Consider the following 113,638-nt stretch of genomic DNA (forward strand, 5'->3'; position numbering starts at 1 on the left):
TGGTCGTCGTGGAAGACGGGGATCTTCATGCGTTCGCGCAGCTTGCGCTCGACGGTGAAGCATTCCGGCGCCTTGATGTCTTCGAGGTTGATGCCGCCGAAGGTGGCTTCCAGGCCGGCAATGATCTCGACCAGCTTGTCCGGGTCGGTCTCGTTGATTTCGATGTCGTACACGTCCAGGCCGGCGAACTTCTTGAACAGCACCGCCTTGCCTTCCATCACGGGCTTGGAAGCCAGCGCGCCGATGTTGCCCAGGCCCAGCACCGCGGTGCCGTTGGTGATCACGCCCACCAGGTTGCCGCGGCCGGTGTACCGGTACACATTGGCCGGATCGGCCACGATTTCTTCACAGGCTGCCGCCACCCCGGGCGAATACGCCAGGGCCAGGTCCCGCTGGTTGACCAGCGGCTTGGACGCCACGACGGAGATCTTCCCCGGGGTGGGGAACTCGTGATAGTCCAGTGCTGCCTGGCGGTCCGATTGCGTATTCATGGGGCAGAGCCTCCTAGTCTTGATATAGGAAAAATTCTAGGCTCCAATACATAATCAGATCATTCAACTTTAATATTGTTCCATAACCTTTATCTTATGCATTGCCTATGACAGCCTTTGATCCGGAACTCGTCATCCGGAAACTGACCTCGCGGCTGAAAATGCGCCATCTGGTCTTGCTGCTGCAGATCGAGCAGCACGGTTCGCTGACCCGGGTGGCCGAGCACATGGCCACCAGCCAGCCAGCCGTCACCAATGCCCTGGCGGAACTGGAAAGCATGTTCGACGTGCCCCTGTTCGAACGCTCGGTGCGCGGCATGACACCGACGCCCCTGGGCGCGGTGGTGCTGGCGCGGGCCCGCGCCCTGGTCCACGATCTGGGGCACTTGGTCCAGGAGATGGAAGCCGTCGCGGCCGGCCATGCAGCCCATCTGCACATCGGCGTCATTCCGTTCGTATCCGGGCAGATGCTGTCGTCCGCCATCGGGCGCACGCGGCCGGCGGGCCGCCGGATCACCGCCACCATCCACGAGGGCCAGGGGCCGGCGCTGCTACGCCAATTGCGCGACCATACGCTGGACATGGTGGTGGGCTGGGCCACGCCCTCGGTGGACATGGACAACCTGGGTTTCGAGGTGCTCTACCACCAACAGCCGCGCCTGATCGCCAGCCGCCGGCTGGCTGCCCGCCTGGGTCGCTCGCGGCTGGAATGGAACCGGCTGGCCGACCTGGACTGGATCCTGGGCACGCCCGACAGCCCGATCCGCGAACAGGTTTCCGAGATCTTCCTGCGCGCAGGCCTGGCGCCCCCGACGCCCTCGGTACAGAGCGACTCCTCCAAGCTGATCGGGGAAATGATCGTGGCCAGCGACCGCGCCGTCGCCATCCTGCCCGCCGACATCGCCGACGAACTGGTGCGCATTGCGGGAGCGGCCATCGTGCCGTATTCCTTTGACTGGACCCTCCCGCCTATCGCGCTGTTCACGCGCGCGGACGGACTGCGCCGCAACGTGGACGCCCTGTTCGCCGCCGCGCTGCGCGAGGCCTATACCAAAGGCGCGCGCCCGCCCGCCTGAACCGCGCCCGCGCCGGGAAAATTGCCAACAAATGCAAATGCGCTCGCTCTGCGGCCGCACGCCCTCCTATACTTCCCGCGCCAAGCAACAAGCAGGAGGGCACGCAGTTTGTTCACACTTCCGCCTATCAACCCGGGCCGCGGCGCGATCGCCCTCGTCATGTTCGCCGCGCTCGCCGGATTGTCCGGCTGCAATTCGCTGCTGAACGAAGGCACGGGCGCCGCGGCCGGTATCGCCGGCACCGCCATCGCCAACAAGGTCACGGACAACGCCACGGTGGCCACCGGCATCGGCCTAGGCGTGCAAGCCGGCGCCAAGGCCGCGCTGGCCTACGCGCAACGCAAGACCCGCGGCGAAGAGCAGGATGCCATTGCCATGGCCGCCGGCCCGCTGGCGGTAGGCAAGGTGGCCAACTGGCAAGTCAAGCACCAGTTGCCCATCGAAAGCGACGCCCGGGGCCAGGTCACCGTCAGCCGCCTGATCGGCGGGGTGAACCTGGAATGCAAGGAAGTGGTCTTCTCGATTGATACGCCCGCCGACAAGGCCGGCGCCGATCCCCAACGCGAGTTCTACGTCACCACCGTCTGCCGCGACGGCGAGCACTGGCGCTGGGCCAGCGCCGAACCCGCCACGGCCCGCTGGGGCTCGCTGCAGTGAGGCGCGCCGCGAGTCTGCTGGCGCTGGCCGCCTGCCTGGGCCTGGCCGGCTGCCAGAGTTCCTCGATCGGCGGGGCGACCGGCGCCGTCGTCGGCACGGTCAGCGGCGCCGCCACCGCCAATCCGGTAGCGGGCTATGCCATCGGCGTCACCGTGCAGGCCGCCGTGGACGCCACCGTGAAATACGTGCTGCGCGAATGGAAGAACGACCAGCAGAACGTCATGGCCAACGCCGCCGGCGCGCTGGCCGTCGGCGAGGTCCGCCAATGGGAAATCCGCCATGCGCTTCCAGTGGGCAACGAGCGCGGCAGCATCCAGGCAGTGCGCGACATCGCCACACCGCTGGCCCATTGCCGCGAAGTGCTGTTCACGGTGGAGCAGAAGGATGCCCCCGCGCCCGCCTACTCCAGCATGATCTGTCAGCAGCCGGGCGGCCAGTGGAAGTGGGCCGCGGCCGAACCCTCGGTCGCTCGGTGGAACGGGCTGCAGTAGCCTGAACGCCGACCCGCTTGATCCCCCCGGGATGCGCGGGCGATACTGCATGCAGGCCCCACCCCCATTCCCGCCCATGAATTCAGGCCAGTTCGTCATGCAACGCAGTGCGCTCGCCGGCGTGCAGGCCGTGGCCGCGCACAGCCGACATGCATTCGCGCGCCATACGCATGAGCAATTCGGCATAGGCGTAATGCGCCTGGGCGCCCAGGTCTCGCACAGCGGCCGCGGGCAGGTCGAGGCCGGCCCCGGCCACGTCATCACGGTAAACCCCGGCGAAGTGCATGACGGCGCCCCCATCGGCGATCACGGGCGCGCCTGGCAGATGCTGTACCTGGATCCCGAGGTCATTGCCCAGGCTGCGGCGGAACTGGACGCAGGCAGCCAGAGCTACGAATTCGAACATCCCGCGCAAGACCGCCCGGCGCTGGCGCGCGACGTCCTGGCGCTGTATGCCGAGGCCACCGCCGGCGCCGCGCCTCTGGCTTGCGAAGCGCTGCTGCTGCGCATCCTGGCCCAGGCGCGCGGCCGCGACGCGGCGCGCCTGCCCCCCCGCCCACGCGCCGCGCCCGACGCCATCCGCCACGCGCGCGCCCTGATCGACGATGACCCGGCCGCCTTGTTGTCGCTGGCCGACCTGGCCGCAGCCTGCGGGCTGAGCCGCTATCAGGTGCTGCGGGCCTTTGCCCGCGAAACCGGCCTCACGCCCCACGCGTACCAGATTCAGCGCCGGCTGCTGCTCGCCCGCAGCCTGATCCGCCGGGGCTCGTCCCTGGCCGACGCCGCCGCCACGGTCGGTTTCGCCGACCAGAGCCATATGACCCGCCTGTTCGTGCGCGCCTATGGCGTGTCGCCGCGCCGCTACGCGCTGGCCGCCGGCTGAGCGCTGCAATTTCGTTCAAGACCCGCCCCGGACCGGTCGCTTAGCCTGTGCGCCTTACTCCTATCGGGCGCGAATCGGGTCATGAACAATCGCATGCAGGGCTATTGCTATCTGGCGGCGGCCATGGTGCTGGTAGGCAGCACGGTGGCCGCCAGCAAGATCATCGGATCGGGCTTGCCGCCCTTCACCGCGACCGCCTTGCGCTTTGCCATTGCCCTGCCCTGCTTCATTCTGCTGATGGCATTCACCGGCGCGCGCCTGCCACGGCTGTGCTGGCGCGACTGGCTGCTGCTGGCGGCCCAGGCCACCGCCGGCAGCGTGGGCTACACCACGTTGCTGATCGCCGGCCTGCAACGCGCGTCGGCCGTCGATGGCGGCATCATCCTGGGCACCCTCCCGCTGGTTTCCGCCGCTATCGCCATCGTGCTGCTGGGCGAACGTCCGGCCAAGGCCACGCTGGCCGCCATTGCCGCAGCGGGCTTGGGCGTCTGGCTGATGATGCGCCATTCAGCCGATACGGGCGGCGCGCACTCGTTATCCGGCAATGCGCTGATCCTGGGCGCCGTGCTGTGCGAAGGGTTGTTCATCCTGCTCAATAAACGGCTGCGCCAGCCGGTGGCGCCGCTGGCCTTGTCCACGCTCATGACGGGTTTCGGCCTCGCGTTCTCGGCGTTGGCAAGCATGGCGGAAGCCCCCTGGAGCCTGTCCTTGCCCCTGCCGGCCCTGACGGCGGTGGCCTACTACGCGCTGGTGCCCACCGTGGGCGGCTTCCTGCTCTGGTACGCCGGCGCGGCCCGCGTGCAGGGCGCCGAGGCCGCTTTGTTCACCGCGCTGGCGCCGGTATCGGCCGTGGCGCTGGCCGCCGGACTGCTGGGTGAATCCTTGGCCTACGCGCAAGTGGCGGGCATGGCCTGCGTGCTTGGCGCAGTGATGACGCTGGCCTGGTCCGGCATTCGTACACGCAGCAGACAGGCCGCCGCCGCAGCGCAGGCTCGTCACGACGATGGAGCCCGCGCGGATCCTAGCCGCGGCTGAACGCCAGAGCGAATTCGTCGGAAAAGATATCGGCCAGAGAACGCCGTAGCGCGGCCGCCCGCTCGGGGCCGTAGGCCGACTCGAAGCGGCGCTGCGCCTCCTTCCACAACCGCCGGGACTCCGCCAGCTTGGCGCGGCCGGCATCCGTCAGGGCCACCCGCCGGCTGCGGCCATCCAGGGGATCGCGCGACATCTGCACGTAGCCATCGCGCTCCAGCGGCTTGAGGTTGTGCGCCAGCGCCGACCGGTCCAGCACCATGATCCGCGCCAGGTCCGTCATGGACGGCGTGCCTGCGCGCGCGATGTGCACCAGGATGGAATGCTGCGACACTTTCAGGCCGCAAGGCGCCAGCACCGTGTCGTACAACTGGGACACGCGCCGTGTCGCCTTGCGCAGCGCGGCGCCGTTGCAGACGAGCGGGTCGGGCGCAATGGAGGCGGCGGGGACGGAAGGCTGTTCGTCGGACATGACAGGCGCAATAAGTGTTGGGCGGCAAGGACTAAACGCTACCGCCGGGCCGGGTTCCAGTCTAGCCCAATCTTGACTTTTATTGGCATATGCACATAAATATCCGGACGCCATCCTCAGGCTTCCTGCCATGTCCGCGTCCCCGCCTCCCCGCCCCGCCAACGCGCGCCTGCACGCCATGCTCCATGCACCCATCGCGCCCACGCTGGCGCGGCTGGCATGGCCGAACATCCTGATGATGCTGGCGCAATCCTCCACCGGCTTGATCGAAACGTGGTTCCTGGCCCGCCTGGGCACGCCCGTGCTGGCGGGGGTCGCCCTGGTGGTGCCCGTGCTGATGCTGATGCAGAACATGTCGCAAGGCGCAATGGGCGGCGGCATCTCGGCTGCGGTGGCCCGGTCCCTGGGCGGCGGCCGACAACGCGAGGCCGACCAGCTGGTGCTGCATGCCGTGGTGCTCAATGGCTTATTGGGCCTGGGCTTTTGCGCGCTGTTGCTGCTTGGCGGTCCGCGCCTGTACCGAGCGCTGGGCGCGGAGGGCGAGGCGCTGGAGGCGGCGTTGGCCTATTCCGACGTCATCTTCGGCGGCATCGTCCTGATGTGGCTGATGAATGCGTTCGCCAGCGCCATCCGCGGCACCGGCAACATGCTCGTGCCCGGCGCCGTGATCTGCGGCGGCGCCCTGCTGCTGATCCCGCTATCGCCCTGCCTGATCTTCGGCTGGGGGCCGTTTCCCGCCTTGGGCGTGGCCGGAGGCGGCTGGGCGCTGGTCATCTATTACGCCCTGGGCACGCTGATCCTGGGGCTGTACTGCGCCAGCGGGCGCAACGCGGCGCGGCTGGTGCCCAGCCGCCTGTATCCGGGCCTGATGCGCAACATACTCAGCGTGGGCGCGCTGGCCACCATCAACCCGCTCTTGACCAACGCCCTGGTGGCCCTGACGGCAGCGCTGGTTGGCGCATACGCCGGCACGGCCGCGGTCGCCGGCTATGGCATCGCGGTCCGCCTGGAATACCTGCTGATGCCCATTGCCTTCGGACTCGGCGCGCCCATGGTGGCGATGGTGGGATCCAACATCGGCGCGGGCCAGCCCGAACGCGCGCTGCGCATCGCCTTGACCGGAGGCGCCATGGCCTTTGTGCTGGCCGAGACCATCGGACTGGCGGCGGCGTTCTTCCCCGAGGCCTGGCTGCGCCTGTTCGGCGCGCAGGACCATATGCTGGAAGCCGGCGCCAGCTACCTGCGCACCGTCGGCCCGGTCTACGGCTTCTTCGCCCTGGGCTTCTCGATGTACTTCGCTTCACAAGGCGCGGGCCGCCTGAAATGGCCGCTGATCGCGGGTTTTCTGCGCTTGCTGCTCGCCATCGGCGCCGGCGCCATCGCCTTGCGCCTGACGGGATCGTTGAGCCTGTTCTTCGCGATTGCGGCCGTGGCGATGTGCGTCTATGGCCTGGTCATCCTGGGCGCCATCGCTTCAGGCTCCTGGTTCGATCGCGCGCCTTTGCGCAAGCGCGGGCTGTTCGCGCGCCCCTAGCGCGCTATGGCGCCGGGGCGTCGCGCAGGGCGTACGCCACCAGCTCGGCCGCGTAGGCCGGCAGGGTGTCGCGCACGCACAGCACCAGGTCGCGCGCGGCCCAGTCATCGGCCAGGGCTACACGCCGCACGCCCGCCGTCCGGCCATAACGCGCCGCAGCCACGCGCGGCACGATGCCTATGCCTACTCCCTGCCCCACCATCCGGCACACGGCGTCGAAGCTGCGCAGCCGCACGCGGTACGACAAGGCCTTGCCGCCTCGGCGCGCGTGATGCGCAATGTGTTCCTGCAAGGCGCTGCCCTCGACCAGCCCGACAAATTCCTGGTCGGCCACATCAGCCAGCAGCACCGACGGGCGTCCGGCCAGCGCGTGGTCCGGCGGCACGATCAGCGTCAGCGGGTCATGGCGAAAGGTCTGCGTGCTGAGGCCGTGCAGGTCGGCGGAATCCGCCAGCACGCCGATGTCGCAGGTGCCCGCGCGCAACGCGTCGGCAATCTCATGGCTCAGGCGTTCCTCCAGGTCCACTGAGACGCGGGGATGGTCCTTGAGAAAGGCGCCCAACACCGGCGGCAGGTATTCACTCAACGCCGTGGTGTTGCACAGCACACGCACATGCCCCTTCAATCCCTGCCCGTAGTGGTCCAGTTCACCGCGCATGCGGTCCATCTGCGCCAGCACCACGCGCGCGTGGTGCGCCAGCGTGCGGCCCGCCGGCGTAGGCTCGACCCCGCGCGGCTCACGCAGCAGCAGCGGCACGCCCAGCGTGTCCTCCATGCCGCGTATGCGTTCGCTGGCCGAGGCCAGCGTCATATGGGAACGCCTGGCCCCAGCCGTGATGGAGCCGGTTTCCTGCACATTGAGGAACAGCCGCAAATCGGTGAGATCGAATCGCATGCCCCAAGCGTAGCACGCGGACCCTCAGGCCCAACCATAGGGTCGCTATGCAATTTCCCGATATGCGCTTCACTTCCGGGGAAGGACAATGAACCCCGAGCACCTATTTTCCGGGGAAAATCCATGAAAACCTTGAATCCGCGCTCCGCGCTGGCGCACCGGTCCGCCCTGGCTCTGCTGGCGTTGGCCTTGCATGGCTCAGGCATGGCCGAAGCCAGCAGCCTGGACCCGCACACAACGCCGGCACAGAAATACGCGCTTGCGTTGGAGGCCCAGACCGTGGGCGACTACGCCGCCATGGCGCAATGGCTGCGCGCAGCCGCAAGCGACGGCCACGCCGCCGCGCAGCGCATGCTGGGAATTGCGCTGCTCGGCGGACCGGCGTTGTACGGGGAATCGGTGCGCGCCGACCTGTGCGAAGGGCGACGGTGGCTATTGCTGGCCGCCCGCCAGGACGGCGCCGCTACGGACGACGTAGCCTATGCCCTGTTCGGCCGGCCCCGCACGGGCCTCACCGCCCACTGCGAGCCAGCATGAGTTTTCCTGATCTGCTTCCCGGCGGCACGCCAGCGTTGATCGCGATCACCCTATCCGTGTTCATACTGGCCGGCGTGGTCAAAGGCGTCGTGGGCCTGGGCTTGCCCACCATCTCGATGGCCATGCTGGCGCTGGTCATGGCTCCGGCCCAGGCCGCGGCGCTGTTGATCGTGCCCTCCCTGATCACCAATCTCTGGCAGGCCCGGCCGTGGCCCACGCTGCCGCGAGTCTTGCGCCGCATCGGCGCCATGCAGGCGGGTGTCTGCGCAGGCACCATAGGCGGCGCGCTGTGGCTGGGGCCGCCTTCGGGCCAGTGGGCAAGCGTGTGCCTGGGCCTGGCACTGGTGGCCTATGCCGCCTGGGGCCTGTTCGGCTCGCCCCCCAGCGCGCCGCAACGTCACGCAGGACTGACGGGTCTGGCGGTCGGAGTCGTCACCGGCCTCATCACGGCCGCGACGGGGGTGTTCGTGATTCCCGCCGTGCCCTATCTGCAAGCCCTGAACCTGGGCAAGGACGGCCTGATCCAAGCGATGGGCATTTCGTTCACGGTGTCCACCGTGGCGCTGGCCGTGGGCCTCGCCATCAACGGGAGCTACTCGCCCGAGGCGGCCGGCGCATCCGTGCTGATGCTGTTGCCCGCGCTGGCCGGCATGGCGCTGGGCACCTGGTTGCGCGGCAGGATGTCGCCGCAGGTATTCAAGCGCTGCTTCATGGTGAGCCTGGCGCTGCTGGGCGCCTATCAGGCCGCCCAGGGCTGGACAGCCTGATACCGGCAATCAAGCGGCCAAACGCCTTTCGTCCACGAAGCCGATCGACACGGACATCTCGCGCCAGCGCGCCAACTCCTGCTGCACCGACTGGATCTTGGCGCGGGCCTGATCGAAGGCATCGCGTCCCAGGAACAGGTGCAGGGGCGCGTACTGCGCTTGCGCCGCGTTGATCAGCGCTCGCGCCACCTTGGCGGGGTCGCCATCCGAGTCGCGCGCCGGTGCATTGCGCGCCGCCTGTTCGGGCGCGTCGCCCCCTCCCGCGGCCGCATGCATCGCGCCCGGATACACCAGCGACACCCGGATGCCGAAAGGCTCGGTCTCCGCCGCCAGCGCTTCGGTCAGGCCGCTGACCGCAAACTTGGCTGCGCTGTAGGCGCCCCAATCGACGCGGCCGCCATCGAATCCGAGAATGGACGAGATGTTGAACACATGCCCGCTGCGCTGCGCGCGCATGTGCGGCAACACAGCGCGGATCACGTTCAGCGTGGCGAACACATTAATGTCGAAAGTGCTGCGCAAGTCTGCATCCGGCAAGCTGTCCAGTGCGCCCCGCAACCCATGGCCCGCGTTGTTCACCACCACGTCCAGCCCGCCGAAAGCCGCAACCGTGGCGTCCACGGCGCGCCGCAGTTTGCGCTCGTCCGCCAGATCCACCGTCAGGGGCAGGAACTGGCCTTCCAGCTTGGCTCCTACCGCGTCCAGCAGCGCATCGCCGTCCTGCGACGTCGCCGCCACCTTGTGGCCCAAGTCCAGCAGCATCTTCACCAAGACCAGGCCCAGCCCTGAGGATGCGTCCGTCACAAACCAGATTTTTTCGGTATTCATGCGATTCCTTCCCTTGCGTGCGCTGCCGCCTACGCGCCCGGCAGCGTGGCGGGGGCGGCGCGTCCGCCATGGACGCACCGCCTCGACCTCGGAAGAGATGGTAAGAATCGCAAGCCGGCGCGTACAGGCTCGTTCTTGCGTGAAACCTGCCTATTCCTGCAACGCTGTGTTCCGCGCTCAGCCCAGCGCGCTGCGGTAGTGCTCGCTATCGAAGGCGGGCGCGCTCGCGGTCCGCGGCGCGGCCGGCTGCTCCACCGCCGTGCCAGGCGTTTCCACGCCGAAGAGCGAGAGTTCCGCGTTGACGAGTGCCAGGATGAAATTTGCCATGATGATTCCTTGGATATTGCGTCCGGACCCGCGCGGGCCGCGCAGGTCTTATAGAGGACATGGCTGCCATGGTGCGGGCCTGGGCGCGCGCCGTCCATTTGCTTTGTTCAATGGCGGCGATTGATGGCATGCAAGCCTGGAGGCGCCCAAGGCGGGAATGACGGATAATTCGGATGTTTTCCGCGACACTGCGGGAAGCGGCACTGTTTTTTTGGGCCTTGCGCCCGCCCGCATTCGGAGTCAGTCATGCATCGCGGTATCGAGGCGATCGAAAAATTCATGGAATCCGTCGGCCTGGCCTGGCACCCCGGCTCGACCGAACGCGCCGAGCTGAAAGTCAGCTACCGCATCGGCAACACCCGTCCGCTGGGCATCGACCGCACGTTGGTCGAGTTCCATTGCGACCCCAAGCGCGCCAAGGTCTGGGTGCCGGAATTCTCGCGCACCAGCTTCCACCAATGGTTCGAAGTGCCCTACCAGGAATTCGAGTTCACGCCTGGCGGCTCGATGCTCAAGATCAAGGCCCCGGCGCGGGGCAATGCTCCACCCTACACCGTGGGCATCAAGCCGCTGGCCTGACCCGGCCGCCGTCTGGCGGCGCCTACGACAGCTGCTTGTACATGATGGTGGTTCCGTCCAGCTTGGCGGCGTCATGCGGATCGCGGCTGAATCCCGGTATCACTCCCACCGTCTGGTAGCCCTGGGACGCGTACAGCGGCTCGGCGCTATCACCTGTGCGCGTGTCCAGCGTGAGCAGGCTGCGGCCCTGGCGCCGCGCCATGGATTCCGCCTCCGCCAACAAGGCGCGCGCAATGCCGCGGCGGCGGAAATCCGGATGCACCAGCAACTTGCGCACTTCGGCGCGGTGCGGCTGATTGGGCGGTGTATCCCAATCCAGCTGCACCGATCCCGCCACGCGTCCGTCCTGCCGCGCCACCCACAGCGCCGCCTTGCCCCCGGCGACCGCCGGCAGCACCTTGGCGCGCCAGAAAGCCTGCGCGTCCTCGGAGGAGTACGGCAGCACGAAGCTGACGCTGGCGCCACCCTGCACACAGGCACGCAGCAGTTCGGCCAAATCGGGCACGAGGGCGTCGGCGGACTGCGCCGACAGCAGTATCAATTCGGGATTCGGATAGGACATGGCGGGCTCAGACAATAAAGAGCAGATAGCGGGCGCCGCAATGCGGCGGGGTTGAGAATTCGCTGGCGCCGAACAGCTGGTAGCGCAGGCAGTCGCCCTGCGACAGGCTGTGCGCCTGCCCGTCGACGGTGATGGCCAGTTCGCCTTCCAGCATCAGCAGGTGATGTTCCAGTCCCGGCCGGGGCGAGCGCTCGTATGCGATGCGCGCGCCGGGCGCCAATTCGCACGCCAGCACCTCGCCCGCCAATTGCTGCGCGGGCGGGGACACCGAGCGGCGGCGAAAGCCGGCGCTGCCGTCGACCCACACGGTTTGCGCCTGCTGGGGCACCAGCGGCACGAAGTCATCCTCGACCATGAGCATCAGGCGCGACATGGTCAGGCCGTAGGCAGAGCACAGCTTGCCCAGGGCGCTGGCGGTGGGACTGACTTCCGCGTTTTCCAGGCGGGACAAGGTGGCGCGGCTGAGGCCCGCGCGAGCGGCCAACTCGTCCAGGGACCAATTGCGTTCCTGGCGCAACGCCTTGAGCCGCCCTGCGATGCGGCGGTCCAGATCAGCTTCGGATATCGGGCTGTTTTCCATATAAGAGAATTTCTCTCAAATACGGAAAACCGTCAAGATCATTGTGAGTAGGCGCATTGGACAGGGCCAAATCGAGCCCGCGCCCCGATTTCGGCACAATACGGGTCATGCACCTGGCCAAACCCCTGATGATGACCACTCTTTGCCTGAGCCTGCTGAGCGGCTGCGGCTTGCCGCCGCTGGACAACCGCAGCGTATCCCGCGCCCTGACGCCCGAGGCATCGCAAGATACCGCCCTGGGCCGGGCCATCGCGCCGCTGGCAGCCGGGCATCCCGGCAAGTCCGGCATCCATCCCCTGCCCGACGCCTATGATGCCTTCGCCGCCCGCATGCTGCTGGCGCGCGCCGCCCAGCGCAGCCTGGACGTGCAGTACTACATCTGGCACAAGGACATGACGGGCACCATGTTGCTGGAGGCGCTGCACGAAGCCGCCGACCGCGGCGTGCGCGTGCGGCTGCTGCTGGACGACAACGGCACCTCCGGACTGGACGAAGAACTGTCCGCGCTGGACGCGCACCCGAACATCGAGGTGCGGCTGTACAACCCCTTCGTATTGCGCTGGCCCAAGCCGCTGGGCTACGTGACGGACTTCCGCCGGCTCAATCGCCGCATGCACAATAAGTCCTTCACGGCCGATAACCAGGCCACCATCATCGGCGGCCGCAACATCGGCGACGAATACTTCGGCGCGGCCAGCGGCGTGCTGTTCACCGACCTGGACGTGCTGTCCATCGGCGCCGTCGTCAACGATGTATCGGTGGATTTCGACCGGTATTGGGCGAGCGACTCGGCCTATCCGGTGGACCGGCTGCTGAAAAAAACCGACCCGGGCGAACTGGACGAGCTGGAACAGGCCGCGGCGCGGGTCGAGCGATCTCCGGAAGCCGCCGCTTATGCCGAAGCCATGCGCAAGCTGCCCTTCATCCAGCAACTGTTGCGCGGCGAACTGACGCTGGAATGGGCCGATACGCGCATGGTCAGCGACGATCCGCGCAAAACACTGGGCACCGCGCCGCCCGAAGCAATGCTGCCGCATCAGCTGCATGAAATCCTGGGCACGCCCACCACCGATCTCGAACTGGTGTCGCCCTATTTCGTGCCCACCGCCGTCGGCACTGAGTCCTTCGGCCAAATGGCGCGTAGCGGCGTCAAGGTCAAGGTCCTCACCAATGCGCTCGAAGCGACGGACGTCGCCGTGGTGCATTCCGGCTACGCCAAGCGCCGCAAGGACCTGCTGGCCAGCGGCGTGGAACTCTACGAAATGAAGCGCATGGGCGCCGAAGTCGAACGCAACAAGAGCATGGGCCCCTTTGGCAGCTCGGGCTCGAGCCTGCACGCCAAGACCTTCGCCGTCGACGGCAGGCGCATCTTCGTCGGTTCCTTCAACTTCGACCCGCGCTCGGCCAAGCTCAACACCGAGCTGGGCTTCGTCATAGACAGCCCCACGCTGGCGCGCCACATCGCCGACGCCTTCGACAAGGACATCCCCAGATCCGCCTACCGCGTCTGCCTGGACGACAAGGGCCAGCTCTATTGGCTGGAACAGCGCAACGGCGACACCATACGGCACGACACCGAGCCCGGCACCACCGTGTGGCAACGCCTGTCGGTCTGGTTCGTGTCGCTGCTGCCGCTGGAACCGCTGCTGTAGGCTGGCATGACTACCAACCTGGACCTGTTTGGCGAAGACGGCGACGACGGCGCCGTACAAGGCGGACGCGTCGTGCTCGGTCCGCAATCCTTGGTGCTGCGCGGCTTTGCCCTGCCCATGATGGACGCGCTGCTCGCCGGAGTCGATGCGGTGGCCGCGCAGGCGCCCTTCCGGCACATGGAAACCCCCGGCGGCTACACCATGTCAGTGGCGCTGACCAATTGCGGGCAGCTGGGCTGGACCAGCGATGCGCGCGGCTACCGCTATACGCGCACCGATCCGCTCTCCGGCCAACCCTGGCCCGCCATGCCCCCGGCCTTCATGCTGCTGGCGCAGGCCGCCGCGGCCGAGGCCGGCTTTCCCGGCTTCGAGCCGGACGCCTGCCTGGTCAACCGCTATGAGCCAGGCTCGCGCCTGTCGCTGCACCAGGACAGGAACGAACGCGACTACGGCGCGCCCATCGTCTCCGTATCGCTGGGCATGCCCGCCATGTTCCTCTTCGGCGGCGAGCAGCGCGCGGACAAGGCCAGCCGCACACCGCTGTTCCATGGCGACGTGGTCGTGTGGGGCGGGGTCGACCGGCTGCGCTACCACGGCATCATGCCAATCAAGGATCTGCCGCATCCGCGGCTGGGCAGCCAGCGTATCAACTTCACCATCCGCCGCGCCGGCTGAGCGCGGCATGAGGGTTCCCCGCGTCTGGCCGGGCGCAAGCGACGGCTCTACTATTGCGCACCCCTCATGCTCCGCCTACCGGATTCCCATGCGCACACGCACCGCCCTGGCTTTGCTCTGCACCCTCGTATCGGCGCCTTCCTGGTCGGATGAACCGCCCGCCCTGATCGAAAATTCACTCGGCATGACCTTTGTCCGCGTGCCGGCCGGCAGCTTCCAGATGGGCAGCGACGAGACGCCCGAGGCGCTGGCGCGCGACTATCCGCTCTACCCGCCGGACCGCTACGCCCAGCTATCCGATGAAGCGCCAGTGCATACGGTGCGCATCACCCGCCCGTTCTACCTGGAACGCACCGAGGTCACCGTGGGCCAGTTCCGCCGCTTCATCGAGGCGTCCGGCTACGTGCCGGAGTCGGAGGCCGACGGCACGGGCGGCTATGGCTACAACCCGCAGTACGACCCCGACAAATCCGAGCGCGGCGATGCCTTCGAAGGCCGTGACCGCCGCTACTCCTGGCGCAATCCGGGCTTCGCGCAAGGCGACGACCATCCCGTGGTCAACATCAGCTGGAACGACGCCACGGCGCTGGCGCGCTGGCTGACCCAGACCGAAGGCAAGGTCTACCGCCTGCCCACCGAGGCAGAATGGGAATACGCCTGCCGCGCCGGCACACGCACCCGCTACCAGAATGGCGACGATCCCGCCGCCATGCCCGACGTCGGCAACGGCTTCGACGCCGACGCCGCGCCGCTCTGGCCCAAATGGCAGGCGCATGCCTCCGCCCGCGCCGACGGCCATGCCTTCACCGCCCCGGTCGCCAGCTACGCGCCCAATGCCTTCGGCCTGTACGACATGCACGGCAATGCCTGGGAGTGGGTCTCGGACTGGTATGGCGAGGACTACTACGCGCATTCCCCTGTGGATGACCCCCAGGGCCCCGCCAGCGGCAACGTGCGCGTGCGGCGCGGCGGCTCCTGGCATACCTGGGCGCTCTACACGCGGGCCTCCTACCGCAACTGGAACACCCAGGAAACGCGCTATCCTCTGGTGGGACTGAGGCTGCTGCGGGAGGCCGATTGAAACAAGACTGGATACTGCGCGCCGCGCCCTCGGGCCAGCTGGAGCGCATCGAGGCCTATTTCGGGGGCTCCGGCTATGGCATGCACCGCCACGACACCTACGCCATCGGCCGCACGCTGTCGGGCGTGCAGAGCTTCCACTACCGCCGCGGACTGCGTCACAGTTTGCCCGGCGGCACCATCGTGCTGCATCCCGACGAAGCCCACGACGGCCAGGCAGGGACAGAGGCCGGTTTCCACTACCGCATGATCTACGTCGAGCCGGCACTCATCCAGCAGATCCTGGGCGGACGGCCGCTGCCGTTCATCCCGGGCGGCATCTCGGCCGATCCGCGCCTGTACGCAGCCAGCGCCAGCCTGCTGCGGGACACGCATGATCCGATCGACCCGCTGCAGGAAGACGACGCGCTGTACGAGCTGAGCCATGCCCTGTGCGCCGCGGCCGGTGGCAAGCCCGGGCGCCGCAGCGCCGACTACGCCGCCGCCGAGCGCGCCCGCCAGTACATCCACGCCTCCCTCGAACAGTCCATCACCCTGGACCAGCTGTCAGCGGCCGCGGGCAAGGACCGCTGGAGCCTGTCGCGCGACTTCCGCGCGCTGTTCGGCACCAGCCCCTATCGCTACGTGATGCTGCGCCGCCTCGACGAGGCGCGGCGCCTGATTGCCGCCGGCATGCCGCTGGCGCAAGCGGCCGCCGCGTCGGGCTTCACCGACCAGAGCCACCTGACGCGCCGCCATGCCCAGACCTACGGCATGGCGCCCGACCGCTGGCGCCGGATGCTGCGCCGCTGAGCCGCCAGCCCCCACGCGCAAGGCTGCACGATCGTACAAGACGACGCCCGCCCGGCCTTCTATCCTAGGGTCTGCTCAACCCCGCCCGCAGGCCTCCCCATGCCCGATATCCTTCCCATCAACTTCGCCGAAAAACTGGCGCTGTTTTCCGAACAATGGATGCCCAAAGTCGTCGCGGAGATGAACGACTACCAGTTCAAGCTGGTGAAAATACAGGGCGAATTCGTGTGGCACAGCCACGCCGACACCGACGAAACCTTCATCGTCATCGAGGGCCATCTGCGCATCGAACTGCGCGAGGGCCACATCGACCTGGGCCCCGGCGAAATGGCCGTGGTCCCCAAGGGCGTGGAGCACAAGCCCTGTGCGCCCAAGGAAGTCAAAATGCTGTTGATCGAGCCGCGCGGCGTACGCAACACCGGCGACCAGGGCGGCGATCGCAGCGCCCCCAATGACGTCTGGATCTGAGTCCGCCGCCATCTGCTAAGGTGTAAGCCCATCAGGAGCAAACCATGTCCAAGATCATGCTCGTCACCGGCGGCGGCCGCGGCATCGGCGCCGCCGTCGCCAAGCTGGCTGCCCGCCGCGGCTACGCGGTGGGCGTCAACTACCATTCCAACGCCGACGCCGCGCGCGCGGTGGTCGAGGAAATCGTGCGAGGCGGCGGCCGCGCCGTCGCGCTGCAGGCCGACGTCTCGCAAGAGGACCAGGTGCTGCGCATGTATGGCGAACTGGACCAACAGCTGGGCCGCATCGATGCGCTGGTCAACAACGCCGGCATCCTGGAGCAGCAGATGCGCGTGGACCAGATGAGCGCCGACCGCCTGCTGCGCGTGCTGTCCACCAATGTGATCGGCGCCTTCCTGTGCGCCCGCGAAGCCGTGCGCCGCATGTCGACGCGGCATGGAGGCCAGGGCGGCGCCATCGTCAACGTGTCGTCCGCGGCGGCTCGCCTGGGCTCGCCCAACGAGTACGTGGACTACGCCGCATCCAAGGGCGCCATGGACACGATGACCATCGGCCTGTCCAAGGAAGTCGCGCCCGAAGGCATCCGCGTCAACGGCGTGCGTCCCGGCACCATCTACACCGATATGCACGCCAGCGGCGGCGAGCCAGGCCGCGTCGACCGCCTGAAGGGCGTTATCCCGCTGCGCCGCGGCGGCACGGTGGAGGAAGTGGCGGGCGCCGTCATGTGGCTGTTCTCGGACGAAGCCGGCTACACCAGCGGCTCCTTCATCGAGGTGTCCGGCGGCAATTGAGACGCCGCGCCGGACTTATTTGTTGTCGGTGGCAATGACGCTGGCCTCCTTTCTGGCGGCAATGCGCGCCTCGACGCGCCGCAGCACCGCCAGCACGAATAGCGCCATCACCGTGCTGACCACGGCCGTCGCTTCGCGCCCCATGCCCGCCGCCACGCCAATCGCGGCCGTCATCCAGATGCCGGCCGACGTCGTCAGCCCGCGGATCTCGCGCTCGTCGCTCAACTTGATGATGGCGCCCGCGCCCAGAAAACCGATGCCGGCGATCACGCCCTGCAGCACCCGGCTCAGGTCGCCGACCTCCATGCCGCCCTGCAGCGGCACCAGCACGAAGATCGCGGCCCCCAGCGCCACCAGCATGTGGGTACGCAGGCCTGCGTCCTTGCCGCTGCGTTCGCGCTCGTAGCCCAGCATGCCGCCCAGCAGCATGGCCATGCCCAGGCGGAGCACGATGCGGGTCGCCTCCCCGACATCCGGAATGTCGGCGAATTCGCTGCGCACCGTGGACCAGATTTCCAGCCAGATTTCCGTCATCGCCGGCTCCTCGTGGGAAAGAGTCGGGCCAGCATAGCAGGCGCCACGACGCTGCCGCCATGCTGCGCACGCACTGGCACATGTAGGCACAACTGGTTTACAACCGAGCTGGCGTCACGCGGCGTCGCGGACGAAACTGACCGGAGGGTTTCATGGATTTGCAGCTAGGCGGTAAACGCGTGCTCATCACGGGCGCATCCAAGGGCATCGGCCTGGCATGCGCCCTCGCCTTCGCCCGCGAAGGCGCCGAACCGATACTGGTGGCCCGTGACGACGCGGCGCTCGGCGCGGCGGCCCAGGCGATCCGCGAACAGACCGGTAAGCAGGCGCGAGCCGTCACGCTGGACCTGGCGCAGGCCGGCGCCGCCCAACGCCTTGCCCAGGAAGCGGGCGACATAGACATCCTGGTCAACAACGCCGGCGCAGTGCCCGGCGGCGCCCTGGACCAGGTGCAGGACGAGCGTTGGCGCGCCGGCTGGGAACTGAAGGTCCACGGCTACATCGATCTGGCCCGCCTCTATTACCCGCGCATGCGCGACGCCGGAGCGGGCGTGATCGCCAATATCATCGGCATGGCGGGCTCCGCCCCGCGCGCCGACTACATCTGTGGGGCGGCGGCCAATGCATCGCTCATCGCCTTCACGCGCGCGCTGGGCGGGGATGCTCCGCGCCACGGCGTGCGGGTCTTTGGGGTGAACCCCTCGCGCACCCGCACCGACCGCGTGCTGACGCTGGCCAAACAGCGGGCTCAGGCGCGCTGGGGAGATGAAAACCGCTGGCAGGAAACGCTGTCGGACCTGCCTTTCGGCCGGCTGATGGAACCCGGCGAAGTGGCGGACATGATCGTGTTCGGCGCGTCCCCGCGCGCGGGCTACCTAAGCGGCACGGTGATCGATCTGGACGGCGGCGAACAGTACGCGCGCTGAGCGGGAGCCAGCGCGCCCGGACCTAGGCCGCCGCCCGCCAAGCCGCCAGCAACCCCGGCAGCGCGTTCATGTCGGTGAACACGTGGGCCACGCCCACGTTGCGCAAAGCCTCGGCGCCGCTATGGCCGTTGGCGTCCGGGCTGTAACCGAATACCGTGGCGCCAGCGGCCACCCCGGCCGTGGCGCCCGTCACCGTGTCTTCCACGATGGCACACCGCCTGGGATCGACACCCAGCGCCTGCGCGGCCGCCAGGTACACATCCGGGTAGGGCTTGCTGCGCGGCATTTCATGGCCGCTGAAGACCCGCTCGCGGAAGCAGTCGGCAATACCGACCTTGGCCAGCTGCAGTTCCACCTTGCGGCGGTCGGCTCCCGAGGCAACGGCAATGCGGCCGTCCAAGGCCACATGCAGGGCCCGCACCGCATCCGGCGCGCCGGGAATCTCGACCAGGTCCCTGTCCAGTGCCTCGTTGCGGCGTTGGCGGAACTGGTCGAACCACTCCGGCGTGATCGTGGCGCCCGTGCGGGACTCGATCAGCGGCAGTTCGTCCCTGACGGCTTTGCCCGTGAAGATCTGCATGGTTTCCGCATGCGTGATGCCCCAGCCCAGTTCATTGAGCATCTCGGTCAGCACACGGCTGGTGATGGGTTCGGAGTCGACCAGGACGCCATCGCAGTCGAACAGCACGGCATCGAAGGGAAAATCAGTCATTGCAGAGGGCTTTGGGGTGTCGAGGAAGCCGGTAAGCATACTTGAAGCAGCGTCCGTGCCCTTCGCTTATATTGCATTTTAAATATTCAAAATGCAAAATAAGCGGCATGACCATTTCCGCCACGCCCCGCCACGCCGCCTTCACCCTTGATGGCATCCGTTACACCTATCTGGACCTGCCCGGCATGTACGGGGCGGAATACTTCCGGCTGCCGGTAGTGCTGCGGCTGCTGCTGGAAAACGCGCTGCGCAACATGCGGGACGCGGAGCGCGACGCGGCGGCCACGGCGTTGTTCGGGTGGCTGGAGCGCGGCACCAGCGAAGCGGAAATCGCCTTCCTGCCCGGACGGGTACTGATGCATGACACGACCAGCACCCCCGCGCTGGTCGATATCGCCGGAATGCGCGATGCCTTGGCCGAGGCCGGCGTGGACCCCACGGCGCTGAACCCGGTGCTGCCGGTGGACGTGTCGGTCGACCATTCGCTGGCCGTGCAATCCTATGCCCGCCCGGACGCCGCGGCGCTGAACCTGGACCTCGACCTGCAGCGCAACGCGGAGCGCTACCGGTTCCTGCGCTGGGCCTCCAAGGCCTTGTCCAACGTGCGCATCCATCCGCCGGGCACGGGCATCATGCACACCATCAACCTGGAACAATTGGCCACCGTGGTCTGCGGACAGGAGGGCACCGATGGCGTCACGCTGCATCCGGACATGATGATAGGCACCGACAGCCATACGCCCATGGTCAACGGCATCGGTGTGCTGGGCTGGGGCGTGGGCGGGCTGGAAGCCCAGACGGTGATGTTCGGCATGCCCACCCTGCTGCGCATTCCCGATGTGATCGGCGTGCGCCTGACCGGCGCATTGGCGGCCGGGGTCAGCGCCACCGACCTGGCGCTGACCGTCACCCAGCGCCTGCGCGAGATCCAGGTTTCCGGAGAATTCGTGGAGTTCTTCGGTCCGGGCGTGGCCACGCTGCCGGCGGGCAGCCGCTGCGTGGTCGCCAATATGGCGCCGGAATATGGCGCTACCACGGGCTATTTTCCTATCGACACGGAAACGCTGGCCTATCTGCGCCAGACGGGCCGGCCCGAGTCGCTGATCGCACAGGTGCAGGCCTACGCCGAACGCGTCGGCATCGCCTTCGATCCAGCCGCCGAACCGCGCTATAGCCGCGTCATCGACATCGCGCTGGATCAGGTGCAGATGCATGTAGCCGGGCCCCGTCGGCCGCAAGACCTGCATCCCTATGGCCATACCAAAGCGATCCTGGCAGGACTGGCGGACGCGCCAGCGGCTTTCGCCGGCGCCTTGCCTCGCTACGCGGTCGCGATTGCCGCCATCACCAGCTGTACCAACACAACGGACCCACGTCTGCTGACAGCGGCCGGCCTGCTGGCGCGCAAGGCGCGCCATGCCGGCCTGCGCGTGCCCGCCTGGGTCAAGACCTCGCTGGCGCCGGGATCGCCGGCGGCCGCGGCCTATCTGGCGCGCGCCGGCCTGCTGGAAGACCTGTCCGCCGTGGGCTTCGACATCGTGGGCTACGGCTGCACCACTTGCATCGGCAATTCCGGGCCCCTGCCCGACGCCGTGCGCGAGGCGATGGCGGCCGGCGCGGTCCACCCGGTAGCGGTGCTGTCCGGCAACCGCAACTTCGCCGGCCGCATACACCCGGACCTGGACCTGGGCTTCCTGATGTCCCCAGCGCTTGTCATCGCCTTCGCGCTGGCGGGCGATGCCGAACGCGACCTCAGCCGCGACCCCGTGCAGACCGCGCCCGATGGCCGCCCCATCCGCTTGCGCGACTTGTGGCCCGGCGACGCCGAGATCGAGGCCGCGCTGGCGGCGGGCCAGCAGCCCGCCGACTACCGCGCGGCGTTCCAATCGGCCAGCGCCAACCCGGCATGGCACGCCCTGGACTCGCCGGACTCGCCGTGCTTTCCCTGGAACCCGGCCTCCACCGCGTTACGCCGCCCGCCGTTTGCGCGCACCGAAGAGGCCAGCCAATTGGGCCGCTACACCGCGCATCCCCTGCTGGTGCTGGGCGATGACGTGACGACCGATCATCTGTCTCCCGCCAGCGCCATTCCGCCGGACAGCCTCATCGCCGACTTCCTGGTGGAGCGCGGCGACGACCGCAACGACCTGAACGTCTTCGCGTCGCGCCGCGGCAACTGGCAGGTGATGCTGCGCGCAGCCTTCTACAGCAAGAGCCTTGTCAATCTGCTCTGCCCCGGCGCGCCGGTGGGCCACACGCTGCACGCCCCAAGCGGCCGGGTGGAGCCGATCTGGGAGGCCGCCGGCCGTTACGCCCGGGCCGGCCAGCCCGTGGTGCTGGTCGCAGGCGAACGCTATGGCGCGGGATCCTCCCGCGACTGGGCGGCCAAGGGCCAACGCCTGCTCGGCATCCGGGCGGTGCTCGCGGTGAGCTTCGAACGGATCCACCGCTCCAACCTGATCGGCATGGGCGTCCTGCCCCTGCGCCTGCCTGCCGGCGTCACGCCGGCCACGCTGCGGATCCGCCCGGGCGACCAGATCGAGATAGACGCCCAGGCCGCCGCCCTATCGCCGCGCATGCCCGTGGCGGTGCGCATCCTGCGCGCCCATGGCGCCGTCGAGACGCTGCAGGCTACCGCCGCGGTTGAAACCCGGCTGGAAGTCAGGCTGCTGCGCATGGGCGGCGTCATTCCCGCTATCCTCACGGACACTCTCCATTCCGCCGTCCGCAACACATGAGCGTCCACACCAATACCGTCGCCAGAATCCTGACGCTGATCGAGGAAGACCGCCTCTGCGCGGGCGCGCACCTGACCGCGCAGAAAATCGCGGACCGGCTGCGCCTGTCGCGTTCGCCGGTGAACGACGCGCTGGGTATCCTGGAGCAACGCGGCATCGTCTCGCGCAAACCCAACCGCGGCTATTTCCTGGAACGGGACCACGACACGCTGGCGGATCTGCGCGAGAACCTCGCACCGCCTTCCGTGGACGACATCGTCACGCACAGCTACTTCAAGCTGGCCGATGAACTGCTGCGGGGGGCACTCCCCATGCAGTGCAGCGAGGCCCTGCTGCGCGCGCGCTATGGCCTGTCGACGGCACAGACCCAGGCCTTGCTCGCTCGCATCGCGCAAGAAGGCTGGGCGGAGCGCCGGCCCGGCTACGGCTGGGAATTCTCTTCCATGCTGACCACGCCCGACAGCCTGCTGCAATCCTATCGCCTGCGCTTGGCGCTGGAACCCGCAGCGCTGTTGGAACCCGGCTTCCGCATCGAAAAACACGTGCTGGCGCGTTGCCGCGCCGCCGAAAAACACCTGCTGGACGGCGGCATCCGTACCGACACCGCCGACCAGTTGCATGAGCGCGGCGTGCGCTTTCATGAGTCTCTGGTGGAAGCCTCGGGCAATCCATTCTTCATCGACGCCATCAAACGCGTGAACCGGGTGCGCCGGCTGCTGTCGTACCGCTCCATGCAGGACCGCCGCCGCTACAAACAGCATTGCGACCAGCACCTGGCCATCCTGGATCTGCTGGAACACGAGCGCAACGAGGAAGCCGCCGCCGCGCTGGCGGACCACCTGCGCAGCACCCTGGACAATCTGGCGCGGATCAGCGGGCTGCTGGCCTCCTAGTTCAGCAAGAGACAAGCAAGATACCGTCAGAAGTCCATCGACGCGGAGAGCATCAGCGTGCGCGGCACGCCCTGGGAAATCGTGCCGTACGAAGCCACGCCCGACCAGTAGGCCCGATTGAATACATTGACCACATTGGCCCGCAGCGTGAGGTCCTTGCCATAAACCTTGGTGGCGTAGCGCGCCCCCACGTCGAAAGTGGTCCACGACGGCACCGACTGGGTGTTGGCCTGGTTGATGTACTCGCTGCCGGTATGCATCACGCTACCCGTCAGGGTCAGGCCCGCCACCCAGGGCGTATCCCATTCCGCCCCCAGGTTCACCGACACCTTGGGCACGCCCACCGGCCGGTTGCCCACCACGGCGCTATTGCCGGCGCGTGTCAGTTCCGCATCCAGCAAAGTCACCCCGCCCAGCAAGCGCAGGCCGCGCCATGGCTCGCCGGCCAGATTGAATTCCAGACCGCGATTGCGTTGCTCGCTGTCCACGCCGTAAACGCCATTGGTCAACTGGCCGCTGGGTTTAGTGATCTCGAAGGCGCTCAGGGTCAGCATGGCGCTGTCCAGATCCACCTTCACGCCCACTTCCTTTTGCCTGGCCTTGTAGGGTTTAAAGACCTGGCCCGCATTGGAGGCCGTGGCGGGCGCCACGTCGCCCTTGCTCAAGCCTTCGATGTAGTTCGCATACAGCGACACATTGCTCCAGGGCTTGATGACGATGCCAGCAAGCGGCGTGGTCGCCTTTTCGTCATAGCTGACCGTGCGGGCGCCAGTCGCGGCGTTGAAGTTACGCGATTCGATACGCTGCTGGCGCACGCCCAAGGTCAATTGCGCGCGCTCATCCAGGATGCTGAGCGTATCGGCCAGCGCCAGGCCGGACAGGTCCGACGAGGCGATCTTGGGCACGCTGGCCGGCGCCGGAATATGTTGCTCGGGCCGCGTGATCGGATGGTAGATGTTGGAAGTAAGCGGCGTTCCCAGCACGCTGGCCTGGGAGTTCCGGTCGCTGTACAGACTGCCCATGAAGCTGATGGCATGACGCACGGGCCCGGTGTCCAGCTTGGCGCGCAGCCCGGCGTTATAGGTGCTGCGGTCGACCTGAAATCGGAAATTGTTCGGCGTGACGACGGTATCGCCGTCCGCGTTGACGATGGTCGGCGTCTGATCCGACAAGCGCGCAACGCTGGTATCCGAGCCGCCCGCGTCGGCAAATACCGTCAGGCGATCACTGATGTCGTACTCAATCCGCAGCAGCGCCGATTGGCCATCGGACTTCCACCAGCCCCAGGGCTGGGTAGCATTGCGCCGCCCGTCCGCCGCGTGGGGTACATCGATGCCCGCGGCCACCAGGAAAGGCCGCGTGGGAGCGTCGATCTTTTCCTGTTGCGTCAACAGGTCCAGAGAGGCGCGCAAGCGTTCGCCTTGATAATCCAGCGACAAGGCGCCGATGTCGGTGCGCGAATACAGGTTGTCCAGCGGGGTATCGCCCTGGCGGTGCATGCCGTTGACGCGCACGCCCCATTCTCCATCCGTGCCGAACCGGCGGCTCAGGTCCACCCGCGCACCGAATTGCGAATCCCCCGCATAGTCGGCGGACACGCGGCTCAGGTCCCGCGGCAGCGCCCGCTTGGGCACCATGTTGATCACCCCGCCCACCCCGCTGTTGGGCGACATACCGTACAGCAGCGCGGCCGGTCCTTTCAGGACTTCGATCCGTTCGATGTAATCGGTAAAGACGTGATAGTTGGGCGCTACGCCATAAACCCCATCAAAGGCGATCTCGCCCAGATTGCCTTCGCCGATGGGAAAGCCCCGGATGTAGAACGAGTCGGTCACCCCGCCTATCTGGCCGGTGAAACGCACCGAGGGTTCGACGTTCAATGCGTCGGCCAGCGTCACCGACTGGCGGTTCGCCATCAAGTCCGAGGTGTAGTTCGTGACATTGAAGGGCGCATCCATCACATCGCGGTTGCCCAGCAACCCCAGCCGGCCGCCCCTGGCAACCTGGCCGCCTTCGTATTCTGCCGGCAATGCAAAGGGGGCTGCCGCGCTGCCTGCCACGGTGACTGCCGGCAGCACGGTGGCCGACTCCTCCGCCCCCGCCGGTGGCAGCTTACGCAGGGAATAGGCGCCGCCGCCCTGTTCCGACAAGGCGTAGCCCGATCCGGCCAACAAGCGGGAAAAACCTTCCTGCACCGTATAAGCGCCGTCCAGTCCGTTGCTGCGCAGGCCAGACACCAATGCTGGATCGAACGACAGCGGCACTCCGGCAACGGCGGCAAAGCGGGCCAGCGCATCGCCCAAGGGTCCGGCGGGAATCGCATAGGACTTGCGCGCAACAAGGCTCGCGGCATCGGCAGCCATCGCCTGAGGCAGAGGTCCCCCCGCAGCCAGCAATGCCAACGCCACGCCGGCAGCCCGCGCCATTGCCGCTGGCAACGCCAGGCCGGCAGTATCACGCGCCAGACGTGGCGAACGGGAGATTCGGGAAACCATGAAGCTATCCTTCGTAAGGGTCTGGGTGGCGCGCGATTCGCGGCGATTCACCCGGTACACCGGACGAAGCGAAAAAAAGTGTCAGTCGGTCCGCGATTAATTTGTAACGCCGGAGCGGGGAACGATCGTCGTCCAGTACGGCGTCATCCGGCTCACCCTCACGGGCAAGGTCTTTTCCAGCAACCGCAAGCTGGCATCGGTGTCGTTCAACGGGAACGCTCCGGACACGCGCAGCCCCGCTACCGACGGATCGCAGCGCAGTACGCCCGGGCGATACCGGCCCAGCTCGTCCGCCAGATCAGCCAGCCGCCAATTGCGGACGGCAAGCATGCCCTGCTCCCATGACGCAGCCGAGGCGTCCGCCAGGACCGCAGGCTGCACCTCGCGCCCGTCGAAGACGGTTTGCTGTCCGGCTGGCAGCACCGTCGCGGCGCCAGCCGCGGCGATGGGCCGGATCTCCACCGCTCCCTCGAACACCGCAACAAGCACGGCGCCGCCTTGGTCACGCACCAGAAAGCGCGTGCCCAGCGCGCGTATGGCGCCTTGGGTCGTCCGGACGATGAAGGGGCGCCGTAGCTGCGGAGAATCGCGGCCGGTGGTAAGCAGGATTTCCCCGGCGCGCAACCAGACGATGCGCTGTTGCGCGGTGTAGTCGATATCGACCGCGCTGGCGGTATTCAGCATCAGCTGCGTGCCGTCGGCCAATCCCATGCGCCGCTGTTCGCCCGTGCCGGTGCGCGCATCCGCGCTCCACTCGCGCCAGGGAAGGTCGCGCCAGCCTAGCCATGCCGCGGGTCCCAGGATCAGGAGCCCGGCAAGCGCCCGCATGGCCTGGCGACGGCCCGGGCGATCCAGCCGCCGCAGGGTATCTCCCGCGATCCCTGGCGGAACCTGGCCGAATCCACGCAGCATTTCCTCGGCACGCTGCCAGGCCACAGCGTGCGCCGCGCTGCGGCCGCGCCAGCGAGCGAACGCCTCTTGGTCGGACGGCGACAAGGTCTCGGACTGGAAACGCACCAGCCAGCCGGCCGCTTCCTTCAGGATGGCGGGATCGATCACGCCTCGACCTGGCTTGCAATCAGGCATGCGGTCAGCGCGGCCTGCATATGACGCTTGACCGTGGACAACGACACGCCGAGGCCTTGCGCGATTGCGTCATAGCCCATGCCGTCAAATTGCGACATCAGGAAGATTTCGCGAGTCTTGGAGGACAAGGTCCGCAGTGCCGCATCGACGGCGCGCAGCGTCTCCAGGATCAAGGCACGAGCCTCTGGCGACGGCGCCTCATGCTCCGGCAATTGCGCGACAGCCGCCAGATAGGCTTCTTCCAGCGCCCGGCGGCGCCAGTGATCCACCACCAGGCCCTTCGCGATATGGGTCAATAGCGCTCGCGGCTCGGTCCCTGCATCTGTTCTACGTCGACCGGCCATCAACCGCACAAAGGTGTCGTGGGCAAGGTCTGCGGCGTCGAAGGAATTTCCCAGTTTCTTGCGCAACCAGACCGACAGCCAGCCATGATGGTCACGATAGAGTTGCGCGACATTGTCGGCGGGAGGGGAGTCGGGCGAAGACAAGGCGCACCTGTCGATAGAATGCAAATAGGAACTGTTTTCATTCTATCGCATCCGCAACCGGCAATGGGCGCGTGCCGGCGCCGCTAGTAATCCATCGGAATGTGGCTCTGCGCGGCCCTCAGTTCCTGTATGTGGCGTTCGGCCTCTTCCTTCTCGACGGCGGGCGGCAAGGGCCGCCAGCTCACCATGTTGCCGGGCGTCTTCACCGGCATCCAGCCCAGCACGCTGTAGAGCGTGATGGCCGTGCATCCTGTGTCGTACCGCGTTTCGTAATAACCCTGCCGATCCGGCTTGGTATCGCCGGACATCCAATCCAACTGAGACATCCATGTCTCCTCATTCTGAAGCTTGTAGTCCCGCACCGGACGAACCGTCCCCGATGGTATAGCGGCTATTTCCGTCCGTGCTGCCACCTTGCGCCCGCTTTGCAATTCTTGATAGAGGGGAATCCCTGAGACGAGGCGAGGCGTCGATTGCTAAACCAGGAAATCCGGGGATAGGATGTGGCAAAACATTTTTACAAACCCAGGAGCGGAGAGATTCGCTTGCACGGACTCTGGGCGAACCGCCATGTCGAAACTGGCCCTGATGCGTTATCCGAAAGATCGGCTGGCCGCGCTGGCGGGCGCCAGCGCCTTGCGCGCCATACGCGAAGGCCTGCTCTGGACGCTGCCCTGCCTGTTGATCACGGCGCTCTTCCTCGTCCTGTCCGTCATCGCCCGCCAACTGGGCCTGCCCGCGGCCCTTGTCGACTTGCTGACCGGCGTCCACGACAAGCTATCGGGCATCATGCCGATCCTGGCGGGCACCTCCATCGGCTACATGCTGTCGTTCCGCCACCGCGTGCCGCACCTGCCCACCGCGTTCCTCTGCCTGTCCTACGTCATGATCGCCGAAGGCCTCATGGCGCCCTATCCCCAGGCCGCCGCCACGCTGGTGCTCTTCATCGCCATCATCTCGCCCCTGCTCACCGTGCCCTTGATGGCATGGCTGCACCGCCGCCGCTGGACCCAGCTGGCGCCCGACGGCGTGATCAGCGAAAACGTCCGTGACACGCTGAACATGGTGGTGCCCGGGCTGCTGACGGCCGGCCTGGTCGTGCTGGCGCTGTCGGCCGCGCTGCAGATCCCCGCCGTCGCGCAATTCAATATTCCGCTGGGCCTCGCCTCGCTGGATAGCCCTTTCACCTCGGGCGCGCTGATGGCGGGGCTCAATTCCCTGCTGTGGTTCTTCGGCATTCACGGCTATCACGCGCTCACGCCTCTGATGAGCGTGATGGATCAGGCGGCCATGCTGAATTCCGCCAGCCAGTCCGCCGGCTATGAAGGCATGTATGCCTTGAACAGCACATTGCTGGGCGCCTTCGTCTTCATCGGCGGGTCGGGCGCAACGTTGTCGCTGGTGGCAGCCATCCTGGTGTTCGCGCGCAGCGAGCCGCTACGCGTGCTGGCATTGGCCAGCCTGCCGGTCGCGTTGCTCAACGTGAACGAGATCCTGCTGTTCGGACTGCCCCTGATCCTGAATCCGCGTTTGCTGGTTCCGTTCATCCTGGCGCCAGTCACGAACGTCATCCTGGCGCTGGGCGTGGTGCAGATGGGGTGGCTTCCCTCCGCGTCGACGGCCCTGCCCCTGACCTCGCCCGTGCTGTTCAACGCCTATGTCGCCGCCGGCGGCAGCCTGGGCGGCGTGGTCCTGCAGATCGTGCTGATCGCCATCGGCACCTGCCTGTATGCGCCCTTTGTCGTCGCGCTGGAACGCCAGCGCCAGGAAAGCGGCACCGTCTACTTCAAATCGCTGGACACGACTTTCACCCGGCTGCAGGAAGAATCGTTGCTGTACGCCCATGATCCGGTCGTGCAGACCTACGCGGACCGCGCGCGCCGCAATGCCGAAAACACGCGCATCCGCGCCATCAGCCAGTACGACTTCCATCTGGAATTCCAGCCTCAGGTCTCCTTGCGCAGCGGCCTGTGCACCGGATGCGAAGCGCTGTTGCGCGCCACCGGTCCGGACGGCGCGCGGCAGACCCCGCTGGAGTTCCTGCGCTGGCTCGCGCAGGCCGGACTGATGCGGGAAGTGGATCTATGGGTGGCCAGACAGGCGGTGCAGCAATGCCTGCAGTGGCGCAGGCATGATTTCGCGCTGCCGATGACCATCAACGTCACGGCGGGCACACTGACTTCAGAAGACTATCTGGAAAAGCTGATCAAGGTACTGGCGCAGGCCGACGGACAGATCTCGGTGGAACTGACCGAAGACGCTCTGGTGGAGGACACCCAGGCGCTGCACACGGCCTTCGACCGCCTGCATGCGATCGGCGCCCGGGTCTACATCGATGACTTCGGCACGGGCTATTCGGCCTTGAGCTACCTGCACCAGTTCGAGATCGATGCGGTCAAGATCGACCGCAGCTTCGTGGTGGCGCAAGACAGCGACAGGGGCGCGCTGGTCCTGACAGGCCTGCTGCGCTTTTGCGAAGCGCTGAACCTGCAGATCGTGGTCGAAGGCGTGGAAACCGACCAGCAGTTGAAGGCGCTGCAATCCCCTGCCGAGATCATCGTGCAGGGGTGGTACTACAGCAAGGCCTTGCCGGGCGGCAGCCTCATGGACTACGCGCGCCGGCGGGAAGCTGCCGCGCCTACTTGATGCCGATGAACGGCAAGGCCGCGTTAGGCACCTGGGTGGTCGGCAACACGCCATCCCACTTTTCCACCGCGTTCAGGCTGACCAGATTGGTGTTGGCGGCCAGGGCTTCGGCCTTGGCGCGGATCGCGGCCGCTTCGGCGTCGCCGCGCATGCGGATGCCATCGGCCTCGGCAGTGAACTGTTGACGGCGCGCATCGGCTTCCGCCTTGGCCTTGACCACCTGGATCTCCGCGTTGATCATCGCCGTTTCCTTTTGCTGGCGGGTCGTCTCGATCTGCACCTGCGCCAGCATGCGCTGCTCGATCGAGTGCTCATAGGCCTGCGAAAAACCGACTTCCTCGATCTGCACGCCCACCACCTGCACCGGCGCGCCTTCCATCGTCTTGAGCACGGCCGTGTTCACGTCCTGGCCCAGCTTCTGGCGCTCCTGGATGGCGCGCACCGCGGTGTACTGGCCGAACACGTTCTTCACCGAGTCAGGCGTCTTGCGCTCCAGCACGCGCATCTGCAGGTTGCTGATCGTGCCGTACTCCGAGTACAGCTCGGCCACGTGTTCCGGCGGCACGCGATAGGTCACCGATACGCGCAGAGTGGCTGGCTGCTGGTCATAACTGTAGGCTTCCAGTTTTTCAAACACGAACGTGTGATCGCGCACCGATACCGTCATCACGTTGTCGATAAATGGCGTCTTGAAGTCCAGGCCCGGTTCGGACACGCGCACCAGCTTGCCGTTGCGCAGCACCACGCCGCGCTCGCCCTGATCGACCTGGAACCAGGAGTCGAAAGCCAGGAACAGGATCAGCAGGAACAGTATCGCCGTGATTACCGCAATCTTGAAACTGCGCGGCTTTACCGCGCCAATCGTCTTGACCATCTGGATGTCTGTCGGCTTCACTTCGAATCCCTTTCTGATTTTGAACGTTTACGGTCCGAGAGCACGGCGGCGATGCCGCGCGCCAGCAAATAGGCGACCACGGCCGCCCCAACCAAGATCAGGAAATACCTCATCGCGTGTTCCCCCCGGAAAATAAGCAGGGGATTCTATCGCGAGTGGAAGTCAAACGAATTGTGGCGATTGTTGCAGCAAGACCAACGCCACAACCATCGCAACCGACCTGCTCGCAAGAGCGCTTCTATCAGGTGTCGGGCGCGCCTGGCGACGCAACGCGGCGTCTAAAGTTCCTAGCATCAGGCCGCACACTGTTACGTCCCTGCGGCGGGTCTATCTGCTACCGTTGAATCGCCTCGCGCCGCGGCCCTGGCCCCGGCGCCCACGACGGAGACCGCGCATGCCACGTCCTTCCGAGTCCGCGCCGTTGATTGGCGTGATCCCCCCGTACATGCTGGATCGGCTGGCGCAGCATGCCGACTCGCGGGTCAGCATGCCCGCGGTCAAGACGCTGATCATCGACCAGCAACAGCGCAGCTTGCGCGAAATGGCGGTGCAGCCGCCACGCGCCAAGCCCGCTCGCCCCAAAAAGGCGTCCCCCGCCGGCACGCCCCAGCGCGCCGTGCACGACGCTGCCAATACCACCACCCTGCCCGGAAAATTGGTGCGTGCCGAAGGTGCCCCCGCCAGCAACGACGTGGCGGTGAACGAAGCCTATGAGCACCTGGGCGCGACCTACAAACTGTTCTGGGATGTCTACGAGCGCCATTCAATCGACGGCCAGGGCCTGCCTCTTGTCGGCACCGTGCATTACGGCGAAGACTACGACAATGCCTTCTGGAACGGCGCGCAAATGGTGTTCGGCGATGGCGACGGCGAAGTGTTCAACCGCTTCACCGTCGCGGTGGACATCATCGGCCATGAACTTACGCACGGCGTGATCGATGCCGAGGCCGCGCTGCTCTATCAAGGGCAATCCGGTGCGCTCAACGAATCCCTGTGCGATGTCTTTGGCGCGCTGGTCAAGCAATACACGCTCGGCCACGATGCGCGACAAGCCGACTGGCTCGTGGGCGTGGGGCTGTTCACACCCAAGATCCGCGCCCGCGCCCTGCGCTCCATGGCCGAGCCGGGCAGCGCCTACGACGATCCCCTGCTGGGCAAGGATCCGCAGCCCGCCCACATGGACAACTATGTGGACACGCCGAGCGACAACGGCGGCGTGCACATCAATTCGGGCATCCCCAACCGCGCCTTCTACCTGGCGGCCACCGCGCTGGACGGCCCCGCGTGGGCCGGCGCTGGCCGCGTCTGGTACGACGCACTCTGCGACAAGCGCCTGCGCCACGACGCCGACTTCGCCCAGTTCGCGAAGCTGACCGTGGCAGTGGCTGCGGAACGCCATGAGGCGGCCGTGCGCGATGCTGTCGCCCGCGCCTGGGCCGGCGTAGGAGTCAAAACATGATCGAACTGCCTTCGCTGGACCTGGCTCTCTTGGTGCGCCTGACCCGCGAAGGCGGGCTGGCCTATGTGCCCGCGCTGGCGCAACCGCGCAGCATCGACCTCGTGACCTGCCCTCCCGGGCTGAGACAGGAGGTCTGCGACGCCCTGCAACGATCCGCGCCTGTCGCCGTCCCGCGCTGCGCGGACGCTGGCGGCGACCAGCGCTACTTCCACGTGGAAGTCGTGTACGAAGGCGACGACATTGCGGACATCAGCTTCGACGTGCCGGAGACCGACGCGCCCGAGCCGCTGGTGCGTTTGTGGAAAAGCCAGGTCCAAGGGGTTTGAGCGCGGCATCGCGGTATCGCCCGATCTGGATGGCGCGGCCGGCGTACAAGCCGGTGGCCGCCATGGCCAGGCTCAGGACCGCGCACAAGCCGAGCGCCATGCTCCAGTTTCCCTGGGCATCATGCAGTGTGCCTGCCAGGGCCGGGCCGCAGGCCGCGAACAGATAGCCGACGCATTGCGCCATGCCCGACAGCGCCGCCGCCTGCTGCGCATGGCTGGCGCGCAAGCCCACGAACGCCAGGCCCAGGATGATGCCGCCTCCCGTACCCAGACCCATCAGGACGATCCACAGCGTCGCCCAGCCAGGCGCGGCGATAAGGCCCGCGAACGCGACGAACGAGGCCACGGCCGAGCAGAACGCGGCGCTGCGCTGATCCTTCAAGCGCCGCACCACCGGAGCCAGGAACAAGGCGGGAACGGCCGACATGAGTTGCAGCAGGCCGTGCAATGCGCCGGCGCGTTCAGCCGTATAGCCGGCGTCGCGCAAAATGGCCGGCAGCCAGCTCACCCCCACATAGAACACGAAGGAATTGATGCCAAGGAACAGCGTTACCTGCCACGCCAGGGCAGAGCGCCACAGGCGGTCGCCATGCGGCGCATGCGCCGTGCTTGCCGCGGGCGCGGTGTGCTTGGCCAATTGCGGCAGCCACAGCAAGGCGCTGGCCACCGGCACCAGCAGCAGGCAGCCCGTGGAAAATCGCCACGTTGCCTGAGACAGGTCTGCCAAGGGTATGGCAATGGCGGACGCCAGACCCGCGGCCAGGCTCATGGTCAGCACATAGGCCGAGGTCAGCCCCGCGACCTGCTGCGGAAAATCGCGTTTCAGCAAGCTGGGCAGCAGCACGTTGCCGATGGCAATGCCGGAGCCGATGACCGCCGTGCCCAGGAACAGGCTCCAGGCCGGCCCCAGCGTGCGCACGGCAATGCCCGCCGCCACAAGCAGCATGGCCGCGAACAAGGTGCGCTCCAGGCCGTGGCGGCGCGCCAGGCCCGCCGCGAACAGCGACACCACGGCAAAGGCAAGCAGCGGCAAGGTAATCAGCATGCCGGCAGCCGTGGCGCTCAGCCCCAGCTGTTCGCGGATCATGCCGGTCAGCGGCGGCACGCCGGTTATGGGCGCGCGCAGCGCCATGGACATGCAAAGAATGCCTGCGATCAACAGGATTGGATTGCGGACGGGATGTTGGGTAGGGATGGGATGCGAATTCATGCCTCAAGCTTACGCATCGCCGCCTCAGCCGAATTTCGAGATAATGACAACTTATCCTTAAATTCAGCCAACCCGTTCCTATGCATCGACTGGATGAGCTCGCGCCGTTTTTCGATTCCGATATCGACTCGCAGTGGCCCTATGCGATGCGCGTGCACGCGGACGAAAACGACCAGGAGTCCCCGCCCCATCGCCACGCCATGGGCCAGCTGGTGTTGTCCATGCAGGGCGGCGTGACCTGCTCGGTGCCCCAGGGTTTATGGATGGTGCCGCCGCAATGCGGGGTCTGGATTCCAGGCGGCGTGCCGCACAGCAACCGGGTCACGCAAAACGGCCGGGTGTGCTTCTTGTTCGTGCCTCCTGACGCGCCCGGCCTGCCGCGCCAATGCTGCACGTTGGCCATCACGCCCTTGGTGCGTGAGCTGGTCGCCCATCTGGCGGACCTGGCCCCGGAAGAGACGGCGACTGCCGCCAACCGGAAGCTGGCCGAGGTACTGGTCGAGCAATTGGCACGCATGCCGGCAGAGCAGTTGCATCTGCCCATTTCGGACCATCCGCGCCTGCGCGAAATTGCCGACGCCCTGAACGCCACCCCCGCCGATCGCAGCACCGTGGCGCAGTGGGGCAAACGCGTCGCCATGAGCGAACGCACGCTGGCGCGCCTGGTGCAGCAAGAGCTCGGCATGAGCTTTGGCCGCTGGCGCCAACAGATGCACATCATCCAGGCGCTGCAACGGCTGTCCGCGGGGGTCTCGGTCCAGCGCACGGCGGATGACCTGGGCTACGAATCCGTCAGCGCCTTCATCACCATGTTCCGCAAGGCCCTGGGGAAGACGCCCGCCCGCTATTTCGCGGATAAGGCGGACGGGCTCAATTGACGGCGGGCGGATAGTCCAGCTCGCCCGACTTCATCAGGCCGCGCATGCGCGCCTCGCGCATTTCCGCGGCCGCCTGTTCACGGGTCTTGTCAGACACGGATCGCGGCGTCGGCGGATAGTCCAGTTCGCCGTGGGTGACCAGCCCCGCCGCGCGCGCGGCGTCGAGTTCTTCGCGCACCTGCTGGCGAGTTTTGGCTGCGCCCATCGGCAGGTCCACCGGATACTGCTGTTCGCCGTAGGTGACGAGGCCGGCTGCCTTGGCCTCCAGCAATTCGGCGCGCACCTGTTCGCGGGTCTTGCCTTCTGCGTGCGCCACGGCGGCGGCAAGCGTCATGCTCAGCGCCAGTGCGGAGAGTCGGAATGTATTCATGAAATCCTCTGCGGTTAACGAGTGCTGCATTATTCGTTCGCCGCCCCGCCCGGATAAATCCCGCAAGACGCAATCCAAGGTTGTGCCGCGCGCAAGCCTCGCCGCGCCCGGCGCCGCGGCGTTCAGCCTTGCGCTGGACGCAAGGGTGGGTTGAGCCGCGCATGGTTTTTCCCGTCCCTGCATCTCCCTAGACTGAGTAGCTCCTGTTATCCAAGGACGCTATTCCATGTTGTCTTCTTCATCTCCAGGCGGGAGCGGCCAGCGATCATGACGGCCGCCGCTCCTTCCGCCCCGCCCGCCGCGGCGGCCTTCGGCTGGCGCATCCTGACCGGATTGCTCGGCGTGCTGCTGGCGGTGATCCTCGCCGGGCTCAACGAAAACGTGACCAAGATGGCGCTGCCGGACATCCGCGGCGCGCTGGGGCTCAGCTACGACCAGGGCACGTGGTTCGTCGCGGTCTACGCCGCGGCATCGGTATGCGCCATGGCGTTTGCCCCCTGGTGCTCGGTCACGTTTTCATTGCGCCGCTTCACCCTTGCAGCGCTGGCGGGTTTCGCGCTGTTCGGCGCGCTCTGCCCGTTTGCGCCCAACTTGCCCGTGCTCTTGATCTTGCGCACGCTGCAGGGCCTGGCCGGCGGCGCGCTGCCGCCCATGCTCATGACCGTCGCCCTGCGCTTCCTGCCCCCCGGCATCAAGCTTTACGGACTGGGCGGGTACGCGCTGACCGCCACGTTTGCGCCCAGTCTGGGCATCCCGCTGGCCGCCTTCTGCACCGAAGTGCTGGGTTGGCGCTGGGCCTTCTGGCTGATCGTCGGTCCCGCGGCGCTCGCCGGCTACGCCGTCTGGCGGGGCCTGCCCCAGGATCCGCTCAAGCTCGATCGCCTGCGCCTGTTCGACTGGCGCGGCTTCCTGCTGGGCGCGCCGGCGCTTTCCATGTTGGTCATCGGCCTGTTGCAGGGCGACCGGCTGGACTGGCTGAATTCACCGCTGATTGCCGTGCTGCTGGGCGGCGGCGGCGTGCTGATGGTGCTCTTCATGATCAACGAATGGTCCCATCCGCTGCCGTTCTTCAAGATCCAGCTTTTGCGCAACCGCAACCTGAGCCATGCCTTGCTGACGCTGGGCGGCGTGTTGATCGTGCTGTTGGGCGTGATCCTGATCCCTGCGACATTCCTGGCGCAATTGCGCGGCTACCGCCCGCTGGAAACCGCGCCGGTGCTGCTGACCATGGGCCTGCCGCAGTTGATCGCGCTGCCGTTGGTGGCCGCGCTGTGCAACCTGCGCCAGGTGGATTGCCGCTGGGTGCTGGCGGCCGGGCTCGGGCTGCTGTCCTTGTCCTGCCTGCTGGGGTCGCAACTGACGCCCATCTGGTCGCGCGAACAGTTCTACCTGCTTGAAGCCGTTCAGATCTTCGCCCAGCCCATGGCCGTCATCCCGCTGCTGATGCTGGCCACCGGCGGCCTGGCGCCGCAGGACGGTCCCTGGGCCTCGGCCTGGTTCAACACCATCAAGGGCTTCGCCGCCGTGGCCGCCACCGGCCTGCTGGACGTCCTGACCACCTCGCGGCGCAACTACCACTCCAGCATGCTGGCAGACCAGTTGGGCAATTTTCCGCTCCGCGCGGAGGGCGAAAGCGTGGCCGCGCTGTCGCGCCGCATCCAGGAGCAGGCCGCCGTGCTGACCTCCGCGGACCTTTATCTGTGCATGGCCGGCGTGGCCGTGCTCCTCATCCTGCTGATCCCTTTCGTCGCCACCCGGATCTACCCTCCGCGCGCAGCGACCTGAACTCGAGTCAATACCATGCCTTTTCCTCTTTCACGCGCTTCTCTTCCACGCGCCGGCGCCCTGGGCGCGCTGATCCTCCTGGCCTATGCAGGCTGGTCATGGTCCGCCACCGGCGCCGCCGAATCCACCGACGACGCCACCATCGTCGCGGATCACACCATCGTCGCGCCTCAGGTCTCCGGCTTCATCGACGCCGTGCTGGTCGACGACAACCAGGTCGTCAAGCAGGGCCAGCTGCTCGCCCGCATCGACGACCGGGACCATCAAGCGGCGTTGGCGGCCGCAAGCGCCGACCTCGCGGTGGCCGTAGCACGCTTGTCGGACGCTTCCGCAACACTGGAACGCCAGCAGGCCGTTATCGACCAGGCCCTGGCGGTCACTCGCGCCGACCTCGCGGACATACGCTATGCCGAGAGCGAGGCCCAGCGCCACCGCAGGCTGGCCAGCGCAGGCGCCGGCACGCAGCAGGCCTTTGAACAGGCCAGGAGCCGGCTCGACATGGCGCAAGCGCGCCAGGCAGAGCATACGGCCACGCTACAGGCCGCGCGCAAGCAGCGCGAGGTGCTGGCGGCCAATCGTGAAGCCGCGCAGGCCGGGTTGCTGCGCGCGCAGGCCCTGAAGGATCGCGCCGAGCTCAATCTGTCGCACACGCAGGTCGTGTCCCCGATCGATGGCATTGTGGGCCGGCGTTCGCTGCGCGTGGGCGCCTACGTCAGCCCGGGCACGCCGATCCTCGCCGTGGTGCCGCTGCAGCAAGCCTATGTGGTGGCGAACTTCCGCGAAAAGCAGTTGACCCGCATGCGTCCGGGCCAGCCCGCGATCATCACCGTCGACGCTTACCCGGATGCTCGCCTGCACGGCCGGGTGCAGAGCATCGCGCCGGCGACGGGCCTGAGCTTTTCACCGATCGTCCCGAGCAATGCCACCGGCAACTTCACCAAGGTAGCGCAACGCCTGCCCGTCAAGATCGTGCTGGATGCGCCGGCCGAAGGCGCGCCGCCGCTGCGGGCGGGCATGTCCGTCGAAGCCGTGGTCGACACAGGCGCCGCGGCAGAGGAGTCCGCACGATGAGCCCGCGCCAGCTTGCCAATGTCGCGCTGGTCTGCGCCCTGCTCGCCGCGGGGGGTTGCGCCGTGGGACCTGACTATCAAGCGCCTCAGCCGCAATTGCCCGCGCAATGGCGGATGCCCGATGCGTCCGCCGCGGCCAGCGTCCCCGTCTCGCAAAGCGTAAACACATCCTGGTGGGATAGCTTCGGCGATCCTGTCCTGAGCGCGTTGATCGCCGAGGCGACCGACGCCAACCTGGATATACGCATTGCCCACGAGCGCCTGCTGCAAAGCCGCGCGGCGCTGCGCGTAACCGAGGCCGACAGCCTCCCCAGAATTAACGCCGGTGCAAGCTACAAGCGCGGCCAGAACAGCGAGGTCGGCCTGTCCGACCCCTCCGGACGCCAGGGAAAGTCCTCGTTCAATCTGTGGCAGGCTGGCGCGGACCTCAGCTGGGAACTGGACCTGTGGGGCCGCGTGCGGCGCGAAGTAGAACAGGCTGGGGCCCAATCCCAGGCGGCGCTGGAGGCGCAACGCGGCGTGGTGCTTGCAATCCGAGCCGAAACGGCGCGCAACTACATCCTGCTGCGCGGCGCGCAAAACCAGCTCGACGTGCTGCGCCAGACACTCGCCAACGCCGAACGCAACCTTGCGCTCACCCAATTGCGCCAACGCGAAGGCGTGGCCACCGAGCTGGACGTGTCGCAGGCCGACGCGCAGGCCGCGGCCATCGAGGCCGCGGTGCCGCCGCTGGCGCTGCGCATCGACCAGTTGATGAATGCGCTGGCGCTGTTGCTGGAGCAACCGCCCGGCGCGCTGCGGGAACGCCTCGCGGCCATGGCCCCGATACCGGGCGGCCCGGTGCAAGTGCCCGTGGGATTGCCCAGCGAACTGGCCGAACGCAGGCCCGATATCCGCCGCGCGCAAGCCGATCTGCATGCGGCCGTGGCGGCGATCGGCGTGGCCGAGGGAGACTTCTATCCCCGCATCACGCTCTCAGGCAACCTCGGCCTGCAGGCGCTGCAGCTGCGGGACCTCGACACGGACAACGCCGGCATCTTCGGGGTCGGCCCGGCGCTGCAGATTCCGATCTTCCAGGGAGGCCGCCTGCGGGGCCGTCTGCGGCTGCGCGAATCGCAGGCTCAGGAAGCCGCGCTGCTGTATCAACAAACGGTACTCAATGCCTGGCACGAGGTCGATAACGCCATGACCGCCTATCAGGCGCAACAGTTGACCCGGACCAGTCTGGAGCGCGCGTCCGAAAGCGCCCGCCACGCGCTGCTCAACGCCCAACGCCAATATGCCGCGGGCGCATCGGACTTCGTGAACGTGCTCAGCGCGCAAAATGCGGTCCTGGCCAGCGACCAGGCCCGCGTGTCCACCCAGGCCGCGGTGTCCCTGGTGCTGGTAGACCTGTACCGGTCGCTGGGCGGCGGCTGGGAAGCAGCGGCCGCCGGCCTCAACCCTGCTTCGGCCCCGCAACAATGAACAGCCGCGGGAACGGCAGCAACACGGTGCCGTCGGCCATTGCTGGATACGCCTCTTCGATCAGGGACTGATAGCGGGCCAGGAAACTGGCCTGCCCGGCCGCATCCAGACGGTCGAGATAGGGCCGCAGCGCGGTGCCCTTGAACCATTCCACCACGGCCGCCGCGCCGGCAAGCGGATGGTGATAGGTCGTACGCCAAACGTCGAGCAAGCCGCAATGCGGCTTGAGCAATTCGTAGTACCAGGCGGCGCTGTGCCGCGGCGGATGCTTGAAGCCGCCAATAGCGGCCGCCCAGGGAGCCTCGCCGGCCACCTGGCGCGCCAGCCGGTGCGCGGGCTCCTCCAGGTTGTCGGGGGTCTGCACCGCTAGGCTGCCGCCTGGCGCCAGCTTGCCGACCAGGCGGGGATACAGCGTCGCGTGGTCTGGCACCCATTGCAGCGAGGCATTCGCCAGGATCACATCGTAGGTGCCGGCGGGATCCCACGCGGCGATGTCCGCGAGTTCGAATTGCATCGCCGGCAGGCGCTTCCTGGCGGTCTGGATCATGTCCTCCGAGCTGTCCATGCCGCTGACCTCGGCATCCGGGTATCGGCTCGCCAACACCTCGGTGGAGTTGCCTGGGCCGCAGCCCAGGTCCACCGCGCGCCTGACCTGCTGGTTGGGCAAGGCGGCGACCAGGTCCCGCACCGGGCGGGTGCGTTCGTTTTCAAAGGCGGAATACTGTTTGGCGGACCAGCTGGTCATGACGGCTCCTTGCGGCATAGGGATTGCCCAGCACTCTACGCCGGCCGCATGGACGCGACAAATCCCAAAAAATGCGCCCGCCATATCCATCGGATATGGCGGGCGTGTCAGAACGGGACCTGAGGGTTACTCAGCCGCCAGCTCACGCTTGGAAGCGTCCGCCCGGGTTTTCCACAGCGAGAACAGCACGCCGCCGAGGATCAGGCCGAAGGTTACCGACAAAGACAAGGCCGCCGGCACCTTGCCGATGAAGCCGACCAGGAAGATCTTGCCTCCAATGAACACCAGCACCAGGGCCAGCGCGTACTTCAGGTAGTGGAAGCGGTGGATCATCGCGGCCAATGCAAAGTACAGCGCGCGCAGGCCCAGGATGGCGAAGATGTTGCTGGTGTACACGATGAAGGGGTCGGTCGTGATGGCGAAGATCGCCGGCACGGAATCCACCGCGAACAACAGGTCCACGAATTCGATCAACACCAGCGCCAGCAACAGCGGCGTGGCCCAGCGCACCTTCTTGGACGTGGCGGGATCGGTCTCCATCACCCAGAACGCGTTGCCGCGCAGCCCTTCCGTGACGCGCATGCGGCGCTTCAGGAACTTCAGGATCGGGTTGGACGCGATATCGGGCGTCTGGTCCGCGATCATCCACATCTTGATGCCGGTGAACACCAGGAAGGCGCCGAACAGATACAGCAGCCAGCCGAAGTTGCTGACCAGGGCCGCGCCCAGGCCTATCATGATGGCACGCAGGACGATCACGCCCAGGATGCCCCAGAACAGCACGCGGTGCTGGTACTGGCGCGGGATCGCGAAGAAGCTGAAGATCAGCGCGATCACGAAGACGTTGTCCATCGACAACGACTTTTCGATCATGAAGCCCGTGTAGTAGGCCATGCCGCTGGCGGCGCCCATCTGCCACCAGACCCAGGCTCCGAAAAGCAGCGCCGCGGTGATGTAACCGGCAGAAAGCAGCAGGCTCTCGCGCACGCCGATCTCGCGATCTTCCTTGTGCAGCACGCCCAGGTCAAAGGCCAGCAAGGCGACCACGATGCCGATGAATAGCAGCCAGCTCCAGGCCGGTGTGCCGAAGAAATCGGCGGAGAGTAAGGTGAGCAAGGTGTCCATGATGTTCCCGCTTGTGTTCGAAGGGGCTCATGATCCAGATCCTGGCCGCATGGAGAAATCAGCCTGAAAGTGAGTTAAGGTTCGAAAAAACCGAAGTGATTCCTGCCATGCTCAATTATCGACACCTGTACTACTTCTGGATGGTCGCCAAGGAAGGCGGATTTTCCCGTGCTGCCGAAAGGCTGGACATGGCAATCCAGACCATCAGCGCGCAAGTGCGCGAACTGGAAAAGAACCTGGGCCACCAGCTGCTCAAGCCGGCCGGTCGCGGCGTGGCGCTGACCGACGCGGGAGAAGCCGCGTTCGCCCGCGCCGAAGAGATCTTCCAGATCGGCCAGATGCTGCCCCAGGAGGTCCGCGCCGCCGCCACCAAGCCCGTCATACGCCTGTCGGTGGGCCTGTCGGACGGCATTTCCAAGCTGGCCGCGCAGGCCCTGCTGGGCCCGGTGCTGCACACGCCGGACCTGCGCCTGACCTGCCACGAAGGCGAGGTCGAGGAACTGCTGGGCGAACTTGCCCAGCATCATCTGGACCTGGTGCTGGCCGGCCAGGGCGCGCCGGCCAACCCCAACCTGCGCTTGACCAGCGACCGCCTGGTGTCGTCGCCCGTGGACTGGTACGGCCCCGCCAAGCTGGTGCGCAAGGCGGACACGCAGGATTTCCCGAATTGCCTGGAACGCCTGCCGGTACTCCTGCCCACCGGCCATTCCGTGCTGCGCCAGACGCTGGACCGCTGGTTTTCCGAACAAGGCATCTATCCCAACGTGGTCGGGGAATTCGAGGACAGCGCCCTCATGTCGGTATTCGCGGCCCGCGGCCTGGGCGTATTTCCGCTCAGCCGCCTGGGCGGCGGCGACATCGGCGTGTTGCGCGGCTTGCGACCCCTGGCGCGGTGCGACGACGTGCACGAGGAAATCCACGCCATCCGCAACCGCCGCGGACAGCACCATCCGCTAGTGCAGATTGTCCTCGCCAAGGCAAAAACTTCGGTTTTTTCTTAATGTTTGTCACAACCACGCTGGTTTTTCAGAAATAGAATCCGCCTTATCGTGGACCCTCTTTTGAAATATCGGAGTACCACCTCAATGAAAAAGATCATCTGGCTCGCCTTCGCCGTGCTCGCCGCGCTCTGGACCGGGCTGGTTGCGCTGACGCTGCAGCTGACCAACTGGGTCCTGTCGACCATCGCCACGACCCAGGTGCCCGGCACGGCGCTGGACACGTCGCAATGGGTGCCGCCTGCCTGGGCGGCCGCCTGGGTCGACCCCGCCTGGCTGCAGACGCTGCAATCGGGCCTGGTCTGGGCCGCGCAGGGCCTGAATCAGGTGCTGCCCTTCGCCGGCAGCCTCGGCACGCTGATCTCGGTGCTGGCATGGATCTTCTGGGGCTTCATCATCGTCGGCCTGCTGGTGCTGGCGCTGATCCTTCACTGGCTGGCCGGCAAGCGCCAGCAAGACCCGGCGCCTGGCCGCCAAGTGGTGTAATAGGGCAGCAACGCGGCAACCCGGCGCGCTGCAGTCTCTAGGAGCGTGCCGTGTCCACCGTCCATTCCCCTGTCCCGATGTTGCTGGCGGCCCTGCTCGCCCTGGCCGCCACGACCGCGCAAGCCCACCCCACGCGCGCCCCGTACGGCGTCGAGGTGTGCACGGTCACGGGCACCTCCGGGGAATACAGCGTGCGCGTGCGCAACACGGGGACCGCCCCCCTCGCCCGCGCCGAAGTCAACGGCGTCAGCCTGGACTCCAGCGGCCACCCCGCCGGACCGCTCACCGTCAACCTGACCGATATTCCCCCCGGCAAGTACAAGACCGCGGTGCTGGGACGCCCCGGCAATGGAGCCGCGTTGGTCAGCATTGCCACCTACGTGACCGCCAACGGCACTGAAACCCATCAGCAGGATCTGTTCGCCGGCAAGGTGGCGCATGTCTCGCCGGGCTCCGCCTTGCAATACACGCTGGCGCCCCTGGCCGTGCGCGGCTGGACCGTGGCCTATGGCACCAGGCAGGATCCCAAGCTGGAAGCAGGCAGCGCCGTGCTGCTGATCTATCCCGTCACCCTGGGCAAGAAGCGGGACGCGACGCGGCCGGATGCGGGGCGCGCGCCTGCCGACGTGGTGCCGCTGGCGCCCTGCGGCGCGGCCAAGGCATCCTGAGCCTGCTCAAGTTCCGCTGAGCAGGTCGCGTTCGTTCAGGAGCGCGTAGACGATTTCGGGCCGGTTATCGAAGCCGCGGCGGATGGCGGCGGGGATTGCCGTTCGTGTCTTGCGGCACAAGCCGGGCAGATCGTCGAGCTGGATCGCGATGCCGCGCGACGTGCGCACCTCGTTATCGCTGGGAATGATGTGAATCACGATCCCCAGCTGCGCGTGGATGCGTCCCTGCATGGCGCGCAGGTCCTCCAGGCTGGAAATGTTCTCCAGCCGCGCCACCAGGCGCTTTTCCTCTTCCTTGGTCAGCCGGAGCACCCGGATGTCCGCCGAGGGATCGGCAAGCAGCCGGTCACGGTCGCACACGCATGCGCCCGGCGGGCATTCTTGGCGGATGGGAAACGGAAAATTCATGGCGGGCGGCGCGCGTCGCTGCAATCTTGCGTATCCTGGAATTCTACCCAGGATCTCCTGCCGCCTGCCCGGCGGCAAGTCCTGGTTTCCCCGCAAGCCGCTGCGGCATAATGCCTCACCGAATTTACGGCGCGGAGGCTGCCCGCATGAAAGGTTTCCTGTCCATGGCCGCACTGGTCGCCCTGGCCGCGTTGAGCCAGGACGCGGCCGCGCGCGATTACTCCTATACCGTCCGGCCCGGCCTGTCCGCGGTCGTGACGATTACCGACTTGCCAGGGCAGCGCCTGAGCGCCCGCATCGCCGATGGCCCGGCGCAGGAAATCGCGAACCTGGGCGGCGACGAGGAGGTCGACCAGTTCCAGGACGTGGACGTGGACCATGACGGCTACCGCGACTTCGTCATCGGCCAGACTGGTGGCGGCACGCAAGCGATATCGCGCATATTCCTGTACCGGCCGCAGAATGGGCGCTACCAGGAAGTAACACATCCCGATGCGGCGGCCAGTCCCTGCCACGGCTTCGTCAACCCGGATTTCGACGCCGCCAAGCCCGTGTTCTCCGTGGCCTGCCGCTACAGCGCCGACACCTACGGCTTCGAGGTATACCGGGTGTGCCCGGACGGCTCGGCCCAAGCCGTCTCCTGGACCCGGCGCGAGGGCGAATCCGAACAACGCGTCCCGCATCCCGGCTCCAAGGGTGGCAATTGCGGGCAACGACCCGGTCGCTAGCGGCCACGGCCGCTATAGTTGCGCTTCCGCCTTCCAGGCTCTACGTCCGAGGACACCCCTGCCGTGCTGATTTTCCACAATCCTGTCCATGAAAAACACGCCGGCCGGCAGGAAATGTTCCGCGGCAAGCTCGTTCCCTGCCATGAAACCCCGGCGAGGCTGGAGTTCGTGCTGCAGGCACTGCATCAGCGCGGCATCGGAGAGTTGCGCGCGCCGTCGGTGGTGGACCTGGACCTGGTCAAACGCGTGCACACGCCGCGCTATGTGGATTTCCTCGCCCGTGCCTGGCACGATTGGATCGCGCTGGACCCCGCCAACGCCGCGCTGGATATCCTGCCCTCGATCTGGCCCGTGCGCGGCTTTCGCCACGATATCGAACCCACCAACTTTGCCGCGCGTGTCGGCCTGTTTTCGTTCGATAGCGGCTGCCCGCTGACCGCCGGCACCTGGGAGGCAGCCACCGCAGGCGCCGCCTGCGCCATCGACGCAGCGCGCGCCGTATCCGCCGTGGGCGGCCCCCGCGCGGCCATGGCGCTCACGCGCCCGCCCGGCCACCATGCGGGGCCGGATTTCTTCGGCGGCTATTGCTTCCTGAACAACGCGGCGCTGGCGGCCCAGGCGTTGCGCGACGCCGGCGCCGAGCGCGTTGCCATCGTGGACGTGGACTACCACCACGGCAACGGCACCCAAAGCATCTTTTACGAACGTGCCGACGTGCTGACCGTGTCGGTCCACGGCGATCCGACCACGGAGTATCCCTTCTACCTGGGCTACGCCGACGAACGCGGCGCGGGCGCGGGCACGGGCTGCAACCTGAATCTGCCGCTGCCCGCAGGCACTGGTTTTGCGGCCTGGACACAGGCGCTCGAGCAAGGCTTGGCCGCCGTCCGCGCCTTCAAGGCCGATGCCGTCGTGATCGCGCTGGGCGTGGATACGTATGAAGGCGATCCCATTTCCAAGTTCCGGCTCAAGAGCGCCGACTACCTGCGGGTGGGCAGCCTGCTGGCCAGCCTCGGCCTGCCTGCCGTCTTCACGATGGAGGGCGGCTATGCCGTGGCGGACGTCGGTATCAATGTAGCCAACGTGCTGGAGGGCTACGCCGCCTGAGCGCTTGCGCACATCCGTTGCCACATTGCTTCCACCGCGGGACGCGAATCGGCCCGATCCTTGAACGCCAGGATCGATACCTCGATGTCCCACAACCGGCTGGCCAGCGGTGCAAGATCCGCCGACGCCAGCCGCTCCAGCGCGCTATCCGCCAACCAGGCAACGCCTAGCTCCTGGGCGGCCATGTCGCCCAGCACGTCCGACATTTCGGCCTCGAACACGCGCACGCCGTGCAACGGCGCCGCGGCGCCTTCGATGGCGGCGTCGATCAACCGCCCGAAGTAGACATTGGCCGAGTACATCAGCAAAGGCACGGGGTGGGCTGCCGTGCCGGGCAGGTCCAGGCCCGTGCGCTCAATCAGGGCGCGAGCGGCGTAGGGCCGTATCAGTTCGCGGCCCAGGGTCACGCAGTCATAGCGCGCGGGATCCAGCGGCAGAGGCTGGGCGACCTGGTGGAAACAGACCAGGAAGTCCGCCGCGCCCGAGGTAAAGGCCGACACGGTATCGTGCACATTACCCGTCTGCAGGCTGCAACTGAGCAGCTTGCCTTCGCTCCATGCCTTCCACCACTTGGGCAGATGTGCGGTTGCCAGCGCGTACGAAGTCGCCAGGCGCAGCTGGTTCTGGGCCGGCACCCCCGCAATGCCCGCCCGCGCTTCCGCCAGCTGGTTGATCAACTCTATCGCCGCGCCGCGAAAGCGCTCGCCCGCTTCGGTGAGCTGGGTCGGGAATGCCGTGCGGTCGATCAGTCGCGCCCCCGCCCAGTTCTCCAGGCTCTGGATGCGGCGGCTGAACGCGGCCTGCGACAGATTGCGCGCCTCGGCGGCGCGCGTGAAATTGCGCACCTCCGACAGCGTGATGAAGTCCTGCAACCACCGGGTATCCATAGTGCTCCTTGCATCATGCGTAATCCGCATCGGCCATGCGCGCGGCGCATCGGCGCGCATGCTTAGTTCGCATTGGACGATGCCCGCGCCCTGCCCGACACTGCGGCCATCGGTTCCGCATTGGAGCCCACACGCCACGGAGTGTAAACATGGATGAAACCCTGCGCGCCGCCGCCCGCGAATACCTCGTACGCTACGGCGGCGATACCTTCCCCAACCTGTTCACGTCCGCCCGCGGCGCCATCGTGCGCGACGATACCGGGCGCGAGATCCTGGATTTCACCTCGGGCCAAATGTGCGCCACCATCGGCCACAACCATCCCGCCATCGTCGAAGCCGTGCACAAGGCGGGCGAAACCGCCTTCCACTTCTTCAGCGGCATGATCCCCGAAGCCGTGGCCCAGCTGGCGGCCACCGTGGCGCGCGACTGGATGCCCGCCGGCCTGAGCAAGTCCATCTTCGTCAACACCGGTTCGGAAAGCAACGAGATCGCCCTGCGCATGGCCAAGATGCACAAGAGCGGCTTCGAGATCCTGGCCATTGGCGGATCCTGGCACGGCGTGACCAGCGGCGCGGGCTCGGTATCCTACGCAAGCGACCGCAAGGGTTATGGCGTACCGCCGGCCGGCGTGTACGTCATGCCGGAGCCCAACGCCTACCGCCCCTATATCGCCGGCATGGACGCCGAGCAATCGGCGCTGGCCTGCCTGGAGATCGGCCTGAAGATGTTCGACATGGCTTCCGCCGGCAGGCCGGCCGCCATCATCGTCGAACCCGTCATCAGCGCGGGCGGCGTGCTGGTGCCACCCAAGTCCTATATGCAGGCGCTGCGGCAGGCGGCCGATGCACGCGGCATGCTGCTGATCTTCGACGAAGCGCAGACCGCCTTCGGCCGCATCGGCTACCGCAGCGGCGCGGAGTACTTCGGCGTCACCCCCGACATCATGAGCGTGTCCAAGACACTAGGCGGCGGCCTGCCGCTGGCCGCCGCCGTGACCACGCCCGCCATTGAACAGGACGTGCACGAGAAGGGCTTCACCTTCTATACCAGCCATGTCTCCGATCCGCTGCCGGCCACCGTGGGCCTGGCCGTGCTGGACACGATCCAGCGCGAAGGGCTGATCGAGCGCGCGCGCACGCAGGGCGACTACCTGCGCCGCGGCCTGCTGGAACTGCAGCAGCGCCACGAAGCCATCGGCGACGTGCGCGGCCTGGGACTGCTGCTGGGCGTGGAGCTGGTGCGGGACCGCAATACCCGCGAGCCCTATCACCAGCTCGGCGCCCTGACCACGCAGCGCTGCTTCGAACTCGGCCTGTCCATGAACATCCGACGCCGTCCCGAACGCGGCTCGGTGTGGCGGATCGCGCCGCCGTTAACAGTGAGCAATGCAGAGATCGACCGCGCCATCGCCATCCTGGACCAGGCCCTGACCGAGAGCCTGGACAAGATCGCCAGGCCGGCGGCAAGCCACGCCTGAAGGCACCCTTCCGCAACGCATCCGGCGCCGGCCCGCCCGGCAGGAGAACGACATGCACCGACGCACATTCGCCATCTGCGCCCTGGCGCTGGCCGCCGTATCCAGCCAGGCGCTTGCCGGCCCCACGCTCGACACCGTCCGCAAGCGCGGCTACCTGCAATGCGGCGTGTCGACCGGCATACAGGGATTTTCGGCGCCCGACAGCAAAGGAACCTGGCACGGACTGGACGTGGATATGTGCCGCGCCATCGCGGCGACGATCTTCAATGATGCGACGAAGTACCGCCTGACGCCGCTCACGACGCAGGCCCGCTTCACCGCGCTGCAATCCGGCGAGGTCGACGTACTCACACGCAACGTCACGCCCACGATGGCCCGCGACACCACGCTCGGCCTGCTGAGCGTGGCGGTCAACTACTACGACAGCCAGGGGGTCATGGTATCCAGCAAGCTTGGGGTCAAGGCGCTGCGCGAACTGGACGGCGCCACCATCTGCGTGCAACCGGGGACCGTGACCGAACTCGATCTCGCGGACTGGTTCCGGTCTCAGTCGCTGCGCTTCAAGCCCGTGGTCATCGAAAAATACGATGAGATCGTGCGCGCCTTCTCGGCGGGACGCTGCGACGCCTTCACTTCGGACAAGTCGCAACTGGCGGCGTCGCGCATGACGCTGGAAAATCCCGACACCTACGTGATCCTGGACGAGAACATCTCCAAAAGCCCGCTCGGCCCCATGGTGCGCCAGGGCGACGACAACTGGGTCAACATCGTGCGCTGGTCACTCAACGCAATGCTGGAAGCCGAGGAATTCGGCATCACCTCATCGAACGTCGACGCGCAGCTCAAAGCCAACAGCCCCAACGTGCAGCGCATCCTGGGCGTTACCCCCGGCATGGGGCGCAACATGGGCGTGGACGACAAGTGGGCGTACCACATCGTCAAGCAGGTGGGGAACTATGGCGAAAGCTATGAGCGCAACCTGGGCATGAGCAGCCCGATGAAGCTGCCACGGGCGCTGAACGCGCAATGGCGCGATGGCGGATTGATGTACGGCTGGCCGGTGCGCTAGCCGGCGCTTCGGGAGACCCGGCCGCGCCCGCGGAAGATCCGCGGGCGCGGCCTTTTTCAATCCCGCGTTTCGAGAACCTTGTTGACGCGCAATGCCACCAAGGTGCATGCCGCGCCCGACAGCAGGTAGATGCTGACCGCCACCAGTCCAAAGCGCGCAGACAGGCCCAAGGCGACCAGCGGCGCGAACGCCGCGCCGATCAGCCACGCCATGTCGGAGGTCAAGGCCGCGCCCGTGTAGCGAAAACGGCGCGTGAAATTCGCGGTGACGGTGCCCGAGGCCTGGCCATAAGACAGCCCCAGCAGCACGAAGCCCACCAGGATGAAAGCATCCTGCGCCTTGGGCCCGCCGCCCAGCAGCCACGGCGTGAACAGCGCAAACACGGCGATCAACGCGGCCAGCAGGCCCAGCGTGGTGCGCCGGCCGATGCGATCGGCCAGCCAGCCCGATGCAATGGTGCCCAGGATGCCCAGCACGGCGCCTATGATCTGCACGACCAGCACGTCCTGGATCTGCTGGGTCGCGCTTACTGCAATCCAGGACAGCGGGAATACCGTGACCAGATGGAACAAGGCATAACTGGCCAGCGCCGCAAACGCGCCGATGAACAGGTTGTAGCCTTGCTCGCGCACCATCTGCGTGGTGCTGATGGGTTCGAGTTCGCCCTCTTCCAGCAATTGCGTGTATTCCTCGGTCACCACCAACCGCAGCCGCGCAAACAAGGCCACCACGTTGATCGCGAATGCCACGAAGAAGGGATAGCGCCAGCCCCACTCCAGGAAGTCGGCTTCGGTCAGCGTGACATGCAGGAAGAGGAACAGCGCGCTGGCCACCATGAAGCCCACCGGCGCGCCCAGCTGGCCCAGCATCGCATACCAGCCCCGGCGATTGGGCGGCGCATTCAAGGCCAGTAGCGAAGGCAGGCCGTCCCAGGACCCGCCCAAGGCCAGTCCCTGCAGGCACCGAAACACCGCCAGCAGCGTGATCGCGTGCGCCCCGATGACGTTGTAGCCGGGCAGGAAAGCCATGCCCACCGTGGCCGTTCCCAGCAGGAACAAGGCAATGGTGAGCTTGGTCGCTCGCCCCCAGCGCCGCTGCGCAGCCATCGACAGCGCCGTGCCGATGGGCCGCATGATGAACGCGAACGAGAAGATGACGAAGGACCAGAGCGTGCCTTCCAGCCGCGGTTCGAAGGGGAAGAAGACCTGCGGAAACACGAGCACGCAGGCAATGCCGAACACGAAGAAATCAAAGTACTCGGAGGCCCGTCCAACCACCACGCCCACCGCGATTTCCCCTGGCGCCACCTTGGCGTGGCTGCCGTCGCCGGCCGCGGGGAATGATGGAGCATGACCGGGATATTGCGTGGTGGTCGCCATGTGAATGCTCGCTGAAAGGAGGTTCGGAACAGCCTGGCCTACGATCCTGAAACACACCTGCGCGCCCGGAGCCCATATCGCGCAGAGCCGCCCCGTTATTGGTATGCAGCCCTGGTCCGCGCGCCTTGCCCTGCACATTTTTGTTCTTTTTACCCTAGATTTTTCGCGGCTTCCAGCGTAGTGTTGCGTTTACTTCCCACGGTTACGTTTCGGGGTATGGTCATGCCGTCCTTCCCAAGGTTCCGCGGATTGATCATGGTTGCCGCTCTGCCATTGCTCGCCGGATGCAATGCGGTCCTGCTCTCGCCATCAGGCGACGTCGCGTTGCAGCAGCGGAATCTGATCATCATTTCAACCGGCTTGATGCTGCTGATCATCGTGCCGGTGATCTTCCTGACCTTCCTGTTCGCGTGGCGTTACCGGGCCAGCAACAAGGATGCGCACTACGACCCTGAATGGAACCACTCCACGGTGCTGGAGCTCCTGATCTGGGCGGCGCCGCTGCTGATCATCATTGCGCTGGGCGCGCTCACATGGGTCAGCACGCACCAGCTGGATCCCTACCGCCCGCTTGCACGCCTGTCCGAGGGCCGCGAAGTGCCGCCCGACACCAAACCGCTGGTGGTGGAAGTGGTGGCGCTGGACTGGAAGTGGCTGTTCATCTATCCCGAGCAAGGCATTGCGGCGGTGAACGAAATGGCGGCCCCCGTGGACCGCCCGATCCAGTTCAGGATCACGTCGTCCACGGTCATGAATTCCTTCTTCGTGCCCGCGCTGGCGGGCCAGATCTACGCCATGCCTGGCATGCAGACCACGCTGCACGCAGTGATCAACCATCCCGGCGAATACGAAGGCCTGTCCGCCAACTACAGCGGCTCGGGCTTTTCAGGCATGCGCTTCAAGTTCCACGGCGTGGACCAGCAGGGCTTCGACAAATGGGTGGCCAACGCGCGCGCGTCCAAGGCCGCGCTCGACCGCGAGTCCTATCTGAAGCTGGAACAGCCCAGCGAACGCAACCCGGTGCAGCTCTATGCCTCCAGCGCGCCCGGCCTGTTCGAGGCGATCGTCAACCGCTGTGTCGAGCCCAACCGCATGTGCATGCGCGACGCAATGGCCATCGATGCGCAAGGCGGCATGGGCATACCCGGCGCGCTCAATGTCACGACGCTGGACGCGGAAACGCGGGAGCGCCTGGGACTGACGGGCGCCCCGCGCAAGTATGTGGGCGCGATGTGCACTGCCACCGAAGGACTGGTCCTGTAGCGGATCGCCGGCGACCGGCGATCCGGATGATGCAAGGGCTTCGTGAAATTGTGGTCTTTTTGCTGGAATCGAAATGCCTGACCAACCAGACCTCACCAAGCTGATCTTCGGTAAGTTGACCTGGGAAGCCATTCCCTTGCACGAACCGATCCTGCTCGTCACCTTCATCATGGTCGCCATCGGCGGCATCGCGGTGCTGGGGGCCATCACCTACTACGGAAAGTGGGGCTATCTGTGGCGCGAATGGTTCACCAGCATCGACCACAAGAAGATCGGCATCATGTACGTCATCCTGGGTATCGTGATGCTGCTGCGCGGCTTCGCCGACGCCATCATGATGCGCCTGCAGCAGGCGGTGGCGTTCGGCGATTCGATGGGCTACCTGCCGCCGCACCACTACGACCAGATCTTCACCGCGCACGGCGTGATCATGATCTTCTTCGTGGCCATGCCGCTGGTCACGGGCCTGATGAACTACATCGTGCCCTTGCAGATCGGCGCGCGCGACGTGGCCTTTCCGTTCTTGAACAACTTCAGCTTCTGGATGACCACGGGCGGCGTGATCCTGGTCATGATGTCGCTGTTCGTGGGCGAATTCGCGCGTACCGGCTGGCTGGCGTATCCACCGTTATCCGGCATCATGCAGAGTCCCGACGTGGGCGTCGATTACTACATCTGGGCCTTGCAGATCGCGGGGGTGGGAACGCTGCTGTCCGGCGTCAACCTGCTGGTCACCATTGTCAAGATGCGCGCGCCGGGCATGACGATGATGCGCATGCCCATCTTCACCTGGACCGCGCTGTGCACCAACGTGCTGATCGTGGCCGCCTTCCCGGTGCTGACCGCGGTGCTGGCGCTGCTGTCGATGGACCGCTATGTCGGCACCAACTTCTTCACCGCGGACTTCGGCGGCAACGCCATGATGTACGTGAACCTGATCTGGATCTGGGGCCACCCCGAGGTCTACATCCTGATCCTGCCGGCGTTCGGCATCTTCTCCGAGGTGGTTTCCACCTTCTGCCGCAAGCGCCTCTTTGGCTACGCGTCCATGGTGTACGCCACGGTCGTGATCACGGTGCTGTCGTACCTGGTGTGGCTGCACCATTTCTTCACCATGGGGTCCGGGGCCAGCGTGAACTCGTTCTTCGGGATCACCACCATGATCATCTCGATCCCGACGGGCGCCAAGATCTTCAACTGGCTGTTCACCATGTACCACGGGCGCATCCGCTTCGAGGTCCCGATGCTGTGGACCCTGGGCTTCATGGTGACCTTCGTGATCGGCGGCATGACGGGCGTGCTGCTGGCCGTGCCGCCCGCCGACTTCGTCCTGCACAACAGCCTGTTCCTGATCGCGCACTTCCATAACGTGATCATCGGCGGCGTGCTCTTCGGGCTGATGGCCGGCATCACGTACTGGTTCCCAAAGGCTTTCGGCTACAAGCTGGATCCGTTCTGGGGCAAGTGCTCGTTCTGGTTCTGGCTGGTGGGCTTCTATGTCGCCTTCATGCCGCTGTACGTACTGGGGCTGATGGGCGTGACGCGCCGCGTAAACCACTTCGAGGACATGTCCCTGCAGATCTGGTTCCAGGTGGCGGCCTTCGGCGCGCTGCTGATCGCCTGCGGCATCGCCAGTTTCCTGATCCAGCTAGTGGTCAGCTACCGTCGGCGCGAATCGCTGCGCGACACCACCGGCGACCCCTGGGACGCGCGCACCCTGGAATGGTCGACTTCGTCGCCGCCGCCCAACTACAACTTCGCCTTTACGCCGCGTGTGCATGACCAGGACGCCTGGTGGCAGATGAAGCAACACGGCTACGTGCGGCCGCAGCAGGGCTTCATCCCCATCCACATGCCCAAGAACACCTGGGCGGGCATTGTGCTGGCGGGCATCAGCGTGGTCATGGGCTTCGCGTTGATCTGGCACATGTGGCCGCTGACGGTGCTGTCGTTCGCGGCGCTGATCCTGGTGTCCATCGTTCATACCTTCAACTACAAGCGCGACTACTACGTGCCGGCCGAAGAGGTCGTGCGCGCCGAAGACGCCCGCACAAGGTTGCTAGCGAAAAATGTCTGATATCCTGGCCCCCAACCTGCCCGGCGGCGCCGCGCCGCCCGCGGAGCCCGTGTTCTACGTCCCGGGCGAACACCACCCCAAGAACGGCACCCTGCTGGGATTCTGGGTGTACCTGATGAGCGACTGCCTCATCTTCGCCTGCCTGTTCGCGACCTACGGCGTGCTGGGCCGGAACTATGCGGCTGGCCCCTCGGGGGCTGATCTGTTCGACCTGCCGCTGGTGGCGGTGAACACCGCGCTGCTGCTGCTGTCGTCCATTACCTACGGTTTCGCCATGCTGGAGATGCGGCGCAACCGCGTCGGCGCGACCCAGCTATGGCTGGCCGTGACGGGCATCCTGGGACTTGGATTCCTGTCTCTGGAACTGTATGAATTCGCGCACCTGATCCACCAGGGCGCGGGCCCGCAACGCAGCGCCTTCCTGTCGTCCTTCTTCACGCTGGTCGGCACCCACGGGCTGCACGTCACCTTCGGGATCGTTTGGCTGGTGACGATGATGATCCAGGTCCAGATGCACGGACTGATCCCGGAGAACCGCCGCCGCCTGATGTGCCTGTCCATGTTCTGGCACTTCCTGGACTTGATCTGGGTGGGTGTCTTTACCTTCGTGTACCTGATGGGAGTGCTGCCATGACCGCGCACCTGAATCATCCGGCCGATCACGGCCACGGCGGCCATGACCACCACGACGACGATGACGGCGCCGCCCACGGCACGCTCAAGAGCTATGTCACCGGCTTCGTGCTGGCCGCGATCCTGACGGCCATTCCTTTCTGGCTGGTCATGAACCGGGTCTTCTCCGAATCCCGCACCACCGCGCTGGTGATCCTGGCGTTCGCCGTGGTGCAGATCGTGGTCCACATCGTCTACTTCCTGCACATGGACACCAAGTCCGAAAGCGGCTGGAACATGTTGGCGTTAATATTCACGCTGGTGCTGGTCGTAATCACGCTCAGCGGATCCATCTGGATCATGTATCACCTCGACTCCAATATGATGCCCATGTCCACTCACGACATGCGGAAAATGCCCTGATGGCTGCAGTAAACGACTCTACTTCCGGCGACACCTCCTCCCGTAATCCGCGCAGCAAGACGACCCTGGTCATCCTGGGGCTGCTTGCGGTCGCCATTTTCGCGGGCCTCTGCGCCCTGGGCACCTGGCAGGTGCACCGGCTGGCCTGGAAACGCACCCTGATCGCGCAGGTCGAACAGCGCGCCCATGCTGCGCCCGCGCCGGCTCCGGCCAAGGCTGAGTGGCCCGCCCTGACTTCCGACAACGCCGAATACCGCCGCGTCACGGCCACCGGCACCTACCTGTACGACCGCCAGACCCTGGTACAGGCGGCAACCGAACTGGGCAGCGGCTACTGGGTCATGACCCCGCTGCAATTGCCCGAGGGCGGCACGGTGCTGGTCAACCGCGGCTTCGTGCTGCCCGAATGGCGCAAGAGCAAGTCCGCCATACAACAAGCGCCGGAACAGGCCAGCGTCACCGGCCTGCTGCGCATGGGCGAGCCCGGCCATGGTTTCCTGCGCAACAACGACCCCGCCACCAACCTCTGGTACTCGCGCGACCTGCCCGCCATCGCGGCGGCGCGCGGCCTGACCGACGTGGCGCCGTACTTCATCGACGCCGACGCAACGGGCAAGGACGGTAGCGGGCGCACCGCTCCGGTGGGCGGCCTGACCGTGCTCAATTTCCCGAACAATCACCTCAGCTACGCCATCACCTGGTACGCGCTGGCGGCCATGGTGCTGGTCGGCGTATTCATCTTCGTGCGCGAGGAAAAGCGCTCGCGCCGCAAGGGCTGATCCGGCCGGCCGCGGCCGGTGTCCTACAATGGGGGCCGGGAACAGTGCTGGGCGTCATGCTCGGCGTGCTGTTCCCTTTTGTTTTTTACACCCCCTCAACAGGAGTCCCCAAGGATGAAAAAGACGCTGCTCGCAGCCGCAATGTTCACCACTTTTGCAGGCGTTGCTCAGGCAGAATCGTCGGTAACTCTCTATGGTGTCATCGACACCGGCATCGGCTACAACAAGATCAAGGGCGATGGATACGACGGTAGCAAGATAGGCATGATCAACGGCATCCAGGCCGGCTCGCGCTGGGGCCTGCGCGGCGCCGAAGACCTGGGCGACGGCCTGCGCGCTGTGTTCAAACTGGAAAGCGGCTTCGACTCCGCCAACGGCCAGCGTGGGCAATCCGGCCGCCTGTTCGGCCGCCAGGCCACCATCGGCCTGGCCAACGACGCCTGGGGCACGCTGGAGTTCGGCCGCCAGGCCACGGTGGGCTCGAACTACCTTGCGGACATCGATCCCTTCTATACCAGCTACACCCAATCCAACATGGGCCTGGGCTTCAGCGCCGCCAACACCATGCGCTGGGACAACATGGTCATGTACAAGTCGCCTTCGATGAGCGGCTTCGAATTTGGCGTGGGCTACTCGTTCAATGCGGACGACACGGTCGCGGACCAGACCGGCTTTCGCACCGCCGACAACACCCGCGGCATCACCGCCGGCCTGCGCTACGTGCAAGGCCCGGTGAACGTCACGCTGACCTACGACCAGCTCAACGGCTCCAACCGCGGCGCCATCGACCACGACGCCACGCCGCGCCAGTACGCGCTGGGCCTGTCCTATGACCTGGAAGTCGTGAAGCTTGCGGCCGCTTACGGCCGCACCACCGACGGCTGGTTCGTCGGCCAGGACCTGCCGGCCGGCACGCCCTTCAGCGATGAATTCGGCACCAACCGCTTTGTGGATGGCTTCAAGGCCAACTCCTACATGCTCGGCGCCACCCTGCCCATGAGCAGCGCCGGCAGCCTGTTCGCTTCGTGGCAGCACGTGTCGCCGAACAACGACAAGCTGACGGGCGGCGACACCAACATGAACGTCTGGAGCGTGGGCTACACCTACGACCTCTCCAAGCGCACCAACCTGTATGCCTACGGTTCGTACGGCAAGGACTATGCCTTCATCGACGGATTGAAGAGCACGGCCGCCGGTATCGGCGTGCGCCACACGTTCTAAGCAAGACGGCGGAGCGGCTGCGGGGCCGCCTCCGCCCACGCTTGCGGATAAACCGCTACCCGTGCAATCTTCGGGAAACACGCGTCCCTCATGATCGGCCATCTTTGACACCAGATCCCGATACGGACCATGCTCCCGAAACCCCGCCCCTTGCACGCCTTCCCGCTCTATCGACAACGCCTGCTGCGCGCGCTGGCCGCGACCTTGCTGCCGCTTGCGCTTGCAGCATGCAACGGCGGCGACGGCGACGATGACGACGAACCCGTCGCCGTCGCACCGCCGCCCGCAGAGGAAACCCCGCCGCCCGCCGAGACCCAGCCCCCGCGCAATACGGCCTATCTGGAGGCAAAGCCGGGCGACGTGATTCAGGTCCGCATCGAGGAATTGCACCCTACCCAGGCCGCCATTGGCTACGACCAGATCTATTACAAGCTGGGCCGCTGGCAGGGCGACTTCGAGCGCCCGACCTGGGCCGACAAGCCGGTCCAGCAACTGGACTACCTGAATCGCACCGTCGGCAAGAAGTTCGACGACTACTGTGAAGACATGGGCGGCACCGAGCGCGCGCAAGCCTTCCAGACCATCGCCGAGGCGCGCGCCGCGCGCCTGGACCAGCCCGCAACCTACGCCTGCAAGGACGCTCCCGGCACCCATGCAGCCAATCTCAAGACGGTGGTAGTCGGCTGGGACGGCAATCTTTACCTGACCGATGGCCATCACACGTTCTCGTCACTGCGCGAAATTGCGGACGGCGGGCCCAAGCTGCCCGTCTGGGTCAAGGTGGACGCCAACTACAGCAGCCTGCCCAACGCGGCGGCCTTCTGGCAGCGCATGGTCGACGAACGCCGCGCCTGGCTGCGCGACGGCCAGAACCAACCCATCACGGTGGACCAACTGCCTGCGCGGCTGGGACTGCCCAATGCCCAGGAAGCCGGCGGCATGCAGGAAGACCGCTATCGGTCGCTGGTCTACTTCACCCGCGACATCGCCTACAGCAACGGCAACCTGCCGGAATTCGCCGAGTTCCTGTGGGGCGACTGGCTGCGTCGCCAGGCGGCGGGCGGCCAGCTTCCGGGATTGGACCAGTACAAGATGATGGCGCCGGCCCTGCCCGCGCAGATCCTCGCCGTCAGTACGCTGGACAAGAGCCTGGCCGCCGCTGGCGCGAATGACAGCTATGCCGCCGCGGTGCGCGACGCGTCCCTGAAGATGGCTGCGCTCAAGGACACCGACATCGTCTTCGGCGACCGCGATGCTGCCGGCCTGGGGCGCATTGCCCTGGCGCCCGATGCCGCCAGCGGTTCGCCCACCAAGAAAGCGCGCGATACCCTGGAGGAATTGCCGCGCAATGATGCCAAGGCCGACGGCAGCCCTCGAGGCGCCGGCAAGCTGTGGTTCGCGGTGAACTACCGCAACTGCGGCAAACCCGCCGCCGGCAGCTGCTGGGGCTGGTAGCAGGCCATGCCGGCTACGCGGCCCTAGGCGTCTATCTGCATGGCGGGTCGGGCCTGTACCCGGCCCAGCCAAGCCTGCACATGGGGGTGCGAACCCACCCGGGCGCCTAGATAAGCGCTATAGCCAATCACCGAACCCACCACCAGGTCGGCCAAGGAGTACGCGGTGCCCAGTATCCAGGGCCCGCGCGACAGATGGCCGTCCAGCACCTCCAGCAAGGTATCCACATCCCGTAGAACGCGCTCCGCCTCGGCGCCGCCAGGCGCGTCCTCGCCCTGCGTGGCGAGGTACAGACGCATGACAGCCGCGCCATAGCTGACATAGGACCAGGCGCACCATGACATCGCCAGCAAACGTTCCGGCGTATCGGCGGCGGGCCACAGGCCGCGCTCCACGCCGTAGCGCTCTCCCAGCCACAGCTGGATCGCAAGGGTTTCAAACAGGGGAGCGCCGTCCACCGTCAACGTCGGCACCTTGCCATTCGGATTGAGCGCCAGGAATTCCGGCCGGCGCTGTTCCCCTGCCCTGATGTCCACTTTGACACGCTCGTGCGGCACGGCCAGTTCGGCGAGTGCGCTGGCCACCGGCGTCGCGCTGGACATGGGATGCCAATAGAAAACGATAGACATGGGCAAATCTCCAATTCAATCAAGGGATAAGCGTCGCGGCCCCTGCCGCTGACTACGGTAGCCACTGTAGAGTCCATTGCGGACAGATTCCGCCCTCAATATGGGTTAAGGTGGCGTCATGCTTACCTCCAGCAACCGTCTCCTGCGCCTGCTGTCCCTCCTGCAGACGCGGCGCCATTGGGCCGGCACCGAGCTGGCCGCCACGCTGGCCATCCACCCTCGCACGCTGCGGCGCGATATCGACAAGCTGCGTGAACTCGGCTACCCCATCCATGCCAGCAGCGGCGTGGCAGGCGGCTACGCCTTTCGCGCGGGCCATGCCCTGCCGCCCCTGCTGCTGGATGACGACGAAGCGCTGGCCGTGGCGCTTACGCTGCGCACGGCGGCCACGGGCACGGTGGGAGGCATAGAGGAAACCGCGCTACGGGCGCTGGTAAAGCTGGAGCAGGCCATGCCGCAACGCCTGCGGCGCCGGGTGGACGCCCTGCGTTCCGCCATCGTGCCGATACCGCGCGAAGGCGCCGCCGTCGACGCCACGCTGCTGGCGACGCTTGCGGCCGCATGCCGCGACCAGTTGCGGGTCGGCTTCGATTACGCGGACGCCAAGGGCCGCGCCAGCACCCGGCAGGTCGAACCGCAAGGATTGGCGCACACTGGATATCGCTGGTACCTGGTGGCCTGGGATCCGGCACGCGAGGACTGGCGCACCTTCCGCATCGACCGCATCGCGGGGGCTCCGCAAGTCGGCGCGCATTTCGTGCCGCGGCCTCCACCCGAAGGCGGCGACCTGCGCGCATACGTGTCGCGGTCGGTGAACATGGCGCCTCACCCCGAGCCCGCGCGCGTGATCCTGCACGCGCCGCGCGCCGTCATGGCGGCCCGCATTCCGCCTGGGGCCGGCCAGATCGATTCCCTGGATGCGGCCCGCTGCCTGCTGCAATGCCCCGTGCAATCGCTGGACGCGCTGGTGTATTGGCTGATGGCGCTGGACGTGGAGTTCGAAGTGCTGGCCCCCGCTGCCTTGCAGGAGCGCCTGCAACGGGCGGCCGACAGGCTGGCGCGCAGCCTGCAAAAAAACCCCGCCTCCGAAGCGGCGGGATAAGGGTCGGATTTGGCTGTTTTTCGGCCGATCCCACCCTGTGTATTTCGCCGGCAATTCGAGTATCTTGGCTGCTTTCCGGAACATTCCAAGAGCACCCCATGAGCAACGTTACCAACGCCAGCCTGGCCTCTGGCGCCACGCCCGACGCCGACGCCTTCCTGCAATTCCTGGTCAACCTGGTCAACAACGGCAGCCAGATCGAAAGCATCGGCGTCACCCTGCAAATGGGCGGCATGCTGGTATCGGGCTCTATCGTGTCCGGCGCGGAATACTTCGACAGCTTCGCAGCCAGCTTCACGGGGTCGCTGAACACGCTGGACGAAACCACCCGAAAGGCCGTGCACGCCTCGCTGGCCGAATTGGGCGACGTCTTCCGGGTCCCGCAGCCCGCGGATCCACTGCCGAACTACATCCACCTGGCCGACGCGCTGTTCTTCACCGCCGACGGCACTCCCGTCGCCGGACAGCCGACCCTCTGGCGCGGCCGTACCAGCGCGGTCGACGGCTTCGTCCTGGGCCGCCTGCAGGAAGAAGCGGCCGGCTGAAGGCTCCGACCTGCGCAAGCTCTACGTCCGTATCGACCAGGAACTGATCGCTTTCTGCGTGGAAAGCGAAATATTCCAGTAGGCTGTGCGTTTTCCGGACATTCAGGCAGGAACGCAGGGCATGACGCAAGACGCAAACGAGATAGTCACGGGCCAGGAAGTGGACCGCAAGATGATGCAGGCCTTGATCGAACGGTCTGGCGGCCGCCCGCTGTCGTTCCATGACTGCGACTTGCAGGACGCGGATTTCTCGCGCCTGGATCTGCGCGGCGCGCAGTTGACGGCCTGCGCGATCGCCGGCGCCTCCTTCCAGGGCGCCACCCTGGCGGACTCCGCCTGGCTGCGCTGCCGCGGGGGCCAGGTCGATTTCGCCTCTTGCGACGCCAGCGACGCCGTCTTTGAAAACTGCGACCTCAACAATGCCAGTTGGCGCCGCGCCAGGCTGGCCGCCGTCCGATTCCAGGGCTGCAAGCTCACCGGCAGCGACTTCGACGGCATCGCCTGCCTGGGCTGGGCGTTGCAGGAATGCCTGCTGGTCGGCGCGCTGCTGCGCGGTGTGTCGTTTCGCAAGACCGACGTACAGCAGCTGGATTTCTCCGATGCCGACCTGACCGGCAGCGATTTCCGCGACACCGTGTTCCACGGCGGCAGCCTGCGCAACGCCAACCTGAAGAACGTGCGTTTCGAAGGCGCCGACCTGCGCGAAGCCGATCTAGGCGGCCTGGACCTGAATTCGGCCGCGCGCCTGGCAGGCGCCACCATATCCAAGACTCAGGCGGCTGCCCTACTGGCCGAGCTGCGCATCAGCGTGATCTGAGGCGCGCCGGCCGCGGCGGACAAAGCGCTGCTCGACCACCACGCTGCCCCATTGCCTGCCTTCGGATTCTTCCGCCAGCTTGAAGCCCGCGGCCTCGTAGAGATGCCGGGCCGCATCCAGGCCCTTGAAGGTCCACAGATAGGTCTCGTCGTAATGCGCATCGGCAAAGGCCAGGGCCCGCTCAAGCAGGGCGCGGCCCACGCCCATGCCGCGCAGTGACTCATCGACGATGAACCAGCGCAGGTGCGCCTGGCGAGCAGCAAGATCGCCGTCGATGACGATGGAGGCCAGCGCCCTGTCATTGTCCACGTACAACCAGATGTTCTTGCCCGCGGCGGGCAGGCTTTCGGCGAACGCCGCCAGCCCCGTGGCCACCTTGCGCTCGAAATACACCCCGAAACCCGCGGTTTGCGCGTAGTAGCGCGCATGCAGGCCGGCCACGTCGCCAATGCAGCCGGGCAGATAGCCTGCGTGGATCTGCTGGTCGATGCCGCCCGCCTCGACAGCCGGCGCCGTGTTGGGATTCTCGTGCGACAGGGCATCCGCATAAAGGGAGAGAAAACGGATCAGCGACTGCTGGTCCGGCGGCGCCAGTTGCCGCAAGGCGCGCGACACCTGGTCCGTGGCGAACTGGTCGATCTGCGCGCGCAGCTTGTTCCCCGCCGCGCTCAGGTACAGCCGGGACGAGCGGGCGTCTTCGCTGTCCGCCTCGCGGGTGAGCAGCCCCGCCGACTCCAGCTTGGCCACCTGCCGGCTGGTATTGGACTTGTCCAGCCGGAGGATGGCCGCCAGATCGCGCGCCTGGATGCCCGGCTGCAGGCCGATTTCGATAATGGCGTGAACCGCGGACGGCGCCAGCTCGCTGCCCGCCAGCGAGCTGCGCATGAAGCCCAGCTCGCGCACCAGTTTGCGGGAAAACTCCCGCAGGTCCCGGATGGTCTGCTCACGGGATTGGATGGGAACATCGATCAGGTCCATGGCGCGCCTCTAAAGTTGCGGTTCGCAACCAATATACTTGCGAGGCGCAACCAATTCAATCTTTTTCGCGCGGCCCCCGGCGGAACTGATCAGGCCCTATCCGGGCCGCTTGAACTGGGCCCGCGCCGTTTCGACCGCCTGGCGGCAGACGCAGCCGCTCATGTGATCGTTGACCATTCCGACGGCCTGCATGAAGGCGTACATGGTCGTCGGACCGACAAAGGTCCAGCCGCGCTTCTTCAAGGCTTGCGACAGGACCGTCGACGCCGCCGAGGTCGGATTGCCATTCCAGTAGTCCAGGTCCACCGTCGCCGGCCTGTCTTGCGCGGACGGCTCGTGACGCCAGAGCCAGGCCGCCAGCGACCCCGTTTCTTCGGCCAGGGCACACGCGCGCTTGGCATTGTTGATGGCGGACACGATTTTGCTGCGGTTGCGCACAATGCCCGCGTCGCCCATCAGCCGCTCGACGTCGCGCTCGGTGTAGCGCGCCACCCGCTCGAAATCGAAGTCGTCGAAGGCCGCGCGGAACGCCTCGCGCTTGCGCAGGATCGTGATCCACGCCATGCCCGCCTGAAAGCCTTCCAGGCAGATCTTTTCGTACAGGCGGCGGTCGTCCGCCACTGGCCTGCCCCATTCGTGGTCGTGGTAGTCCGGCATGGACGGCTGCCAGAAGCAGCGCGTCACGCCCTGCCCATCCGTGATCAAGCCTGGGTTGCCGTCGCGCATTTCGTTCGTCTTCATGAGGCGGCTTACTGCTTGCCCGGCACGGGGCAGCTCAGGTCGCCTTCCTCGCATTTCAGGTAGGCTTGCAATTCCTTGGTGCGCGCCTGCGTCAGCTTGTCCAGGCACGTGCTCAGCACCATGGGATAGGCGCTGCCGCCGGACGTGCTGCTGGACGCGAAGGCGCATTCCGCGTCGCGGAAGAACAGCCAGGCCTTCTGGGCGGCATGCAGACGGGTCGTTGCGTCCCTGTCATTCTTGAGACGCGCCGTCACCTCCTTGTAGGCGGCGTTCAGGGCGGCATCGGACTTCCGGTACGCCTGATCGGCGCACAGACTCATGTCCGTCTGCGTGGCCGCGTTGCCGCAATCCAGCGGCTGCGCCTGCGCGCTTGCGGCCAGCGCAAGCGCGGCGGCGGCGGTCATGATGGCGATACGCATGGAATTCCTCCTGTGTGGCTGGTGAACGGAGAAAGTGTCGCATGGAACAATGGCCGCTCGCAGCGGCGACCCCGCCGCCGGTGGCCTAAGATGGCGGCTATGAAGATCCAATTGCTCTCAGACCTGCACCTTGAAACCGACCCGGACTTCCTGGCACGGCCCGCGCCGGGCGCGGACCTGCTGGTGCTGGCCGGCGACATAGGCTCGTACCGCCGCGGCTCGCGCATGACCACGGCAGACTTCGGCCTGGGCAGCTACTCGCCGCACAAGGGCTGGCCCACGCCCGTCCTCTACGTGCCGGGCAACCACGAGTATGACAATGTCGATTTCGACGAAACCCATGCGCGGCTGCGCGAGCTTTGCCGCGAACTAGGCATCCACTGGCTGGAACGCGAAACCCTGGTCATCGATGGCGTGCGCTTTGTCGGCACGACGTTGTGGACGGATTTCGACGCGCTGGCCGCGCCTGGCGACACGGTAGGCGCGGCCTTGAAAAAACGTGAAAAGGCATTCCGCGCCGCCAACTTCTATCTGGAGAAGGCCGAGATGCGCCGCAACGGCGCGCCCTTCATGGCCGAGCAGATGCGCGAACAAGGCCTGCTCTGCCAGCAGTGGCTGCAAGACGCCCTGCGCGCGCCCCACGACGGCCCGACCGTGGCTATCACCCACTTCGCCCCGACACTGGCGAGCGCCGATCCGCGCTATGGCGTCACACCCGGCACCGCAGGCTTCTGCAACGCGCTGGACGCCCTGCTGCCCCTGGCCGAGGTGTGGATGCACGGCCATCTCCACTGCCCGCAGGACTATGTGAAGAATGGCTGCCGCATCGTGGCCAACCCGCTGGGCTATGCCAAGAAGGACGAGCAGCAGGACTTCGCGCCGGACCGTCTGTGGGAAGTGGCGTCTAGAACCTGAGGCTGGCGCTCAAGGCATAGGTGCGCGGGTCGCCGGCCTTCACGTAGTCCGGGGACTGGTACAGCCAGTAGCGCTTGTCGGCCAGGTTGTTGATGCCCGCGCGGAACGTGGTCTCGTAACCGTAGATACGCGTGTCGTAGGTCGCGCCGATGTTGACGATGGCGTAGTCCGATACCTGGACCGCGTTGGACGCCCCCAGCATGGTGCTGCCGGTGTACTTCACGTCGGCCCTCAGCTTGAGGCCCGGCAGTTGCGGCACCGAGTATGCGACCTGGCCGGCGGCCACGAATTTCGGCGCGCCCGCGACGCGATTGCCGGTGAAACTGGATCCTTTCTTGTATTCGCTGTCCAGGAACATCAGGCTGCCGCCCACGTTCCAGTTTGTGGCAATGCGCGTGGAGGCGCCCAGCTCCAGCCCCTGATAGATGGACTTACCGTCCTGCACCAGTTCATTGGCGGCGTTCGTGTACTCCGCTTTTTTCTCGATGCGAAAGAGCGCTGCCGTGGCGGCCCAGCCATCCTGGTTGGTCTTGATGCCCAATTCGTATTGCTTGCTCTTGAGCGGGTCCAGCAGCGCGCCGTAGTTGGCATACGTATTGCCCACGGACGAGCCCGGCTCCAGCGATTCGATGTAGCTGGCGTAGGCCATGGTCTGGGGCGTGATGTTGTACATCAGCGCCACCGTCGGCGTCAGCACCCCGCTCTTGTCGTAACGCGAATTACGCGCTCCTGCCGCATCGAAGCCGACCTGTTCGTAGTCGGTGTAGCGCAGGCCGCCCAGCACGGACCAGCCGCCGGTCAGGTCTATGGTGTCGCTCGCGAACAGCGCCTTCTGCGTAATCTCTGCGGCGCGGTACAGGTCCAGGCTGCCCTCGCTGTAATAGGTGTTGGTGTTCTGCGCACGCAAATTACCCGTGCCTTGCAGCTGGTACACGCCGTTGGCGCTGTAGTCGTTCTTCTGCTTTTGCCAGGACGCGCCCGCCACCACCTGATGCTTCAAAGGACCGGTGCTGAACCTGCCTTCGACCATGCCTTGCAATTGGTTGTAGGCGTAGGCCTCGCCGTAGTCCGAGCGGTAGTCCTGGTAATCGCCCGCCTGGTTCTGCAAGAACAGCACCGATTCATTGCGGCGCGTGCGGGTGGAACTGTAGCTGTAGTCGGTGCGCACCGACCAATCGGAAGACAGCTGGTACTTCAGCCCTGTGGAGTAAAAACGGAATTTGTTGTCGGCATATGGCCCCTCGCCCACCAGCCTGCCGTTGTCGTTGCGCACCGGCGAGGGCAGCTCCGAGCCCGCCATCTGGCCGGCGTAGATGGTGGGCTCCTGCCCGATCGCCTTGCGGTCCTGGTAGATGGACTGGAAGTCCCACGTCAGCTTGTCGGTCAGGCGCGCGTCCAGCGCCAGCGACACCGAATCCCGATACAGCGAGCCGCCGTTATAGGTATTGCCCTCTTCATGCGTGGCGTTCAGGCGATAGCCGAAGCGGCCGTCGCCGCCCACGCGCCCGCCCAGATCGACGTGTTCACGCAGGAGGCCCTTGGACACATAGCCCAGCTCGATGCTGCGCACCGGCTCGTCGGTCGGCTTCTTGGTGACATAGTTGATCAGTCCGCCCGGCGAACCGAAGCCGTACATGAAACCGGATGCGCCCTTGAGCAGGTCGATCTGTTCGAAGTGCTCGTAAGGCAAGGTGGTGACGTAGCTAAGGAAGGGCTTGCCGTCGATGCGGTAGGAATTCTGCCAGTCCAGCGGCAGGCCGCGCACGCTCAGGTAGCTTGCCCAGGCGCCGTAGGAGGCGCTGTTGTCGGTGACGGATGCGTCCAGGGCGAACACGTCGCCCAGCTTGCGGACCTGCCGTTCCTCGATATCCGCGGCGGTGACCACGGCCGTGGAAAACGGTGTCTCCAGCTGGCTGCGGCTGCCCAGCGCCCCGCTGTTCACCGGCGCGGACAGATGTTCCCGCGTGTCGTCCACCGATGTCGCGTTGACGGTCACGGCGGGCAACTGGGCTACGCCCTGGGCATCCCCTGCGTCATTCGGAGGCGCCGCCGCGGCGGACTGGGCATGGACACCTGCGGAGTGGGCCATGCCCAGGGTCAGGGCTAAGGCATAGGACGCAACGGCATGCCGCGCTTGCTTGCGCGCGCGGCACTTCCTGACGGAAGCGGAACGGACCACGTTGAATTCTCCAGAGCGGGAGGGGAAGAAATGACGAATTTTATAAATAGGACTGATTCGCAATTATATTATCAACCGCGAACACCCTCATTCCGCTCTGGCCCTGCAGTCACTGCTTGGACGTTTTCTCCAGCTGGTTGCGCAGCCGCTCCTCCTGGGCGCGCAGTTCGGGCGTGAATTCCTCGCCAAAGTCCTCGGCTTCGTACAACGGGCGGATTTCGATGTCGGACGGGCCGGGCATCGGATTGGGACAACGCTTGACCCATTCGATCGCCTCTTGCAGGGACGCGCACTCCCAGATCCAGTAGCCGGCGATCAATTCCTTCGTTTCGGCGAAGGGGCCGTCTATCACCTGCCGGCTGCTGCCCGAAAAGTGCACCCGCGCTCCCTTGGAACTCGGTTTCAGCCCATCGCCCGCCAGCATCACGCCCGCCTTCACCAGCTCCTCGTTGAACCGCCCCATGTCGGCCAGCAACTGCTCGGTGGGCATCACGCCGGCTTCGCTATCGGCAGTCGCCCTGACTTGAACCATGAATCGCATCTCGGTCTCCTTGTGTGGATGGTGGAACTTGCATGCTCCATCCACACGACGAACAGCGCCAGGCGAAATCGACAACGGCCGCGAAAAAAAATGTATCCGCGGCCGGATCCCGCATTTTCGCGCCCATGAAAAAACCCATGACGCCCCGGGAAGCATCATGGGTCCTGGCCAGGCTGGCGGACAGAGAGGATCAGCGCATCAAGGCGCCGGATTCGGCTGGCGGGTGTGGATCTTGTCGATGGCTTCCAGCACCTCGGCCGACAGGGTCACGTCCACGCTGTCGATGTTCTCCTTCAACTGCTCCAGCGTCGTGGCGCCGATCAGGTTGCTGGTGACGAAGGGACGCTGGTTGACCCAGGCCAAGGCCAGGTGCGTAGGCGAGATGCCGTGCGCGCGCGCCAGTTCGACGTACGCGCGGGTGGCGGCCTCGGCCTGCTCGTTGCTGTAGCGGGTGAAGCGGGTGTAGAGCGTCAGGCGGGCGCCGGCGGGGCGCGCGCCGTCCAGGTATTTGCCGCAAAGCATGCCCATCGCCAGCGGCGAATAGGCCAACAGACCCACGTCTTCGTGGTGCGAGTACTCAGACAGGCCGATCTCGTAGACGCGATTCAGCAGGCTGTAGGCGTTCTGGATGGTCGCGATGCGCGGCAAGCCCTTGTTTTCCGCGTGGCGCAGGAACTGCCCGACGCCCCAGGGCGTTTCATTGGACACGCCGATGTGGCGTACCTTGCCGGCCCGCACGAAGTCCTGCAGCACCTCCAGCGTTTCCTCGATCGGCACGGTGTAGTCGTCCTTGACCCAGGGATAGGACAGCTTGCCAAAGGTGGCGGTGCTGCGGTCGGGCCAGTGCAACTGGTACAGGTCCAGATAGTCCGTCTGCAGGCGCTTCAGGCTGGCGTCCAGGGCGGCGGTCAGGTTCTTGCGGTCCAGGTGGGTCTTGCCATCGCGGATGTGGCCGGGACGCTTGGCGTCGCGCACGGGGCCCGCCACTTTGCTGGCCAGCACAATGTCATTGCGACGCTTGCTGCGCGCGAGCCAGGTGCCGATGTAGGTTTCGGTCAGGCCTTGCGTTTCGGGTTTGGGAGGCACCGGGTACATCTCGGCCACGTCAACCAGATTGATGCCCCGTTCCAGCGCGTAGTCCAATTGCTGGTGCGCCTCGGCTTCGGTGTTCTGCTCGCCCCAGGTCATGGTGCCCAGTCCGATCAGGCTGACATCCAGGTCGGTACGGCCGAGTTTGCGGTATTTCAATTTCTGCTCCGTGCGGTGTCGCTTACAAGGGAAGCGACACCTTACTCCAAGACGCGCCCCGCAGGACCGGCAACAATGCCCGGCTCCGGGTTATTCGCCCCTTGCCCGTCCCGATCCTCTCGGCATACGCTTTATCCCCAAATAACTACAGGAAATCAACGTGCTGCGGGACATCGATGAAACCTACGTCTTTTTCATCTGCGTCATGGTTTGCCTGGCCATCATCGAGTTGGGCTTCCGGCTGGGACGCAAGCGCCGCAGGGCGTCCGACGACGCGGCCAAGACCCACATCGGCGCGCTGCAGACCGCCCTGCTGGGCCTGCTGGCGCTGCTGCTGGGTTTTACCTTCGCAATGTCCGTAACGCGGTTCGAGACACGCAAGAACCTGGTGCTGGAAGAGGCCAACGCCATCGGCAATGCCTACTGGCGTTCGCAACTGCTTCCTGCCGCCGCCCGCGAGCCCATTGCGAAGCTGTTGCTCGAATACACGACGACGGCGCTGGAGTTCAGCGACGCCGACAACGATAAGCAGCGCCTGACGGCAGCCAGCGCGGAGTCGCGCCGCATCGAACGCCAGATCCGCGCCACCGCGGCAAGCGTGCTGGAAAATCCGCCTTCGATTTCGACCGTCATGTTCATCCAGGCCATCAACGAGATGGCACAGGTCAATGAAAAACGCCGAGTTGCGCTGGAGAACCACGTACCCGAACCCGTCTTCTACCTGCTTTTCATCGTCACCGCGGGCGCGATGGGGTTCATCGCATACGGAACCGGCCTGCACAAGCGCAGGCGCATCATCTCGACCGGCCTGTTCGCCACGCTTATTTCGCTGGTCCTGACGTTCATCCTCGATATCGATCAGCCGGCCACCGGCGTCATCATGGTCAGCCAGGAAAGCATGGTGCGGATGAAGGCGACGCTGGAGCAAGAGCGCTAGGCCAGCAGCCCGCGCCCCGGCTCCAGGCGCATCAATACTGGTAACGCATCGTCAGCATGGCGCTGCGCCCCGCCGCCCAGGCTCCCTGGCTGTAGAACCCGATCTGGCTGTAGTACTTGCGATCGAACAGGTTGTTCACGTTGAGCTGGGCGCTGAGGTTGCGGTTGAAGCGGTAGCGGGCCATCAGGTTGGTGATGGCGTAGCTGCCCTGCCCGACGCGCTCGTCGCCATTAGGCCCGCTGGCGATGGTGTAGACCTGACTTTGCCAGTTGACTCCACCCCCCACGGTCAGCCGGTACCAGTCGCCGGGCAACTGGTAGGTTGTGAACAAGCGCACCAGGCTGCGCGGTTGATCGGTCTGGATGGCATTGCCGTTGCCGTCGCGGCCGGTCCAATGCGACCAGCCAGCGGCCAGGTTCCAGCCCGGCATCACCTCGCCCGAGACTTCCAGGTCAAAGCCGCGGCTGCGGGTGCCCTGCGCCGCCGTATAAGCCTGGTTGACCGTGCCCGGCACCATGTGGCCGGGGTCCACCTGGGCCACATTGTCCTGCTCCACCTGGAACACGGCGGCGCTGGCGTTCAGCCTGCCTTCCAGGAATTCGCCCTTGATGCCGGCCTCGTACGACTTGCCTTCCAGCGGGTCCAGCCAGTTGCCGCTGCGGTCCTGATAGCTCTGCGGATTGAAGATTCCGGTATAGCTGACATAGGCCGTGTAGTTTTCGTTGAGATCGTAGAGCAGGCCGGCATACGGAATGAACTCGCTCTTGTCGAACGCCTGGGCGTCGCCTCCGCCAAAGCCGACGGAATCCGTCTTCCAAGTGCTGTAGCGGCCACCGACGATGAGCTTGAGCGGATCCGCCAGATTCAGGCGCAGCGCGCCGTACCAGCCGGTTTGCTTGGTGGTGTAGCGGCTGGCAGTGGTGGCGGAATCGCTCCAGTCGGGCTCGGGATATGAGCCATTCCAATCCAGGAAGTTGCCCACCGGCGCCACGGACAGTGCCGAACGGTAGTCGAAATCGGCGTACTGGCGGTTGAAGCTTGCGCCCACGACGGCCTCGTGCCGGCGCCCGAACAGCGTGAACGGGCCCGAGGCCTTGAGATCCACGCTGTTCTGCTTGCGGTCGCCCAGGTACCAGGCGGGCGACGCTCCCATGCCCAGGCCGGTTTCGCGGTCGGGCCACCCGAACAGGTACAGCAGCTTCGCGTCCATCTCGTTCTTGGAGTGCGAGGCCACCGCATTGACGGTCCAGCCATTATCGAAGCGGTGCTCGAGATTGGCGAACGCACCTTGTGTCGTGCTGCCCCACGACGTCCAGTCGGCGCCAGTGTTCAGCGAGCGGCTCCAGTCGGTACGGCCACCGTCGGCATACCAGAGCGGGAAGCCGCCCCAACTGCTGCGCTTCGGGTCGTTGTCCTGGTAGTTGAAGCCCAGGCTGAGCGTCGTGCGAGACGTGATGTCCGCATCCACGACGCCGTAGAAGATCTTCTTGCGGTTCTGGTAGCCATCCAGGTAGGAATGGCTGTCCTGATAGGCCGAAACGATGCGCCCGCGCACGCTGCCCGCCGTGTTGAGCGGCGTAGACAAGTCCACCGTGGCCCGGTAGGTATCCCAGTTCCCTGCGCTGACGCTCATGTCCGCCGTGAATTCGCGGCTGGTGGCGCGCTTGCGCACCAGGTTGATCGACGCCGACGGATTGCCCGCGCCGGTCAGGAGCCCCGTCGCCCCGCGCACGACTTCGACACGATCGTAGATGATGGGGTCCAGCGCGGACTCCCCCGCGGCATAGCCGGTGTCGAAACTCGTGGGGATGCCGTCATACATGTAATTGCTGATGCTGAACCCGCGCGAGTTGAATGAATACCGCTCGCTGTCGAAGTTCTGCACCGAGATGCCCGGCGTGCTGGCCATCACGTCCACCAGCGAGAGCATGTTCTCGTCCTCCATGCGCTGGCGCGTCACCACCGTGACCGACTGCGGGGTTTCTCGCAAGGTCAGCGGCAATCCCGTGCTGGCGGCGGTAGCACGCGGCGTATAGGAGCCGGTGCCTTCGGTGGTCGTGCTGTCGGCGTTGCCGATCACCTGCACCGAGGGCAAGGTGGCCACGCCCTCCTCCTGCGCGGCGACCGCGCCGCAGGCTAATGCCATCAGCACCAGGCACGGCGTGCGCCGCAAGACCAGGCGTGGACGCGAGGAATGAAGGCGGCGCGCAGGCCGGACGTGTTGCATGTTGGCTTCCTTTCCCATGTTGAGCTAACAAATCGGAAGAAAGTGTAATGCAAACGATTCTCAGGCGCTTTTGCAAATAAAGGACCGGATTGTTTGGACGACTCGGCCGCCAGAATGACAACTGGCGCGGCCACCTGCGCGGCCGCGCCAGAAAATCCGGCACTCTTGGCGCGACGCGCGTCGCGCCCGTATGCCCGTATGCCCGTCAGCCCGCCTTGGCCGCCGCCGCCAACACCGGCGCGGCGGACTCGCCCGTGTCCGCACAGGCCGCCGGACTGCGGTCGGCCAACGCTTCCAGGAGGTCGGCCGATGGCACGAAGAACAGGCCGCCCGTGACCGCGTGGCTGAAATCGAGCAGCCGGTCGTAATTGCCGGGCGGGCGTCCGACGAACATGTTCTCCAGCATCAGTTCGATGGGACGGGGCGAACGCGCATAACCGATGAAATAGGTGCCGAACTCTCCCGCGCCCGGCCGGCCGAACGGCATGTTGTCGCGCAGGATCTTCAGTTCCTGGCCGTTTTCCTCGATGGTCGTCAGGGCGCTGTGCGAAGACGAGGGCTTGATGTCGTCGTCGAGTTCCACGTTGGACCATTTATGGCGGCCGATGACCCCTTCCTGGCCTTCGACGGTCAATGCGTTCCAGGCCGCCATGTCGTGCAGGTACTTCTGCACCAGCACGTAGCTGCCGCCGGCGAACTCGGCGTCTTCGTCGCCGATGACGGTGAAGTCGACCGCTTCCCGCCCTTCGGGGTTTTCGGTTCCGTCGACGAAGCCGATGATGGCGCGACGATCGAAATAGCGGAAACCATGGACTTCATCCACGACGGTGACGGCATCGCCCAATCCGCCCAGCAGCAGGGTCGCAAGTTCGAAACAGAAATCCATCGAGTCCGCGCGGATGTGCAGCAGCAAGTCGCCGGGCGTGGCGACGGCCAGGCGCTCGCCCGAACCGAATTCGCGGAAGGGATGCAGCGCGGCCGGTCGCGGCGCACCGAAAAGCGTGTCCCAGGCTGTGGAACCAAACGCGGTGACACAGGAGAGGTTCTGCTCGGGCGCGCGCGTGGCCACCGTTCGGACCACGCCCGCGATGTCGGCGCACCAGCCGCGCACGGTGTCGGCCGCGGCGGCACCGTCATTAAGCGTGGCAACGATGAAAATCGCGTGTCGGGTAGTCGGATTGTGTACGGCTTGGGGTGCGGATTGACGGTCTGACATCGGATCGGGAACCTTGAAAAACGGGCGCGCTGGCGCGGGAAAAGCGAGTCCAATTCTAAGCGCGGACGATGACTGCGTGAACCCGGCCCGCTACGGCACCGCCCTCAGCCACTCGCTCACCACATCCAGCACGATGCGGCTCTGCTCGCGATGCGGAACGTGGCCGCAGTTTTCCAGCAGCACGGGGCGCGCGCGCGCAAGCGCCACGATTTTGTCCTGATGCAGCGGCGAGCCGTACTCGTCCATTTCACCGTGCAAGGCCAGCACGGGACAGCGGACCTGGCGCAGTTGCTCGTCGAGATTCCAGTCGGCGAAGCTGGGCGACAGCCACGTATTGATCCACGCGCCCAGCACCCATTCGGCTTTTTCGCCGTGGTACTTCTTCAGGCGGTCCAGTTGCCCAGGTTCCGCGAAGTTCTGCCTGGCCGCGCGGATGCCTTCCAGCGTGCGGTCTTCGGCGTACATCTGCGCCGACTCCGTGATCAGCGCCTGGCAATCGTCGCCATACACGCCAGCGCTGCAAACCGCCATGCCCCCACCCACACTGTGGCCGAACGCCACGAACGAACCAATGCCCAGTTCTTCGCGCAGGCGACGAAAACCGCCTTGCGCCTCTTCTGCGACGAAGCCCGGTTCGAACACCGCGTCGTTGGGATCGGACCGGCCGAAGCCAAGACGGTCGTAGGCGATAACGCTGCGTCCGGTCGCCTGCGCCAACTGTTCGGGGAAATCCCGCCACAGCTCCACGCAACCCAGAGAATCATGGAACATTACGATCGGCGCTCCGGCCTCGTCCTCCCCGGCGGGGTCCCAGCGGCGCGCGAAAAGACGCCCCTCGCTGGTCTGCACGTAGACATCCTGGCTGGTAATGGCAAGCATGAAATCGTCCTGGGAAAGAGCGGCAACGCGCCGCGGCAACATGCTCCGATTATAGGAAAGCCGCCGCCCCTAGCTCAGTCCGGACACGATGCCCGCCGCGATGATGAGCAGCACCAGTCCCGAGATCACGGCGTAGGCGTAGTCGCGTTCGCGCAGGAAGATCGCCAGCATCAACCCCACCCGCGCCACCGGCAACAGGATGAAGAGGGCCACCCCGGCCTTGACCAGCTCGAGCCCGAAGCCGGGCCCGGGCAAGCCGACCTCCCCTGGCCGGGCGAACTCGAACGCCATGCCCGCGGCGATAAGGGCCGAGGCGATCCAGGTGCCGTACCACAGCAGCGCCGCGATGATGCGGTCGCGCCGTCCCGGGTTGTCCGCCGCGCGCGTCATGCCGGGCCTCCCGGAAACTGCACGCCCAGCGCGCTCAGGAGCATTTGCACCGCCAGCAGGGACAGCACGATCACGAAGAAGAGGCGCAGCTTGTCCGCGGGCAAGCCCATCAGCAGGCGGGCGCCGAGCAGCGCGCCCGCGACCGAGCCCAAGGCAACAGGACCCGCGATGCCGATGTCGATGTCGCCGCGCACGAAGTAGGCGCCCGCGCTTGCCGCGGCCGTGACCCCGATCATGAAGTTGGACGTGGCCGACGAGACTTTGATAGGCAGCCGCAACGCGGCGTCCATGGCGGGAATCTTCAGCACGCCCGAACCGATGCCGAGCAAGGCGGAGATCAGGCCGGCGCCGTACATCAATGACAGGCCCAGCGGCACGCGGCCCACCCGGTAGTGCACCTCGCGCCCCAGCGCGGGGTCGGGAAAACTGGAATGCAAACGTAGCGCCGTGGCCCAGCCACGGGCGTCGGACACGGCTGCCGGCGCCTCGCGGCGACGCGCCAGCATCTGCCGCGCGGACACGGCCAGGATGGCGGCAAATAAGCCATACAGGAAACTCGTGGAGACCACGCCGATGAGGAACACGCCCGTCAACGCGCCCAGCGTGGTGGCGGTCTCCAGGACGATGGCCAGCCTGACGTTGGTCAGGCGCCCCTTCAGGAACGGCGCAGCGCTGCCGCAGGAACAGGCGATCACCGAAATGATGCTGGCGCCGATGGCCACGTGGATATCCACGCCGAACAACAGCGTCAGGATGGGCACGATGAAAATGCCGCTGGCCATCCCGAGCACGCCGCCCAGCGCGCTGGCGCCAAAGGCGGCGGCGAACAGCCAGAAGATCGTCGATGTCTCCATGGCCGCCAGCTCAATCCCGCTTGCGCGGCAGCCGGGACAGGCGAGTGGTGAACCGGATCAGGTCACCGCGGTAGTACAGCTTTTCATAGTCGACGGGGCGCTGTCCCTCGCTGTAAGAGGTGCGCTCGATAAGAAAGATGGGGCTGCCGGGCTCGACCCCCAAGGCTCTCGCCACGCGCTCGTCCGCCGTCACGGCTTCGAGCTGGTACTGGGCCTCGATCAGCGGGAGGTCGTAGCGCAGTTCCAGCAGGTCGAAGATGGGTTCGGCTTCCAGGTCATTGCTGGCGACCTTTTCGCCGATGTCCAGCGGCAAATAGGTTTCATCGAACGACATGGCCACGCCATCGGCCAGGCGCACGCGCTCAATGCGGTAGACCAGCGCACCGCGCGCCACGTCCAGCTGGCGCGCCACGTCCTCGGTGGCAGGCACCGGCCGCTTGTCCAGCAGGCGCGCCGTCGCGTGGCGGCCAAGCTCGGTCATGTCTTCGACGAACCCGCTCAGCGACGTCAGCGCCTGGGTCAGCTTGGGTTCCGTAACGAACGTGCCCTTCCCGCGCCGGATTTCGACCAGGCCGCGGGCAACCAGGTTTTCCACCGCCTTGCGCACCGTGGTGCGGCTGACGGTAAAGCGTTCGATCAGCCGGTCTTCCGTGGGCAACTGGCTGCCGGCCGGCAGGATGCCGGCCGCGATTTCCGCGGCCAGCGCCGCTTCCACCCGGGCGTAAAGAGGAGCATGTTCGGCGTCATTTTGCATAAGTCATCATAACATCATGATGTCATGATGACGCAGCCCTCAAATCGCGTTACGGATGCCGAGGCCGGCAACTGGTAGTCTTCGCAAGCCTGCTGGCGCCTCCCGCGCCAGCGTCCACTCTCAAGCGAGACACGAAATGAGCAGTTTCATGCACAGCGCCTCCGTACCCGTCCTGACGCAAATGCTGTCGGCCCTGTCCGACGTGCTGAAGAAAGCCGAAACCCACGCCACGGAAAAGAGCATCGATCCGCAAGCCTACCTGGGTGCGCGCCTGTTTCCCGACATGTTCCCCTTGTCGCGCCAAGTGCAGATCGCGTCGGATTTTGCCCGTGGCATCGCCTCGCGCCTGGCTGGCGCAGAAGTGCCGTCCTGGCCGGACAGCGAAGCCAGCTTCGCCGGTTTGCAAGCCCTGATCGCCAAAACGCTGGAGCATCTCGCCTCGTTTGGTCCCGAACAATTCGAGCAGAGCGAAGCCCGGGAAATCGTGCTGCGTCCCGGCACGCCGAAGGAAAAGAAGCTGAACGGCAGCGCCTATCTGCTGCACTATGGCCTGCCGCAGTTTTTCTTCCATGTGACCACGGCCTACGACATCCTGCGCCACAACGGCGTGGAAATCGGCAAGCGCGATTACATGGGCAAGTATTGATGGGGTTACGCGGGCCCCGCGCAACGGGGCCCGCGCCCGGCTACTCCGCGTAGCCGGGGTTGCGGCGATCCAGGCGGCGCAGCAGACCTGGCCAGGCCAGCATGGCTTTGTGCGCGCGGTCGGCCTGCGACTCAACCGTCGCATTCTTCAGGATGTCGGGCGGAATGTAGGTCAGCTCGCCGCCGGCCTGCGCCCGCACCTGCACCATGCAGGCGGCTTCCAGCCGGTGCATGGCCTGGAACGCTTCGGCCATGCTCTGCCCCACGGTCAGCAGGCCGTGGTTGCGCAGGATGAGATAGGTGTTGCTTCCCAAGTCCCGCACCAGTCGCGGCTGCTCCTCGGGATTGAGCGCCAGCCCCTCGTAATCGTGGTAGCTGAGCGAACGCAACACGATGAACGCGAACTGCGACAGCGGCAACAGCCCCGCCTTCTGCGCAGACACCGCCACGCCATTGATGGAATGCGTGTGCAACACGCACATCGCGTCCTTGCGCGCAGCGTGGATACAGCTGTGGATGGTGAAGCCGGCCGGGTTGATGTCGTACTCGGACTCCATGACCTTGCGGCCGTCCAGGTCGATCTTGACCAGGCTGGACGCCGTGATCTCGTCGAACATCATGCCGTAGGGGTTGATCAGGAAGTGTTCGGTCCCCGGCACCTTGGCCGTGATGTGGGTGAAGATCAGGTCATCCCAGCCAAACAGCGCCACCAGGCGGTATAGCGCTGCCAGATCCTTGCGCACCTCCCACTCTGTTGCGCTGACCCGTTCGCGCACGCTGGCGCCCGTCTTGCCTACCGTATCCATGTTGTCTCCCAGTCTTGATGATTGTCCGCGGCGGCTGCGCGGACGCTATCTGGCACTTTATTCGTTTTGCCCGCGGCAGGCACGGACGACGGCCAAGGGGCGGTCATCTCGGCCTCGCGGAGCGGCCTGGACCGCCTTTCACCAAAAAAAAGGGCGCCCCGCTGGCGCCCTGCTTATTTCCTGCTGCGTCCTTGCCGCTTACTGCGGTTCGATCTTCGCGTCGACCGCGCGCTGGGTCCAGACCTGGCGCTGCGATTGCGCAAAGGCCTGGTGCTCGGCCAGCGTGTTGGGCGAGACCTGCATGCCCAGGGATTCAAAGCGCTGCAAGACATCCGGCTCGCGCAGGATGGCTGTGACTTCCTGATTCAGCTTCTGCGCGATGGCATCGGGCGTCTTGGCCGGTACCGCCACGCCGACCCACACGACCAGGTCGAACTTCTGGTAGCCCAGCTCGGCCAGCGTCGGCACGTTCGGGAATTCCTTGGCGCGCTCGTGGCCGGTGTAGGCCAGGCCACGCAGTTTGCCTGCTTGCATAAAGGACGTGACGACGGACAAGTCCGCAAACAGGTAGTCGACGTGCCCGCCCAGCAGGTCGGTCACGGCGGGAGGCTGGCTCTTGTAGGGCACGCCGTTGGCGGCGGCGCCCGCCACGGTGTTGAATGTGGCGCCCGCGATCTGGCTGGTGGGCGAGCCGTATGCGTAGTTCAAGGGCTTGGCCTGGGTGGCCTTGACGAGTTCCTGCAGCGATTTGTAGGGCGCGTCCTCGCGCACCACCAGCATCATCGGAATGGTGGCGATACGGACCACGTGGGTGAAATCGCCCGTGGGGTCGAACGGCAGCTTCCGGAACAGCGCCGGCGTGGCCGAGTGCGTCGAGCTGCTGGTGAGGATGAGCGTATAGCCATCGGGCTGGGCGCGTGCCACGAACGAGGACCCGATGGTGCCGGACGCGCCGGGCTTGTTCTCGATAACCACCGGCACGTTCAGGCGGGGCCCGAGCTTTTCGGCGATGATGCGCGCGCTGGTATCGGTTGCGCTGCCTGGCGAGAACGGCACGACGATGGTGATGGGCTTGTCGGGATATGCGCCCTGAGCCAACGCCGCGGACGGCAGGCCGCCAGCCAGCGCAGTCAGGACGGTGAGGCTGCCGGCGGCCAGCAGGCGGCGGCGTACGCCAAACGGTCGAATCATGCTTGTCTCCTGTGAGGGGCCGCGGGTCGGCCTCTTGAACTCTGACCGTATGATGCTTGCGACCCGCTTATCCCAACAAGGGACTAATTTTCATAGACTTATTCCAAACTGGGATTAATTACCTTCGGCTTGGCGCTGCCGCAGATAATCCTCGGTGGCCTGCAGAAAGGCCGATGCCGCCAGCGACAGCCGCGCGTTGCGGCGCTGGATGAGCCAGAGTTCGTGCCCGTGCTTGCGCGCGCCGTCGATGGCCAAGATGCGCAGGCCCAGCTGCCGCGCCAAGTCGCAGGCATACCCGGGCACCACCGTGATGCCCAGGCCCGCGCCGACCAGCTTCAGCGCCGAGGTCAGCATGCCGGCTTCGATACGGTAGCGGAATTCCAGGTTCAGGTCGGCCGCCACGCGGTCCAGGCTGCGCCGCACGCTGTACACGTTGCGCAGCATGATGTGGTCGTGGGCGGCCACGTCGGCCCACGACACGGAACGCTTGCGCGTCAGGGCGTGGCGTGGCGCGCACACCGCATACATGGTGTCGCAGTAGATGACACGCGTGGCCAATTCTTCCGAAGGGGTTTCAACCGAAACAATGCCGAAATCGGCGCGGCCGTTGCGCACGTGTTCGATGGTGTCGTCGGTGGAGAGCTCGAACAGGTCCAGCTTCACGCTGGGATGGGCGCGGTGATAGTCGGCCACCACGTCGCCCAGCAGGCCGACCATCATCAGGGGCGACGTCGCCACGCCCACCGTGCCGCGTTCCAGCGTGCGCAGGCCCGACATGCTGCGCTCGGCCGCGCGCACGGTCCCCAGGATTTCCTGGGCGTAGGCGTAGAAATCCGCCGCGCCGTCGCAAGGCGTGACACTGCGGGTGGAGCGTTCGAACAGCGGCTGGCCGACCTCGGCCTCGAGTTCCGCGCAGAGCTTGCTGACGGCCGATTGGGTCACGAAGGCCGCGCGCGCGGCCGCCGTGAAACTGCGCAGTTCGTAGAGCGCGCAAAATACGCGCAATTGCTTGAGAGTGATGTTCATGGTCGAAGTCGCCGCCAGGCGCCGCCGGCCATGCCGGCCTCAGCGCGCAGGCTTGAGCATATCGCGATCGGCGTCCTGACGCGGCGCCTGGCGCTTGATCTCTCCGGGCGTGCGCGAGAAGCGCACCGGAATGCCTGCTGCCATCAGCGGCCCTTCGGTCGGATGCTCCACGGGCTGGAAGAACCCCGTCGCCCGCAGGTGCGGATCATCGAACAGGGCTTCCGGCGTGTTGACGCGCGAATGCGGGATGTCGGCATCGACCAGCAGCGCCAGCCACTCTTCGGTGCCCCGCAACGCGACGATATCGGCCAGGTCCTGGTAGAGCTCGTCGAAATGCCGGGCGCGCGCCGTTGCGTCGACGTAGCGCGGGTCCACCGCCAGGTCGTCGCGTTGGGCCAGGGCGAAAAAGCGCCCCCACTGCGCGTCGGTGTAAGGCAGCAAGGCCAGATAGCCATCGCGGGTGCGGTAGGGACGCCGTTGCGGCGACAACACGCGGCTGTAGCCCATGGGCCCCAGCGGCGGCACGAAACTGTGGCCGCTCATGTGCTCGACCAGGGTGAAGGAAACCAGGGTTTCGAACATGGGGACTTCGACGGCCTGCCCCTCTCCCGAACGCTCGCGCTCGTAAAGCGCCATGGGAATGGCGTAGGCCAGCGTCAACCCCGCGACCTTGTCGGCGAGGATGGTGTTCACGTACGCTGGCGCGCCGCTGTTGCGGCCCTGCAGGTCGGCCAGGCCGCTCATGGCCTGGATGATGTCGTCAAAGGCCGGGCGCGCCGCATACGGGCCGTCCTGGCCGAAGCCCACTGCGGAGCAATGGATCAGGCGCGGGTTGCGCGCGCGCAGCGTGGCGGCGTCCAGGCCCAGCCGCGCCAGGGCCGCGGGACGCACGTTGGATACGAACACGTCGGCCCCGTCGATCAAGCGCAGCAGGCTGTCACGGTCGGCCGGCGTTTTCGCATCCAGCGTCACGCTGTACTTGTTGCGGTTGAGGTTCAGATAGGCCGGCCCCATGCCCGGACTCATCGCCGGGGCCGAAGTGCGGAACACGTCGCCTTCGGGCGATTCCACTTTAATGACCTCCGCCCCCATGTCGGCCAGGATCTGCGTGCCATACGGCCCCATGGCCACCGAGGTCATGTCGATGACGCGCACGCCCGCGAGCGGGCCAGCCATTACTTGGCCTCCTGGTGCTTCTTGCGGTTGACGAAGGGCGCCATGTAGCGGCGCGGCTCGTCGGTAGTGAAGGCTTCACCGAATGCCGCCACGCTGCGGTCCAGGCCGGCTTCGACCGTGGATTCGCTCCAGTAGCGCAGCAACGCCTTCTGCGAGCGCACGGCGATCGGGCCGCTTTCCGCGATGGGCGCCACCGTGCGTTCGACCAGCGCGTCGAGCGCCCCGGTCTCGCTGACGAACTCCAGGAAGCCCCACTGGCGAGCCTGCGCCGCATCCACGGTCTCCCCGGTGAGCAGCAGCCAGTTGGTGGGACCGGGGCCGATGATCGCCGGGAGCAGCACGGCATGGATCACCGATGGGATGCCCACACGCACCTCGGGCATGCCGAACACGGCGTCCGCCGACCCCAGGCGGATGTCGCAAGCCGCAGCCAGTTCCATGCCGGCCCCCAGGCAGAAGCCCGGAATACGGGCGATGGTCGGAACAGGAATTGCGGCGACCGCGTCGCACAGATCGCGCAGTCGGGTGATGAATTCGCGCGCCCCCTGAGGCTCGAGTTCGACCATTTCATAGATGTTGGCGCCGCCCACGAAGGCGCGCTCGCCCGAACCACGGATAACGACCGCGCGAGCATCGTCCTGGGCCGCGACCCAGCGCGCGGCCTCGGTCAGGCTCAGCGTGACCGTCGAGGCCAGGATGTTCAGGCTCTTGGCATCGTGGATCTGCAGGGTGTAGACACCGCGCTCGTCACGGGTCACGAGGGCATGGGCGAAGGCAGGGATAGGCGCAGTCATGGAAACTCCAGCTAGGGTTATGGCTACCGATGCTAAGGGCGAGGTTTCATCACAACAAACGAGTAATTTTCATGAAATAAGTCTGGAATGGAATAAATACTGAAGCCCGCCTGGCTTGGGTACGATAGGGCGGCGCCGAACGCAGCGTGGCCGGCATCGACCGCGGCGACTTCTCAATCGCAGCGCCGCCTATCATGACGCATACCCTCATCGCACCGGTAGTCATGCGGTCTCCCGCGTCGCACCCTACCATTTTCCCCGCAGCCTTCCCCCATGAGCCCCGCCCCGCCGCCTTGCATGCCCGACCGACTGGCGTCCTACTACTGGAGCGGCAATACCCTGCGCAGCCGCAGCGTCAGCGGCGCCGTGCTAAGCACCACCTTGGACCTGCCCGCGCCGCCCCCCCGTGTGCTCGCCGACTGGGACCGGGAGATGGCGACACGCCTGTTCCTCGAACCCGGCGACGTGGAACAGATGCCCTTGGCGCGCACGCAGGCACGCTGGCCCGAGTACGGCCTGTGCCTGCAAGCCATGCGCCAGTGGACGCGAACACTGGGGTTGCCCGGCGTGCTGGATACCGCCGACACTGCCCTCATGGCCTGCCTCGGCGCCCGCTACCACCATGACGGCGCGCAATATGGCTGCGCCGCCTTCTGCAACCTGTTCTTGAGCGAAGACCGGGGCCTGGACGTGCACTTCCCAGGCACCGGCCTGCGCATTCCGCTGCAGCGCGGCACCGCCATCATCTTCGATACCGGCCAGCCCCATGGCGTCATCCCGCGCCGTGGCACGGGCTTTCACGAGGCCGATTTCGCGGGCGGCCTCGATCTGGCGCAGCTCTTCCTGACCTGGGAACTGCCTATCGACGACGCGCGCGTCGCCGGCGCGCTCGGCATCGCCTTCGACATCGATCCGGCGACCGCGGCACGGCTGGACGAGGAGCAGGTACGGATGGACGGAAGACGCGTGGACGTCGATCCGGCGTCCGGGCGGTGGCTAGCGAGCGACTAGCGTTGCCGCGCAGAAATAGCGCGCCCTATGAGCAGCCCAGGGTCAGGATCCTGGCAGCGCCGCGCCCATGGCAGCGAACAGGCCGCCGCATACTTTGTTGAAGCGCCGGCCTGCGCGCTCCAGCCAGGGACGCACACGATGCGCCAGCCGCGCCAGCACATACTCGACCAGGAACTCGACCACCACGAAAGTGGCGGCCATGATCGCGAACTGCGTGTAGAGACTACGGGTCGGATCGATGAACTGCGGCAGGAACGCACCGTAGAACAGCAGCGCCTTGGGATTGGAGATGGCGGACAGGAGCCCTTGGCTGAACATGCGCATGCCACGTGCGCGCGGCATGTCGGGCGCGGGCTGCAACTGCACGCCTGGCGCGCGCCAGAGCTGGATGCCCAGCCAGATCAGATAGGCGCCCCCCGCCCACTTCAGCACTGTCAATGCAGGCCCCCAGGCCTTGAGCAAGGCGCTAATGCCCAGCATCGACAAAGCGATCAACGCGACAAAACCGACCGCGCCGCCAGCGATGGTGCACAACGCCTTGCGATGCCCGTGCAGCGCGCCGTGCGTAAGGGCGAGCAGGGTATTCGGTCCCGGAGTCACCGACAGGCCGATGACCGCGACCAGATAGATAAGCCAGCTATGCAGCGCCATGGCGGAATGCGTGAATGATAAGGAAGGGAAGCGGCCAGTCTAGTCCGCGGCGGCGGGGCTACGCAAATTCGCGGGATGGCCCTGAGGCCATTCATCTCCCGCGCCCTGCCGTGCGCCGGTCCAAGGTATCTGCGTCAGCGGCGGAAGCCGCCCCCATGGAAGCCGCCGAAGCCGCCACCCCAGCCTCCCCGGCCGCCCATGCCGCGCCCCTGCCAGCCGCCGCCTTCGGCGCCGCCCATCCCACGGTCCCGCCACCCACCGCCCTGCCAGCCTCCGCCTTGCATGCCACGGTCTTGCCAGCCGCCGCCCTCCGCGCCACCCATGCGCTCGCCGGAATAGTCGCGCGCCTGGCGCTGGCCGTTCAGATAGTTGCCACCCGACTGCGCGCCAGGCTGCACCGCTTGCCAGCCCGAGCTGGTGTGTTGCTGCCAGCCGTTGTCCGTGTGCTCATAGACGTTGCCATTGCGATCGGCGTATACGTTGCCGTTGTTCCACGCCATGCCGCTGTCCGTGTTGCGGTTATAGGTGGCGCCGCGGCGGTCCACGCTGCTGGTCCCCTCGCCAGCCGTACCGGTCGCCGTGGCGGAAGAGATAGTCGTGCGGCCGGTGTTTGTATTCGTACGCACATCCTGGCGGCCGGCGGCCCATTGGCCATCGTCGTTGGCGACCACTCCCGCGCGGCCGGCGCCGGAAGCCCCCGTCACCGGATTGGTGTAGGCATCGCGCCTGCCCGCGGCCGCATTGCCGGTGTACTCGTTGTAGGCCGCGCCGCGCGTGCCTTCGAAGGCCGCGCCGGTCTGCGGGTTGTAGCCCTCGGCGTGGGTCCCCTGCCATTCAGTGCCCGTCCAGCCATTCCAGCCGGCCGCGTGCGTGACCACGCCGGAACCGCCCCAGGCGCCATAGACGTCCACCTGGTTCACGTTGACCCCGCCCCAATAGGGCGCGCCCCAATACGGCCCCCAGTAGGGAGCCGCGCCGCCCCAGGTTTCGCCGGCGACAAAGCCAAAAGCGAAGCCGGTCGCGGTGGCGAAGGCCGCGTCGTAACCGTAGCTGGGCGGATAGCCTACCCACGTGTCCTGCACGATGACCGGCGGATACGCATAACCCGTGCCGTACACCACCGTGCCGTCGGGACTGGCCACCACGCCCATGTAGCCAGGCGTATAGCCGAACACCACGCTTTGCGGGGTGGAGCCGTATACCTGCACATAGGTGACGTAGTGCAAGGGGGAACTGACCGGTATCGCGTAGATGGCGGCCGGCACATGATCGGCCACGCGCCAGGGGCCCATCGGAGAGTCCGCCACGAACCACACCGCGCGCGACAAGGCGTAGTAGCGTCCTTCGGCCTGGATCACCGGCACCGGCGAGTTGGCCGCGTAGTAAAGCGCCGTGCCCGGGATGGGCCGCAGCGTCGGCGAACCGCCGGCATACTCGACCTGCAGCTTCGCCGCGCTGCGAGACACGGTGGCGGTCTGCGGAATGGTCGAGGCGATGAGCGCCTCTTTGGCTTGCGGCGTGCCCGGCACCGATGCCAGCACACCCGATTGCGGATCCTGGGCCGGAATCCGCGCGAAGTCACGCGGCAACTGCTTGCCCGGCACATAGGACCAGGGGCCGTCCAGGCTGGCGCCGCGGAACCAGCGGCCGGACACCAACAGGTAATAGCGGTTGTCGCCCGGATTCATGAACAGGGCGTGGTCGGCGTTGGCCACCGACAGCAGCGAAGTACCCGGCACGGGCCGCATTTCGGGCTGGCCCACGGTCACCAGCAACTCGGCGGGCACGGTCGACACCGCGATGGCCGGCGCGCGATGCGGCGGCTTTCCGCCATGCGGCAGCATCGGATCGGGCGCAGCCTTGCGGCGCGCGGCGTCAGCGGCCGCAAGCAACGCCGTGGGCGGCTGCGGCAGGTCCGTCCACGGACCGTTGACGCCGCCCGCTTCGTACCAATGCCCGGCCGCTTCGAGGAAATAGCGGTCCGCGCCGTTGGCCAGCATCAGTGCGCGCGTATTGACCACCCGGCGCCAGCCCGCGGCCTCGGGCACCTCGGCCAGCACGGGCTCGCCGTCGATCAGCACCAGGACGGTGGGCACCGTGCGATAGACGATGCGCGGCGGCGCGTTGTCCACCGGAACCGTCTTCGTGGCCGGATTGTTCTGGGACAGGGTGTAGCTTAGCTGCAGCGCATCAAGCTTCGTGACCACTCCCTTGGCGGGCAGGCGGGCTTCGAGCTGGCTGCGCAGCCTGGCGGCTTCCTGCGGCGCCGTGGGAACCTGCACGCGCTCAATCCGGAAGTCCGACAGGTGCACCAGCCCGGCAGGCTTATTGACCTCGGCCCGCGCGGAAAAATCGGCCACGCCATAGGTCGGGCTACCCTTGGCGGCGCCGACTGCCACCGCCATCCGGCCCGAAATACGGTCGGCACTCCAGGTATCGATCTGGGGCTGATAGAGCTCCACCCGCGTGCCGTCGGCAGCCTCGAAGCTGCGCGGCCACTGCAGCGAACGTGCGGCCTCCTCCTGGGCGTCGGATTGGGTGGACGCCGATTGCGTCGGGGTCTGTCCCTGCCCTTGGGCCAGTGCCACGCCGCCGGGCATCAGGCTCGCGCCGGCAGCCACGCCAGCCACGGCCAATGCGAGGGCGAGGCGTGAAAGACGCCCCGGCGGACTCGCGGACACGAACGGCGTTGTCGGGGATCCATGCACGCGCCACAGTCGGGTCAGGCTATACATCTCGCGCTCCTCGTTGCGGGCCGCAGCCGCCAGTCGGGCCCTTGGCCACTCTGATTTCCCGCAGCGCCGCCGCTGCGGGCCATGCGTCAGCCGGCCTCTCTGCGAGGCGTCCTGCATGCGCCGGCTTCTGAATAAGCAACAGAACGTTAACACCGCTGAAAAGCTATTGCCCGCTTTTATCAGACCTTCTATAAAACATCTCACCAGGGCTGCTACTTTTGCCCGATTGCCTTTCCGCTGCAATCCAACTAGAAGCGCGGCGCAACGCCCGCCACACGCCGGCACTCCCGCGCGTTGCGCCTACGCCCGGACCCTTGCCCGAGGCGCTCTGGCCGTCTCTCGAAGACTCTCCTGCTGCAAGCACACGTCGCCTAGTAGCCGTGGAAAGGAGCAGTTCATGGCGCCTGCCCTGAATCATCCAGGGGTGTATATCCAGGAAACGCCCACTGGCGCGCAGACCATTGCCGGCGGGCCCACGTCGGTAGCCGCATTCCTGGGCACGGCCATGCGCGGACCGCTCAACCGACCGGTCCGGATCCTGGATTTTGCCAGCTACGAACGCGAGTTCGGCGGGCTGGCCGAGGATTGTGACCTCGGCTATGCGGTGCTCCAGTTTTTCCTCAACGGCGGCGCCGAGGCCTGCGTGGTGCGCGTGGCCCCGCCTGGGCTGAACGGCGCACAGGACGCGCACGCGGCCTTCATCGGCCAACCTGCGCAGCGCCTGGGCCTCCATGCACTGGACGAAGCCCATCCCTTCAACCTGCTATGCCTGCCTGGCATCACGCACGCCGGCGTGCTTGCCGATGCCGTGTCCTACTGCAAGAAGCGGCGCGCCTTCATGATCATCGATGCACCGCCACAGGCGGTCGACGCCGCGGCCATGGCCACCGCCGTCATGGGTTCGGCGCTACCCAGGTCCGATCAGGCCGCCGTATATTTCCCCTGGATTCAGGCGACCGATCCCCTGCACATCGGCCAGCGCCGATTGACACCGCCCTGCGGCGCAATCGCCGGCCTGTACGCGCGCACCGATGGCAATCGCGGCGTCTGGAAAGCGCCGGCCGGCATTGACGCCAGTCTTGCCGGGGTGCTGTCCCTGGCCGTCACGGTCAGCGACGACGAGAGCCGCAACCTGAATACCCTGGGTGTCAATTGCCTACGCACGTTCCCCGGACGCGGCACGGTCTGCTGGGGTGCGCGGACCCTCCAAGGCATGGACCACTTCGCTTCGGAATACAAGTACGTGCCGGTGCGCCGCCTGGCGCTCCATCTGGAAGAATCGCTCTATCGCGGCACGCGGTGGGCCGCCTTCGAACCCAATGACGAACCGCTCTGGGCGCAGATCAGGCTGAACGTCGGCGCCTTCATGAACGCATTGTTCCGCCAGGGCGCATTCCAGGGCGGCACGCCGCGCGACGCCTATCTGGTCAAGTGCGACGCGGAGACCACCACGCAACATGACATCGATCATGGCGTCGTCAACATCCTGGTGGGCTTTGCCCCGCTCAGGCCGGCCGAGTTCGTCGTCATCCGCGTGCAGCAACGAGCGGGACGGACTGAAGGATCGCAGCCATGAACGTGCCCGCCGAACCGCGGATTCTGGCGCTGTGGGACACCGGTAGCGAGAGCCGTTCCCACGCACTGGCACAGGCATCCGCAGGCGCCGAGGCGCTGGCGCGCGAAACCGGGCTGACGCTGCATCGCGTCGACCTTTCTCGCATCATCGGCAAGTACATCGGGGAAACCGAAAAGAACCTGAACCGCCTGTTCGAGTCCGTGGAGCAAGCCGGCGCCATCTTGCTGTTTGACGAAGCCGACGCGCTCTTCGGCAAACGCACGAACGTCAGGGACAGCCATGACCGCTACGCAAACATCGAGGTCAGCTACCTGCTCCAACCCATAGCACCGTACCTCGGCCAGGCGTCCGGGGCCGCGGGCCTTAAGTCCAACGTGGACAGCACGTTCCTGCGGCGGCTACGCCTTGTTGTCGTGTTTCCGGCTGCCGCGCCGGATCCCCGCGCGCGCATCTGGCGCCGCGCATTCCCGGCCGCCGCCCCCGGCGCCGAAGTCACCATGACGCGCCTGCTGCAAGCGGTCCGCGCCGAAGCAACCCCACATGCCCGGCCCTTGCCTGGCACCAAGCTGAGAGAACATCCATGAAACCCGTCATCAATGAGTATGTCCGCGAGCTCAGCCACCCTGGCTACGACGCGGCCCAGCGCAATGCCTTCGTCGCCGCCATGGTTAGCAGGCGGCTGATGCGGCGCACGGAGGAGCAGCGCGAGGCGGGCGAGGCCGATGCCGCGCTGGCAAGCGCCCTCGGCGACAATGCCACGGGCTCTGACGCCCGCGCCGACAACGGCAAGACTTGAGTGCTGCGCCGCTGCAGGATGACCCTGCGACCGCCATGGGCGCCGCGCGCGCGGACAAGCCCGGCCGGCCGCCACGGTATCATCAGGCCTGTTGCGCCGGCTTGCTCCTCCAGGGGCAACTGGCGCTGCCATTCCCGCCCACATCCTGCAAAACGCGATGACCCCATACATCTCGGCCGGCATTCTGCTATCAGGCGTTTTCGCCGCCATCGCCTACCGCGGGAAGCGGCAGCGCGCGATAGACACAGCCGGCCGGCGCCTCGGCAGCGATCTGGTCGCGGGCGGCGCGCTCTACGGCGTGGCCGCGCCTCCTATCGGCGGCGCAGGCGTGGTCATGGGCCTGACCGCCGCAACCCGTGATCCCGAGACCCTGCTCATGCTGGTCTACGCCTTGCCCTGGTTCTACATTTTCGGCTTTGTACCCGCATTGCTGTGCGGGGTCGTGGCCGGCGCGCTGCGGCCGGCGCATCCGTCCTGGCGCGCCTGCGCCGGGATGGCGCTGGTCGGCGCCGTCTATGGCTTCGTTTTCCTGGTCGGTTTCATTTCCCACAACAGACCATGGCAGGAGGAACTGGGCTTCCCCCTGACCGTGGGCGCCGCGCCCGGCGCGGTGAGCGCTTTCCTGTGCGCGCGCTTGTTCTATGGCAGGCCGGGCGGCCGCGGCGCGTCAGGCGGCAACGCTCCGCAATCGGCGATGCAATAACGTCCCAATGTGCCATCACGGCCGGCCCTCAACCCGCTTCGGCGCGTCTGCGCGGCAGGTCGTTCAACAGGCTTTCCAGTCGGTCGAAATCCATGGGCTTGACCAAATGGTGATCGAAGCCTGCATCGCGTGACCGGCGCAGGTCTTCCTCCTGCCCCCATCCCGTCATGGCAATCAGCACAATGTCGGCGGCCAGCGGGCCGGCCCGCACCCGGCGCGCGACCTCGTAGCCGTCCATGCCCGGCATGCCGATATCCACCAGCATGACATCGGGCCTGAAACCGTCCAGCATGGCCAACGCGGCAGGTCCGTCGCCCACGCTGCGGACGTCGGCGCCCAGCGCTTGCAGCACCATGGCGGTGGTGTCTCCCGAGTCGGGACTGTCATCGACCACGAGGATGCGGCCCAGCGAGCGGGCTGGCGACGCCTGGACCGTGCGTGGCAGTGTCGCCGCAGCCGCGCCCATGGCCGGCAAATGCACCAGGAATTCAGACCCGGCACCCGGGCCCGGGCTGCGTGCCTCCACCCCGCCCCCATGCAGTTCGACCAGGCGGCGGACCAACGTCAGGCCGAGGCCCAATCCGCCTTCTCCCTGCACGCGATCGACTTGCGTGAAAGGCTCGAACACCGAGGCCAGCATGTCGGCGGGAATGCCACGGCCGTTGTCCCGCACCGACATGAGCAGATTGCCGTCGGCCTCCCGGCTGGCGCGGACGCAAATCTCTCCGCCCCGATCGGTGTACTTGACGGCATTGTTCAATAGATTGGAAACCACCTGCGCCAGCCGCACGGCATCGGCCTCTACCATCAATGGCTCTTCGGGCAGATCGACGCGCAGTGTGTGCCCCTCGGCCTCGACCGATTCCCGGCTGGCCTCCAGGGCATGGCGCAGCACTTCGCCCAGATCCACCGGAGCCTTGCGCAGCAGGATCTTGCCCTTGGTGATCCGGGAGATATCCAGCAGGTCGTCCACCAGGCGCGCCATGTGGCTGACCTGGCGAGCCAACATGTCGTGAACACGGCGTGTCCGCTCATCGCCGGCGCCGGAGAGCCGCAGCATGTGCAAGCCGTTGTGCAGCGGTGCAAGCGGATTGCGCAGTTCGTGCGCCAGCATGGCCAGGAATTCGTCCTTGCGGCGATGCGCGAGGCGCAGTTCCTGTTCCGCGCGCATCAACTCGGTAATGTCCTGCACGACGGTGCACGCGCCGACCAGCTCGCCATTCTCGGTGCGCAAGGGTGCGGCGCTGACGCGCATCCAGCGTTCCTGCCCATCCTCGGCCAGGTACTGCATTTCCGTGCCCGGCATCACCATTTCGCCGCGCAGTGCGCGCTTGCCGGGCCAGTTCTCGGGCGGTACGGGGTCGCCGTGTTCGTCCCAGCCGCTCCAGCGCGCAGCCAGTTCGGGACGCGCCGAGGGCACGGCATGAGGCGCGCAGCGTTCCATGAGCGCATTGGCCAGTATCCACTCGCCGCTGGCGTCGCAGACGCCCACGCCCACAGGCAACTGATCGATAATCGCCCTGAGCCGCCGTTCGTTGGCCCTGAGCGCCGCATAGGCCTGACGCCGCAGCATCGCAAGGCGCAAGTGCGCATCGACGCGCGCCTGCAGCTCGCGCGCGGCAAAGGGCTTGATCAGATAGTCGTCGGCGCCCGCCTGCATGCCTTCCACGCGGGCCTCTTCGCCGGCGCGCGCCGACAGCAGGATCACCGGAATCGCGCGCGTGCGCTCGTCACTGCGCAGGGCCTGCAATAGGCTCAGCCCGTCCATGCCCGGCATCATCACGTCGGAAATCACCAGGTCGGGCGGTTCCTGGCGCGCGCTCCGCAGCGCGGATGCGCCGTCGCCCGCAAGCCGCAGCGCATACTTGGACGACAGCAGGCCGTGTAGGTAATCGCGCATATCGGCGTTGTCATCCGCACACAGCACGACTGGCCGTCCGCTTTCTGCCGCGCTGGACGGCGGCGCCTCCGCGGGCGCTGCCGTCCAGCGCGCCGCTTCCTGCAGATAGGGCGCGCCTGCGCCCGCCGTCGTTGCCTCCAACGACGCCACCGCCACGGCCGGCGTCATGGGCTTGCCGCCCTTGGGCAGCGTAACGTTGAATGTGCTGCCCACGCCTGGCTGGCTTTCGACGGAAATCGAACCGCCCAGCAGCGTGACCAGCTCGCGGACCAGCGCCAATCCTATTCCCGTGCCTTCGTGGGTTCTTGCGGCCGCGCTTTCGACGCGATGGAAGCGTTCAAAAATCCTGGGCCGCTCCTCGCTCGCAATGCCGATGCCGGTGTCGCGCACCGACAGCGCCACACTGGAACCGCGATCGGACAGGATGACCTCGATGGACCCTTGCAGGGTGTACTTGAACGCGTTGGACAGCAGGTTCAGCAGGATTTTTTCGTACAGGTCGCGATCCAGCCACACCGCATCCCGCAGTTCGTCACACTGCACGCGCAGCGTCAGTCCGGCAGCCTCGATCATGGAACGAAACGCGCTGGCATGTTCCATCGTTGCACGGACCAGATCGGTGGGACTTGCGCGCGCCGCGATGGCGCCCCCCTCGATACGCGAAAAGTCGAGGAGGGAATTGACCAGCTTCTGCAGCCGCAGCGCATTGCGATGCAGCATCTGCAACGCACCCCGGTCCAGTGGCCCGCCCTGTTCGCCCAGCGCCTGTTCCAGCGGCCCCAGGATCAAGGTCAAGGGCGTGCGGAATTCGTGGCTGACATTGGAAAAAAAAGTCGTCTTGGCCTGATCCAGCTCTGCCAGGGCCTCGGCCCGCCGGCTCTCCTGCTCATAGGCCGCAGCGTTGGCGATCGTGCTGGCGGCGTGGTGCGCGACCAGATCGAGAAAATCGCGGTAGGCGTCGTCCAGCGGACGCCGCGAGCTCACGCCCAACACCATGATGCCCGACACGGATCCGTCAGCGGTCCAGCGCATGGGCACCACGCGTGCCCACTGTGCCGGATCGTCCCAGGGGCCGCCAGGCAGTGCAAGCCCCAGCGGCGCCAGCGCGATGGTCTGCGGCAGGGCCGCCTGCGCCACCGCGTCCAGCGGCCAGGCTGCGGGCGCCATCGCCGCCGGAGCGTCCACGCCCGTGGACGCGAGCAATTCCGTCCCGCCGTCGCCGCAGCGGTAGATGAGGCAGAACGGCACGTCCATCCGGCTCTCCGACATCACCGCGCACAGGCCTTCGGCAGGCGCCTTGAGGCCGTGCGCGCGCAGAGGCTGCGCGCCAAGCTTGCGCAGTATTTCCAGCCGTCTTGCGCTGACGATCTTTTCAGTTGTTTCGGTGCAGGGGCAGAACACGCCCTCCACCGTTACGCCGTCCGCGGCCAGGATGGGACCATAAGTAAACGTGACATAGACTTCTTCGCGCGGGAGATCACGATCGAAAAAATACTGCGCGTCGTGCGACCACGTTGCCTGGCCGCACTGGTATACCCCTTCCAGCATGGGGCCGATGGAGCCCCAGATTTCGCTCCAGCAGACCTGCCCTGGCTGCATCAGCGCGGCCGGGTGCTTGTGGGCGCCCAGAAAGGGGATGTAGGCGTCGTTGTAGAGGATACGGAAGTCCGCTCCCCACCAGATCAGGATGGGGAAGCGCGAACTCAGGCACAGGCTCAGCGCCGTGCGCAGGTTCTGCGGCCAGGTGCCGGGCTCGCCCAGCGGGGTCTTGCTCCAGTCCAGTTCGCGCAGCCGCTGCGCCATTTCTCCGCGCTCGGGCAAGAATTCCAGACTTGACTCGGATGTCACGGCCTTTCCTATTTTGTGGAACAGAGGTGGTCGCGCATGCGCGACTCCCGGAGAGGCGCGGCCACTTGATGATATCCCACGGAGGAAAGGCGATTCGAGGCAAGTCGCAACTGAAGTAACGAGTTGCCTCAATGCCGCAGCGCGGCCGCCAACCCCCTTACTTCTTCCAGTGCGCCAGCCACGCCGCGTTCGGCCAACACCTGCGCCAGCCGTGAACCGACAACCACCAGATCGGCGTATCGGGCGACAAGCCGGGCTTCGTCGGGCGAGCGCACGCCAAACCCGGCGGCCAGGGGCAGCCGGGTCTGCGAGCGCAAGCGATCCAGGTCCTGCGCGATGCGGCGCTCGTCCGGCAGATCCGCGCCCGTCGTCCCGGCCAGCATGATGTGATAAACAAAACCGCTGGCGTCGTGCAGCAATGCGGCCAGCCGGGCATCCTCCGAAGTCGGCGCGGACATGCGGATGAGATGGATGCCGTGCGCGCGCGCTTGCCGGGCGATATCGCCGGCATGCTCGATCGGCAGATCGATGATGATCAGGCCGTCCACACCCGCGGCGGCGGCGTCTTCGATGAAGGGCGCCACGCCATGACGCAGAATGGGGTTCAGGTAGCCCATCAGCACCACCGGCGTGTGCGCGTCCGTCTCGCGAAACTCGCGCACCAGGGCCAGCGTGCGCTTCAAGGTCTGGCCGCCCGCCAACGCGCGCACGTTTGCCTGCTGCAGGACGGGGCCGTCGGCGACCGGATCGCTGAACGGCATGCCGAGTTCGATCATGTCGGCGCCCGCCGCGCGCAAACCGCGCAGCAGTTCCAGGCAGGCGCCTGGATCGGGATCGCCCGCGGCAAAATAAGTGACCAGGCCGCTGCGTCCGGATTGGCGCAGCGCCGCAAGGGTTTGGTCCAACCGAGTCATGCCGCCACCTCGCCAAATTGCGTAACCGTGTCCATGTCCTTGTCGCCGCGTCCGCTGAGGCACACGACAAGAATCTCGTTGCGCGCCATCTGCGGCGCCAGCTTGCGCATATAGGCCAACGCATGCGCGCTTTCCAGCGCCGGCAGGATGCCCTCCCTGCCCGTCAGCCAATGAAAGGCCGCCACGGCTTCCGCGTCCGTGACGGACACATAGTCCACGCGCCCACGATCATGCAACAGGGCGTGTTCGGGGCCGACGCCGGGATAGTCGAGTCCGGCCGAAATCGAATGCGCGTTCACGATCTGGCCGTCGTCATCCTGCAGGTAATAGCTGCGGCAGCCGTGCAGCACGCCTTCGTGGCCCGCGCTGATGCTGGCGGCGTGCGCCCCGCTGGCCAGGCCCAGACCGCCGGCTTCGACGCCGTACAGGCGCACGTCCGCCAGTTCAAGGAAGGGATAGAAGAACCCCATCGCGTTGGAGCCGCCGCCCACGCAGGCCACCATGGCGTCGGGCATACGGCCGGTCTTGGCGGCGATCTGCTGGCGCGTCTCCACGCCGATGACCTTCTGGAATTCGCGCACCAGCCAAGGATAGGGGTGCGGGCCAGCCCCCGTGCCCAACAGGTAGTAGGTAGCGGCGGGATTCGCAATCCAATCGCGCAGCGCCTCGTTCATCGCGTCCTTCAGCGTGGCGGTGCCGGCATGCACGGCGCGCACCTCTGCGCCCAGCATATGCATGCGCCGCACGTTGACGGACTGGCGCGCCATGTCTTCGGCGCCCATGTACACCACGCACTCCAGGCCGAACAAGGCGCAGACCGTCGCCGTCGCCACGCCATGCTGTCCCGCGCCCGTCTCGGCGATGATGCGGCGCTTGCCCATGCGGCGAGCCAGCAGGATCTGCCCCAGGCAGTTGTTGATCTTATGCGCGCCGGTATGGTTCAGGTCTTCGCGCTTCAGATATACCTGCGCGCCCCCAAGCTCCTCTGACACGCCGCGAGCCAGGAACAGCGGGCTCGGCCGGCCCACATAGTCGGCCAGCATGCCGCGATAGCTATGCCAGAAGTCCTCGTCGGCCAGCGCTGCCTTGAACTCGCGTTCAAGCTCGTCCAGGGCGGGGACCAGCGTTTCGGGCATGTAGCGCCCGCCGTAGGGGCCGAATTGGCCATGGCTGTCGGGCGCGGCCGGATGGATGGAGGATGGCATGGGCTAAGGTTCCATGAACAGGTGGTAAGGATTTTTCCTTATGCTATCTTCATGGAAAATTTATTTGAATCAATGATTTATTAATTATCCATGTAAGTTGAACTAACAGATTTCATGAGACGCCTACCCTCCCTCAATGCCCTGCGATTCTTCGATAGCGCGGCCCGCCAAGCGAGTTTCACGCTGGCGGCGAAGGAACTGTGCGTGACCCACAGCGCTGTCAGCCAGCAGATCCGGCAATTGGAAGAATGGCTGGGCTGCGCGCTTTTCGAGCGCCGCGCCGCACGCGTCCAGCTGACGGCGGCCGGCTTGAGGCTGCAACAGGCGGCCCACGATGCCTTCGATCTGCTGGAGCGACGGTGCGACGAACTCAAGCGCAGCACGCAGCCGGCGGAACTGACGGTGGGAGCACCGGCCAGTTTTCTCTCCAATTGGCTGATCCCGAGGCTCGAACGTTTCGAAGCCCTGCATCCGGCCATCCGCGTCAGGCTGCAGACGGCGGCGGATCCCGCCTTGCTGAACACGCAGCGCGTGGACGCCCTGATCCTGGCCGGACGCACATGGCCGCAAACGTGGGATGTGACTCCGCTTTTCGCCGAGACGATAGGCCCGGTCTGCACGCCGGCCCTGGCTGCGCGTATCCGCAGCCCTGCCGATGTGCTGGACGCGCCGCTGCTGCACACCAGTTCACGGCCCGACGCCTGGAAGGATTGGGCAGCGCTCCAGGGCATCGCGCTGGCCCCGCGACAGCCGGGGCGCGAATTCGACCATCTGGGCCACATGCTGGAAGCCGCCGCCGCCGGCCTGGGCATGGCCATCGCGCCCGCGGTGCTGGTGGAGTCCGAGCTGCATCGCGGCAGGCTGGCCGCCCCCTTGGACTTCGTAGAAAGCGGCGCGGCATTCAGCCTGTGCCTGCGCAAGGCTGCGGCCCGGCCCGATGGCGCGCACGAGCGCTTGCGCGACTGGCTGCTGGCCAGCGCCGGGCTGGATCTCAGCCCATACCAGGGCGATAAGGCCGCAGCCACGCAGGGCCGCTAGCGCCAGGGGCCGACCGCGCCACAGGCGGGGCCTCTACCGCCCCCATTTATTGCAATCCCCCGCCGCTATACTGGACTTAACTCAATACCCTTTACGCGCCGCGCCTTTTCTGCTGCGCCCCGTTATGTCCGTCTTGTCGTCCATGCTGCGCCCCGTTGGCCGGGCGCTATTTTGTGCCTTCGCCACCCTCCTCTACGCCCATGCGTTCGCCGCGCCGCCAACGCTGGCGCAATGCCACGGCATCAAGGATCTGGCTTTCGTTGCCCATCTGGACGACGACCTGCTGTTCATGAACCCCGACATCGCTTCCAACATCGAGGCGGGCGGTTGCGTGCGCCTGGTGTATCTGACTGCCAGCGATGCCGGCGAAGGCGACGGCTACATGCTGGGACGCGAGCGCGGCGTGCGCGCGGCCTATGCCTATATGGCGCACCAGCCCGATGAATGGAAGGAAGACGCCGGCACGGCGGGCGGACGCCGCATCGCGCGCTTCACCCTGAAGGGCAACCCGCGCGTGCAGCTTTGGCACATGCGCCTGAAGGACCCCTGGCTGGGCAAGGGCTGGGGCAGCCTGACGCCGCTGAGCCGCACCGAATCCGAACCCGGACAGAACGTCGACACACTCGGTCCTTATGCCGAGTCCTATACGCGCGAGCAGCTGATCGACACGCTGGCCGACCTGATCCGCCAGTATGCCCCGACCACGGTGCGCCACCTCGACGACACGATCGCCGTCCCCTACACGCAATTGTGCTGGCGCTGCGCCGGTCACGGGCATCCCGACCACATCGCCAGCGCGCGGCTGGCGCGCGAGGCCATGTTGCGCGCGCCCGGCAACTACGCCGAGATGGGCTATGTCGACTACCCCAGCCAGGAACGCGCCACCAACCTGACCGAAGCCGAGATCGCCAACAAGTCGCTGATCTTCCAGCACTATGCCTGGAACGACTATCACTATTGCGCGGGCCCCACCGGTTGCAAGGAACCCGCCGGCCCGGCGGCCGCCTGGGTGCAGCGCGCCTATTACGTATCGCGCCAGGACATTGCGCCGCAGCTCTACCCGGACGGGCGCGGCGGCCTGGTGGTGTTTGCGGCCGGCGAGACCAACGGCGCCGTCAACCGCTGGGATGCCGGCCAGCGCCGCTGGCAAAGCCTGGGCGGCCGCACCAGCGGCCCCCTGGTCTCGTTCACGCATGCCGACGGCACGGCCGGGCTGATGGCTCGCGACCCGCTGGGCGGCGTATGGGCCAACAAACAACGCCACGACGGCACCTGGCAAGGCTGGCAGGCCCTGGGCGGCCTGCGCGTGACCCAGATACCTGCGGTGGCGCCGCGTGGCGAAGCCGCCGCCGTGGCGCTGGGCTACGACGGGCTGCTGCACTGGATCACGCCGTCCGGCGTCGACGGCAGCTGGAGCACCTGGCAGGACCTGCCGCCGCTTGAAGGCGTGACCGGCTCCCCGGCTGCTGCGCTGGGCGGTGACGGACGCTACGTCATCTTCGCCGTCACGGGGAACGGCGAACTCCACTACACCCGCCAGTTGCCGGCGGCCAAAGGCCAGCTTCCCGAATGGCAGGACTGGCGCCGCGTGCCCGCCCCCCAGGCCGCCGGCGGGCTGGCAGCGATCCGCAACCACGAAAACCGCGTCGAACTGTACTTCCGGCAGCGCGGCAACAACCATCTGACCCGCCTGATGGAAACCGGCGATACCACCGACCTCAATATGGACTGGAGCGCGCCGACCGACATGGGCGTGCCCTACATCGGCCGCCCCGCCATCAGCGCCGACGCCACGGGCAATGTCATGGTCGCGCTGCTGGAACGCGCCGGAGGACAGCTCTGGCTGGTGGAGCACGGCAGGCCGGCCAAACTGGACGCCGAAGCCGCATCGCCGCCTGCGATCAATCTGGTCAATGGCACGCTTTACATTGTGGCCCGCGCCACCGGCGGCCCGCAGCGCTACGAAGTACTGTCGCGCCACGAAGGCAACTGGACCCGCGGCCTGACGCTGGAAGGCGTGCCGTCCGCCGGCGGCGGCCCCTTCGAGGCAGTGGCCGCCCGCCCCGTGGACCTGCCCAAGCTCGGCGCCAACAACGCCAACAATGCGGCCGTGGTCCGGCCGTCCGCGGACGATCCGGGCGCGCTCAGCGTGGGACGCATGCCGACCCAGGCTTCACAGGCAGCAACCCCCACGACGGTCCGATAATCCGTTTGGTCTTGTCATCCTTCGTTACCGGAGAGAAAATTCCGCCTAGCCGCGCGGTCCAGCCCGAGCGTGCATGAAGCGCCATGTCGCCGCAGGGGGAACCGCAAGTGAAGGATGCTGGCCAGTACCAGACACACGCCGCCACCGTGCTCGAACCCAGTCCCGCATCGGACTGGCTTTACCACTGCGCGATGAGCCTGCTCAAGCTGCCGGCCGACGACGCCATATCGGAACAGCTGGCGTACATGGGCGAGACCTCCGACGTGGACCGGTCCTGGATGATCGAATACCGCCCGGACATGCTGCGCCTGCGCAATACCCACGAATGGTGCCGGGGCCAGACCGAGCCTTTCGTCGCCGAACTCCAGGACGTGCCGACTACGCTGATCGCCTGGCTGCACAAGTTCATGATGAAGGGCCAGGCGGTTGCCATACATGATGTCAACGACCTGCCCCGCACCGCGCGCGCGATCCAGGTCGAGTTCCAGCGCCAGGGAAATAAGAGCGTGCTGAGCGTGCCGGTTTTCCATGACGGAAAGCTCTACGGCATCATCGGTTTCGACACCACCGTCCGGCACCGCAACTGGTCTGCCGGCGAAGTCGGCGCCCTCTTCCAATGCGCCAACCTGATCGGACAAGCCAAGTACGGAAACGGCCGCGATCCCCACCGGCCGCGCCATGACAGCGCCACCTCGGTGATCTATCTGAGCATGCGCGGCGTGGTCCGCGGTGTGCTGCCCGAAACCATTGTGGGGGTGCGCTCCGCGGGAAACTACAGCGAAATCTGGCTTGAAGACGGATCCATGGTGCTGGACTCCCGTGCGCTCGGCATATGGTCGACCCTGTTGCCGGAGAAGACCTTCTTCCGGGTGCACCGGACCGCCATTGCAAACGCGCTGCATGTCATGGACGTGGACCGCAGAAGCGTGGACAAGTGGCTGATCAGGATGCGAGCGGTGGACGAAACCTGGCCGGTGTCCCGGTCATACCGCAAGCCGCTGCGCGAACGCATGGGGATCTGAATCCAGCCCGCCGGCCACGACGCCCCGTCAATATGCAATTCGTCATGCCGGCATGTTGTTTCGTCCTTGGAGAAGTGGCCGCGCATCGAGTTTTTGGGATCATCGCGCATGCGGAGGAAATCCCCGTTCCTCGAGCTACCTGGAGAACCGCATGCCGACGTCCCGCATCCTGTCGCGCCTCACCATACTGGCGCTGAGCGCCGCCTGCGCCGTGGGCGCAAGCCAGGCGCGGGCGACCGACCTTGCCTTGCAGGATGCCGTCTCCATGGCAGGCATGCAGCTGTATCTGAATTCAGGCGCGCCTGGGTTGATCATCGCTGCGGTGCGCGGCGATGACGTGGTGGTCCAGGGTTATGGCGAAACCGCGCCGGGCAGCGGCGTCGAGCCCGACGGACGATCCATTTTCCGGATCGCTTCCGTTTCGAAAGTATTTGCGGGCGACGTGCTGGCGGCGCTGGCGGCCAAAAACAAGCTCAAGCTGACCGATCCCCTGGCGAAATATGCGCCGGAGAACGCCAGGGTGGAAAGCAACGGCCGCCCGTTGACGCTGCTGGACCTGGCCACGCATTCCGCCGGCCTGCCCCGCGAACTGCCCAATCCCGATGCCAAGCCGTCCGACAACCCGTTCGCGGCGTTCGATCGCGCCTATTACTGGAAATGGATCGGTAGCCACAAGCCGGCTTATGTGCCCGGCACCACCACGCTGTACTCGAACCTGGGGTTCGGGCTGCTGGGCGATGCGCTGGCCAAGGCCGGCGGCGCGGATTATTCGACGGTGCTCGCGGACGAAGTCCTGAAGCCGGCCGGCATGGCCGACACCACCAATGCGCTGTCAGATGCCCAGAAAAAACGCTTGATGACCGGCCTGGACCCGTTCGACAAACCGGATCCCAACGCCCCAGTCCCCGACGTGATGTACGCCAGCGCCGGCATCTACTCCACCGCCGATGACATGGTGCGCTGGATGCGCTGGCATCTGGACGGCGCCAGGCAGGCCAGGGAGGCAGCCTTGCTGGCCCACACCTTGTGGCTGCCTTATGACGGGCTGAAATCCGTCGTGGGCACCGAGGTCACCGATGCCGACGGCATGGGGCTGGGCTGGGTCGTGACCCTGCCGCGCAACGGCACCCCCTTGCTGCTGGGCAAAAGCGGCGGCCTGGGCGGCTTCATGTCCTACGCGGTCCTGTCGCCCAACCGGGGGCTGGGCGTATTCGTCGTCGCCAGCCGCGTGAACTTCGCCATGTTCGGCAATATCCATTCCCAGGTGCGCGAATTGGCGGCAGAGTTGGCGCGGTGAAAAGATTTTGTCGGACGCTGCGCAAAGCCGCGGCGGCAGCGCTGTTGAGCGTGGCTGCCCAGGGTGCCGGCGCGCAGGAAGCCCGGGATATCTTCAAGACGGAGATTTTCCTGACCCCCTACAGCGAACTGGGCGACGGCGGCGAAACCTATCCGCAGTTAAACGGCCGGTTCCTGCTGATGACCGGCTACACCGGGTTCTTCGGCGTGCAGGACGATAACGGCCAGCTCCCGCGCTCGCACTGGAGCAGCGTCCAGCCCACCGCGGAAGCCGCCCTGGTCCTGCAGCTGACGCGGCAGTTTTCCATCCGCACCAAGGCGACCTTCAATTCGTCCACCAACGACACCAAGGACAATGCCTTCTCCGACCTGGGCGTGGACCTGGACAATCTGTTCGCCGCCTACACCGCGGACAACTACGCGCTATATGGCGGCAAGATGGACCTGGGCTTCGGCGACGCCTGGCATGTGGTCGACGGCTTATACACAGGTTTTAACGAAAACTCCGAGTTCCGCGGCTCGATCGGGCTGGGCGGTCGCTACACCCTGGGCACTTCTGGCAGCGGAACGCATTCCGTGGCCGCCATCCTGTTCAAGCGCGACAACACCGCCATGAACCATCGGCTGAGCCTGGACGGGGGCCTCATCGGGCCCGATCAACCCCCGATGTTCAGCGACCAGCTGAAGTCCTTCATTCTTTCCTATGATTTCCGCGACCTGCCAGGGCTGGAGGGCCTGTCTGGCGGGCTGGATGCCGGCCGGCTGCACCTGGATCCCCAGCAGGGAAAAAGCGCCAACACGGTATCGGCGCGCCTGCGCTACGACGCGCCCGTGGGCCGCGCCTGGAACCTGAGCTGGTTCAACGAGGCCACCTATTCCAGCGCCTTTCGCGGAGCGCCCGTGTCCAACGGCAACGGCGTCACCTCCCTATCGCTGTCGCGCGACCGCTGGCAGTTGACCGCCACGGCGGCCGTGCGCAAGCTGTCCGGCAACGGCCAGGAACTGGCCCGATACGGCTTGCAGGACGATACGGATTGGGGCATTTCAGGCGCGGTCACTTACGTCACTCCCATTGGTTTCATCGTGCAGGCAGGAGTCACGCATCAACGCGACCAAACCTTGCGCATCAACCAGGGCGTTTTTCGCATCGCTTATCAAGCAGGATTCTGAGGCCATCATGAACAGCAGACACACGCTCATTGCCGGGGTATTCGTTCTTGCACTGGGCGGCGCTACGCCAACCTGGTCACAGCCGGTGACCATCGCCAACGCCCCCAACCCGCCCGCCGACGCGGTGGCCATTCCTGCCGGAAGCAGGGAACGCGCGGTGCAGGAACTGCCGCGCGTCGTCGCGGAAATCATGAAACGCAGCCAGGTCCCGGGGATGGCGGTCGCGGTGGTCGTCGATGGCAAGACCGTGCTGACGCAGGGCTACGGCACGCGGGAAGTGGGCAAACAGGCGCCCGTGGATGCGCACACCGTGTTCCAGATCGCCTCGATCTCAAAATCGCTCTCGGCGACAGTCGCGGCCATCGAAGTGTCCCAAGGCAAGGCCGCCTGGGACGATCCCGTATCGCGTTACTTGCCGGACTTCAAGCTCGGCAATGCCTATGTGTCAGAACACGCCACCATCGGCGACTACTTTGCCCACCGCTCCGGCTTGCCGGGCACCGCCGGCGACGATCTTGAAGACCTGGGCTTTAGCCGCAACGAGGTCCTCGCCCGTCTGCGCCTGCTGCCGCTGGACGCATTCCGCACCTCTTACCACTACGCCAACTTCAGCACCACCATAGGCGCGGAGGCAGTCGCCAAGGCCGCCGGACGCCCCTGGGAAGCGCTTGCCGACGAGCAACTCTTCAAGCCGCTGGGCATGAAATCGACCAGCTACCGCTACCGCGACTTCGAAGCTCACACCAACCGCGCCGTGCTGCACGCCTATCAGAACGGTCGGTTCGTGCCGGCGGGCCAGCGCGATGCGGATCAGCAAGCGCCCGCGGGCGGCGTGTCCTCCACGGTCGTCGACCTGGCGGAATGGCTGAAGCTGTTGCTGGCGGACGGACAGTACCAAGGCAAGGCCATGATCTCCCCTGCCGCCCTGCTGCCCGCGCTCTCTCCCCAGGCATTCAGCGCCCGCGCGCACGACCTGGACTCGCGCTCGGGCTTTTATGGCTATGGCTTCAACGTCAACACGGAGCTGGGAGGGCGTCCTTCCATGGGGCATTCCGGCGCCTTCCTGATGGGAACAGGCACTACCTTCAGGATCGTGCCGTCCGCCGGCATCGGCATCGTGGTGCTGACCAATGGCGCGCCGGTGGGCGCGGCGGAATCCGTCGCTGCCTCGTTCATCGACACTGCGCTGTACGGCAAGCCCACGCGCGACTGGTTTGCCGCCTACAACGGCGCCATGAAGGCATTCTTCGAGCCCCAGGCAGATCTGTCCGGTCAGGCCGATCCTGCCAGGCCCGCGGCGCCGCAAGCGCTGTCGCAATACACGGGGCGCTTCGACAATCCCTATTACGGCCCCGCCGAAATCCAGGAGGCCAACGGCGCCCTGACGCTGGTACTGGGTCCGAAAGGCATGCGCTTCCCCATGCGGCACTGGGACGGCGACACTTTCGCCTTCTCGCCGGCGGGCGAAGCCGAGCTGGTCGCGTCCCTGGCGTCCCTCTCCTTCGGCAAGAGCCAAGGGCAGGTCCAGGACTTCGACATCAAGTTCTACGGCGACAACGGCCTGGGACGGTGGACCCGCAAGTAGTCTGCGGGGCCGCCTATCAGAAGCGATAGGCGGCCCGCAGGGTCAGGGACTGGTCGCGGTATTGGCCGTTGCCGCGCAGGCCGTACTCTGTCTTGAACTCCACGCCCTTGCGGGTCACGTATTCCAGCCCCGCCGACAGATTGCCGTAGGTCTTCGGCATGCCGGACCGCAGCGTGAAAGGCACCGCGCCTGGACCATTGAGCTGCATGGTGGTGACCACGTCGCCCCCGCTGAGAAAGCTCATGCCGCCCGCTACGTATGACCGCAAAGTCGCGCCGTTGGCAAGATCCTTGCGTCCACCCAGCTCTATCATGGGCGTGGCCATGAACGAGGTCGTATCGTTTCCGCGCACCTTCAGGTTGAAGGCTCCGGCCCCCTGTTCGCCATAGCCTTCCTGCCGGACATGGTTTACATCGAAATCCACGTACGGACGCAGGTACCACGAGGGCTGACTGAACTCGTAGGCGGTGCGCAGCCGGGCGGCAAGAAAGGAAGATTCCGGCTTGCTCTTGGCCACGCCATCCAGCGTGCCGCGCGACATCCTGCTTTTCTCCACGCCGCCGTGGACGGCAACGGACACCTGCCACGGCGCATTGTTGTACTTCAAGGCCAGGCCGCCCGCGTAGGTGTCGCTATTGCCCGAAAGGTCCGAGGCCGAGGTGGTCTTGCCGTAGGCGTAGCTCAGCGACCCGCCCAGGAACCAGTTGGTGGCGATTTCCCGTTGTGCGCCCACAGTGAGCGTGCTTTGGCGGACGCGGTAGCCCTCGTCGTCCGACGTGGACTTGCGCTGCGTCCAGTTGGTGTCCAGCCGCGTCCAGACGCAATCGCCTTCGCGCAGGATCGTGCTTTCACCGACGAACGTCGGACAACTCATCATCCGGTTCAACGATGCGTAGGACGCGTGCATCTGGTTGGCAGCGCGGGCAAACTGGCCATCATGGGCAATGCCGTTCAACGCATCGCGGTACTGCTCCGCGCTCTGGATTCCCGTGAATTTGTCGAAGGTGGAGGCATCGCTCTTTTTTCCCTGGTCCCACAGCGCCTGCAGCGAATTCGCGATCCTCGCGCGATCGGCATTGAGCGGGAACGCGGCGGGAGTAAAGTCGGCATCGACGGAAATCAAGGGATCGCGCAAGCCCGCGGCGCCGTTGTTCTTGAGCGTGTACTGGAACAAGGGGCTATCGCTTGCGGTCGCGGGCATGCTGTCTTGTTCGGCAGCGAAATGGCCGATGCCCAGCCACACGTTCTTTACGGGATTGCGCAATACCGGCCTGACGGTGCCGGCCAGGGTCGATGGACCCGAGACCGAAATGAAGTCGCTGTTATGGCCGCCAAAATCCAGGTCCGGCCGGTAGGTCCCCGTGTGGTTCAACGTGCCCGTGATGCGCGTGGCCGTGAACACACCCGGGCCGCCGGGGTTCAGGATGCCGGCGCTGGCCAGATCGCCCTGGAATCGCGCGCCGCTATATAGCGTGGCGCCCGGGTTGTTGTTGAAGGTGCTGCCGGGACCCATCAGCACATCGCCCGCCACGGTCCCGTTGTTATAGACGACGGCAGCGCCGGCCACGTCGATCGCCGTCTTCGCCTGGATGACGCCGGCGTTGGTGATGGTGGTGCCAGCAAAAGGCGTCACCGCCAGGATGCCTGTTCCGGAGGTGCTGTCGGCGCTGACCAGCGCGTTCTGACCCAGGTTGACCGAAATGGCCCGGCCGCCCCCATAGGCGCCGTTGCTCAGCGCGACCACGGCCGGCGAACTTCCGCCGGAGGCGATCACCTGTGCCGCATGGCCGATGTCTATGCTTAGCGGCCCGCCGTAAGCCGGATCATTGCCCGGGGTGCTGTATTGGTAGAGGACGCCATCCTTGAACACGCCGCCTCCGCCCACGCTCATTGCCAGGATCGCGGGCGCGTTCGAGCCTGAGGTCTGGACCGTTCCTCCCGTGCCGACGGTCACGTTAACCGCGCCGCCGTTGCCCTTGCCGCCGGTGAGGCCGGCATTCTGTACGAGGCCGGCCAAGGATTGCGAGAAAGACTGGTCGCCCGCCAATCCGCCGCCCCCGCCCACGCTCTGCGCCAATATGCCGGCAGCCCCCCGGCCCGAGGTCGCCACCCGGCCCGCGACGGACACAGTGACCGTGTTGCCGTCGCCACCTTGCGCGGGGGAAGCAACGGATTGCAAGGCCACCAGGCCTGCTTGCGTCGCCAAGCCGGCGATGCCCCCGCCGCCGCCCACGCTTTGCGCGACGATGGCGTGCGAATTCGTGCCGGCCGTGACGATGCTGCCGCCCACGTCCTGCGTCACGGTAACGGTCCCTGCGGGGCCTGCCATTGGCGCGCTCGAACCGAACCTGATGTTCGCCGCATTCGCGGCGGGTCCGGCGCCGTTGTCTATCGTGACAAGTCCACCGCCCCCGCCGACACTTTGCGCCAGCACGCCGAACGACAGCGCGCCGCTCGTGGCGATGCTGCCGCCCGTGTTCGTAACCGTGACATTGCCGCCCGCACCATTCAGGTTACTGGCAAACGGGCCTCCCGCATCGGTCGCGGTGCTGCCCAGCCGGATATCGACGCCGCTGAGGATAACGGTGGACGACACTGCGGCCACGCCGCCGCCACCGCCCACGCTTTGCGCGAGTATCCCCGGCGCATACACGCCTTGCGTCACGATGCGGCCGAGGTTGTTGGCCGCATTTACGGAACCGGCGGACAACTGGCTCGCGCTGAATCCACTGTAGCTGTCTGACGGATAGTCGCCGCCCACGTTGATGGAGAGGGTGGCGGTCTGCGCAATGGCGGCGACGCTCGCATTGCGCATGGCCAAGGCGCTGACGCCCCCGCCTCCGCCCACGCTCTGCGCCAGGATCCCCGCCGAACCACTCCCACCGGTCGCGAGCGTCCCCCCGTGGACCACGCTTGCCGCGCCTCCCGTGCTCGTCTTCATGCCCTGCCCCGGATCTCCCGCGGCGCCCAGGGATAGCGTCGATGTGGCCTGGCTCCACAGGAACAGAGGCTGGTCGACCATCGATATGCCGCCACCTCCGCCGACGCTCTGTGCAAGGATCCCAGGCGCTTGACTGCCCTGCGTCGTGACCCGGCTGGTCGAGGCGCTGGCATCGACCGTGACCGCGCCGCCCGCGCCGCTGGCTCCCGCCAGGCCGCCGTTGCGCACATTGATGAGCCCGCCCAGCAGAGACCCGCCCTTCGTCCCCAGAATATTGATGATGCGCGTGATCCCGTCGATGATCGCGGGCGCCTGGCCCCCCGCGCCGGCCGACACCACCGCCTGCAGATCCTGGCCGCTGGCAGCGCTTCTGCCGCCGCCTCCGCCTATGCTTTGGGCGACGATGCCGGCCGAACCATTGCCCTGCGTCGCGATCGTTCCGGTGTTTGTGACGATCGCCGGATCGGAGGCGGTGCCGCCACCGGTGCCCGCCGCGCCGCCGTTGCCGCCGGTCTGATGCGTAATGTTCGTTTGCGGCAGCGCCACGGTAAACAGATCCTGCGCGCCCGATTCGGCCGCCTTGATCAACGCATCGATGCTGGACAACAGCGTGGACGCCCCCGCCGAATCTATCGCTCCGGCGTTGCCGCCCCCGCCGCCCACGCTCTGCGCAAGAATGCCGAGCGCGTGATCGCCCGCCGTGGCGATGGCGCCGTCGTTGCGCACGCTGAAGGCGCTGGCCGCATTACCTGCCCCGCCGTTGCCGCCGGCCGTCACGCCGACGGACAGGCTGACGGCCTTGCTGAACGCGAGTTGCGGCCCCTTCTCCAGCCAATCGGCTGCTTTCGTCAACAAGCCGGCCAGGTTACCTGGCGCGCCCAGGATGTCATTGAATGAGCTGGCGTCATGCATCTGGACTATGCCGCCGTTGCCGCCACCCCCGCCTATGCTTTGCGCGACGATCCCGGCCGCTCCGACGCCCGCCGTCGCGATAATGCCGGTAACGTCATTTCCGGCTTGCACGGGGCCGCCGCTGCCGCCTGGGCCTCCCTGCCCGCCATGCTGGACGGTCAATTGCAGATTGATCAGCGAATTGCCGATGACTGGCGTCTTGACGGGCGCCAACACACCGCCGCCATTGCCGCCGCCTCCGCCTATGCTCTGGACCAGCACGCCATTGCTGTGCGCGTCCAAGGTATGGATTTCCCCCTGGTTCATAACCAGGATCGTGCCGCCATCGCCAGCCCCTTGGCCCGCGCCGCCGTTGGAAACCGCCAGCGTGACCGCCCCGCTCGGGTTGTCGCCCAGTTGCGGCGCAATCGTGACGACGCGGGAGTTTGCCAAGCCGCCGCTGCCGCCGCCTCCGCCTAGGCTTTGGGCCAGCACGCCATTGCTGTGCGCGCCCTGCGTCGTAATGACGCCCTGCCTGGCCTGCGTAAACGACACCGTGTTGCCGGAGCCGCCGCTACCGCCCTTGCCGCCGGTCGCCAGCGCCACGTTGAGTCCCACGCCCACCCCCACCGCATTGGCCGAGCCGCCGCTGCCTCCCCCGCCGCCGATGCTTTGCAACACCACGCCGGAGGCATTGCCGCCCCGGGTCAGGATTTTTCCTTGTGAGAAAAACTGGATCAGGCCGCCGTTGCCTGCCGCGCCTCCAGAGCCGCCGATGGCCACCGACGCGATGACGCCGGTGCTGTTCGCGTCGCCGCCCACCCCGCCGCCGCCGCCGATGCTTTGCAGCAGCACAGCGGCGCTGTTGTCGCCCGAGGTGTCGATGCCGCCGCTGTTCGACATGGCGATGCCTCCGCCGGCACCGCCCGTTCCGCCGTGCCCTCCGCCCACGGCGATGATCCCGTTGCTCGAGGAGGCCAGCCCGCCGCCGCCACCCGCGCTATTCGCGATGACGGCGGCGGCGTCGTTGCCATAGGTGCTGATGGCGCCTGCATTGGTGATGGTGATCGCTTGCCCCGCGACGGCGCCCGCGCCGCCATTGCCTCCCGCTCCGAATGCGCCGCTGGCGCCGCCGGGACCACCCTCTCCGCCCAGGACGCTGGCCACGATGCCCTTCGCGCCCACGGTGTCATTCGTGCCGACCGTGATCGAGCCCGTGTTCGTGATCGTGATGGCGCCTGGCGATCCGCCCGCGCCTCCATCGTGGCCCCCCGACCACGAGCCATTGCCGCCGTTGCCGCCATTGCCGCCCTGGGTCAGCGCATAGATGCCAATTCCGCGATTGCCATCGGCCAGGATCGCGCCGCCGTTGTTGATGGTGATCTGGCCGGCGTTGCCTCCCGCAGCCGCCTTGGTGTCGGTGCCGTTGGCGGTTGACGCATTGCCGCCGAGGGAGCGGGCGATCACGCCATGCCCCCCATCGCCGTGGCCAGCGACGGACACGCCCGCCGATGACGTGAACGTGACCGCCGAGGCATCGCCGCCACGCCCGGCATCGCTGTGCCCGCCGAAGTCCCCCGTGTGTTCAGCCGCGCCGCCGTTTCCGCCCGACGAGATCAGGCCCACCCCCGCGCTGACGTCGCCCGGCCCCGGTCCGCGCGCGGTCACCGATGTCGTGCCTTGCAGGATCACGGCCGCCAGGCCGGCGCCACCGCCATGGCCGGATGTGTACGCCCCGCTGAAGCCATCGGCGATGGCGCTGTCCGTTCCCGCCCCGCCCCAGGACTGGACGGCGATGCCGAAGCCCGTGCCCGATACCGTCACATTGTTCAGCGTGGCACGGGCCTGATGCCCGTCGCCGCCGATGCCGTAGCCGCCATTAGGCCCGTCCGCATTGCCCCACAGGCCGCCGTTGCCTCCGGTCGAATACAGGTCTATGCCGCGGCCCGCGGCATAGACCGTGCTGGCTGCCAGGGTGTAGTCGATGATCCGCCCGCCGCCGCCATTGCCGCCCCAGTGGTTTTCGTTTGCGTCCCTGCCGTTACCCCCGTTACCGCCGCTGACGTCGATCAGGATGCCGGTCTGGCCCGGCGCGCCCGCGCTGATGCGCTGGTTGCTGTCCGTCTGCACGAAGTCGCGCTGTCCCCATTGCCCGTCGTGGCCGTTATTGGGATGGCCGCCACTGGAACAGCATGTGCCGTCGGCGCCGCGCAATTGATAGGCCAGCGGCGCCGTCTGCGCCGATGCCGGCCGGCCGAAGACGTACACCGTGGAAAGTCCTGCCTGCAACAACAACGCCAGCCAGGTAAGCCGCAGACCGTTGCGGCCGGGCGTCGGAAAGTCTTGCGCGGAATTCATGGCGGCAGTTGCAGCAGAAATGGGCAGATTGAGAAATTCGCCGTTCGCCGCCCGCGGTACAAGCCCAAGATGACGAATCAACCATTCCGTCTGATGAGTAGCCGACGCCCGCGGCCCCGGATCCCGTGCCGCTACAAACCTTTGAGTTACATCAAGGTTTGACCGGCGAGCGCCACCGCGGGCCGCCGCCCCTGCGCCATAATCAGAATGCAGCAGCCCCTCAGCGCTGCGCGGGGCTTCCCGGCCTCTTCGGTTTCCCTTACCTCGATCAGGCGGACCCGGCATACATGCAAAGACTTATCCTCCCGCTGCCCGGCAATGAAGGATTCGCCAAGCGCCTTGCCGCCCTGTGCCAAGGCGAACTCGGCGCCGTGGAAACCCGCCAATTCCCCGACGGCGAAAGCTACGTGCGCCTGCATGGCGATCCGCGCGGACGCGCGGTCGACATCGTCTGCACGCTCGCCCGTCCAGACCCGCGCTTCCTGAGCCTCGTGTACGCGGCCGACACCGCGCGCGAGCTGGGCGCGACTCAGGTCAACCTGATTGCGCCCTATCTGGCCTACATGCGCCAGGACAAGCGATTCCAGGAAGGCGAAAGCATCAGTTCGCTGTCGTTTGCCCGCCTGGTGTCCTCGACCTTCGACCGCTTGCTCACCGTCGACCCGCATCTGCATCGCCACCCCACGCTGTCTGCGCTGTACACCATACCCACCACCACACTGCACGCCGCCCCGCGCCTGGCCAGCTGGATCGCGGCCAACGTGCAATCGCCACTGATCATCGGACCGGACGAAGAAAGCGAGCAATGGGCCGGCTCCATCGCCGAGCGCATCGGTGCGCCGCACGTGGTGCTGCGCAAGACCCGGCAGGGCGACCGGCAGGTCGACATCCAGGTCCCCGACCTCTCGGCCTGGCAGGATCGCACGCCGGTCCTGGTGGACGATATTGCCTCGTCCGGCCGCACCCTCGTCGTGGCGGCCGGAAAACTCGCCGGCATGAGGCCGCCGCAATGCGTGGTGGTGCATGCCCTGTTCGCCGAGGACGCGTGGTCCCAGGTATCCGACTGCTTTGAACGCGTCGTTTCCACTGACGCCGTGCCTCATCCCAGCAACCGCATCGAACTCGCGCCGCTGCTGGCCAACGCGCTCTTGCGCGATTTGCGCGATTGACCACCCGATTTCAAAGGAACCCGCGATGACGCTCCGCGAGCATTGGCTTTCCGGCCATGGCCCGATCCAACACCGCGCCGACACCGTCGAGCGCGTCGACGCGCTGGTGCGGCGGCTTGCCGCCAGCGGCCGCCTTGCCCACCAGGACGAGGCCTACGCCATGCTGGCCGCCGCCGACAGGCTCTGCTGCGCGGCGATGAACGTCGTGGCGCACATGACCTATGCGCGCCGCATCGCCCTGGACGGCGCTTCACTATCCGCCGATGACTTCAAGCCCAATCCCGAAGGCCATACGGGCGGCTCGCTGAATATGGTGCCCGCCTTCGTCGCCTATCTGCTGGCCAATGCGTTGACGGGCAAGACCCGCGGCTGGCTGATGGGCCAGGGACATTGCGTGGCCGCCATCGAGGCCGTCAACGCCTTGACCGGCGACGTCTCGCCTGCCCAGCGCGGCCGCTACGATCGCAGCGAGGCGGGACTGGCACGGCTGATCACGGACTTCTATTCCTACGCCATCGACGCGCAGGGACTGCCTGCCGCGCCGTTGGGCAGCCATGCCGGCCCCAATACGGCGGGCGCCGTGTCCGAAGGCGGCTACCTGGGATTCGCCGGCCTGCAATACGTGCACATGCCGCTGCCGGGCGAAAGCCTGGTGGCCTTCCTGAGCGACGGCGCCTTCGAGGAACAGCGCGGCTCGGACTGGGCTACACGCTGGTGGCGCGCCGAGGACTGCGGCCAGGCCGTGCCCGTCATGATCCTGAACGGACGCCGCATCGAGCAGCGCACGCAGATCGTGCAGGAAGGCGGCGCGCACTGGCTGGCCGAGGACCTGCGGCACAATGGCTTCGATCCGCTCATCGTCGACGGCCGCGATCCAGCCGCCATCGCCTGGGCCATCCTGGCTGCCGAAGAGGATCTGGCCGACAAGCTCGCGGCGCCGGATTTTCAATATCCCGCCCGGCTGCCCTACGTCATCGCCGAAACCGAGAAGGGATTCGGCTTTCCCGGCGCGGGCACCAACGCCGCGCACAACCTGCCCCTAGGCGGCAACCCTCACACGGACAGCGCAGCCCGCGCAGCGTTCAACGCCAGCGCGGCCCGGCTATTCGTCCCTGGGCCCGACCTGGACGCGGCGCTGGCCGCGCTGGCCAATCACGCTGCACAGCAACGCCCGCTGGAAAGCGGGCATCCCATGGCGCACCGGCACCCTGAAGCGCCGGCCCTACCCGAGCCCGCCTGGGAGGCCGCGGGCTCCCAGGGCAGCGCCATGGCCGCGCTGGACCGCTGGTTCGTGGAACTGGTGCGCGCCAATCCTCGCCTGCGGGTGCGCATCGGCAACCCGGACGAACTCGCCAGCAACAAGATGGGCGGCACGCTGGCATTGCTGAAACATCGCGTCGATCATCCCGAGGCCGGCGTCGCCGAAGACCGGCATGGCGCCGTCATCACTGCGCTGAACGAAGAAGCCGTGGCTGCCGCCGCTCTGGCGAACAAGGGCGGCCTGAATCTCATCGTGAGCTACGAAGCCTTCGCCGTGAAGATGCTGGGGCTGCTGCGCCAGGAGATCATCTTTGCCCGCCGCCAGAAAGAGCTTGGGCAGGCGCCGGGCTGGCTGTCGGTGCCGCTGGTGGTCACTTCCCACACCTGGGAGAACGCCAAGAACGAGCAGTCGCATCAGGATCCCACGATCGGCGAGGCCTTGCTGGGGGAAATGTCGGATACGTCCCGCGTGCTTTTCCCGGTGGACGGCAACAGCGCCGCCGCAGCGCTGCGGGCCGTCTATGCGCAGCGCGCCCAGGTCGCCTGCATGGTCGTATCCAAGCGCGACAGCGCGCAGCGCTTCGATGCGCAAACGGCGCAAACGCTGGTCGAACAGGGCGCGGCCCACATCGCGGGCGATCCGACGGCCAGCGCACTGCAGTTCGTCGCCATTGGCGCCTACCAGCTTGAAGAAGCGCTGAAGGCCCGCGCCCTTCTGGCGCGTCTGGGCCATGAGTGCTGCGTGTCGGTGGTACTGGAGCCCGGCCGTCTGCGCGTCCCGCGCGATGACCTCGAATCCGCCTTTGTCCTGTCCGACGCCGCCGTGCACGCGCTCTTCCCGCCCGGCATGCCGCGCGTGCTGTTGTGCCACACGCGTCCGGAACCCATGCTGGGCGTCCTGCGCCGCCTGGACGGCGGACCGGCGCTCACCCGGGCGTTGGGCTACATCAGCCGGGGCGGCACGCTGGACGTGCCCGGCATGCTGTTCGCCAACCGCTGCACTTGGGCCCATGCCGTCGACGCCGCGGCTGCCGTCGCCGGCTGGCGCCGCGAGGACGTGCTCGATACGCCGAGGCTGCTGGCTATCGACGGCAGAGGCAATCCCGCCGACCTCGCCCATCCACTCTGAAGCCGCACAAGGAAAACCATGCTCGCACTCACCTGCCTGGGCGGAGCCGGCACCGTCACAGGATCCAAACACCTGCTGAGCCACGCAGATACCCACCTGCTGATTGACTGCGGCCTGTTCCAGGGCCTGAAGAACCTGCGGGAGCTCAACTGGCAGCGTCTGCCATTGGCGCCCGCCGATATCGATGCGGTGGTCTTGACGCATGCCCACCTCGATCATTGCGGCTACTTGCCACGGCTGGTGGTAGAGGGCTTCAAGGGCAAGATCCACGCCACGCCCGCAACGCGCGACGTTGCCGAGCTGATCCTGCTGGACAGCGCCAATCTGCAGGAAAAAGACGCGGACTTCGCCAACCGCAAGGGCTTCTCGAAGCACAAGCCGGCGTTGCCGCTCTACCGCGTGGTCGACGCCGAGCGCGCGCTGGCGCGTTTTTCCGACGTGGCGCTGCACCAGGAAACCGTCCTGCCAGGCGGCGCGAAGCTCACGCTGCGCCGCGCCGGCCACATCCTGGGCGCGACGACCGCGCAGGTCGACATCGGCGGCATGCGCGTGGTGTTCTCCGGCGACCTGGGGCGCTACAACGATCCGGTCATGCATGATCCCGAACCCGTGCCACGGGCCGACTACATCGTCATCGAATCCACCTACGGCAATCGGCGCCACGATCCCGCCGACCCCATTGAAGCCCTGGGCGCCATCATCGAACGCACCGTGCAGCGCGGCGGCACCGTCGTCATACCCGCGTTTGCAGTGGGCCGGGCGCAGACCCTGATCCATGCGCTCTGGAAGCTGCGTCAGGCGGGCAGGCTGCAGAACATTCCGGTCTACCTGGACAGCCCCATGGCAACCAGCGCCACTGAACTGCTGGACCGCCACGCCGCGGAGCACAAGTTGTCTGCGCGCGAATACGAGGCGGCCTGCTCCGCCGTGACCTACGTGCGCGACGTCGAGGAATCCAAGGCGCTGTCCGCCAACCGCTATCCCAAGGTCATCATCTCGGCCAGCGGCATGGCAACCGGCGGCCGGGTGCTGCACCATATCGCCGCCTTTGGCACAGACCATCGCAACACCCTGCTCTTCTCCGGCTTCCAGGCCGCGGGCACGCGCGGCCGCAAGCTGCTCAACGGCGCCACGGAAACCAAGATCTACGGCCAGTGGACCCCTATCAAT

General features: G+C 66.4%; 103 protein-coding genes and 1 pseudogene (1 of these 104 cut by a window edge). 59 read left to right on the forward strand and 45 right to left on the reverse strand.

Translation table 11 applies throughout. The annotated features are described in order from the left end of the window. Positions 1-491: pseudogene (locus CEY08_RS19215) on the reverse strand (NADP-dependent malic enzyme); the annotation flags it as partial. Positions 492-598: 107 nt separating this feature from the next. On the opposite strand from CEY08_RS19215, the gene CEY08_RS19220 reads away from it, so the two are divergent. From CEY08_RS19220 to CEY08_RS19240, 5 genes are all read left to right on the forward strand, one after another. After that, a complete protein-coding gene (locus CEY08_RS19220) occupies positions 599-1,567 on the forward strand; it encodes a LysR substrate-binding domain-containing protein (protein WP_063640227.1) in 969 nt (322 codons plus the stop codon). Between the two features lie 159 nt (positions 1,568-1,726). Then, a complete protein-coding gene (locus CEY08_RS19225; protein ID WP_376785090.1) occupies positions 1,727-2,224 on the forward strand; it encodes a hypothetical protein in 498 nt (165 codons plus the stop codon). Then, on the forward strand, positions 2,221-2,715 hold the full coding sequence (locus CEY08_RS19230; RefSeq protein WP_082884547.1) for a hypothetical protein: 495 nt from the start codon (positions 2,221-2,223) through the stop codon (positions 2,713-2,715). Before CEY08_RS19225 ends, CEY08_RS19230 begins: the two co-directional genes overlap by 4 nt. A gap of 76 nt (positions 2,716-2,791) precedes the next feature. Then, complete coding sequence (locus tag CEY08_RS19235; RefSeq protein ID WP_076815212.1) at positions 2,792-3,598, forward strand: AraC family transcriptional regulator; 807 nt, start codon at positions 2,792-2,794, stop codon at positions 3,596-3,598. Positions 3,599-3,679: 81 nt separating this feature from the next. After that, positions 3,680-4,633, forward strand: coding sequence for a DMT family transporter (locus CEY08_RS19240; RefSeq protein WP_076815214.1), 954 nt, complete (start codon positions 3,680-3,682; stop codon positions 4,631-4,633). On the opposite strand, the gene CEY08_RS19245 is transcribed toward CEY08_RS19240, so the two are convergent. Beyond that, on the reverse strand, positions 4,620-5,102 hold the full coding sequence (locus tag CEY08_RS19245) for a MarR family winged helix-turn-helix transcriptional regulator (protein ID WP_042794906.1): 483 nt from the start codon (positions 5,100-5,102) through the stop codon (positions 4,620-4,622). The genes CEY08_RS19240 and CEY08_RS19245 overlap by 14 nt on opposite strands. A gap of 130 nt (positions 5,103-5,232) precedes the next feature. On the opposite strand from CEY08_RS19245, the gene CEY08_RS19250 reads away from it, so the two are divergent. Then, positions 5,233-6,636, forward strand: coding sequence for an MATE family efflux transporter (locus tag CEY08_RS19250; protein WP_076815216.1), 1,404 nt, complete (start codon positions 5,233-5,235; stop codon positions 6,634-6,636). A 4-nt stretch (positions 6,637-6,640) separates the two neighbouring features. Here the strand turns inward: CEY08_RS19250 and CEY08_RS19255 are convergent, their stop codons facing one another. After that, entirely contained in the window at positions 6,641-7,531 is an 891-nt protein-coding gene (locus CEY08_RS19255) for a LysR family transcriptional regulator (protein WP_076815218.1), read from the reverse strand. A 123-nt stretch (positions 7,532-7,654) separates the two neighbouring features. Between CEY08_RS19255 and CEY08_RS19260 the strand changes: the two genes are divergently transcribed. Beyond that, positions 7,655-8,068 (forward strand): hypothetical protein, encoded by a 414-nt coding sequence (locus CEY08_RS19260; RefSeq protein ID WP_076815220.1) that lies wholly within the window; start codon positions 7,655-7,657, stop codon positions 8,066-8,068. Next, positions 8,065-8,835 (forward strand): sulfite exporter TauE/SafE family protein, encoded by a 771-nt coding sequence (locus CEY08_RS19265; RefSeq protein WP_088607762.1) that lies wholly within the window; start codon positions 8,065-8,067, stop codon positions 8,833-8,835. The genes CEY08_RS19260 and CEY08_RS19265 overlap by 4 nt, the downstream gene beginning before the upstream one ends. Positions 8,836-8,844: 9 nt before the next feature. On the opposite strand, the gene CEY08_RS19270 is transcribed toward CEY08_RS19265, so the two are convergent. Then, on the reverse strand, positions 8,845-9,663 hold the full coding sequence (locus tag CEY08_RS19270) for an SDR family NAD(P)-dependent oxidoreductase (protein ID WP_076815222.1): 819 nt from the start codon (positions 9,661-9,663) through the stop codon (positions 8,845-8,847). A 177-nt stretch (positions 9,664-9,840) separates the two neighbouring features. Continuing rightward, on the reverse strand, positions 9,841-9,990 hold the full coding sequence (locus tag CEY08_RS29995) for a hypothetical protein (RefSeq protein WP_164793141.1): 150 nt from the start codon (positions 9,988-9,990) through the stop codon (positions 9,841-9,843). 246 nt (positions 9,991-10,236) lie between these two features. On the opposite strand from CEY08_RS29995, the gene CEY08_RS19275 reads away from it, so the two are divergent. Then, positions 10,237-10,569, forward strand: coding sequence for a hypothetical protein (locus tag CEY08_RS19275; protein ID WP_063640219.1), 333 nt, complete (start codon positions 10,237-10,239; stop codon positions 10,567-10,569). Positions 10,570-10,591: 22 nt separating this feature from the next. On the opposite strand, the gene CEY08_RS19280 is transcribed toward CEY08_RS19275, so the two are convergent. Together CEY08_RS19280 and CEY08_RS19285 are read right to left on the reverse strand one after the other, a co-directional pair. After that, positions 10,592-11,131 carry a GNAT family N-acetyltransferase gene (locus CEY08_RS19280; protein ID WP_076815224.1) on the reverse strand — a complete coding sequence of 180 codons (540 nt, stop codon included), beginning with the start codon at positions 11,129-11,131 and terminating at the stop codon, positions 10,592-10,594. Between the two features lie 7 nt (positions 11,132-11,138). After that, on the reverse strand, positions 11,139-11,711 hold the full coding sequence (locus CEY08_RS19285; RefSeq protein WP_076815226.1) for a helix-turn-helix domain-containing protein: 573 nt from the start codon (positions 11,709-11,711) through the stop codon (positions 11,139-11,141). Positions 11,712-11,818: 107 nt separating this feature from the next. On the opposite strand from CEY08_RS19285, the gene CEY08_RS19290 reads away from it, so the two are divergent. The 6 genes from CEY08_RS19290 to CEY08_RS19315 all read left to right on the forward strand — a co-directional run bounded on the left by CEY08_RS19290 (position 11,819) and on the right by CEY08_RS19315 (position 17,169). Next, on the forward strand, positions 11,819-13,363 hold the full coding sequence (locus tag CEY08_RS19290) for a phospholipase D family protein (protein ID WP_088607763.1): 1,545 nt from the start codon (positions 11,819-11,821) through the stop codon (positions 13,361-13,363). A 6-nt stretch (positions 13,364-13,369) separates the two neighbouring features. Continuing rightward, positions 13,370-14,038, forward strand: coding sequence for a DNA oxidative demethylase AlkB (alkB, locus tag CEY08_RS19295; RefSeq protein ID WP_042794912.1), 669 nt, complete (start codon positions 13,370-13,372; stop codon positions 14,036-14,038). 88 nt (positions 14,039-14,126) lie between these two features. Continuing rightward, positions 14,127-15,119, forward strand: a complete 993-nt coding sequence (locus tag CEY08_RS19300; protein WP_088607764.1) for a formylglycine-generating enzyme family protein — start codon at positions 14,127-14,129, stop codon at positions 15,117-15,119. Beyond that, positions 15,116-15,910, forward strand: coding sequence for an AraC family transcriptional regulator (locus CEY08_RS19305; protein ID WP_076815228.1), 795 nt, complete (start codon positions 15,116-15,118; stop codon positions 15,908-15,910). Before CEY08_RS19300 ends, CEY08_RS19305 begins: the two co-directional genes overlap by 4 nt. 99 nt (positions 15,911-16,009) lie before the next feature. Further along, complete coding sequence (locus tag CEY08_RS19310) at positions 16,010-16,378, forward strand: cupin domain-containing protein (protein WP_042794914.1); 369 nt, start codon at positions 16,010-16,012, stop codon at positions 16,376-16,378. Positions 16,379-16,422: 44 nt separating this feature from the next. Beyond that, complete coding sequence (locus CEY08_RS19315) at positions 16,423-17,169, forward strand: SDR family oxidoreductase (protein ID WP_063960273.1); 747 nt, start codon at positions 16,423-16,425, stop codon at positions 17,167-17,169. Positions 17,170-17,184: 15 nt separating this feature from the next. Here the strand turns inward: CEY08_RS19315 and CEY08_RS19320 are convergent, their stop codons facing one another. Next, positions 17,185-17,703 (reverse strand): MgtC/SapB family protein, encoded by a 519-nt coding sequence (locus CEY08_RS19320; RefSeq protein ID WP_042794916.1) that lies wholly within the window; start codon positions 17,701-17,703, stop codon positions 17,185-17,187. Between the two features lie 152 nt (positions 17,704-17,855). Here CEY08_RS19320 and CEY08_RS19325 point away from each other — a divergent pair, with 152 nt between their 5' ends. After that, complete coding sequence (locus CEY08_RS19325) at positions 17,856-18,629, forward strand: SDR family oxidoreductase (protein ID WP_063640214.1); 774 nt, start codon at positions 17,856-17,858, stop codon at positions 18,627-18,629. Positions 18,630-18,651: 22 nt separating this feature from the next. On the opposite strand, the gene CEY08_RS19330 is transcribed toward CEY08_RS19325, so the two are convergent. Next, positions 18,652-19,341 carry an HAD family hydrolase gene (locus CEY08_RS19330; protein ID WP_042794917.1) on the reverse strand — a complete coding sequence of 230 codons (690 nt, stop codon included), beginning with the start codon at positions 19,339-19,341 and terminating at the stop codon, positions 18,652-18,654. 107 nt (positions 19,342-19,448) lie between these two features. Here CEY08_RS19330 and acnA point away from each other — a divergent pair, with 107 nt between their 5' ends. Beyond that, on the forward strand, positions 19,449-22,079 hold the full coding sequence (gene acnA, locus CEY08_RS19335; RefSeq protein WP_076815230.1) for an aconitate hydratase AcnA: 2,631 nt from the start codon (positions 19,449-19,451) through the stop codon (positions 22,077-22,079). Continuing rightward, positions 22,076-22,972, forward strand: coding sequence for a GntR family transcriptional regulator (locus CEY08_RS19340; protein ID WP_076815232.1), 897 nt, complete (start codon positions 22,076-22,078; stop codon positions 22,970-22,972). Before acnA ends, CEY08_RS19340 begins: the two co-directional genes overlap by 4 nt. A 26-nt stretch (positions 22,973-22,998) precedes the next feature. On the opposite strand, the gene CEY08_RS19345 is transcribed toward CEY08_RS19340, so the two are convergent. From CEY08_RS19345 to CEY08_RS19360, 4 genes are all read right to left on the reverse strand, one after another. After that, a complete protein-coding gene (locus tag CEY08_RS19345; RefSeq protein WP_076815234.1) occupies positions 22,999-25,467 on the reverse strand; it encodes a TonB-dependent receptor in 2,469 nt (822 codons plus the stop codon). Positions 25,468-25,563: 96 nt separating this feature from the next. Then, complete coding sequence (locus tag CEY08_RS19350; protein WP_076815236.1) at positions 25,564-26,553, reverse strand: FecR domain-containing protein; 990 nt, start codon at positions 26,551-26,553, stop codon at positions 25,564-25,566. Beyond that, a complete protein-coding gene (locus tag CEY08_RS19355; RefSeq protein WP_063640209.1) occupies positions 26,523-27,041 on the reverse strand; it encodes a sigma-70 family RNA polymerase sigma factor in 519 nt (172 codons plus the stop codon). Before CEY08_RS19355 ends, CEY08_RS19350 begins: the two co-directional genes overlap by 31 nt. Before the next feature lie 83 nt (positions 27,042-27,124). Next, positions 27,125-27,367 carry a hypothetical protein gene (locus CEY08_RS19360; protein WP_042794921.1) on the reverse strand — a complete coding sequence of 81 codons (243 nt, stop codon included), beginning with the start codon at positions 27,365-27,367 and terminating at the stop codon, positions 27,125-27,127. 244 nt (positions 27,368-27,611) lie between these two features. Here CEY08_RS19360 and CEY08_RS19365 point away from each other — a divergent pair, with 244 nt between their 5' ends. After that, positions 27,612-29,687, forward strand: coding sequence for a PTS sugar transporter subunit IIC/EAL domain-containing protein (locus CEY08_RS19365; RefSeq protein WP_076815238.1), 2,076 nt, complete (start codon positions 27,612-27,614; stop codon positions 29,685-29,687). Here CEY08_RS19365 and CEY08_RS19370 read toward each other — a convergent pair. Beyond that, positions 29,680-30,561, reverse strand: coding sequence for a prohibitin family protein (locus tag CEY08_RS19370; RefSeq protein ID WP_042797309.1), 882 nt, complete (start codon positions 30,559-30,561; stop codon positions 29,680-29,682). The genes CEY08_RS19365 and CEY08_RS19370 overlap by 8 nt on opposite strands. Before the next feature lie 415 nt (positions 30,562-30,976). Between CEY08_RS19370 and CEY08_RS19375 the strand changes: the two genes are divergently transcribed. Together CEY08_RS19375 and CEY08_RS19380 are read left to right on the forward strand one after the other, a co-directional pair. Further along, the gene (locus CEY08_RS19375) at positions 30,977-32,041 is read left to right on the forward strand and encodes a M4 family metallopeptidase (RefSeq protein ID WP_076815241.1); all 1,065 of its coding nucleotides are present in this window, start codon (positions 30,977-30,979) and stop codon (positions 32,039-32,041) included. Further along, positions 32,038-32,367 (forward strand): protealysin inhibitor emfourin, encoded by a 330-nt coding sequence (locus CEY08_RS19380; RefSeq protein ID WP_042794923.1) that lies wholly within the window; start codon positions 32,038-32,040, stop codon positions 32,365-32,367. The genes CEY08_RS19375 and CEY08_RS19380 overlap by 4 nt, the downstream gene beginning before the upstream one ends. Here CEY08_RS19380 and CEY08_RS19385 read toward each other — a convergent pair. Continuing rightward, positions 32,291-33,577: an MFS transporter gene (locus CEY08_RS19385; RefSeq protein ID WP_063960267.1), complete on the reverse strand. Its 1,287-nt coding sequence runs from the start codon at positions 33,575-33,577 to the stop codon at positions 32,291-32,293. The two genes, CEY08_RS19380 and CEY08_RS19385, sit on opposite strands and share 77 nt — an antisense overlap. A gap of 80 nt (positions 33,578-33,657) precedes the next feature. Here CEY08_RS19385 and CEY08_RS19390 point away from each other — a divergent pair, with 80 nt between their 5' ends. Then, positions 33,658-34,455, forward strand: coding sequence for an AraC family transcriptional regulator (locus CEY08_RS19390; RefSeq protein ID WP_076815243.1), 798 nt, complete (start codon positions 33,658-33,660; stop codon positions 34,453-34,455). Here the strand turns inward: CEY08_RS19390 and CEY08_RS19395 are convergent. Beyond that, entirely contained in the window at positions 34,448-34,825 is a 378-nt protein-coding gene (locus CEY08_RS19395; protein WP_076815244.1) for a DUF4148 domain-containing protein, read from the reverse strand. The two genes, CEY08_RS19390 and CEY08_RS19395, sit on opposite strands and share 8 nt — an antisense overlap. 267 nt (positions 34,826-35,092) lie before the next feature. Here CEY08_RS19395 and CEY08_RS19400 point away from each other — a divergent pair, with 267 nt between their 5' ends. The 3 genes from CEY08_RS19400 to CEY08_RS19410 are packed head-to-tail and all read left to right on the forward strand — an operon-like array spanning position 35,093 to position 39,147. After that, positions 35,093-36,610 (forward strand): MFS transporter, encoded by a 1,518-nt coding sequence (locus CEY08_RS19400; RefSeq protein WP_076815246.1) that lies wholly within the window; start codon positions 35,093-35,095, stop codon positions 36,608-36,610. A gap of 15 nt (positions 36,611-36,625) precedes the next feature. Continuing rightward, positions 36,626-37,681: an HlyD family secretion protein gene (locus tag CEY08_RS19405; RefSeq protein WP_076815248.1), complete on the forward strand. Its 1,056-nt coding sequence runs from the start codon at positions 36,626-36,628 to the stop codon at positions 37,679-37,681. Then, the gene (locus tag CEY08_RS19410; protein ID WP_076815250.1) at positions 37,678-39,147 is read left to right on the forward strand and encodes an efflux transporter outer membrane subunit; all 1,470 of its coding nucleotides are present in this window, start codon (positions 37,678-37,680) and stop codon (positions 39,145-39,147) included. The genes CEY08_RS19405 and CEY08_RS19410 overlap by 4 nt, the downstream gene beginning before the upstream one ends. Here CEY08_RS19410 and tam read toward each other — a convergent pair. Then, a complete protein-coding gene (tam, locus tag CEY08_RS19415; RefSeq protein ID WP_076815253.1) occupies positions 39,119-39,892 on the reverse strand; it encodes a trans-aconitate 2-methyltransferase in 774 nt (257 codons plus the stop codon). The two genes, CEY08_RS19410 and tam, sit on opposite strands and share 29 nt — an antisense overlap. A gap of 126 nt (positions 39,893-40,018) precedes the next feature. Next, positions 40,019-41,017: a TerC family protein gene (locus CEY08_RS19420; RefSeq protein ID WP_042794930.1), complete on the reverse strand. Its 999-nt coding sequence runs from the start codon at positions 41,015-41,017 to the stop codon at positions 40,019-40,021. 107 nt (positions 41,018-41,124) lie between these two features. Here CEY08_RS19420 and CEY08_RS19425 point away from each other — a divergent pair, with 107 nt between their 5' ends. The 3 genes from CEY08_RS19425 (at position 41,125) to CEY08_RS19435 (ending at position 43,169) form a co-directional block, all read left to right on the forward strand. Beyond that, positions 41,125-42,018, forward strand: coding sequence for a LysR family transcriptional regulator (locus tag CEY08_RS19425; protein ID WP_042797311.1), 894 nt, complete (start codon positions 41,125-41,127; stop codon positions 42,016-42,018). An 84-nt stretch (positions 42,019-42,102) separates the two neighbouring features. After that, positions 42,103-42,501 carry a hypothetical protein gene (locus CEY08_RS19430; RefSeq protein WP_042794931.1) on the forward strand — a complete coding sequence of 133 codons (399 nt, stop codon included), beginning with the start codon at positions 42,103-42,105 and terminating at the stop codon, positions 42,499-42,501. A gap of 50 nt (positions 42,502-42,551) precedes the next feature. Further along, complete coding sequence (locus CEY08_RS19435) at positions 42,552-43,169, forward strand: hypothetical protein (RefSeq protein WP_082884545.1); 618 nt, start codon at positions 42,552-42,554, stop codon at positions 43,167-43,169. Between the two features lie 6 nt (positions 43,170-43,175). Here the strand turns inward: CEY08_RS19435 and CEY08_RS19440 are convergent, their stop codons facing one another. Then, the gene (locus CEY08_RS19440) at positions 43,176-43,577 is read right to left on the reverse strand and encodes a hypothetical protein (protein ID WP_042794933.1); all 402 of its coding nucleotides are present in this window, start codon (positions 43,575-43,577) and stop codon (positions 43,176-43,178) included. A gap of 146 nt (positions 43,578-43,723) precedes the next feature. Here CEY08_RS19440 and CEY08_RS19445 point away from each other — a divergent pair, with 146 nt between their 5' ends. Next, complete coding sequence (locus CEY08_RS19445) at positions 43,724-44,305, forward strand: XAC2610-related protein (protein WP_076815255.1); 582 nt, start codon at positions 43,724-43,726, stop codon at positions 44,303-44,305. A 63-nt stretch (positions 44,306-44,368) separates the two neighbouring features. Further along, positions 44,369-45,412 (forward strand): histone deacetylase family protein, encoded by a 1,044-nt coding sequence (locus CEY08_RS19450; RefSeq protein ID WP_063640196.1) that lies wholly within the window; start codon positions 44,369-44,371, stop codon positions 45,410-45,412. Here the strand turns inward: CEY08_RS19450 and CEY08_RS19455 are convergent. After that, positions 45,400-46,299, reverse strand: a complete 900-nt coding sequence (locus CEY08_RS19455) for a LysR family transcriptional regulator (protein ID WP_076815257.1) — start codon at positions 46,297-46,299, stop codon at positions 45,400-45,402. The two genes, CEY08_RS19450 and CEY08_RS19455, sit on opposite strands and share 13 nt — an antisense overlap. Positions 46,300-46,448: 149 nt before the next feature. On the opposite strand from CEY08_RS19455, the gene CEY08_RS19460 reads away from it, so the two are divergent. Both CEY08_RS19460 and CEY08_RS19465 read left to right on the forward strand, forming a co-directional pair. After that, on the forward strand, positions 46,449-47,777 hold the full coding sequence (locus CEY08_RS19460) for an aspartate aminotransferase family protein (protein ID WP_042794935.1): 1,329 nt from the start codon (positions 46,449-46,451) through the stop codon (positions 47,775-47,777). A gap of 52 nt (positions 47,778-47,829) precedes the next feature. Continuing rightward, entirely contained in the window at positions 47,830-48,846 is a 1,017-nt protein-coding gene (locus CEY08_RS19465) for an amino acid ABC transporter substrate-binding protein (protein WP_076815259.1), read from the forward strand. 56 nt (positions 48,847-48,902) lie between these two features. On the opposite strand, the gene CEY08_RS19470 is transcribed toward CEY08_RS19465, so the two are convergent. Further along, a complete protein-coding gene (locus CEY08_RS19470) occupies positions 48,903-50,225 on the reverse strand; it encodes an MFS transporter (protein ID WP_063640194.1) in 1,323 nt (440 codons plus the stop codon). A gap of 222 nt (positions 50,226-50,447) precedes the next feature. Here CEY08_RS19470 and cyoA point away from each other — a divergent pair, with 222 nt between their 5' ends. The 7 genes from cyoA to CEY08_RS19505 all read left to right on the forward strand — a co-directional run bounded on the left by cyoA (position 50,448) and on the right by CEY08_RS19505 (position 58,055). Then, positions 50,448-51,488 carry a ubiquinol oxidase subunit II gene (gene cyoA, locus CEY08_RS19475; protein WP_076817882.1) on the forward strand — a complete coding sequence of 347 codons (1,041 nt, stop codon included), beginning with the start codon at positions 50,448-50,450 and terminating at the stop codon, positions 51,486-51,488. A 73-nt stretch (positions 51,489-51,561) separates the two neighbouring features. Then, a complete protein-coding gene (gene cyoB / locus CEY08_RS19480; protein ID WP_063640193.1) occupies positions 51,562-53,565 on the forward strand; it encodes a cytochrome o ubiquinol oxidase subunit I in 2,004 nt (667 codons plus the stop codon). After that, the gene (gene cyoC / locus CEY08_RS19485; protein WP_076815261.1) at positions 53,558-54,199 is read left to right on the forward strand and encodes a cytochrome o ubiquinol oxidase subunit III; all 642 of its coding nucleotides are present in this window, start codon (positions 53,558-53,560) and stop codon (positions 54,197-54,199) included. Before cyoB ends, cyoC begins: the two co-directional genes overlap by 8 nt. After that, positions 54,196-54,600, forward strand: a complete 405-nt coding sequence (gene cyoD, locus CEY08_RS19490; RefSeq protein ID WP_042794939.1) for a cytochrome o ubiquinol oxidase subunit IV — start codon at positions 54,196-54,198, stop codon at positions 54,598-54,600. The genes cyoC and cyoD overlap by 4 nt, the downstream gene beginning before the upstream one ends. Continuing rightward, positions 54,600-55,379: an SURF1 family protein gene (locus CEY08_RS19495; protein WP_076815263.1), complete on the forward strand. Its 780-nt coding sequence runs from the start codon at positions 54,600-54,602 to the stop codon at positions 55,377-55,379. The genes cyoD and CEY08_RS19495 overlap by 1 nt, the downstream gene beginning before the upstream one ends. A gap of 114 nt (positions 55,380-55,493) precedes the next feature. Continuing rightward, positions 55,494-56,600: a porin gene (locus tag CEY08_RS19500; protein ID WP_063640190.1), complete on the forward strand. Its 1,107-nt coding sequence runs from the start codon at positions 55,494-55,496 to the stop codon at positions 56,598-56,600. A 129-nt stretch (positions 56,601-56,729) separates the two neighbouring features. Continuing rightward, complete coding sequence (locus CEY08_RS19505) at positions 56,730-58,055, forward strand: ParB/Srx family N-terminal domain-containing protein (RefSeq protein ID WP_076815266.1); 1,326 nt, start codon at positions 56,730-56,732, stop codon at positions 58,053-58,055. A gap of 23 nt (positions 58,056-58,078) precedes the next feature. Here the strand turns inward: CEY08_RS19505 and CEY08_RS19510 are convergent, their stop codons facing one another. Next, on the reverse strand, positions 58,079-58,684 hold the full coding sequence (locus CEY08_RS19510; protein ID WP_076815267.1) for a glutathione S-transferase family protein: 606 nt from the start codon (positions 58,682-58,684) through the stop codon (positions 58,079-58,081). A 118-nt stretch (positions 58,685-58,802) separates the two neighbouring features. Between CEY08_RS19510 and CEY08_RS19515 the strand changes: the two genes are divergently transcribed. The 3 genes from CEY08_RS19515 (at position 58,803) to CEY08_RS19525 (ending at position 61,148) form a co-directional block, all read left to right on the forward strand. Next, a complete protein-coding gene (locus CEY08_RS19515; protein WP_063640187.1) occupies positions 58,803-59,786 on the forward strand; it encodes a helix-turn-helix transcriptional regulator in 984 nt (327 codons plus the stop codon). Positions 59,787-59,884: 98 nt separating this feature from the next. Continuing rightward, positions 59,885-60,331, forward strand: coding sequence for a gas vesicle accessory protein GvpU (gene gvpU, locus CEY08_RS30000; RefSeq protein WP_170946337.1), 447 nt, complete (start codon positions 59,885-59,887; stop codon positions 60,329-60,331). Positions 60,332-60,452: 121 nt separating this feature from the next. Further along, positions 60,453-61,148 (forward strand): pentapeptide repeat-containing protein, encoded by a 696-nt coding sequence (locus CEY08_RS19525; RefSeq protein ID WP_042794945.1) that lies wholly within the window; start codon positions 60,453-60,455, stop codon positions 61,146-61,148. Here the strand turns inward: CEY08_RS19525 and CEY08_RS19530 are convergent. From CEY08_RS19530 to CEY08_RS19540, 3 genes are all read right to left on the reverse strand, one after another. Next, positions 61,116-62,126, reverse strand: coding sequence for a bifunctional helix-turn-helix transcriptional regulator/GNAT family N-acetyltransferase (locus tag CEY08_RS19530; protein ID WP_076815270.1), 1,011 nt, complete (start codon positions 62,124-62,126; stop codon positions 61,116-61,118). The genes CEY08_RS19525 and CEY08_RS19530 overlap by 33 nt on opposite strands. A 96-nt stretch (positions 62,127-62,222) precedes the next feature. Further along, positions 62,223-62,867 (reverse strand): DNA-3-methyladenine glycosylase I, encoded by a 645-nt coding sequence (locus CEY08_RS19535; RefSeq protein ID WP_076815272.1) that lies wholly within the window; start codon positions 62,865-62,867, stop codon positions 62,223-62,225. Between the two features lie 8 nt (positions 62,868-62,875). Further along, entirely contained in the window at positions 62,876-63,286 is a 411-nt protein-coding gene (locus CEY08_RS19540; protein WP_042794947.1) for a lysozyme inhibitor LprI family protein, read from the reverse strand. A gap of 99 nt (positions 63,287-63,385) precedes the next feature. Here CEY08_RS19540 and CEY08_RS19545 point away from each other — a divergent pair, with 99 nt between their 5' ends. Beyond that, positions 63,386-64,201, forward strand: coding sequence for a metallophosphoesterase (locus CEY08_RS19545; RefSeq protein WP_042794948.1), 816 nt, complete (start codon positions 63,386-63,388; stop codon positions 64,199-64,201). Here CEY08_RS19545 and CEY08_RS19550 read toward each other — a convergent pair. The 3 genes from CEY08_RS19550 to CEY08_RS19560 all read right to left on the reverse strand — a co-directional run bounded on the left by CEY08_RS19550 (position 64,191) and on the right by CEY08_RS19560 (position 68,169). Next, a complete protein-coding gene (locus CEY08_RS19550) occupies positions 64,191-66,290 on the reverse strand; it encodes a TonB-dependent siderophore receptor (protein ID WP_076817884.1) in 2,100 nt (699 codons plus the stop codon). The two genes, CEY08_RS19545 and CEY08_RS19550, sit on opposite strands and share 11 nt — an antisense overlap. A gap of 199 nt (positions 66,291-66,489) precedes the next feature. After that, positions 66,490-66,921, reverse strand: coding sequence for a YciI family protein (locus CEY08_RS19555; RefSeq protein WP_042794950.1), 432 nt, complete (start codon positions 66,919-66,921; stop codon positions 66,490-66,492). Positions 66,922-67,119: 198 nt separating this feature from the next. Beyond that, complete coding sequence (locus tag CEY08_RS19560; protein WP_076815274.1) at positions 67,120-68,169, reverse strand: NADP(H)-dependent aldo-keto reductase; 1,050 nt, start codon at positions 68,167-68,169, stop codon at positions 67,120-67,122. 160 nt (positions 68,170-68,329) lie between these two features. On the opposite strand from CEY08_RS19560, the gene CEY08_RS19565 reads away from it, so the two are divergent. After that, entirely contained in the window at positions 68,330-69,106 is a 777-nt protein-coding gene (locus tag CEY08_RS19565) for a bestrophin-like domain (protein ID WP_042794952.1), read from the forward strand. 31 nt (positions 69,107-69,137) lie between these two features. Here the strand turns inward: CEY08_RS19565 and fhuE are convergent, their stop codons facing one another. From fhuE to CEY08_RS19595, 6 genes are all read right to left on the reverse strand, one after another. Beyond that, positions 69,138-71,333: a ferric-rhodotorulic acid/ferric-coprogen receptor FhuE gene (gene fhuE, locus CEY08_RS19570; RefSeq protein WP_076815277.1), complete on the reverse strand. Its 2,196-nt coding sequence runs from the start codon at positions 71,331-71,333 to the stop codon at positions 69,138-69,140. 205 nt (positions 71,334-71,538) lie between these two features. After that, positions 71,539-72,549: a Dyp-type peroxidase gene (locus CEY08_RS19575; protein ID WP_063640181.1), complete on the reverse strand. Its 1,011-nt coding sequence runs from the start codon at positions 72,547-72,549 to the stop codon at positions 71,539-71,541. A gap of 90 nt (positions 72,550-72,639) precedes the next feature. After that, positions 72,640-73,428: an alpha/beta fold hydrolase gene (locus CEY08_RS19580; protein WP_063640231.1), complete on the reverse strand. Its 789-nt coding sequence runs from the start codon at positions 73,426-73,428 to the stop codon at positions 72,640-72,642. A 69-nt stretch (positions 73,429-73,497) separates the two neighbouring features. Next, positions 73,498-73,818: a DUF1634 domain-containing protein gene (locus CEY08_RS19585; protein WP_076815279.1), complete on the reverse strand. Its 321-nt coding sequence runs from the start codon at positions 73,816-73,818 to the stop codon at positions 73,498-73,500. After that, positions 73,815-74,672, reverse strand: coding sequence for a sulfite exporter TauE/SafE family protein (locus CEY08_RS19590; RefSeq protein ID WP_042794956.1), 858 nt, complete (start codon positions 74,670-74,672; stop codon positions 73,815-73,817). The genes CEY08_RS19585 and CEY08_RS19590 overlap by 4 nt, the downstream gene beginning before the upstream one ends. A 10-nt stretch (positions 74,673-74,682) precedes the next feature. Beyond that, on the reverse strand, positions 74,683-75,426 hold the full coding sequence (locus tag CEY08_RS19595) for a GntR family transcriptional regulator (RefSeq protein WP_076815281.1): 744 nt from the start codon (positions 75,424-75,426) through the stop codon (positions 74,683-74,685). Positions 75,427-75,562: 136 nt separating this feature from the next. Here CEY08_RS19595 and CEY08_RS19600 point away from each other — a divergent pair, with 136 nt between their 5' ends. Beyond that, a complete protein-coding gene (locus tag CEY08_RS19600; RefSeq protein WP_042794958.1) occupies positions 75,563-76,072 on the forward strand; it encodes a DUF1993 domain-containing protein in 510 nt (169 codons plus the stop codon). Positions 76,073-76,112: 40 nt separating this feature from the next. Here CEY08_RS19600 and CEY08_RS19605 read toward each other — a convergent pair whose 3' ends face one another. From CEY08_RS19605 to CEY08_RS19625, 5 genes are all read right to left on the reverse strand, one after another. Then, positions 76,113-76,877: a class II aldolase/adducin family protein gene (locus tag CEY08_RS19605; protein ID WP_042794959.1), complete on the reverse strand. Its 765-nt coding sequence runs from the start codon at positions 76,875-76,877 to the stop codon at positions 76,113-76,115. A 198-nt stretch (positions 76,878-77,075) separates the two neighbouring features. Next, a complete protein-coding gene (locus CEY08_RS19610) occupies positions 77,076-78,068 on the reverse strand; it encodes a Bug family tripartite tricarboxylate transporter substrate binding protein (RefSeq protein WP_063640177.1) in 993 nt (330 codons plus the stop codon). Positions 78,069-78,182: 114 nt separating this feature from the next. Continuing rightward, entirely contained in the window at positions 78,183-79,094 is a 912-nt protein-coding gene (locus CEY08_RS19615; RefSeq protein ID WP_076815283.1) for a LysR family transcriptional regulator, read from the reverse strand. Between the two features lie 39 nt (positions 79,095-79,133). Beyond that, a complete protein-coding gene (locus CEY08_RS19620; protein ID WP_076815285.1) occupies positions 79,134-80,270 on the reverse strand; it encodes a CaiB/BaiF CoA transferase family protein in 1,137 nt (378 codons plus the stop codon). Beyond that, complete coding sequence (locus CEY08_RS19625) at positions 80,270-81,064, reverse strand: enoyl-CoA hydratase (protein ID WP_076815287.1); 795 nt, start codon at positions 81,062-81,064, stop codon at positions 80,270-80,272. Before CEY08_RS19625 ends, CEY08_RS19620 begins: the two co-directional genes overlap by 1 nt. Before the next feature lie 297 nt (positions 81,065-81,361). Between CEY08_RS19625 and CEY08_RS19630 the strand changes: the two genes are divergently transcribed. After that, positions 81,362-82,075, forward strand: coding sequence for a hypothetical protein (locus CEY08_RS19630; RefSeq protein ID WP_232033803.1), 714 nt, complete (start codon positions 81,362-81,364; stop codon positions 82,073-82,075). Positions 82,076-82,117: 42 nt separating this feature from the next. Here CEY08_RS19630 and CEY08_RS19635 read toward each other — a convergent pair whose 3' ends face one another. Continuing rightward, the gene (locus CEY08_RS19635; protein WP_063960232.1) at positions 82,118-82,726 is read right to left on the reverse strand and encodes a LysE family translocator; all 609 of its coding nucleotides are present in this window, start codon (positions 82,724-82,726) and stop codon (positions 82,118-82,120) included. Between the two features lie 134 nt (positions 82,727-82,860). Beyond that, positions 82,861-85,461 carry a carbohydrate-binding family V/XII gene (locus CEY08_RS19640; protein ID WP_076815291.1) on the reverse strand — a complete coding sequence of 867 codons (2,601 nt, stop codon included), beginning with the start codon at positions 85,459-85,461 and terminating at the stop codon, positions 82,861-82,863. A 397-nt stretch (positions 85,462-85,858) separates the two neighbouring features. Between CEY08_RS19640 and CEY08_RS19645 the strand changes: the two genes are divergently transcribed. The 4 genes from CEY08_RS19645 to CEY08_RS19660 all read left to right on the forward strand — a co-directional run bounded on the left by CEY08_RS19645 (position 85,859) and on the right by CEY08_RS19660 (position 88,536). Further along, positions 85,859-87,037, forward strand: coding sequence for a phage tail sheath family protein (locus CEY08_RS19645; RefSeq protein WP_076815293.1), 1,179 nt, complete (start codon positions 85,859-85,861; stop codon positions 87,035-87,037). Further along, complete coding sequence (locus CEY08_RS19650) at positions 87,034-87,621, forward strand: AAA family ATPase (RefSeq protein WP_088607766.1); 588 nt, start codon at positions 87,034-87,036, stop codon at positions 87,619-87,621. Before CEY08_RS19645 ends, CEY08_RS19650 begins: the two co-directional genes overlap by 4 nt. Continuing rightward, positions 87,618-87,833 carry a hypothetical protein gene (locus CEY08_RS19655; protein WP_042794975.1) on the forward strand — a complete coding sequence of 72 codons (216 nt, stop codon included), beginning with the start codon at positions 87,618-87,620 and terminating at the stop codon, positions 87,831-87,833. Before CEY08_RS19650 ends, CEY08_RS19655 begins: the two co-directional genes overlap by 4 nt. A gap of 157 nt (positions 87,834-87,990) precedes the next feature. Next, positions 87,991-88,536, forward strand: coding sequence for a hypothetical protein (locus CEY08_RS19660; RefSeq protein ID WP_088607767.1), 546 nt, complete (start codon positions 87,991-87,993; stop codon positions 88,534-88,536). 28 nt (positions 88,537-88,564) lie between these two features. Here CEY08_RS19660 and CEY08_RS19665 read toward each other — a convergent pair whose 3' ends face one another. From CEY08_RS19665 to trpB, 3 genes are all read right to left on the reverse strand, one after another. Then, positions 88,565-92,284: an ATP-binding protein gene (locus CEY08_RS19665; protein ID WP_232033802.1), complete on the reverse strand. Its 3,720-nt coding sequence runs from the start codon at positions 92,282-92,284 to the stop codon at positions 88,565-88,567. 128 nt (positions 92,285-92,412) lie between these two features. Further along, a complete protein-coding gene (gene trpA, locus CEY08_RS19670) occupies positions 92,413-93,198 on the reverse strand; it encodes a tryptophan synthase subunit alpha (RefSeq protein ID WP_042794978.1) in 786 nt (261 codons plus the stop codon). Next, positions 93,195-94,403, reverse strand: a complete 1,209-nt coding sequence (gene trpB / locus CEY08_RS19675) for a tryptophan synthase subunit beta (RefSeq protein ID WP_088607768.1) — start codon at positions 94,401-94,403, stop codon at positions 93,195-93,197. The genes trpA and trpB overlap by 4 nt, the downstream gene beginning before the upstream one ends. A gap of 114 nt (positions 94,404-94,517) precedes the next feature. On the opposite strand from trpB, the gene CEY08_RS19680 reads away from it, so the two are divergent. The 6 genes from CEY08_RS19680 to CEY08_RS19705 all read left to right on the forward strand — a co-directional run bounded on the left by CEY08_RS19680 (position 94,518) and on the right by CEY08_RS19705 (position 102,720). Continuing rightward, entirely contained in the window at positions 94,518-95,441 is a 924-nt protein-coding gene (locus tag CEY08_RS19680) for a LysR substrate-binding domain-containing protein (RefSeq protein WP_076815302.1), read from the forward strand. Positions 95,442-95,565: 124 nt separating this feature from the next. After that, a complete protein-coding gene (locus CEY08_RS19685) occupies positions 95,566-97,647 on the forward strand; it encodes a DUF8189 domain-containing protein (protein ID WP_063962262.1) in 2,082 nt (693 codons plus the stop codon). Between the two features lie 83 nt (positions 97,648-97,730). Beyond that, on the forward strand, positions 97,731-98,669 hold the full coding sequence (locus tag CEY08_RS19690) for a GAF domain-containing DNA-binding protein (RefSeq protein ID WP_232033801.1): 939 nt from the start codon (positions 97,731-97,733) through the stop codon (positions 98,667-98,669). A gap of 151 nt (positions 98,670-98,820) precedes the next feature. Further along, positions 98,821-99,966 carry a D-alanyl-D-alanine-carboxypeptidase/endopeptidase AmpH gene (gene ampH, locus CEY08_RS19695; protein WP_076815304.1) on the forward strand — a complete coding sequence of 382 codons (1,146 nt, stop codon included), beginning with the start codon at positions 98,821-98,823 and terminating at the stop codon, positions 99,964-99,966. Next, a complete protein-coding gene (locus tag CEY08_RS19700; protein WP_232033800.1) occupies positions 99,963-101,135 on the forward strand; it encodes a hypothetical protein in 1,173 nt (390 codons plus the stop codon). Before ampH ends, CEY08_RS19700 begins: the two co-directional genes overlap by 4 nt. 7 nt (positions 101,136-101,142) lie before the next feature. Next, positions 101,143-102,720, forward strand: coding sequence for a serine hydrolase (locus CEY08_RS19705; protein WP_076815306.1), 1,578 nt, complete (start codon positions 101,143-101,145; stop codon positions 102,718-102,720). A 16-nt stretch (positions 102,721-102,736) separates the two neighbouring features. On the opposite strand, the gene CEY08_RS19710 is transcribed toward CEY08_RS19705, so the two are convergent. Beyond that, on the reverse strand, positions 102,737-108,910 hold the full coding sequence (locus tag CEY08_RS19710; RefSeq protein ID WP_088607769.1) for an autotransporter outer membrane beta-barrel domain-containing protein: 6,174 nt from the start codon (positions 108,908-108,910) through the stop codon (positions 102,737-102,739). Between the two features lie 287 nt (positions 108,911-109,197). Between CEY08_RS19710 and CEY08_RS19715 the strand changes: the two genes are divergently transcribed. The 3 genes in view from CEY08_RS19715 to CEY08_RS19725 are tightly spaced (at most 25 nt apart) and all read left to right on the forward strand, a layout consistent with a single transcriptional unit that may run on beyond the window. Next, on the forward strand, positions 109,198-110,079 hold the full coding sequence (locus tag CEY08_RS19715; RefSeq protein WP_042794981.1) for a ribose-phosphate pyrophosphokinase: 882 nt from the start codon (positions 109,198-109,200) through the stop codon (positions 110,077-110,079). Between the two features lie 25 nt (positions 110,080-110,104). Beyond that, the gene (locus CEY08_RS19720; protein WP_076815314.1) at positions 110,105-112,468 is read left to right on the forward strand and encodes a phosphoketolase family protein; all 2,364 of its coding nucleotides are present in this window, start codon (positions 110,105-110,107) and stop codon (positions 112,466-112,468) included. Between the two features lie 18 nt (positions 112,469-112,486). Beyond that, positions 112,487-113,638: the 5' portion of an MBL fold metallo-hydrolase RNA specificity domain-containing protein gene (locus CEY08_RS19725; protein WP_042794983.1), read on the forward strand. Its footprint extends 207 nt past the window's final position; the window shows 1,152 of its 1,359 coding nt (coding positions 1-1,152); the start codon lies at positions 112,487-112,489; the stop codon falls past the right edge of the window.

It is taken from the genome of Achromobacter insolitus, from assembly GCF_002209555.1.
GTDB lineage: Bacteria > Pseudomonadota > Gammaproteobacteria > Burkholderiales > Burkholderiaceae_B > Achromobacter > Achromobacter insolitus.

Bases quoted from the DNA above. Each gene is read 5' to 3' on its own strand.
- CEY08_RS19685 (WP_063962262.1), top strand. From the start codon at position 95,566: ATGTCCGTCTTGTCGTCCATGCTGCGCCCCGTTGGCCGGGCGCTATTT.
- CEY08_RS19320 (WP_042794916.1), bottom strand. From the start codon at position 17,703: ATGACGGAAATCTGGCTGGAAATCTGGTCCACGGTGCGCAGCGAATTC.
- CEY08_RS19455 (WP_076815257.1), bottom strand. From the start codon at position 46,299: ATGGATACCCGGTGGTTGCAGGACTTCATCACGCTGTCGGAGGTGCGC.
- CEY08_RS19390 (WP_076815243.1), top strand. From the start codon at position 33,658: ATGCATCGACTGGATGAGCTCGCGCCGTTTTTCGATTCCGATATCGAC.
- CEY08_RS19540 (WP_042794947.1), bottom strand. From the start codon at position 63,286: ATGCGTATCGCCATCATGACCGCCGCCGCCGCGCTTGCGCTGGCCGCA.
- CEY08_RS19590 (WP_042794956.1), bottom strand. From the start codon at position 74,672: ATGGAGACATCGACGATCTTCTGGCTGTTCGCCGCCGCCTTTGGCGCC.
- CEY08_RS19275 (WP_063640219.1), top strand. From the start codon at position 10,237: ATGCATCGCGGTATCGAGGCGATCGAAAAATTCATGGAATCCGTCGGC.
- CEY08_RS19220 (WP_063640227.1), top strand. From the start codon at position 599: ATGACAGCCTTTGATCCGGAACTCGTCATCCGGAAACTGACCTCGCGG.
- cyoB (WP_063640193.1), top strand. From the start codon at position 51,562: ATGCCTGACCAACCAGACCTCACCAAGCTGATCTTCGGTAAGTTGACC.
- gvpU (WP_170946337.1), top strand. From the start codon at position 59,885: ATGAGCAACGTTACCAACGCCAGCCTGGCCTCTGGCGCCACGCCCGAC.
- CEY08_RS19580 (WP_063640231.1), bottom strand. From the start codon at position 73,428: ATGCTTGCCATTACCAGCCAGGATGTCTACGTGCAGACCAGCGAGGGG.
- CEY08_RS19585 (WP_076815279.1), bottom strand. From the start codon at position 73,818: ATGACGCGCGCGGCGGACAACCCGGGACGGCGCGACCGCATCATCGCG.
- CEY08_RS19660 (WP_088607767.1), top strand. From the start codon at position 87,991: ATGACCCCATACATCTCGGCCGGCATTCTGCTATCAGGCGTTTTCGCC.
- CEY08_RS19505 (WP_076815266.1), top strand. From the start codon at position 56,730: ATGCTCCCGAAACCCCGCCCCTTGCACGCCTTCCCGCTCTATCGACAA.
- CEY08_RS19710 (WP_088607769.1), bottom strand. From the start codon at position 108,910: ATGAATTCCGCGCAAGACTTTCCGACGCCCGGCCGCAACGGTCTGCGG.
- CEY08_RS19315 (WP_063960273.1), top strand. From the start codon at position 16,423: ATGTCCAAGATCATGCTCGTCACCGGCGGCGGCCGCGGCATCGGCGCC.
- CEY08_RS19545 (WP_042794948.1), top strand. From the start codon at position 63,386: ATGAAGATCCAATTGCTCTCAGACCTGCACCTTGAAACCGACCCGGAC.
- CEY08_RS19290 (WP_088607763.1), top strand. From the start codon at position 11,819: ATGCACCTGGCCAAACCCCTGATGATGACCACTCTTTGCCTGAGCCTG.
- CEY08_RS19645 (WP_076815293.1), top strand. From the start codon at position 85,859: ATGGCGCCTGCCCTGAATCATCCAGGGGTGTATATCCAGGAAACGCCC.
- CEY08_RS19555 (WP_042794950.1), bottom strand. From the start codon at position 66,921: ATGCGATTCATGGTTCAAGTCAGGGCGACTGCCGATAGCGAAGCCGGC.
- CEY08_RS19350 (WP_076815236.1), bottom strand. From the start codon at position 26,553: ATGCCTGATTGCAAGCCAGGTCGAGGCGTGATCGATCCCGCCATCCTG.
- CEY08_RS19345 (WP_076815234.1), bottom strand. From the start codon at position 25,467: ATGGTTTCCCGAATCTCCCGTTCGCCACGTCTGGCGCGTGATACTGCC.
- CEY08_RS19535 (WP_076815272.1), bottom strand. From the start codon at position 62,867: ATGAAGACGAACGAAATGCGCGACGGCAACCCAGGCTTGATCACGGAT.
- CEY08_RS19550 (WP_076817884.1), bottom strand. From the start codon at position 66,290: ATGGCCCACTCCGCAGGTGTCCATGCCCAGTCCGCCGCGGCGGCGCCT.
- CEY08_RS19340 (WP_076815232.1), top strand. From the start codon at position 22,076: ATGAGCGTCCACACCAATACCGTCGCCAGAATCCTGACGCTGATCGAG.
- CEY08_RS19240 (WP_076815214.1), top strand. From the start codon at position 3,680: ATGAACAATCGCATGCAGGGCTATTGCTATCTGGCGGCGGCCATGGTG.
- trpA (WP_042794978.1), bottom strand. From the start codon at position 93,198: ATGACTCGGTTGGACCAAACCCTTGCGGCGCTGCGCCAATCCGGACGC.
- CEY08_RS19300 (WP_088607764.1), top strand. From the start codon at position 14,127: ATGCGCACACGCACCGCCCTGGCTTTGCTCTGCACCCTCGTATCGGCG.
- CEY08_RS19405 (WP_076815248.1), top strand. From the start codon at position 36,626: ATGCCTTTTCCTCTTTCACGCGCTTCTCTTCCACGCGCCGGCGCCCTG.
- CEY08_RS19515 (WP_063640187.1), top strand. From the start codon at position 58,803: ATGCTTACCTCCAGCAACCGTCTCCTGCGCCTGCTGTCCCTCCTGCAG.
- CEY08_RS19600 (WP_042794958.1), top strand. From the start codon at position 75,563: ATGAGCAGTTTCATGCACAGCGCCTCCGTACCCGTCCTGACGCAAATG.
- CEY08_RS19395 (WP_076815244.1), bottom strand. From the start codon at position 34,825: ATGAATACATTCCGACTCTCCGCACTGGCGCTGAGCATGACGCTTGCC.
- CEY08_RS19595 (WP_076815281.1), bottom strand. From the start codon at position 75,426: ATGCAAAATGACGCCGAACATGCTCCTCTTTACGCCCGGGTGGAAGCG.
- CEY08_RS19245 (WP_042794906.1), bottom strand. From the start codon at position 5,102: ATGTCCGACGAACAGCCTTCCGTCCCCGCCGCCTCCATTGCGCCCGAC.
- CEY08_RS19525 (WP_042794945.1), top strand. From the start codon at position 60,453: ATGACGCAAGACGCAAACGAGATAGTCACGGGCCAGGAAGTGGACCGC.
- ampH (WP_076815304.1), top strand. From the start codon at position 98,821: ATGCCGACGTCCCGCATCCTGTCGCGCCTCACCATACTGGCGCTGAGC.
- CEY08_RS19635 (WP_063960232.1), bottom strand. From the start codon at position 82,726: ATGGCGCTGCATAGCTGGCTTATCTATCTGGTCGCGGTCATCGGCCTG.
- CEY08_RS19495 (WP_076815263.1), top strand. From the start codon at position 54,600: ATGGCTGCAGTAAACGACTCTACTTCCGGCGACACCTCCTCCCGTAAT.
- CEY08_RS19380 (WP_042794923.1), top strand. From the start codon at position 32,038: ATGATCGAACTGCCTTCGCTGGACCTGGCTCTCTTGGTGCGCCTGACC.
- CEY08_RS19630 (WP_232033803.1), top strand. From the start codon at position 81,362: ATGCCCGACCGACTGGCGTCCTACTACTGGAGCGGCAATACCCTGCGC.
- CEY08_RS19285 (WP_076815226.1), bottom strand. From the start codon at position 11,711: ATGGAAAACAGCCCGATATCCGAAGCTGATCTGGACCGCCGCATCGCA.
- CEY08_RS19430 (WP_042794931.1), top strand. From the start codon at position 42,103: ATGAAAAAGATCATCTGGCTCGCCTTCGCCGTGCTCGCCGCGCTCTGG.
- CEY08_RS19465 (WP_076815259.1), top strand. From the start codon at position 47,830: ATGCACCGACGCACATTCGCCATCTGCGCCCTGGCGCTGGCCGCCGTA.
- CEY08_RS19425 (WP_042797311.1), top strand. From the start codon at position 41,125: ATGCTCAATTATCGACACCTGTACTACTTCTGGATGGTCGCCAAGGAA.
- CEY08_RS19640 (WP_076815291.1), bottom strand. From the start codon at position 85,461: ATGTATAGCCTGACCCGACTGTGGCGCGTGCATGGATCCCCGACAACG.
- CEY08_RS19610 (WP_063640177.1), bottom strand. From the start codon at position 78,068: ATGATTCGACCGTTTGGCGTACGCCGCCGCCTGCTGGCCGCCGGCAGC.
- CEY08_RS29995 (WP_164793141.1), bottom strand. From the start codon at position 9,990: ATGGCAAATTTCATCCTGGCACTCGTCAACGCGGAACTCTCGCTCTTC.
- CEY08_RS19225 (WP_376785090.1), top strand. From the start codon at position 1,727: ATGTTCGCCGCGCTCGCCGGATTGTCCGGCTGCAATTCGCTGCTGAAC.
- CEY08_RS19530 (WP_076815270.1), bottom strand. From the start codon at position 62,126: ATGGACCTGATCGATGTTCCCATCCAATCCCGTGAGCAGACCATCCGG.
- CEY08_RS19270 (WP_076815222.1), bottom strand. From the start codon at position 9,663: ATGAATACCGAAAAAATCTGGTTTGTGACGGACGCATCCTCAGGGCTG.
- cyoC (WP_076815261.1), top strand. From the start codon at position 53,558: ATGTCTGATATCCTGGCCCCCAACCTGCCCGGCGGCGCCGCGCCGCCC.
- CEY08_RS19330 (WP_042794917.1), bottom strand. From the start codon at position 19,341: ATGACTGATTTTCCCTTCGATGCCGTGCTGTTCGACTGCGATGGCGTC.
- alkB (WP_042794912.1), top strand. From the start codon at position 13,370: ATGACTACCAACCTGGACCTGTTTGGCGAAGACGGCGACGACGGCGCC.
- CEY08_RS19385 (WP_063960267.1), bottom strand. From the start codon at position 33,577: ATGAATTCGCATCCCATCCCTACCCAACATCCCGTCCGCAATCCAATC.
- CEY08_RS19255 (WP_076815218.1), bottom strand. From the start codon at position 7,531: ATGCGATTCGATCTCACCGATTTGCGGCTGTTCCTCAATGTGCAGGAA.
- CEY08_RS19360 (WP_042794921.1), bottom strand. From the start codon at position 27,367: ATGTCTCAGTTGGATTGGATGTCCGGCGATACCAAGCCGGATCGGCAG.
- CEY08_RS19575 (WP_063640181.1), bottom strand. From the start codon at position 72,549: ATGTCAGACCGTCAATCCGCACCCCAAGCCGTACACAATCCGACTACC.
- trpB (WP_088607768.1), bottom strand. From the start codon at position 94,403: ATGCCATCCTCCATCCATCCGGCCGCGCCCGACAGCCATGGCCAATTC.
- CEY08_RS19690 (WP_232033801.1), top strand. From the start codon at position 97,731: ATGTCGCCGCAGGGGGAACCGCAAGTGAAGGATGCTGGCCAGTACCAG.
- acnA (WP_076815230.1), top strand. From the start codon at position 19,449: ATGACCATTTCCGCCACGCCCCGCCACGCCGCCTTCACCCTTGATGGC.
- CEY08_RS19615 (WP_076815283.1), bottom strand. From the start codon at position 79,094: ATGAACATCACTCTCAAGCAATTGCGCGTATTTTGCGCGCTCTACGAA.
- CEY08_RS19260 (WP_076815220.1), top strand. From the start codon at position 7,655: ATGAAAACCTTGAATCCGCGCTCCGCGCTGGCGCACCGGTCCGCCCTG.
- fhuE (WP_076815277.1), bottom strand. From the start codon at position 71,333: ATGCAACACGTCCGGCCTGCGCGCCGCCTTCATTCCTCGCGTCCACGC.
- CEY08_RS19280 (WP_076815224.1), bottom strand. From the start codon at position 11,131: ATGTCCTATCCGAATCCCGAATTGATACTGCTGTCGGCGCAGTCCGCC.
- CEY08_RS19370 (WP_042797309.1), bottom strand. From the start codon at position 30,561: ATGGTCAAGACGATTGGCGCGGTAAAGCCGCGCAGTTTCAAGATTGCG.
- CEY08_RS19310 (WP_042794914.1), top strand. From the start codon at position 16,010: ATGCCCGATATCCTTCCCATCAACTTCGCCGAAAAACTGGCGCTGTTT.
- CEY08_RS19625 (WP_076815287.1), bottom strand. From the start codon at position 81,064: ATGACTGCGCCTATCCCTGCCTTCGCCCATGCCCTCGTGACCCGTGAC.
- CEY08_RS19440 (WP_042794933.1), bottom strand. From the start codon at position 43,577: ATGAATTTTCCGTTTCCCATCCGCCAAGAATGCCCGCCGGGCGCATGC.
- tam (WP_076815253.1), bottom strand. From the start codon at position 39,892: ATGACCAGCTGGTCCGCCAAACAGTATTCCGCCTTTGAAAACGAACGC.
- CEY08_RS19470 (WP_063640194.1), bottom strand. From the start codon at position 50,225: ATGGCGACCACCACGCAATATCCCGGTCATGCTCCATCATTCCCCGCG.
- CEY08_RS19655 (WP_042794975.1), top strand. From the start codon at position 87,618: ATGAAACCCGTCATCAATGAGTATGTCCGCGAGCTCAGCCACCCTGGC.
- CEY08_RS19325 (WP_063640214.1), top strand. From the start codon at position 17,856: ATGGATTTGCAGCTAGGCGGTAAACGCGTGCTCATCACGGGCGCATCC.
- CEY08_RS19265 (WP_088607762.1), top strand. From the start codon at position 8,065: ATGAGTTTTCCTGATCTGCTTCCCGGCGGCACGCCAGCGTTGATCGCG.
- CEY08_RS19365 (WP_076815238.1), top strand. From the start codon at position 27,612: ATGTCGAAACTGGCCCTGATGCGTTATCCGAAAGATCGGCTGGCCGCG.
- CEY08_RS19720 (WP_076815314.1), top strand. From the start codon at position 110,105: ATGACGCTCCGCGAGCATTGGCTTTCCGGCCATGGCCCGATCCAACAC.
- CEY08_RS19235 (WP_076815212.1), top strand. From the start codon at position 2,792: ATGAATTCAGGCCAGTTCGTCATGCAACGCAGTGCGCTCGCCGGCGTG.
- CEY08_RS19445 (WP_076815255.1), top strand. From the start codon at position 43,724: ATGAAAGGTTTCCTGTCCATGGCCGCACTGGTCGCCCTGGCCGCGTTG.
- CEY08_RS19410 (WP_076815250.1), top strand. From the start codon at position 37,678: ATGAGCCCGCGCCAGCTTGCCAATGTCGCGCTGGTCTGCGCCCTGCTC.
- CEY08_RS19650 (WP_088607766.1), top strand. From the start codon at position 87,034: ATGAACGTGCCCGCCGAACCGCGGATTCTGGCGCTGTGGGACACCGGT.
- CEY08_RS19420 (WP_042794930.1), bottom strand. From the start codon at position 41,017: ATGGACACCTTGCTCACCTTACTCTCCGCCGATTTCTTCGGCACACCG.
- cyoA (WP_076817882.1), top strand. From the start codon at position 50,448: ATGCCGTCCTTCCCAAGGTTCCGCGGATTGATCATGGTTGCCGCTCTG.
- CEY08_RS19620 (WP_076815285.1), bottom strand. From the start codon at position 80,270: ATGGCTGGCCCGCTCGCGGGCGTGCGCGTCATCGACATGACCTCGGTG.
- CEY08_RS19400 (WP_076815246.1), top strand. From the start codon at position 35,093: ATGACGGCCGCCGCTCCTTCCGCCCCGCCCGCCGCGGCGGCCTTCGGC.
- CEY08_RS19510 (WP_076815267.1), bottom strand. From the start codon at position 58,684: ATGTCTATCGTTTTCTATTGGCATCCCATGTCCAGCGCGACGCCGGTG.
- CEY08_RS19605 (WP_042794959.1), bottom strand. From the start codon at position 76,877: ATGGATACGGTAGGCAAGACGGGCGCCAGCGTGCGCGAACGGGTCAGC.
- CEY08_RS19250 (WP_076815216.1), top strand. From the start codon at position 5,233: ATGTCCGCGTCCCCGCCTCCCCGCCCCGCCAACGCGCGCCTGCACGCC.
- CEY08_RS19460 (WP_042794935.1), top strand. From the start codon at position 46,449: ATGGATGAAACCCTGCGCGCCGCCGCCCGCGAATACCTCGTACGCTAC.
- CEY08_RS19715 (WP_042794981.1), top strand. From the start codon at position 109,198: ATGCAAAGACTTATCCTCCCGCTGCCCGGCAATGAAGGATTCGCCAAG.
- CEY08_RS19680 (WP_076815302.1), top strand. From the start codon at position 94,518: ATGAGACGCCTACCCTCCCTCAATGCCCTGCGATTCTTCGATAGCGCG.
- CEY08_RS19705 (WP_076815306.1), top strand. From the start codon at position 101,143: ATGAACAGCAGACACACGCTCATTGCCGGGGTATTCGTTCTTGCACTG.
- CEY08_RS19500 (WP_063640190.1), top strand. From the start codon at position 55,494: ATGAAAAAGACGCTGCTCGCAGCCGCAATGTTCACCACTTTTGCAGGC.
- cyoD (WP_042794939.1), top strand. From the start codon at position 54,196: ATGACCGCGCACCTGAATCATCCGGCCGATCACGGCCACGGCGGCCAT.
- CEY08_RS19375 (WP_076815241.1), top strand. From the start codon at position 30,977: ATGCCACGTCCTTCCGAGTCCGCGCCGTTGATTGGCGTGATCCCCCCG.